The sequence below is a fragment of the Leifsonia sp. AK011 genome, from assembly GCF_013410945.1.
GTDB lineage: Bacteria > Actinomycetota > Actinomycetes > Actinomycetales > Microbacteriaceae > Rhodoglobus.
Genome location: NZ_JACCCH010000001.1, coordinates 112,332 through 226,737, shown reverse-complemented (window position 1 = coordinate 226,737; position 114,406 = coordinate 112,332). Strand labels below are relative to the sequence as shown.

The window sequence follows — 114,406 nt, the reverse complement described above, 5'->3', positions numbered from 1 at the left end:
CAGGGGGCTGCCGTAGGAGCACAGAAACCTGCTTTCGGGTATCAGCCTCAGCCCGAAAGAAGAGCCCCCCATCGAACCGCTAAGCCAATGGGGGGCAAGGCCGCGAACGGCGGTCATACACGGGGCACGATACCCACAACACCTTGGAGAATGATGCACAAGAAGAGCACGCTGCGCGTGAGCGCAGTCGCAGCCCTCGCAGTAGCGGCGATGGCGTTCGGCGCAGCTGCGCCGGCCATGGCCGACCCCACCGACTACAAGCCCCTGGTCGGTGTCGGATCTGACACCACCGAAGGCCTCGTCGGCGGCCTCGCCACCGTCGTTCCGACCATCGGCTCGTACGACGCAGTCGGCAGCGCGACCATCAAGGTCCGCGCCGATGGCCCCACCTTCAACCGCCCCAACGGCTCCGGCAACGGACAGAAGGCGCTGACGGCATCCATCAACCCCAACGGCACCGACAAGTGGCCGGCAGGCTCGGGTGTCGACATCACCGGCCAGGTCGACTTCGCGCGCTCGTCGAGCGGCCCCTCGGGCTCGCTCCCGGGCTCGCAGCTCACGTTCATCCCGTTCGCCCGTGACGCCGTCACGTACGCCGTCAGCGCCGCGAGCGACTTCCCGCGCGACATCGCCAAGGGCGACGCCTCGCAGGACTCGATCAGCCCCGCACCGTTCACGCTGCGCAACATCTACCGCGGTACGGTCACGACCTACACCGACGCCAACTTCCAGAGCGTCACGATCCGCCCCCTGCTCCCGCAGACCGGTTCGGGCACGCGTTCCTTCTGGATCGGCCAGCTCGGCCTCACCGAGGCGAACATCACCGCGGGTGGCGTGGCCACGGACCTTGGCAACACGGTCCAGGAGCACAACGGAACGTTCGTGACCGGCAAGGGTGACATCGTCCCCTTCTCCGTTGCCCAGTACATCGCGCAGGGTAACCACGGCTCGCTCCCGACCACGGTCGCCGAGCGTCGCGGCAACATCGAGCTCGGCCGCATCGGCACCATCAAGCCGTACGTGCCCGTCGACGGTGGCGGCATCGAGCTGAACTCGGCGTTCCCCATCACGCGTCTCGTCTACAACGTCGTCTCGACCGCGCGCCTCACGGGCTCCAGCGCAGCCGACGTGCAGCTCCAGCAGACCTTCGTGGGCACCGGCTCCAGCGTGTGCCAGGCAGGTGCGACCATCCGCCAGTACGGCTTCGGCACGATCGGCGACCTGTGCGGCAACACCACCACGTACAAGCAGGGCTACTCCTTCTAACCACCGCTCCAGACCACTAAGGAATCACTGGAATGAAAACCATTAAGAGCTTCGCTGCGCTGGCCATCGCCGGCGCCGTGATGGCCGGTGGCTTGGCGGTGGCGCAGTCCGCGTCCGCAGCTGAGATCCCCGGAACCATCACTCTGACACCCACCTCGGGTAACGTCTCGGACTCCAACTTCCTCACGGGTATCGCCGTGAGCGTGGGAGCTCCCGAGGGTTACCGCGCACTGAGCGGCACCTTCGTCTACCAGGGCGGCACCGAGATCGGCGCTATCGCGCAGGCTCGCCGCCCGAGCATGGCCGTCACGGCCGGGGCGAACGGGTTCGATGGCCAGCCCATCAACCTGAACCGCTCGATCATCCCGACGAACACCTACGTCAGCAACAAGCAGCTGAACGCCCTGAGCGGACTGCAGAGCGGTGCCTTCGAGCTCCGTTACTACTTCTTCGCTTCGGATGCCCAGCCCAACCGCGCGACGGACCCGTACGTGAGCCTCGACATGACCTATGACGCCACGAGTGGCGCATGGTCGGTCGTCACGGCTCCCGAGCCGGTCACCGTTGAGCGCATCGCCGGAGCAAACCGCTTCGACACTGCTGTCGGTGTCTCCCAGGCCTTCCAGCCCGGCGTCGAGCGCGTCTACGTCGCAACCGGTGATGGATACGCGGATGCCCTCAGCGCCTCCGCCGCAGCGGCCCACTTCGGTGTGCCGGTGCTCCTCACCCGCGCGTCGGAGGTCCCCGCGAGCGTCATTGCCGAGATCAACCGCCTTCGCCCCGCGAAGATCGTGATCGTCGGATCCACGGCATCCGTCGATGCGGGTGTCGAGACCACGCTGAAGAACCTGTCGTTCACGCACACGGTCTCGCGCCTCGGCGGTGTCAACCGCTACGACACGTCGCGCAAGATCGCCGCTGACGCGTTCGGCGCGGGCAACACCGACTCTGCGTACATCGTGACGGGCCTGAACTTCCCGGACGCTCTGGCGGCTTCGCCTGCTGCGGCCCAGTTCGATGGCCCCGTCGTGCTCGTGCGCGGAACCGACGCGTCGCTCGACACGGCCACCATGTCCGCGCTCAACACGCTCGGTGTTGAGAAGGTCAAGCTCGCGGGTACGTCCGCGGCGGTGAGCGCCGGAATCGAGGCGCAGCTCGACGCGCTCTACGACGTCAAGCGCAACGCCGGTGTCAACCGCTTCGAGACGAGTGTCGTCATCAACAACGACGCCTTCACCGAGGCCGACACCGCGTACCTCGCGACCGGAATCAACTTCCCGGATGCGCTCGCCGGTGGCGCGCGTGCCGGCGTTGAGGACGCCCCGCTGTTCACCGTGCGCACGAACTGCGTTCCCGCCTCGGTCCTCGCATCCATCGAGGACCTCGGCGTGACGAAGATCGTGCTGCTCGGTGGCGTGCCGTCGCTCGACGCCAACGTGGCGGCTCTCACGCCCTGCGCCTAGCAGTACCAAAACCCCTGCGGGGCCGCTCCACTCGGAGTGGCCCCGCAGCGGGACCCACCCCCTAACCCGATGAGTTCTCGATGGTCCTGACACACCCCGCTCGCGTGATCGCCGCAGCCTGCCTCGCCTCAGTGCTCGCGATCGTTCCGCTCGCGGTCGCTCCCCTCGGCGCGCTCGGCTTGAGCGCGACCGAGCCGACTGTGTCGATCGCACCCGCCCCCGTGGGCGACGAGGCGCGCACCTCGATCGAGGCCTCCGCAGACCCCGGCGCGACCGCGCAGGACACCATCCTCGTGACCAACCTCAGCGACGAGCGCACGAGTGTGCAGCTCCGAGCGGTGGATGCAGCGAACACCGAGGACGGCACGCTCCTGCTCGCGCCGACCGACCAGAAGCCCGTGGCCGCTGGCCGCTGGCTCGCTGTGGACTACCAGGTGCTCACCCTCGAGGCTCGAGCCTCCGCGTGGGTGACCGTGACCATCTCCGTTCCCGGCGATGCCGACCCCGGCGACTATGTCGCGGGCCTCGCCCTGATCGAGTCCGGTGCAGACTCGGCGGTGCCCGACATCGCCGCCCAGACCGGCGTGCCCCTCTTCATCAGCGTCTCCGGCATCCGCGAACCCGGCATCACCGTCAGCGGAACTCGCAGCCGGTACTCCGCGTCGCTGAACCCCTTCGCGCCCGGGTCACTGGCCGTCGAGTACGCGGTCGCGAACTCCGGCAACACGAGAGTCGACCTGTACCAGACCATCTCCATCACCGGACCCTTCGGCATCCAGCTCGCGACCCTCACACCGGAGCCCGTCTCCGACCTCATGCCGGATGAGGCTGTGCGCATGCGAGCGGAGGTTCCGGGCATCCTGCCGCTTCTCCTCGCGTGGGCCGACGTCTCGATCGTGTCGGTGAAGCCCGGTGACCCCAACCCCGTCGCTGAGGCGGCTGCCGCCACGGGACCGGTCGCGCCCGTCGCACCGACGGCACCCGCGACGAGCGCGCCGACCGACGCCCCCACCGCGGCACCGGATGCCACGCCCACCGCAGCACAGGGCCCGGGTAGCACCGGCCCCATCGTGCCCGAGACCTCCGCCAACTACTCGATCGTCTACCCGGAAGCCACGGGCCAGACCATGACCCCGGCCATTTCGTGGTCCCTCTGGATGCTCGTGCTCATCGTCGTCGGTGCCGTGGCAGTGGCGGCCCGCTACGTGTCCGGCAGTCGTGCACGCAGCTACCAGTTCATCGACGACTTCGCGGCAGGTCGCGCGAGCCAGCAGGCCCCGCCGCAGTCGGGCGGTGCGGCATGAGACTGCGGATCATGGCCGCGGCGGTGCTGCTGGCGAGTGCCCTCTCGATGGGTGGCACGGCGGCGCTCGCGGAGACACCAACGCCGACACCCACACCGAGCGCGACGTCGTCCACGACGCCGACCCCGACTCCGAGCGCGACAACGGCACCCCGGCCCGCCGATGGCAGTCCCGTCGCCCCCGCGAAGCCCCAGGAGGACGCCGACGGACTCGAGCTCGACAAGGAGCGCGTCGCGGCCGGTGACTGGGTCGTCGCCCGCTCCGAGGGCAACACCCCGGGCGAGAAGGTGCAGTTCGTGCTCTACCGCGGGCCGATCGTGGTGGCGAGCTTCGTCGCCGACGAGACCGGTACTGCGGTCGCCGAGTTCCGGATTCCCGCCGAGATCCGCCCCGGCGACCATGTGGTCGAGGCGACCGGCTGGGACTCGAAGCACGTGACCAACGCGGCCTTCGTCGTTGTCGCGCCCGCGGGCACGGGCGGCGCCGGCATGGGCTGGATGTGGATCGTGCTCGGCGTGCTCGCCATCTCCCTCATCGCCCTCGCGATCAGCTACCGGGAACCGATCGGTCGCTGGTTCAGCGGCCGCGGAGCCAGTGAGGAAACCCCATCGTGACCGTGACCGACCTGCCGAAGACCGCCGAGGGCGCGGGGGCCGACGATGCGGCCGTCGACACCGGTTCCCTGCGGGAACTCGAGCTCGCGGCATCCGCCCCGTCCTATCCGCCGCCGAACCCGATGCAGCGGATGCCGCAGTGGATGCAGCGCCCGCCGAGCCCGCCCAAGCAGCCGAGGGTGCGCCCCAACCCCCGCCAGATCCGCTGGTGGATCGGCGTTGCCTGGACGCTCATCGCCGCTCTGTCGCTCGGGTTCGTGGCGCACGTCACGCTCGTCGGCTGGCTGCAGCACTCCCGCGGCCAGTTCCTGCTGTACGAGGAGCTTCGGGTCGAACTCGCCAAGGCGACCGCACCGCTCGGCCAGCTCGACGTGGATGGCAACCTCGTGCCGAACGGCACCCCCATCGGCACGCTGACCATCGACTCGATCGGCGTCAACGAGGTCTTCGTGCAGGGCACGCGACCCGACGACCTGCTCGCGGCACCCGGCCATATGCGCGACACCGTCATGCCGGGCCAGGAGGGTCGGTCCGTGATCATGGGGCGGCAGGCCACCTACGGTGGGCCGTTCCAGAACCTGAGCGCGCTCGAGGACGGCGACGTCATCGAGGTGACGACCGCGCAGGGCACGAGCACCTACGAGGTGTTCAACATCCGTCGCGAGGGTGACCTGCTCTCCGAGCCCCTCGAGCCGGGCGAGGGGATGCTCGAGCTCGTGACCGCGGACGGCGCCCCGCTCGCGCCCAGTGGCGTGCTCCATGTGGATGCCGCGCTCGTCTCCGAGGTGCACGAGACCCCGTCGCCCGTCTTCACCGAGAAGGTGCTGGATGCCTCGGAGCTCCCCATGGGCTCCGCCCCGACCGACTGGCTCCCTGTGCTGTTCTGGTTCCAGTGGCTCGCCATCGCCACCATCGCGCTGCGCTGGGTGCGCGGACGCTGGGGCGTCTGGCAGACCTGGGTTGTGACAGTGCCCGTCCTCCTCGCCCTCGGCGCCGCGACCGCGAACGCCGCCATGTCCATGCTTCCCAATCTCCTGTAGCGAACAGCTACCCCCACCACGACGACGGCAGAACTGATGACGACTGTGATTCCCGGAGACACCCCTGTGACTGTTCCAGAGCCCACCACGCCTCTCGACTCCGACGCGACTCCCGCGGCGAAGACCACACGGCCGGTCAAGAAGAAGGCGCCCCGCAAGGGCCACACGCCCACGACCGCGCCGACGGCGGTCGTGAAGGCCACGCCGGAGGTGGAGCAGAAGGATGACGCGACCGAGAGCCCCGCGGCATCCGACCTCGAGCCCTTCACGCCCGTCGAGGAGAAGCCACTCACGGTGACGCAGGAGTTCCGCGCGTTCATCGAGCCGGCGCCGACCGCCGACGTTCCGGCTAGCGCGCCCGTCGAACTGTCGGAGCTCGCGACGCTCGAGGCCCGCTCGATCTCGGCCTGGTTCGGCGACCGCAAGGTGCTCGACCGCGTCGACCTGACGATGGAGGCGGGCAAGGTGACGGCCCTCATCGGCCCGTCCGGGTGCGGCAAGTCCACGTTCCTCCGCATCCTCAACCGCATGCACGAGATGATCCCGTCGGCCTCCCTCGCCGGGGAGGTGCTGCTGGACGGTGAGGACATCTACAGCGCCAACCGCCGTCTCACGGCCGCGCGCCGCGAGATCGGAATGGTGTTCCAGAAGCCGAACCCGTTCCCCGCGATGTCGATCTACGACAACGTGATCGCGGGCCTCAAGCTCACCGGAACGCGCGCCAGCCGCGACGAGAAGGACCTCCTCGTGGAGTCGAGCCTCACGAAGGCCGGACTCTGGAAGGAGGTGCGCGACCGCCTGCGCCAGCCCGGAGGCGGTCTCTCGGGTGGCCAGCAGCAACGCCTCTGCATCGCGCGCTCGCTCGCGGTGCGCCCGCGCGTGCTGCTCATGGACGAACCGTGCTCGGCGCTCGACCCGACGTCGACGCGCGTGATCGAGGAGACCATGCTCGAACTTGCGCACGAGGTCACCATCGTCATCGTGACCCACAACATGCAGCAGGCCCAGCGCGTCTCCGACAACTGCGCGTTCTTCCTCGCCGCGCAGGGCACGCCGGGCGCGATCGTCGAGCAGGGTGACACCAAGGTGCTCTTCGAGAGCCCCATCGACCCCCGCACGCACGACTACGTCAACGGTCGCTTCGGATAAACGGGCGCTCGGGTAGGTAGGACATTCGGGGACGCTGAGCCAGCTCCCAGCGTTCTGGAGCACACTGTCCTGCGCGACGGTGCTGGTACTCTGGCGTCCTCCGGCGACGTCGATCCCCACGCCAGCCCAGGCTCGCATCACGATGACTCCCTCCACCTTCTTCTCGCGCTTCTCACGTGACCGGCCCGGTTCCGCCCCGGGTGCGGCATCCGGTGCTGCCCGGAGTGTGCTCGCCCTCGCGGCCGCGATTGTCGCGTTCGCACTCGCGGCACTCACCGCCGTGGCCCCACCGCCCATGCCCTCGGAGTCGCAGTTGCTGCAGTCGTACCTCGAGCAGCACGCCCAGAGCATCGAGGTTGACGATGACGTCGCCGTCGCTGCGGTCACCCGTGACGGCTACGGTGCGACCCCCGGGATCGACACGCTGGTGGCTGGCGGTACGAACTACGACTGGGCCAAACTCGTGCTGCTGCTCGGCGGCTTCCCGATCACGGACAACAATGTCACCGTCTTCACGCGCTGGATGCGCCAGGAGAACTACGTCGACGATTGGTGGAACCGCAACAACCCCCTCAACAACGGCTGGGGCTCCGGCGGGGGCGGGGGACTCGGCAGCTACGACAACCTCGTGATCGCGGCCGAGAACGCGGCAGAGGCGCTCAACACCCTCCCCAAGTACTCGGGCATCGTCGCGGCCTTCCGCGCGGACTCGCCCACCGCCACGACGGAGAACGCGATCTGGTTCTCAGGCTGGGCGAGTGGCATGTACAACAACGGCGCGCACTGGTCGTACACCGAGGTCCCCGTCGTGAAGGCGCCGCCGGAGGCCTGGTAGTTCCCTCGGTCGGGAGCCAGCGCTACCGTGTTGGCATGGCCGAGCATCCGAGTGCCTTCGAGGCAGGCGACCCGCTCGTGGAGCGGGTTCGGCGCCTGTGCCTGCCGTTCCCGGAGGCCATCGAGGTCGAGGCGTGGGGGCATCCCACGTTCCGTGCGGGCAAGAAGATCTTCGCGAGTGTCTCGTCGCCGCGCGGGCTCGGGCACGCGGTCGTCTTCAAGCCCGATCCCGAGGATGCACCCGCCCTCCGGCAGGATTCGCGCATCTTCGACCCGCCGTACTGGGGTGGCAAGAACGGCTGGCTCGGCATCGGCATCGACGACCCGGACCTCGACTGGGAGTTGGTCGCCGAACTCATCGACGCCTCGTACCGGCAGGTCGCGCTCGTGCGCCAGGTGAAGCTGCTGGATGCCCGATGAAACGCGCCGCGATCATGCTCGTTGCGCTCCTCGCGCTTGCCGGGTGCACACCCGCGCAGGATGCCACGAGCCCGCGCCCCGTCGAGCCGATCGTCACGGCGGCCGCCGTCGACGGCGACGGGTTCCTCCACGCCTCCGCGTATGTCGAGGGCGTGGTGGAATCGGGCGGCACGTGCCGGTTCACGTTCTGGGCCGACTGGGGTGGCGCATCACGTCTCACCTCCACCGCGAGCGTTGTGGATGGCCGCACAGAGTGCGGGGATGTGGAGGAGCACATCCAGCCTCTGCGCGCAGGCGACTACGAGCTCGTCGTCACCTACGAATCGGGCGGCGCGGAGGTCGAGAGTGAGCCGTTCGGGGTGAGCATTCCGGAGCACTGAGGCTCGCGGCATCCGGTGTCGGCGCGCTCCCGTACGCTGATGAAGTGAAGGCGACGCGCGGCGGTGTTGTGGGGTCGGCGGGCATCGTCGTACTCGGGTTGGTGTGCCAGGAACTCGGCGCTGCGATCGCGGTGACGGTCTTCCCGCAGGTCGGCCCGATCGGCATGGTGACCCTGCGCCTCGTGTTCTCCGCGCTCATCCTTCTGGTGATCTTCCGCCCGTCCGTGCGCAGACGTTCGCGCGCCGACTGGCTGACCGTGCTCGCGTTCGGACTCGTGCTCGCGGGCATGAACGCGCTGTTCTATCTGGCGCTCGAGCGGTTGCACCTCGGCGTGACCCTGACCATCGAGATTCTCGGGCCGTTGATCCTCTCCGTCGTGGTGAGCCGTCGGGCGTCGAGCTGGCTGTGGGCGATTCTCGCGTTCGCCGGTGTTGCCATCGTGGGCTGGGGTGGTGCGGGCGAGCTCGACCCGCTCGGTGTGCTGTTCGCGGCCGGCGCTGGTGCGGCGTGGGCCGGCTACATCCTGCTGTCGAGGCGCGCGGGCGCGACCTTCGGGCGCCTCGACGGACTCGCCTTCGCGATGGCAATCGGCGCGCTGGCGATCCTTCCGTTCGGCATCGGCAGTGCGGGGCTCGCCCTCGTGCAGCCCTGGGTGCTGCTCCTCGGCGTCGCGATCGCCGTGCTCTCGTCGACGGTGCCGTACGGTCTGGAACTCATCGCGCTGCGGCGGCTGCCGGCATCCGCGTTCTCGATCCTGCTGAGTCTCGCGCCCGCTCTTGCTGCGCTCGCGGGCCTCTTCATTCTCGGGCAGTCCCTGTCGTGGGCGGATGTCGCGGGCATAGCCCTCGTCGTCGTGGCCTCCATGGGCGCCGTCCGCGCCGCCGCCAGGGCCGACCGCCTGGAGACGGACGAGCCGGCCCCCTGACTTTCGCCCTCCCAGATCGCTGGTATAGTTTCTGGGTTGGCTGTAGCCGACCACGCGCCCGTAGCTCAGCGGATAGAGCAATTGACTACGGATCAATAGGCCGGGGGTTCAAATCCCTCCGGGCGCACCAAACGAGAAAGACCCCGTCGCTTTGTGACGGGGTCTTTCTCGTTTCGGAGCACGCGGGTGGCACTTTGGCGCGCTGGGGTCCCCGCCGCGCCGGTTCCGACGCATCGCCCTGGGCACTGCTCGCACCAACGTGCAACCGCGATGTGGCGGCCGTGCCGGTGGGGCGTCAAATCCCTCCGGGCGCACCAAAAAGGTCGGACAATCTCCCGCCAGAGGACTTCCTCGCGGTCACCCTCCTGGCCTAGGCGGCAGTGCAGCGAAGCTGGCTACCGCGTCCACAACGAGGTTGTCGATCTCCTCGGAACTCAGGCGACCGGAGGCCGCAAAAGTGGCGACCCCCCGCATCATGGCCGATACGAGCAGGGCCATACGGTCGAGGTCATCGCCTGCCACTGCGCCAGCCTTCATCCACGAACCGACGAGCTCCCGCACTGTGCCGAAGAACCGTCCGGCACCACTCGAGGCCGAGTTCGGGTCATCCTTGAGGCTCGAAAACATTAGGTTGACGAGGGCGGGCTCAGCAATCGCAAAGTCGATGTAGGCGCGGGCTGACGCCAGGAGGGAGGAGCCCGCGTCGTCAGGCTGACTGGTCGCGGCGGTGCGCATCGCGTGGGCGAGTCGATCGAAGCCCCGATCGGCGAGAGCGCCGAGCATCGCGTGGCGGTCGACGAAGTGGGTGCGGGGCGCTCCGTGACTGACGCCGACATCTCGGGCGAGTTCGCGCAATGAGAGAGCGTCGATGCCACGTTCACGCAGAACAATCTCAGCCCGTTCGAGCAGCGCCGTGCGCAAACTGCCGTGGTGAAATGGCCGATCTGACACGGACCCAGCATACCGGTCGCTCGTCCCTCATCTAGACATTGACTAGATACTAGACAGTGTCTAGTATCGCTCGTATGACCATTCAGAACTCGGCCCTCTGGCTCTCGAGCCGCGCAGGCGAGCTGACCCTCGCCCCTGCCCCGTACACACCACCCGCTTCGGGGCAGGTGGTCGTGCGCACCCGGGCCGTCGCCATCAACCCACTAGACGCGATTGGCGCCTTCATCTACCGCGTTGCTTTTCCGTGGGTGCGGTTTCCGGCGATCATCGGCACGGATGTCGCAGGCGAGATCGTTGAGGTCGGTGCGGGCGTCACCCGCCTGGCTCCGGGCGACCGCGTCATCGGGTACGCCGTCGGCTTAGAGAAATCTCGCAACAATCCGGCCGAGGGCGCATTCCAGCATTACGTGGTTCTACTGGAGCACCTTGTCTCGCCGATCCCCGACGCGGTGACGTTCGAGGAAGCATCCGTTCTGCCGCTCACACTCGCCACCGCAGCCGTTGGCCTGTACCAGAAGGATCAGCTAGGCCTCCCGTTGCCCACCATTGGCCCTATCGACCGGGCACAGACGGTCCTCGTGTGGGGCGGGTCGACGAGCCTCGGAAGCAACGCGATCCAGCTGGCTCGAAGCTCTGGGTATCGCGTCGTGGCCACGGCATCACCCCGCAATGTCGACTACGTGCGGTCGCTGGGCGCCGAGGCCGTCATCGACTATCGCAGCGTCAACGCAGTGGATGAACTCGTCACCGCGATCGGTAATAGTCCTCTCACTGGAACCATCGCAATTGGCGATGGATCGCTTCGCCCCAGCATCCGGGTCGCTTCTCGAACCCAGGGGAGCCGCCGCGTCGCCTCAGCGATGGTGGGCCCACTCATCAGCCTTCAGGCTCTCCGCGCCCGCATGAGCGGTGTGCACGTGAGCACGATCTGGGGCGGCAGCCTCAAAGACAACGAGGTGGGCCCCGCGATCTTTGCTGACTTCCTGCCGAATGCCCTGGCAACGGCCCAATACCGCCCGGCACCGGTCGCCGACGTAGTCGGCACCGGACTCGAGGCGATCCCTGGTGCGATACAGAAACTGAAGGGCGGGGTGTCGGCGAGCAAGCTGGTCGTCACGATCTGAGGTGGGTGAGCTCACCGCTATTGGGATGGCATCAGGCGCTCCCCACCCCGTGAGTAGGGGAGCGCCCACCGCCATCAGCTCGCCCTGAGCGCGTCCCTCAGCGACACCCGCGACCCCATGCGCAGGAGGGAAAGGTCGGCACCACGGTGGGGGTCGAGGCAGATGTCGTCGGTCATGACCTTGTCTGGGGGACCGTCGTGTTCACAAGAGATCGCGATCGTGCGGACGCCGAAGATGATCCGACCCTGCAGGATCTGGTGCTCGCGATCCACCACGCTTGCACCCAGACCCTCACCGAAACCGGGGCGTTCAAGATCATTGAGGACCACAATGGCGTCGCCGTTATCGGATCCCTGATGGGAATGAGATAGGGCACTTCGACCCGCCGACCCTACAAATGTGCACGAAGCTGGACACACTCACATGATCAGTGAAGACCCAGAATCGGTGATTGCAGCATTTCGGGGTGCTCTCGTGATGCCCTCGAGGGCTGAACTAGGTTTCAAATCCCTCCGGGCACACACCGAGAGTGCAGTTGCAACCGCCCCGCTCCGGTGCAACTAGTCACAACTGCACTCTCGTCGCCGAGCGCCCGGAGACTAGCCCCGCTGGCGCAGCTTGTCCGCGTACGTCGGTTGGTGTGCCGTGAAGCCGCCGTCGATGTAGAGGATCTGCCCGGTGATGAACTTGGACTCATCGGAGGCAAGGAAGACAGCCGCATTCGCGACATCCGACGGTTCGCCCACGGTTCCGAGCAGCTGGGAGTCGAGAACCACCTGCGTGCTGGCTGCGCCTTCGAGCCGGTGGCCGGGCTGGGCTGCTGCCGCTTGGGGCGGAGGGATGAGGCCCGGCGCGAGCGTGTTCGCACGAATACCCTGCCGACCGAACCCCGTCGCGATCGATTGGGTCAGATAGTTCATCGCCGCCTTGCTGGTTCCGTAGGCCGTGAGGTTCGTGTCACCCGCGAAGCCCTGCAGCGACGAGGTGTTGATGATCGACCCTCCTCCCGACGCGATCATGTGGGGGATCGCGTACTTGGCGCCGAGGAAGACGCTGCCCGTGTTCACCTCGATCGTTCTCATGAAGTGCTCGAGGCTCATGTCCACCACGTCGGTGTCGCCGAGGATCCAGTCGACGTCCACGAGTGCGGCGTTGTTCCAGAGCACGTCGAGTCGACCGTAGGTGTCCATCGCGGTGGCAACCATCGCCCGCACATCGGTCGGCTCCGCCACGTCGCCGATGTGGGTGGTCACGTCGAAGCCCTGGCTGCGCAGAACGGATGCCCGGTCAACAACTGATGACGACCGACCGGACATCACAACCCGGGCGCCCTCCCTCGCCATCAGTTCCGCGCCGGCAAAACCCAGCCCGCCCGAGGCACCGGTGACGATGACGACCTTTCCTTCAAGCCGGGCCATCAGCGTGCCTGGCCTGCGCGCACGGTCTTGAGTGCCGTGGACCACGACACCAACTGATCGAGCATGGTGTCGAGCGCAGCCGCGTGCGGGTCACCGGGGGTCTTGAGCACGGAGTAGTTCTCGAAGTCGGCACCGGTGGAGAACATCACCTGCTGGCGAACGCTCGCGATCTGCAGCTCCGCCAGGATCAGCCTCAGGTGCTCGGCAGCGCGGGAGCCCGAGACGACCCCGCCGTAGCTGACGATCCCCGCCGCCTTGTTGTTCCACTCGGAGTAGACGAAGTCGATCGCGTTCTTGAGAGAACCCGGAATCGACTTGTTGTACTCCGGGGTCACGAACACATAGCCGTCGTACCGGGAGATCAGGGCAGCCCAGTCCTTGGTGTGGTCATGCTCGTACGCGCCCATCGCTGCCGGGATGCTCTCGTCGAGGCGCGAGAGTGGCAGGTCGTTCAGGTCGATGAGGTCGTAGGTCGCGTCATCCCGGGATGTCGCCCGAGCGAGTACCCAGCTACCGAGCTGGTCCCCCACTCGGCCGGGGCGGGTGCTCGCCACGATGACAGCAATCTTGAGGTCGGACATTGGTTTTCCTTTCGCGGTCGCACGTTCGGCGCCGCTAAGGCCAATTCACACCTGTAAACATATATTCCTGTCTACAAATGATTTGCCAGACATATTAATTTGACTGCTATCTGAGAGGAGCTACTCCAGACACGGTCAGACCGTCGATCGAGTCGGAGCAGGCATCCGCGGGCGGGGGTCCCGCGTTGATCGACAGGGCGAGGCTCTCGGCCTGGTCGATGAATGCTGCGCGAATGGCGGGAGGGACATCGCCGAGCGCTTGCTGTTCTGCGTCGCGCACGGCCGACTGGTACTCCGCGAGTGCCGCGGCGCCGCGAGGAGTGATCACGATCCGCTTCGCTCGGCGGTCCTGTGCATCCACGTGCCGCTCGAGTAGACCGGCCGTCTCGAGCGAATCGATGATGTACGGCATCACGGTTTTGTCGATCGTGAGGTGCTTGGCGAGCGCGCTCTGTGTGGGCGGGTCGCCCTGGCTGATGACCGACAGGATCTGGTAGCCCCTCGTGCCGTTCGGGAGTCCTGTGAGCGCACTTTCGACGAGTTCGTGCCATCGGCGCAGAATCACGCTGAGAGACCAACCCAGGTCGGGCGCGACTGGGCCAGCTTCAGGGTTGCCATCATGTGCGGCCATACATCGACGATACTCGATAGGTTGTCGCACCTATTGTTGTGCAGACAATCGGTTGTGGCTACTGGGCGCCGAGGTTCAGCTCGTCCGGATCCGCACCTCTCGCTCCATGCGCTTCTCGTGGCGCTCTCGCCCCTTGAGGGCTTCGGCTTCACGGTTCTTGGGTGGCGCGTTTGTGACGAGCTCGTCGAGCATGCGGCGGGTGGCCAGCGCGATCTCGTCGATGGCTCGCTCGAAGGCTGCGGTGTTGGCCCGCGACGGATGCGTCGAGCCACTGACTTTGCGCACGAACTGCAGCGCGGCCTCCCGCACCTCCTCATCCGTGGTGGCCGGTTCGAAGTTGTGGAGGACGCGAATGTTGCGGCACATGCGCACAGGGTAACTCCGAGGCGCCGCGGGGTGGAAGACCGATCGAGAGTGCAGTTCGCACCGCAGCATCCCGACTGAACTAGTCGCAACTGCACTCTCGACCGCGCAGGTCCCCGAAGAAACCCGCGAGGTACAGTAGCGGGGAGATGTCTTTCACACGCCGAAGCTTCCTCGCAGGCACAGCGTCGGGCCTATCGGTGCTGGTTCTCGCGGCGTGCACCGACGGTTCGCCGGAGCCATCCCCCACGCCGACGACGACGCCCCGCCCCGACGGGGTGCCTGCCGCCCGGTCCTTCTCCCGCTCCCGCTGGTCGAGCGATCCGTACGCCCGCGGCGCCACGAGCTACCTCGGTGTGGGGCGACTTCCGGAGAGCAGAGAGGTGCTGCAGCGTGGCATCCTCGACCGGGTGTTCCTCGCCGGCGACGGGCTTTCCGATGCGCAGGGCACGGTTCGTGGCGCGATATCGTCCGGACGGGCCGCTGCAGTGCGCGTGCTCGAGGTCACCCGCGAGGGCGAACGGGTCGCCATCGTTGGTGCCGGAGCGGCGGGCACGAGCGCAGCAACACTGCTGGCGGCGAGCGGCACCGACGTGATCGTGGTCGAGGCCCGCGATCGCACGGGCGGTCGCATCGACAGCAGGGTCGCCGGCGAAGACTACTTCGAGTTGGGCGCCTGGCGCCTGGGGCAGGTCGATGACGCTGACCTCATCGACACGATGACGCGCGACGGCATCCAGTTCGCGCCGATCGACGATGCCTCGGCCTATGCGCTGGGGGGAGCGGATGCCCCGGCCGAACTCGCCGCGGACGATCCTGCCCTGGCCGCAGCATCCGCCGCCCCCGGCGAAGCCGCAGCGTGGGCACAGGACCAACCCGAGGACGTCTCCGTGGCCGAAGCACTCCAGGAGGGAGTGGACTTGCCCTCGGCCGACGACGTGACCGCTGAGGTGCTGCTCGAGCAGGTGCTCCTGGACATCGCCGGGATGACGGGTGCCGATGCCGACGCGCTCAGTGCGTGGTTCTCCACACCGACCCCGCAGCCCTCGGCGGTACCCCTGGGACCACTCTCGTCGTTCATCGACACGGCTCTCGACGGTATCGACACGGTCGTGTCGACCGCGGTCGCCGGGATCGCCTATAACGACGAGGGCGTCAGTCTTCGCCTCGGTACGGGCGAGTCACTCAGTGTCGACAGGGTCATCGTGACTGCTCCGATCGGCGTGCTGAAGGAGCAGCTCATCGACTTCGACCCTGCCCTCCCGTTGACTCACCGGGCCGCGCTCAACGATCTCTCGGTCGGGGACATCGAGTTGGTGCGGATGGAGTTCGAGACGGCCTTCTGGAGCACGGATGCCGCGTGGTGGGTGCGCGAGGACGAGGACGAGCTGATTCGCCTGTGGGTCAACCTGCAACCAGCAACCGGCCGCCCGGTGCTCCTCGGGATTGTGGGCGGTGAGCGGTCCCGCGAGTTATCCGAGCTGGATGACGACGATCTCCAGGCGGCGGCCCGCCGGAGTCTGGCGCCCTTCGCCTCCTGAGCCAGCCGGGCAGCCGTCGGGGGAAGAAGATCACGAGCATCCCCACCGCGACGAAGACGGCCACGGCGATGCCCGACAGCAGCACCAGCTCGCCGGGCCCGTTCGTCTGGTTGGGGTCGAGGAAGTAGTACGGGTACCACCCCGTGATGCTCCCGCGCACGAGAGTGATCGCCCCCCACGTGGCGACGTAGCCGAGCACGAACACCATGACCCTCGCTGGCGGTCGCGTTCGGGGCGTCGCCGCCCAGTCCAGGAGTGCGACGAGCGGAAGCACGAAGTGCAGCACCACATCGGAGCCCGGCAGGTAGACCGGCAGCCCGCGGGCCAGGGACTGCTGCAGGATCGCCGCGAACACGATTCCCGCGGTGAACGTGCAGGTGAGAACGCCCGCGCGCACCGCATCGAGCCGGGCGCTCGTCCGCCGACCACGCAGCGCCACGATCCCGCTCACGGTGGTCACCAGCACGAAGGCCATGTTGCTCTGGATCGTCAGGTAGGCGAAGTAGTTGGATGGCTCGACCCATCCGAGCCCCCACTGGAACCGGAACACGAGCGCGATCGCGCACGCGGCCGCGAGTGCCAGACGCAGGGCGCCGACCAGTACCTCGCGCCTCGCGGTCATCCCTCAACGATAAGCGGCTGCGCTCGCCAGCCTCGCGGGCTGCCGTCGCTCACTATGCTTTTTGTCGCACCGTGAGGAGGGTCTAGTGACTGACGTGCGCCCCTGGACGTCCGCGTGGTTGCGGCGCGAGTTCATCTCACCCGAACTCGTGTCGGGAACGGTGCTCGTGTGCGTCGTCATCGCCGTGGCCAATGAGGCCGGTGGCATCCGCGATGTCTTCGCGATCACCGTGCTGAGCATGCTCGTGTTCTGGGCGACCGAGGTCTTCGTGCACACCGTAGCCGCCCAACGCGCGAGGGCCGACGGTGAGGAGATCCTGCTGGGCGAATCGTTCCGCATCGCCCTCCACCACTCCAGGGGATTCCTGTTCGCTGCCGTGCCGCCCGTCATCCTGCTGATCATCGGCCTGCTCGGCTGGAACGACGGGTACTACGCGTACTGGGCCGCGCTGTGGATCGAGGTGGCGATCCTCGCGATAGTGGGGTGGATCGCCTTCGGCGGTCGGGGCATCGCCTGGTACTGGCGCGTGCTCGGAGCGGCGGCTACCGCTGCCCTCGGTGGGCTCGCGATTCTGCTCAAGATCCTGGTGCACTGAGCGTGGTCCGTCGCTGAGAATGCACCTGTGACTAGCGGCCGCCGACGCGAGTAGTCAGAACTGCACTCTCGGGGCGGGTGTGCTGCTCTTCGAGCAGCGCGTGTCGCCACCGCTGCCACACAGCGTCGAGCCCCGACGCGTGGGTCTCCCGCCCGAGGTACCGCGCGACGGCCCCCGGATGCTCCAGCACGAGGTCGCCCGGAGCGGTCGGCGGCCGGTACCCCACCGCGATCACCGAATCGAGCACGCGGTGGGAGCCCAGGATGCCAGGGCCGGGGTGTTGCGCGTCGGCCTCGAGTCGCTCGACCAGCACCGGGCCGTGCTCTCCGGTCACCGAAACACTGCTCACCGACATCCGCGAATCGATCGCACCACCGGTCTCGCCGTGGCGACCCAGCACGAGTGTCTCGCGGAGGAGTGCCGATGCGCCGGTGGACAGGTGCAGGTCGGTCGTGCGGTGGGAGGTGGCATCCGCGGTCACGACGAACGGCAGGCCCTTCCACAGGAGTCGGCCCCCTTCGCCGACGGCCGCGCGAACGCGCCAGTGGGACGTGCCGGGGTAGGCGACTGTGCCGCCGATGTCCTCGATCTCGAGGGTGCACCCGGCACCGACCTCGACCTCTATGGTCGCCGTGTCGCCGTCGAGCAGGAGCATGTGCGCGGCCGCGAGAGCGACGAGTGCCGAGGCGGAGTCCCGCTCGATCAGGCGAGGTGCGAGCGCCCCCGTGACGAGCTCGACGCGGACGCGTGTCTCGCCCGCGTGGACGGAGATCCGCGTCGGCTCAGTGGTGAGCCCGGTCCCCGACATGTTCGTGGGTGTGGTCGTGGTCGTGGTCGTGCGCGTGGTCCTCGTCGTGCGAGTGGACGTGGCCGCCGTCCTCGTCCGCGTGGAAGTGCGGCGCCATTGGCCCGGGGTCCTGAGGCACGTGGTTGCCCGACCGGTGGGCGGCGAGCATCGCGAGTACCCAGGCGCGCAACTCGGCGACGGAGTCGGGATCCGTCCGCGACAGTGCGAGCACGGCTCGGCCGTCACGTGCGGCGCGCGCGTCGGCGACCATGAGCGGCACGTCGACACCGACGTAGGGCGCGAGGTCGGTCTTGTTCACGACGAGCAGGTCGGCGCGACCGATGCCAGGGCCACCCTTGCGCGCGACGTCGCCACCGCCGGCGACATCGAGCACGAAGAGCTGTGCGTCGACGAGGGCGGGGGAGAACGTCGCGGTCAGGTTGTCGCCTCCGGACTCGATGAGCACGACGTCGAGCGGTGCGTAGTCACGCTCAAGGTCCTCCGCGGCGATGAGGTTCGCGGTGATGTCGTCGCGGATCGCGGTGTGCGGGCAGGCCCCGGTCTCGACGGCACGGATGCGCTCGGGCTCGAGCACTCCGGCCGACCGCAGGAAGCGGGCATCCTCGTCGGTGTAGATGTCGTTCGTGATCACGCCGAGCCGCAGCTCGTCGGCCAGGGCGCGGCAGACGGTCGCGATGAGCGACGACTTTCCCGTGCCCACGGGACCTGCCACTCCGAGCCGAAGTGCGCGGGTGGATGTGTTCTGTTCAGCCACGGAAGAGCCTCCTTGGGGTTGTGGCGTGTCGTTCGGCCCACGCCTCGGCCTGGGGCGCACTGAGCGCGGGGATGTCATCGGGCGACCAGATGGCCGCGATCGAGGCAACAGCGGGTTCGACCGAGGCGCAGGCCTGCAGCACGAGCGTCACGCCCTCCGCTGGGTCGCGCGGCTCCAGCTTGAGGAGGGCGGCGACCGCGCTCGCGAGGTCGTCGTAGACCGCGAGCCGCACGAGTTCCTCCGCGGTCATCTCCACCTCGGCGGCGATCACCCCGAGCACGAGGGGCCGGGGCGGCGCCTCCCCGAGCTCCCCGATCCCGTGGGCGCTCGGCCAGATTCGGCGCGCGAGACGCAGCAGTCCGCGCCCCAGCTCGCGGGATGTCTCGCGCATCGCCGAACTCGCGGTGCGTGCCGACCACGCACGCTCGACCGGCGCGAGGCCGCGTCCATCGCCATCGAGCACAGCATGCATGGCTGCCACCGCGGCGCCGGCGTCGACGAGGGCCGTGGTGCGGGCACGCTGCGTGAGGAAGGCCGCGACATCCGTGGCGGGCATGCCACCGAGGAGGGCGGGCTCCATGCCCGCGGAGTGCGCGTGCCCACCGCTCGGCAGGCGAGCATCGGCGAGCAGGAGGGCGACAGTACTGGCGGCGGCGATCGTCATGGGCTCAGAACAGGTTGTAGAGCTGGCTCAGGGGCAGGGATGCCGCGGGCGCGGGCTCCACGTGCTCCCCGTCGATCGCGATCTCGAACGTGTCCGGCTGGATCACGATCTCGGGCAGCGCGCTGTTGTTCTTGAGGTCCGCCTTGCCGATGTCACGGGTCGGCTCGATGGCGCGGAGCTGCCGGCGCAGGCCGAGCTCGTCGGCGAGACCGGCCTCGATCGCGGCGGGCGAGACGAAGGCGAACGAGAGGTCGGCTCCGACGGCGTCGCCGAAGGTAGGGCGCATCATGACTGGCTGGGGCGTCGGGATCGACGCGTTGGGGTCGCCGAGTGCACCCCAGACGATGGCGCCACCTTTGACGACGACCTCCGGTCGGACGCCGAAGAACCGCGGGTCCCACACCGTGAGGTCGGCGAGCTTGCCCACCTCGACCGACCCGATCTCGCCGGCGATGCCGTGCGCGATCGCGGGGTTGATCGTGTACTTGGCGACGTACCGACGGGCGCGTTCATTGTCGGCCGGGAGCCCGCCGTCCAGGGCACCGCGCGCAACCTTCATGACGTGGGCGACCTGCCAGGTGCGCGTGATGACCTCGCCGATGCGGCCCATCGCCTGCGCGTCGGACGACGTGATCGAGAGAGCGCCGAGGTCGTGCAGGATGTCCTCCGCCGCGATGGTCGTGGCCCGGATGCGCGACTCCGCGAACGCGAGATCTTCAGGCACCGCGGGGTTCAGGTGGTGGCAGACCATGAGCATGTCGAGGTGCTCGGCGACGGTATTCACCGTGTGCGGGAGCGTGGGGTTCGTCGAGCCCGGGATGACGTTGGGCAGGCTCGCGAGCGTGAGGATGTCGGGCGCGTGGCCTCCTCCGGCGCCCTCCACGTGGAACGCGTGGATCGAGCGGCCATCGATCGCGCGGATCGTGGAGTCGACGTAGCCCGCCTCGTTGAGGGAGTCGGAGTGGAGTGCGACCTGGAGGCCCCAGTCATCCGCCGCTCGCAGCGCCGCATCGATGGCGGCGGGTGTCGACCCCCAGTCCTCGTGGACCTTGTAGCCACCCGCACCCGCGAGGGCCTGCTCACGGAGGGACTCCGCGGAGACGGTGTTGCCCTTGCCGAGCAGGAGGAAGTTGACCGGGAGCGTGTCGAGCGATCGCAGCATCGTCCTCAGGTGCCACGCTCCCGGCGTCACCGTCGTGGCCTTCGAGCCCTCGGAGGGCCCGGTCCCACCGCCGATGACGGTTGTGATGCCCGTCGCGAGAGCCTCGTGGATCTGCGACGGGGAGATCAGGTGAACGTGCGAGTCGATGGCGCCAGCGGTCACGATGCGCCCCTCGCCGGAGATGACGTCGGTCGACGGTCCGATGATCATGTCGATGCCGTCGCTCATGTCGGGGTTCCCCGCATGGCCGATGCCGACGATCCTGCCGTCGCGGATGCCGATGTCGGCCCGGACGATTCCCCACCAGTCGAGGATGATCGCGTTGGTGATGACGGTGTCGAGTGCGCCGTCCGCTCGGGATGTGGTGGCCTGCGCCATCGACTCCCGGATCGACTTGCCGCCGCCGAAGACCGCCTCCTCACCGCCGAAGGTGCGATCCTCCTCGATCTCGATCCACAGGTCGGTGTCGCCGAGCCTGATCTGGTCGCCGGTCGTCGGGCCGAAGATCGCGGCGTAGCGCGAGCGGTCGATCCACACCATCAGAGCACCCCCTCGCCCTCGCCGCGAATCTGGATGCCTGGCACGATGCGAGCCCCCCGGATGGCGACGGCGTCGAGCTCGCGTGATGCGCCCGGTTCGAAGCGCTGCGACGTGCCGGACGGGATGTCGAGGCGGAAGCCGTGCGCCGCCGCCCGGTCGAACTCGAGTGCGCTGTTGGCGTCGGGCAGGTGAATGTGCGAGCCGATCTGGATCGGGCGGTCTCCCGTGTTGACGAACACCAGGCGCACGCGCTCGGCCGCGGTGCGATCGGCGTTGAGTTCGACCTGCCCGGGAAGGATGCGGAACGCGCCGGGCCCGGTAGCGGATGTGGATGCCAACGTCTGCCCCTCAGTCGATCGGGTGGTGGATGGTCACGAGCTTGCGCCCGTCGGGAAAGGTTGCCTCGACCTGGACCTCGACGAGCATCTCCGGCACATCGGGCATGACCTCGTCACGTCCGAGCACCCCCTGGCCCGCCGCCATGAGGTCCGACACGCTGCGTCCCTCTCGGGCCCCCTCGAGGACCCACGTGGAGAGCAGTGCGACGGCTTCCGGGTAGTTGAGACGGATGCCACGCGCCCGCCGATCACGGGCAACCATCCCCGCGACGGCGAGAAGTATCTTCTCCGTCTCAGCCGGTGTGAAATGCATGCCGCCCCCTCTCGTCGATACTGCCGGTTCGCTGACGTCGCTGGCTCGCACTGGCCTGTCAGGTCGGTGTCAAAAGTGTGTCATACCCGAATCCGCCTCGCACGGTCGATTCGGACGCTCTGGCGAAGCATCCCAGTAATTAAGCCGGAGTTGGAGCGATTCTCGCTCGACAGTTAACACACTCGTCACATTCGAGAAATGGCAGTGTAATGCCGCGCCCCCAGTGTGAGAACACCTGCAGTAGTCGGCGGAGTTCTGCCACCGACTCGAAACGGGTCGATCATCCGGGACGCCGGCGACCCAGTTCGACAGCACCATGAGCACTCAACGCACCATGAGCAGTCCCTCACCGGCGAGCGGCGCATCCCGTGATTTGCCGCGCCCGCGTCGAATTGACGCGCCGGCACCCCGTCGGACGGTCTCGTGCCCGATCACAACGAATGGAGTTTCACATGCTCATCACACGCAAGAGGCGCGCCAAGGCGCTCCTCGCCGCGAGCGCACTCGCCGCAACGACGGCGCTCGTGCTGTCCGGTTGCGGCGCCCGCGCCGGCGACACCGAGGAATCCGCCGCACCTGGCGCAGCCAGCTGTATCGACACCTCGGGCGACACGATCAAGCTCGGCTTCCTCAACTCCCTGACCGGTGGAATGGCTATCTCGGAGAAGACCGTCTCCAACGTCCTGCACATGGCCGCGGACGAGATCAATGCCGACGGCGGAATCCTCGGCAAGCAGATCGAGTACATCCAGGAGGATGGCGCCACCGACTGGCCGACCTTCGCGGAGAAGACCGAGAAGCTTCTCACGCAGGACTGCGTCGCGGCGATCTTCGGTGGCTGGACCTCGTCCTCCCGTAAGGCGGTCAAGCCCGTCGTCGAGGAGAACAATGGTCTCTTCTTCTACCCGGTGCAGTACGAGGGCCTCGAGGCATCCCCGAACATCTACTACACGGGTGCCACGACCAACCAGCAGATCCTGCCTGCGATGGACTACCTCGCTTCGCAGGGCGTGAAGACGCTGTTCCTCGCGGGCTCCGACTACGTGTTCCCGCGCACCGCGAACGCGATCATCAAGCTCTACGCGGCCGAGCTCGGCATCGAGATCGTCGGCGAGGAGTACGTGCCGCTCGACAAGGATGACTGGACAACCCAGGTCTCCAAGATCGTCGCAGCCGACCCCGACTTCATCTTCAACACGATCAACGGTTCGTCGAACGTCGGCTTCATCAAGGCCTACTACGACGCTGGTCTCTCCCCGGAGACGACCCCGATCATCTCGGTGTCGATCGCTGAGGAAGAGGCTCCCGCCATGGGCCACGAGGTCACGGGCAACTACGCATCGTGGAACTACTTCCAGTCGATCGACTCCCCGGCGAACACGAAGTTCATCGAGGACTGGCAGGCCTACCCCGGCAGCAGCGGGGTGACCTCCGACCCGATGGAGGCCGCGTACATCTCGATGTACCTCTACAAGGCTCTCGTCGAGAAGGCCGGCTCGTTCGAGGTCGACGACGTGAACGCGGCAGCCAAGGAGGGTGGCATCTCGTTCGATGCACCGGAGGGCACCGTCACGCTCAACGGTGACAACCACCACATCTCCAAGGAGGGCCACATCGGCAAGATCAACGCCGACAACCAGTTCGACATCGTCTGGTCGTCGGACGGCCCGATCGAGCCGGACCCCTACCTCGAGGGCTACGAGTGGTTCCCGGCCGACGTGCGTGACGCACTCGTGAAGGCCGCGGGCTAATCACCCCACCCGTGCGCGGGGTTCCCTGCCGGCATCGGCTCGGAACCCCGCGCACCACCGCACCACCCACCACACCACTCGATCCCACAGGGAGTGAACGCACGTGGATGCACTCATACCGCCGTTACTCAACGGCACCGCGCAGGGTGCGCTGCTGCTCCTCGCAGCGCTCGGGCTCACCCTCACCTTCGGCCAGATGGGGGTGATCAACATGGCGCACGGTGAGTTCCTCATGGCCGGCGCCTTCGTCGCCTATCTGACCCAGCAGGTCATCTCCTCGACCGACCTCTCCATCCCGATCGCACTGCCCGCGGCCTTCCTTGTTGCCGGGCTCCTCGGCCTCCTGCTCGAGGTCAGCATCATCCAGTGGATGTATCGGCGGCCGCTCGACACGCTTCTCGTGACCGTCGGAGTCAGCCTCATCCTCCAGCAGATCGCGCTGCAGATCTTCCCCGCCCAGGGCGTCCCGGTCGAGAAGCCCAGCTGGCTCGACGGGCAACTCAACGTGCTCGGCTACGAGTGGCCGCTGCGCCAGGTCTTCACCATCGTGCTCGCGATCCTGTGTGTGGCCGCGCTCGCCGCGTGGCTAAAGTACTCGTCCTTCGGCCGCCGCATCCGCGCCACCGTCCAGAACCGCGACCTCGCGGAGACGAGTGGGGTTCCCACCAGGAGCGTCGATCGCATCACGTTCTTCGTCGGCTCCGGCCTTGCCGGGGTCGCCGGTGTGGCCGCCTCGCTCATCGGCGGTACCAACTCGCAGATGGGCACGCAGTACATCATCCCGGCCTTCCTCGTGGTGGTCGCCGGCGGCATCGGGCAGATCAAGGGTGCGGTCATCGCGGCCTGGGTCGTCGGTGTCGCGCTGGCCTTCTTCGCCGACTGGACGACGGGGAGCATGGCCCAGGTTCTCGCCTTCATCCTCGTTGTCGTCTTCCTGCAATTCCGCCCGCAAGGTCTCTTCACCGTGCGTACTAGGGGGCTCACATGACCAAGATCAGACCATGGCTGCCCCTTATCGGCATCGGGGTGTTCGCCGTCCTTCTCCTGGGCGTTGCCCCGCTCGTGCTGTCGGGGCACTGGATCAGCAACCTCGGCAAGTACTGCACGCTCGCGATCGCCGCGGTCGGCATCGGTCTCGCGTGGGGACGCGGCGGGATGCTCGTCATGGGGCAGGGCGTGTTCTTCGGTCTCGGCGCTTACTCCATGGCGATGCACCTGACGCTCGAGACGGCAGGACCGGACAGCCTCCCGGTGTTCATGATCCTCTACGACCCCCTCGCGGCGCTGCCTGCCTTCTGGGAGCCGTTCCGCAGTGAGGCGTTCACGATCGCGGCGATCCTCTTGCTTCCTGTGATCGTCGCCTCGATCCTCGGCTTCGCGCTCTTCAAGCGCAGGGTCAAGGGCGCGTACTTCGCAATCCTCACCCAGGCGCTCGCCGTGGCGCTCGCCGTGCTCATCAGTTCGACGATCCGCGAGACGGGCGGTGACACCGGCCTGAGTGACTTCAAGTACTTCTTCGGCTACGTGCTCGACGACCCGGGCAACAAGCTCATGGTGTTCGCGATCGCGGCGAGCCTGCTCATCCTCAGCCTCCTCGCGGTCTGGCAGCTCAACCGCAGCCGGTACGGGGAGCTCCTCGTCGCCACGCGCGACGCGGAGGAGCGTGTTCGGTTCCTCGGCTACGACCCCGCCAACATCAAGCTCGTCGCCTTTGTGGTCGCGGCGGTGATGGCGAGCATCGGCGGCGCCATGTTCGTGCCCATCGTCGGCATCATCACCCCGGCCGAGATCGGGGCATCCGCCTCGATCCTCATGATCGCGGGCGTCGCGCTCGGTGGTCGCGCCTCGCTCTTCGGCCCAGCGCTCGGCGCGATGGCGATCGGGTGGGGACAGTCGAGCCTGGGGTCGAGCTGGCCGAGCGGATGGATCTACATCCTCGGGCTCGTCTTCATCCTCGTGACCCTCTTCCTCCCGCTCGGCCTGTCCTCCCTCCTCGGCAGGGCCAAGGACATGGTCTGGCGACCGCGAGCGACCCCGCTCGCCACCGCTTCGGATGAGGTGACCAAATGACCGACGGTGATGGCTCGCTCGTCGTCAGCGATCTCCGCGTCGAGTTCGACGGGTTCGTCGCCGTCGGTGGAGTGTCATTCGATGCCCACCCCGGCGAGGTGCGATTCCTCATCGGCCCGAACGGCGCAGGAAAGACAACCTGCATCGACGCCATCACCGGGCTCTCCAAGGGCACCGGCTCGGCGAAGCTCGGGGACCAGGAGCTCCTGGGGCGGCCAGCGCAGAAGATCGTCAGGCTCGGCGTCGGACGCACGTTCCAGACCGCGAGCGTCTTCGAGAAGCTCAGCGTGCTGCAGAACCTGGACATCGCGGCTGGGCTGCATCGCTCGTCGTTCTCCCTGCTCCGTGCTCGCCGCGGCATCGATCCCACGATCGTGGATGCGCTCGAGCAGACCGGTCTGAGCAAGGAGCTGGAGACGCCGGCAGGCATCCTCTCCCACGGGCAGAAGCAGTGGCTCGAGATCGCCATGCTGCTCGTGCAGGACGCGAAGCTGCTGCTGCTCGACGAACCCGTCGCCGGGATGAGCCACGACGAGCGCACCGCGACGGGGGATCTGCTCGGACGCGTGGCCGCGACGAGGGCGGTGGTCGTCGTCGAGCACGACATGGACTTCATGCGCCGCTTCGCGACTCGCGTGACGGTGCTGCACCAGGGCCGGGTGCTCAGCGAGGGATCGGTCGCGCACGTGCAGTCCGACCCCAAGGTCCAGGAGGTGTACCTCGGCACCGCCGCGGCACCGCAGACCGGGCCGGTCAGCACCGAGACATCCACCGAGACGTCCACCGAGATCAAGGGCAAGGAGGCGCTCTGATGCTGGAGATCATCGACATCGATGCCGGGTACGGCCGCACGAAGGTACTGCACGGTGTGTCCATCCCGGCATCCACCAAGGTCGTGTCCGTGCTCGGTCACAACGGAGCCGGCAAGACGACGCTGCTCCGGGCGGCGATCGGCCTCATCCGCCCGACGCGCGGAAAGGTGCTCTTCGAGGGGGAGGACATCTCCCACCTCGCGCCCAATCGCCGGGTCGCGAGGGGTCTGGCCTACGTCGCGCAGGGTCAGCAGTCGTTCGGACAGCTCACGACGATGGAGAACCTCCAGCTCATCGCCGACGGACGCCGCAACGGCAAGCAGAAGATCGCCGAGATGCTCGAGCGGTTCCCGGCTCTTGCGCAGTTCTCCACCCGCAAGGCCGGCCTCCTCTCCGGCGGTCAACGGCAGCAGCTTGCCATCGCCAGGGCACTCATCACCGAGCCGAAACTGCTCATCCTCGACGAGCCGACCGAGGGCATCCAGCCCACGATCGTCGCCGAGATCGAGGAGACGATCATCGGTCTCGCCCAGGACGGTCTGAGCGTGCTCCTCGTCGAACAACACATCGGTTTCGCCCTGGAAGCGGCCGACAAGTACGTCGTCCTGGCATCCGGACACGTCACGCAGTCGGGTGACGGGGGCTCAGCGGCCGTCGGAGCAGTGCGCGAAGCGATGGTGATCTGACCCAGATCGAATCCTCGCGGCAACGCGCGCGAAACACACCCTCGGCAGAATGCTGACAGTACGGATGCGCTGGAGGTGACGTAGTGGCCCGAGCCGACGACGCGCGCGCCGCTGCAGAGGACAGCCTCGAGGATTACGCGTTCCGTTATGTGCCACGATCGTTCCGCCGTTGGAGCGCGCTGTCCATCGGCGGTACGGCGCTCGGGTCCATCGCGTTCCTTGCCGATTTCTCCATCGGGGCGAGCGTGGGATTGGAGCACGGCACGACGAACGCGATGCTCGGCATCCTTCTGGCATCCGTCATCATCTTCGTGGTCGGGGTCCCCGTCGCGTTCTACGCGGCGCGCTACAACCTCGACCTCGACCTGATCGCGAGGGGCTCCGGGTTCGGGTACTACGGGTCGATCATCACGACCGTGATCTTCGCCGGCTTCACGTGCATCTTCTTCGCGCTCGAGGGCGCGATCATGGCGCAGGGCCTCGAGGCGGCCGTCGGCCTGCCGCTGCCAGCCGGATATCTCGTATCGACGGTGGTCGTCATTCCCATCGTCATCTACGGCATGCGCGCGCTCGAGCGCCTGCAGTTCTGGACGACGCCGCTCTGGCTCGCGCTCGCGCTCCTCCCGCTCCTCTGGATCGTCTTCACGCAGCCCGACGCCGTGACCGACTTCCTCGACTTCCCGGGAGAATCGGGCGGCCAGGTGAAGTTCAGCGCGATCGTCGCGAGCGCCTCGGTGTGCTTCGCGCTGACCCCACAGCTCGCCGAGCAGATCGACTACATCCGCGTCATGCCTCCGCGCACGGCGGGCAATCGCAAGTCCTGGTGGGCGGCGTTCATCTTCAGTGGACCGGGATGGGTCATCTTCAGCGGCATCAAACAGGTGATCGGTGTCTTCCTCGCCGTCTACCTCGTGATGAAGGTCGACCCCGACATCGGTGAACGCGCGGTGGAGCCCGTGAAGCAGTTCCTCGGTATGTACCAGTCGCTCCTGCCCGACTGGATCGCCCTCGGGCTCGCGCTCATCCTCATCGTTGTTGCCCAGGTGAAGATCAACGTGACCAACGCCTACTCCGGCTCCCTCGCGTGGTCGAACGTCTTCACCCGCGTGCGCAAGCGCTACCCCGGTCGCGCGGTGTTCGTGGCCTTCAACCTCGCCATTGCGCTCGCACTCATGCTCATGGACGTGTTCAGTCTCATCTCGTTCGTGCTGAGCCTCTACGCCAACGTGGTGATGGCGTGGTTGGTCACCATCTCGGCGGATATCGCCATCAACAAATACCTGCTGGGCATCTCGCCGCGCTTCCCCGAGTTCAGGAGAGGGATGCTCCACAACTGGAACCCCGTGGGCCTCACCTCCGTCGGCCTCGCCTCGCTCCTCTCGCTGGCCTGCTTCGCAGGACTCTTCGGCCCGGCCATGCAGCCGTTTTCCGTACTCATCGCCATCGGCGTCGCGGTCATCGTGACACCGCTCATGGCGATCATCACGAGGGGCAGGTTCTACCTCCGACGCCGCAGTGACGGCATCCCCACCCCGATCCTCGACGAGGATGGCAACCCGTCGGGGGAGCGCCTGCGCTGCCACGTCACTGGTTACATGTTCGAGCGACCGGATATGCTGGTCTCCGGCGAGCCGGGACCGAACGGCGAAGTTCAGTTCGTCTCGTCGCTCGCCCTGACGCTCGATGATTCCGGTCGATATCTTCTACCTCCGGAACCGGCTGAGCCACCCGGAGACGGGAGGAAGAAGGACGCGTGATGGATGAGCCGGTCGACACCCAGGCCGCGATCCTCGCGAGCGCTGCGGCCCTCCTCCGGGAGCACACCTTCGAGGACATCTCGTACCTCGACCTCGCCGAGGCATCCGCCGTGTCCGAGCGCACGATCTACCGGCGCTTCCCGACGCGTACCCACCTGCTCGAGGAGCTCGCGCGATGGATCGAGGCCGAGCAGTTCCCGCTCGCCGAGTTCCGGTCGCCCGCGGAGTTCCGCGAGGCCGTTCGCGCACGCTTCCACGCCTACAGCACTGCCCCCGGTTACGCCTTCGTCGCGGCGCGCGGAGCCGCGCTGTCCCCGACGACCGAGTCCTCGTCTGCACCGCTCACGACCGCCATCGTCGCGATGCTGGATGACGCGGCCCCCACACTCAACCGCCGTGACAAGCAGCGCATTGCCGCTGCCGCCCGGTACTTCTCCTCTCCGATCTTCTGGGCTCGTATGCGCGCCGGGTTCGACATGAACGCCGACGAGACATTCGAGGCCTTCGACCGAGCCATCCTCGGTGTGCTCGCCACGGCGCCAGAAGCGAGTTGGGCGGCGTAGTGCCCGAGGTCAGCCCCGCGTCGGAGCTCTCCTCGACCCAGACGGCCATCCTGGGTGCCTACACGGAGCTGATCGATGAGGTCGGAACAGACGACATCTCGTTCCGACTGATCGCCGTGCGGGCCGGCGTGGGGGAGCGCACGGTGTTCCGGTACTACCCGACGCGGGTCGACCTGTTGCTCGCGACATCCGCCTGGATCGAGCAGACGATCTTCATGCGGCAGGAGTCCGAGTCGATCTTCGATGTGCCCATCGCGATCCGCGAGGCGATGGAAGCCTACGACCGACGCCCGGAGCTCGCTCACGTCGTGGCCGAGACGGCCATGCGCGGGGTGAACGGCTCGGAGCCGGCACCACACCGTGACCGGTTCGACGCGATGCTGCGGGCTGAGGTGCCATCCCTCGACGACCACGAGCGGCGGCTTCTGGTCGCGGCCCTCTGTCACCTGGACTCGTCGACGACGTGGGTCACCATGCGCCGCGAGCTCGGCATGAGCGGGCGGGACATCGCGGACGCCGCAATGTGGAGCGCGGAGGCGCTGCTCGATCCGATCCGCGATCGCAGCGCGCACTGACACCTAGGTAGTGAGCTTGACGCGCTCCTCGAAGCGCCCCAGACGCCACACCAGCAGGGCGATCAACCACGTGGCGATGAGCGTTCCGACGATCGCGTAGCCGAGGAACCCGAGGCTGTCGAACCATTCGAGGAACGGGCTGTTCCAGCCGAGGTTGTCGGCCAGCACCGAGCACAGCTGCACCATGCCGATCACCACGGCGATGAAGGCCGACATCGCCGTGATCACGACGTTGTAGTAGACCTTGCGGGTCGGCGTGAGGAAGGCCCAGCCGTAGGCGAAGTTCATGAGCACCCCGTCCAGGGTGTCGAAGAGGCACATCCCTGCTGCGAACAGGAAGGGCAGGGAGAGCACTGCCCACCACGGCAGCCCGCCCAGCACCGCTGACCCGGACAGGACGAGCAGGGTGATCTCGGTCGCGGTGTCGAACCCCAGGCCGAAGAGCACGCCGAGGGGGTAGATCTTCCAGGAGGCATCGATGCGATCGGCGATCCGGCCGAACAGGCGGTTCAGCACGCCGCGCTTCCTCAGCTGCTCCTCGAACTGCGATTCGTCGAACTCGCCAGCGCGCATCCGACGGAAGACGCGAACGATCGCGACCGTCACGAGGATGTTGATGACCGCGATGACCATGAGGAACACGCCGGAGACGGATGGCCCGATGACGCCGGTCACCTGATGGAGGAGGGATCCATCATCCTGCACCTGGGTGTTGAACGCCGCGATACCGAAGCCCAGCACCACGGCCATGAGGAAGACGATCGTCGAGTGGCCGAGGGAGAAGAAGAAACCGACCGCGAGGGGCCGCTTTCCGTCGGCGGCGAGCTTGCGCGTGGTGTTGTCGATCGCCGCGATGTGGTCGACGTCGAAGGCATGGCGCATGCCGAGCGTCATCGCGAGCAGGCCGGTGGCCCAGCCGAAGACGCCGGGACCCTCGGCGCCCTCGATGTTGTAATGGCCGGGCACCGCGGCCGCGAGGAGAAGGAACCCGATGGCGAAGAGTGCCACGACGACCCCGCCCATGAGGGCTATCGATCGCCAGCCCGGCGCGTCGAGGCGGTAGCGCGGCCCCACGGCCGCCGGCGCGTCCAAGGCGGTCATGGTCTCCCCCTCGATCTGACCGGCGGCGGGTTCTTTGTCACCTCAGTGACAGTAAGTTGCTAGAAATCCTAATGGATGCTTCGGCCATTCCTGTACTCGCGCTCGCGTGAAACGGGCCAAGCGTGACAGCAGAGTGACAGACCCCAGTGGCGCCGCGAATGGAGGCCTGCGCGGGGCACATGCGACGATCGAATCGAACCGCGATAGTCGGGTGGAGATCCAGCGCAGACGGCACTGTTGACTGCGGAAAGGGGACACCGTGATAGCCACACTGAACCGGGTGGTCGACGCTGTCGAGGAGCACCTCGACGCGGAGATCGATCTCGCGAGCCTCGCGAGCGAGCTCGGCACGACCGAGTACCACGTTCGCCGGATGTTCTCATCGTTGGCCGGGATGCCACTGTCCGAGTACATCCGACGACGCCGCATGACGGTCGCCGCCGCTGACCTCCTCGGTGACGACGACCTGTTGGACATCGCGGTGCGCTTCGGTTACTCCTCGACGGAGGCATTCGGACGGGCGTTCAGGGCTGTGCACGGCATCAGCCCCGGCGACGCTCGCCGCCACGGTGGCCCCTTCCGCGCGCAACCTCACCTGAGGTTCCGCCTGACCGTAGAAGGGAACACCATCATGAAGACACGCATCGCGGAGCGCCCGGCCTTCCGGCTGATCGGGCACAGCACTCGGGTGCCGCTCGTCCATAGCGGGCCCAACCCGGCCATCCAGGAGTTCATCGCCGGCTTGCCGCCGACGGAGCACGCCCGACTCAAGTCGCTCGGCACCTCGGAGCCCAGCGGGCTTCTGCAGGTGAGCGCCGAGGTGGATACCGACTACGTGGAGGGGAGTGAGCTGACGTACCTCCACGGCGTCGCGGTCGATGCGGGGGCACAGGTTGCCCCGGACCTCGACGTCATCGATGTCGAGTCGGGATCGTGGGCGGTGTTCCTCACCGAGGGGCCCTACCCGGCGGCACTCCAGGAGACGTGGGCGGCGACGGCGACCGAGTGGTTCCCGTCCAATCCCTGGCGGTTGCGGCCCGGCCCCTCGATCGTGTCGGTGCTCGAGCGCGCCGACGATTTCAGCACCGCCACGACGGAGTTGTGGCTCCCCGTCGAGCGCGCGTGACGTAGTCCCTACGGCTTCTCGTCGACGATAGCCACGAAGCGCGAGCCGATTCCGTCGACCTCGGAGCGATACATCCCTTCCACGGGCTCGGGTACTGACCCGAGCTCGTGGAAGTCGCAGGTGAGATAGGTGTACGCGGGCCACCACTTCTTGGGTCGCGCCGCCTCGGTGTAGCCGCAGACGTCGCACGTGAGCTGCACCCAGACGGGGCGAGCGCCGGCCTTGCGGTTCGCCCTGGACTGCGCGAGCCACGCTGGGGGGTTGGCATCGAGCTCGGCGAACTCGGCCTCCGTGAGCTTGGTCGGGATGCCGTGACGGTTCGCCATCTCGAGCGGGATGTCGAGGCGCAGCGCGGCCTCACGCCTCGTGATCATCCTCCAACGATAGGTGGCGTTGGCGATCACAGTCGCGGCGCCGGCGCAAGCGGTCGCGTGAGTTCAGGTGTGCTCCTAGACTCGATCGAAGCCCAGTAACGACGCGGGCGCCACACAGTGGGGATTTGCTGGTGTCATTATCGAGGCTGCGTGGGAGCGCTCCCACACTGGCGGCGATCCTCGTCGTCGTGGTGCTCCTGTGCGGATTCTCGATCGCCACGACCGTCTATCTCGACCAGCAGGCAACGAAGGGTCTCCGGTCGGAGCTCGCAAGCCGGGCCGGCGCGGACCTCGCCCTCCGAGCCATCCTCGACCTCGCCCCTGCCGACGACGAGGAGGGGCCCGACGCGCCCACCGCAGGGGAACAGGATGCCGCGGTGCGGGCCGCGGTCGAGCGAACCTTCGACGGCACCGGGGTGACCTTCGACGTCACGAGGTCGCTCGAGGCGAACGGGCGGTACGAGACCACGACGGGCGAAGCCGATGCCACGCGGAGCGGATCCGCCACCATCGCCACGATCAGTGACCTCGACTCCCGAGCCGACTTCAGCGCGGGCCGACCCGCAGAGGGACCGAACGAGGTCGCGGTGCAGCAGAGCGCGGCCGCCGACATCGGTCTGCGGGTTGGAGACGAGGTGCTGCTCGGCGACATCCCCTTCCGGGTCTCGGGCACGTGGGTTGCCCGCGACGGGCTCGACCCGCGGTGGTACGGGGACGAGACGGTGGTCACGGGAGGGACGGCGCCGACCGCGGGCATCCCCTCGCTCGGCCCCTTCGTGATCACCGAGGAGGCATGGTCACGGATCGACTCCGCCCCCGCCGCGATCTGGACGATGGTGCCGCGCTCGTTCGACGAATTCACGACGACGAATCGCGCGGAGGTCACGGCCGCATGGGCCGGCGTGCCGCAGGAGTGGCGCGGGGAGGTGCCGGAGTCCGACTCGCTCGTGGCGCAGGGTCGCCTGGCGAGAACGCTCGACGATTTCGGCGGGCGCATCGCGGGACTCCGGGCGATCGAACCCGTCGCCGCCGTTCTCGTGGCGGGGAGCGCCGTGGTCGTCCTCTCCCAACTCGTGCAGCTGCTCGTCGCCTCCCGCGAGGACGAGACTCGACTGTTCTGGTCGCGCGGCCAATCCCCACTGGCTCTCGCCCGGCGCACCACGGTCGAGGTGGCCGTCGTCACGCTTATCGGGGCGAGCCTGGGCATCGCCGCCGTCACCCTCTGGCTCGCGCTCACCTCGAGCCTCAGCCAGCTCCTCGCGGTGCGCACGACGGCGATCATCGTGCCGGCCGTGGTCGTCCTCGCGGCGATCGTCTTCGCGGCCGTCACCTCGTACCGCTCGGTGCTGAGCGTGACGACCGCGACCAGGGGCGGGCGTGGGGAGCGGCGAGTCCGGCGGGTGGCCGTTCCGGGCCTCGTGATCCTGATCACGCTCGCGGCCGCGGTCTCGGTGTGGCAGTTGCGCCTGTACGGCTCCCCGCTCACCGCCAACGCGGAGGGCAGCACGAGCATCGACCCGATCGCCGTGGCGGCCCCCGCCCTGGCGCTCGTCGCCGTCGTGCTCGCCTCCCTTGCAGCATTCCCGGCCGTGGTCTCGCTCTACGCGCGCGGCACGCGCGACGCTGGCGTGCCTGCCCATCTCTCCGCCCGCACGCTCGCCCAGCGCACCGGTCGCGTCACGGCGCCTCTCGTGATCGTTGCGCTCGCCGTCGGGTCCGCCACGATCGGTGCGACCTTCTCGTCCACCTGGACGAACCTGTTCGACACCACGGCAGCCCTCCACGCGGGCTCCGAGCTCCGGGTGTCGTCGCCGTTCGACCCGCTCACCGCGGACGAGATGGATGCCGTGGCATCCGCTGACGGCATCGCCCTGCTCGCACCTCTCGACGAGCAGGTGCTCTCCATCGGCACGATCGGTGGGACCGTCCTTTCCGCGACCCCGGATGCAGTGCGACGGCTGGCCAGCTCCGCGGGCGGCGCTGTGAACACGGAGGAGCTCGCGTCGGCGATCGCCGCCGAGCAGCCAGGGCCGTCGGTGCCTGAGGGGGCCACCGCGCTCACCCTGCGCGCCGCCGAATCGGGTTTCGTCGAACCGCCGCGGCTGAGCGCGTGGATCGCCGATTCGCTGGGGAGGCTCCGCGAGGTCAGCTTCGCCGCACCGATCGCCGAGGCCGACGGGGTGTTCTCGTACACGGCCGACCTCACCGCGGTGCCGCGGTCGACGCCCGGAACCCTCGTCTCCTTCGACCTCGAGCTCACCGACCAGCCAGTCGACGCGACCGCCCCGGCGTTCCGCCTGGTCGGCCTGGACGCCGAGGTCGGTGGGAGCGCGCAGTCCTTGGAGCTCGACCAGTTCTGGATGGCCGACAGCCTCCGCGGCCAGTTCGAGCCGCCGCGCGTGAGCGGTGCGGGCGACGGTTTCGTGCTGACATCCGCTCTGCCCTTCGTGCGTATGACGGCGACCCTCGACGGGACCGCCGTCGACACCATCCAACCGGGCGTGGTGGTGACCGAGCACATCGCAGAGCTTCTCGAGCTGGAGGTGGGCGACCTGGTCGTCTACAGCCTGCGCGACGTCGTGGAGCCCGTGAACTCCGTCGTCACCGCGATCGTGCCCGCCATCCCCGGAACGAACTCAGAGTCCTCGGTGCTCATGGATCTCACCGTGATCAACCACTTCCACCAGCGGGCGAACTCCGAGGCGTTTGCGCTGTCGGGTGCCTGGGTGAAGGGCGATGGAGCGGCGCCCTCGGTCGACACGCTCCGCCCGCTGCTCCCCACCGGGGTCCGCATCATCTCGAGCGACGATCCGGTGGGTCGGCAGGTGCTCGGTGCGGCGTCGGTCGCGTTGTGGGTTGCGGCGCTCTGCTGCCTGCTGATCGCGCTCGTCGCCGTGGGCTCGGCCTCGAGTTCGCGCATTCGCTGGGGGCGCAGCGATATCGCGTCACTCCGGGCGATCGGGCTGACAGCACGCGAACAGGCCACGACCATCGTGCGGGAGCTCGGGCTCGTGGTGGCGGTCGCGGCGATCACTGGTCTTCTCGCGGGAGTGCTCGTCTCGGTGCTGACCGTCCCGGAGCTCGCGCGGGCGGCCGTCGATCGCGCCTTCCTCGCGCTCGGGACCGACCTCTCCGTGGACTGGCTCGGCCTCGGCCTCATGCTCGGAGGTCTTGCGATCGGTGTGACGCTCATCGTGGCCGCGCTCGCCCGCCGGGTGCGCGCGCTCGCCGCCTCGTCCCTTCCGAGTGAGGGGCGCGAGTGAGCACGCTGACCTCCACCACCCGTCTGCTCGCCGATCACCTGCGGGCGGGCATCCGTACGTCGGTGCTCGTCGCGCTGCTGGTCACCCTCACGGTGTTTGTGGTCGCGCTCGTTCCGCGCGCCTTCGCCGAGGTGGCCACGGCGGAGCTGCGCTACGAGCTCGCGGAGCAACCCGCCGTGCAACTCGATCTTCGGGGCGAGGGTCGCATGGGGTTCCCCCCGCCGCACAGCGGAGAACCCACGGTGGAGAGTGTGCTCGGCCGCACCGACAAGGCCATCATGGGCTTCCCGTCGAAGCTGCCGGAACCGTTGGCCGACGGCGCCGGCACACCGGTCTGGATCCTCAAGAGTTCGAGCGGCGCGGGTGTCGTGCGGGGGGTGGCCAACCTCGATCTCACCGTGCGCCTGGCGATCGACCTCACCTGGGCCGACCGCATCACCTATATCGATGGCGCCGCCCCCCGCCCGTGGGTCCCGGAGGAGAACCCGACGGGCGCCGAGAACCCCATCGAGATCGCGATGTCGAAACGCACGGCCGCCGCGATGGATGTCACGGTCGGCGACATCCTCGAGTACCCTGCCGGTCCACTCCGCATCGCCGGCATCTACGACCTCACGGATCCCGACGACACCTACTGGGCGCACGCCTTCGACCTCGAACGCCCGGCGATCGTCCGGGAGACCGGCAAACCGCCGAGAATCCAGACGACCGTCTTCGTCGATCCGGAGACGGTGCTCGCGCTGCAGGAACCCTTCATCCTCGGAACGCTCGCGGCGTGGATTCCGATCGACCCGAACGCCTACTCCTACTCGGACGCCGACACGCTCGCCACCCAGATCCGCAACGTGACGGCCACGCCCGTGGCACTGCCCGACTTCGGCTCACTCAGTCTCGGCACGGCGTTCACCGACGTGATCGAGAGCACCGTGGCATCCGTCTCGGCGACCTCCTCACTCATCGCACTGGCGGCCTCCGGTCTGCTCGGTGTGCTCCTCGCGACCTACGCGTTGAGCATCCAGGCGCTCATCCGCAGGCGCAGGGCCGCGCTCGGCCTGGCGTCGGCGCGCGGCGCGACCCTCGGACAGCTGCGAGCGGTCATGCTCATCGAGTCCTCCCTGCTCGCGCTTCCCGGTTCTGCCCTCGCGATCATCGCGGCCGCCCTGCTCGTGCAACAGCGAGTAGGACCAGCGGGATGGCTCGCCCCGGTCATTCTCGCGATCGTGCCCATCGCTCTCGCGGCCATCCTCGTCTCGCCGGGGTCGCTCCGTGAGGCGCGACAGGACATCTCGGTGCGCTCGCGATCGAGCCTGCGCTGGGTGATCGAGGCCGCCATCGCGGGCGCCGCCGTCGTCGCGCTCGTTCTCCTGCAGCAACGGGGGCTCGTGGCATCCTCCGATGCCGTCGGTGTCGATCCGCTGCTCGTCGCGATGCCCGTGCTGCTCGCCGCGACGGTCGGCCTGCTCGCGTTGCGCCTGTTCCCACTGCCGCTGCGCGCGGTGCGCGCCCTCGTACGGGGGAGGACGGCTCCCGTCGCCGAGGTCGGGTCGGCGCGGGCGGTGCGTGAGCCGGCGATCGGTGCGATTGCCACGCTCGCGCTCGTGGTCGGAGTGGCGATCGTCGTCTTCTCCACGATCATGGTGAGCACCATCGCCGTCGGAATGCAGCGTGCCGCCACCGAATCTGTCGGTGCCGACCTGCAGGTCACCGCTCACGACCTTCCCTCCACGCTCCTCGACGAGATCCGAGACATTCCGGGTGTCGGTGCGGCTGCCCCGCTCACGTACCGGGCCAATCTCACGCTCAACGATGAGGCGGGGGAGATTCGCGTCAGCGCCGTCCTGACAGACCCAGCCCAGCTCGCGATCGTGCGCCCCGACCTCCCGTCACTCGTCTCCGGCGACACGGGTGGCGAGTATCCCGTGATCGTCTCCGAGGGCCTCGCGGAGCGGATCAAGGGCTCGGGCCTTCGACTGGAGGACATCGATGTCCAGCAGGTCGGGGTCGTGCCGAACTCGGCTCTTCCGGGCCTCGGTGACAGTTGGCTGGTGATCGACGACGGTGCCGCGGACGACCTCGGGCTCGAGGCGCAGGTGCCCAGCCGCGTGCTGGTCGACCTCGACGACATCGATGACACCACAGTGGTCGACGCCGTCGAAGCCGCAGTCATCAGCGCCCAGCCGGAGCAGTTCGTGGGCTCGGCCCGCATCCAGGACGTGCGCTCAGAACTCGAGCACCGTCGCGAGGCACCCATCACGGCAGCACTCCAGGGCTCGCTCGTCCTCGTCGCCGGGTCGACACTGCTGCTCACGGTGCTGGTCGTCGCACTCGCGGCCGCTGCATCCGCTGCATCCCGCAATCGCGTCGTCGGGGTGCTGCGGATCATCGGCATGAGTCCCCGCCAGGTACGCGCACTCGTCGCGTGGGAGTTCGGCCCGGTCGCGATCGCGTCCGTTCTCGTCGGCACGACGCTCGGGCTGGGGCTGCCGTATCTCGTGACCAGCGTGCTCGACCTTCGCGCGTTCCTGGGCGGCACGTCGCTGCCCGTGCCATCGCTCGATCCCGGTTGGATCGCGCTCGCGGTCGGCATCTACGCCATCACGGTGCTGGTCGCCGTGCTCGTCACCACAGCACTCGGGCGGCGTTTCGCGCCCGCATCCACCCTCAAGATGGGAGAGTCATGACCCTCCAGATCGAATGCTCCGACCTGGTCAAGATCTTCTCCGCGGAGGGGGTCGAGGTGCAGGCGCTGCAGGGACTCACGCTCCGCGTGGAGCGCGGCGAACTCACCGCCATCGTCGGGGCTTCCGGCTCCGGCAAGTCCACCCTGCTCGCCATTCTCACCGGACTCGAGGTGCCGACGGCGGGCAGGGCCACCGTCGCGGGCCACGACCTCCTCGCGATGTCTGCCGCGCAGCGCACGCGCTACCGACGCGACACCGTGGGGTTCGTCTGGCAGCAGACCTCGCGTAACCTCCTGCCGTATTACACGGCACGTCAGAACACCGCGATGCCGCTCGCGCTGGCCGGGATGCCTCGGGCGAAGCGTGCCGAGCGTGTCGAGCACCTCGTGGAGCTGCTCGACATGGGCGACTTCGCCGGTCGACGGCCTGCCCAGCTCTCCGGCGGCCAACAGCAGCGCGTGGCGATCGCGGTCGCGCTCGCCAACGAGCCCGAGGTACTGTTCGCGGACGAGCCCACGGGAGAGCTCGACGACATCAACTCCCAGCTCGTGTTCGACGCCCTCGGCGCCGTCAACCGCGAGCTGGGGGTGACGGTCCTCATCGTGACGCACGACGAGGAGGTGTCGTCGAAGGTGCGGCGCACGGTGCAGATCCGTGACGGCCGGCTCTCGACAGAGGTGCACAGGAGCACCGAGACCGACGAGTTCGGGGAGGAACGGCATCGCTCGCAGGAGTTCGTGGTGCTCGATCGTGTCGGTCGGCTCCAGCTGCCCCAGGAGTACGTGCGGAGCCTCGGGCTGAGCGGGCTCGTGCGGGTGGAACTCGCGGAAGATCATGCGCAGGTGCATCCGACCGACCGGTCGAAGGAGGCGGACCGATGACCGACACAGTCCTGCGCGGCGAGGGCCTCACCCGTACGTACGGAAATGGGGCGACCGAGGTGCACGCCCTGGTCGACGCTCACCTCGAGGTGCGAGCCGGAGAGCTCGTCGCGCTGCGAGGGCCCTCCGGTTCGGGCAAGACGACACTCCTCAACCTCCTCGGCGGACTCGATGCCCCCACCGCGGGCGTGGTGTGGCTCGGCGACCGGCAGGTCACCGGCGCGAGCGAGAGTGATCTTGTCGACATGCGTCGACGCGAGATCGGCTACATCTTCCAGACCTTTGCGCTGCTCTCTGCGCTGTCGGCAGCAGAGAACGTCGAGCTTCCGATGCGGCTGATCGGAGTGCCAGCGCTGGAACGTGCCGAACGCGTGGCCGAACTGCTGACCGTGGTCGGTCTCGCCGACCATTCCGAGCAACGGCCGAGTGAGCTCTCCGGGGGCCAGCAGCAACGCCTGGGTATCGCTCGCGCCCTCGCGAACAACCCGAGGCTCATCATCGCCGACGAGCCGACCGGCCAGCTCGACAGCCTCAACGCCGAGGCGATGATGTCGCTCATCTCGTCGCTCGTGCACGAGCGCGGGGTCGCCGCGCTGGTCTCGACCCACGATCCGAAGATGGCCGCGCACGCGGACCGCATCCTTGAGATTCGTGACGGCCATCTGGGGCGCAGACATGGGCGCCACGCATCAGGGGCGGAGCCCGACGCGAAACCTTGACTTCGCACTTGTTTTTTGCAAGTGTGAGTCCACTCAAACACCACATCCCCCGGAGGCTCCCATGGCCCAGATGTTCGTCAACCTGCCCGTGACCGACCTCGAACGCGCGAAGGCGTTCTACACGGCGCTCGGCTTCACCATCAACCCGCTGTTCAGCGACCACAACGCCGCGTGCGTCGTCGTCGAGGACGGCCACAACTACTTCATGATCCTCGTGCGGGAGTTCTTCCAGACCTTCACCGACCTCCCCATCGGCGACCCGGCCGTCAACCCTTCCGTCGCCACGGCGATCTTCGTCGACAGCCGCGACGAGGTCGACGCCCTCGCTGCCGCGGGTCTCGCGGCGGGCGGTGCCGAGCCGCGCCCCGCGTCCGACTACGGCTTCATGTACCAGCGCCAGCTCACCGACCCCGACGGCAACCTCCTCGAGTTCGGCTGGATGGACCCGACCGCAGCCGTCGAGGGCCCCGGCGCAACGACCGACCAGTCCTGAGGTCGCATGGCCGCGCGCGAGTACGGACAGTACGGCGGAGCCGCACGAGCCCTCGAGCTCGTGGGTGAGCGCTGGGCGCTGCTGATCGTTCGCGACCTCCTGGTGGGCCCGCGCCGCTACGGCGAACTCGCCGCGGGCCTCCCGCGAATCCCGAGCAACATCCTCGCAACGCGCCTCAAGGAGCTGCAGGCGGCCGGCGTGATCCGACGGATGCCACGCTCCAGAGTGATCATCTACGAGCTCACGCCGTACGGCCGCGAACTCGAACCCATCGTGCTCGCGCTCGGCGCCTGGGGATTCAAGGCGCTCGGTGACCCTCGCGACGAGCAGGTCATCACACCGGACTCCATGACGATGGACCTTCGCACGGCCTTCCAGCCGGAGGTCGCGCTGGCGTTGCCGTCGACGTCGTACGCGGCGCGGGTGGGCGAGGCGGAGCTGCTGATCCGGGTGGACGGTTCGGTGCTGGATGTCGAGCGCGGTCGTGGACCGGCAGACCTAGCGTTTGCGGTGGGGCCTGACATCCGCCGCCTCATCACGGGGGAGCTCGCCGCAGACCGCGCCATCGAGACCGGCGTCGTCGACGTGCTGCACGGGAGGGCCGACCTGCTGGGGCGATTCGCGACCACCTTCCACGTGGCCGCGTAGGGATTACCTCTCCTACAGCTGAAGCCGCCGCGACACCACGTCGTCCGCGACCTGGCGCAGCGGCAGGTTGCGGTCGCGCGCGTAGGTCCGCAGGATCGTGAACGCGTTCGGTACCGTCGTCTTCAGGGTCGCCGCGATCACGCCCTTGGCCTGCTCGATGAGAATGCGCGAGTCGAGCGCGTGCTGCAACTGATCGGCCAGCATCTGGGCGGTCCGGATGCTTCGTTCCTGAAGAATCCCGATGGTCGCGACGTCCGCCAGCGCCTGGGCCACCTCGACATCGTCCGGCGCGAGTGCGCCGACGTGGTAGCTGAAGAGGTTCATGGCCCCGATGGTCTGGCCTCGGAGCCGCAGCGGCGTCGAGTGCACGGACCGGAAGCCGATCCGCAGTGCCTCTTCGCTGAACTGTGGCCAACGGGCGCCTTCCGTCTCGAGGTCGCTGACGGTCACGGCCTGACCGTTGCGGAAGCACTCGAGGCAGGGCCCGTCGCCCGCGGCGAGTTGGATCACCTCGACGAGATTGGCGTCCTCGCTCGTCGAGGCGATGAGCTGCAGCTCCCCGGCCGCGTCGACGAGCATGAGACCGCCCGCTTGCGTGTCGAGAATCTCGGTGCACTCCTCGAGGAGCCAATGCAGGAGCGTTACCACATCGAAGTCATCGACGAGGGTGTCCGCGAGCTTGATGAAGGCTGAACTGATCTTGCTCTCACGAGTCCCTAGGGTCATCGTCGTCTTCTTTCCTGGGGTTCCGTCACAGTGCTGTGTCTTCGAAGGTGATAACGCCGGCAACCACGTCGTGGGCCACCGCCTGCACGGTTCGCCCTTGGGCGAAAGCGTAGGCCTGTAGCCGCGAGTATGCGACGGTTGCCGTCGTATTGAGCTGCACGAGGATGATGCCGGTGGCCTGGTGGACCTCGCGGCGAGAGGCCGGACTGCCCGACGCTTCATCCACGGGAGCCTCATCGCCCGCCAGCCTCAGCGCTTCCTGGGCGGCGGCACCAGCGATCGCCGAGGCGATGGCCAGGGCGGTGTCCTCCTGGACCGGCGTCAACTCGCGCGGTCGTGTCGAGTAGAGCGTGACGACCCCGAGGATCACCGCGCCCATCTTGATCGGGATGCTGAACACGGCGCCGACGTCGAGTAGAGCGAGGGCAGCGCCGAACACCGGCCACTCGTCGTGAGCGTCGGATGCCGCATCCGGAATCATCACGGCCGTTCCCGTGCTGGCGGCCGACCACTGTGGCCCCTCGCCGAGCTCGAACTGCAGCTCGTCGAGTCGTGCCGCGACGGAGTCGGTCGAGCAGAGCGTGACCCGCGCACCGGAGGCCGCCATGACGGCGATGGTCGCCCCCGAGATGGGAAGCGCGGACAGGAAGGGTCTGCACAGATCCGCCTGCCCGAAGGGCGACGTTGTCGATGGCGAGTCCATGTCCGACCTTCCGCAGTGTGCACTGCCAGGTCCGGGACAGTGTGTTCACGTTACTCCACTGGACCGGGGGGGCGCCCTCCCATCCTTGACAAAGCCCTCCCATCCTTGACAAAGGTGAGCAGGCGAGCGATGCTGAGTTCCAGTCACTCCGGTCCCAGGTGCCGTCCTTCTTTCAGGATTGAGTGGCCAGTGAGCCTCTTCGCCTCCCGCACAGCCCCGGCAGTCCCGGTCGCAACCTCCGTCCCCCTCGAAGTGATCCGTCTCGATCACTCGAGCTGGCGGATCTCCAACTCCCTCATCGATCCGGCTGATCACGCCCGCATCATGGGCTTCATCGAGCGCCTGGAGCGCGACCGGTTCGAGGTGCTCCTCCTCACTCCGCCCACGGGATGGGCCTACGTCGAGTCGTTCGGCCTGGCGCTCTCCGCCTTCACCAACCGTGAGCACTTCCAGGGCGAGATCGAGGGTCAGCGCGACGCCGACATCGAGCCCCCGGAACCGTCGCTGTTCCACCGGGTCAAGCGACGCAGTCCCGGCCCCGAAGGGTCGCGCCGCAAGCACTGAATGCACGGAAGGGCCCCGCGACCGAAGTCGCGGGGCCCTTCACCGAGTCCGAGTGATTAGTCGAACATGCCCTCGAGACCGATGGAGCCGGTGACACCCTCAAGGATGCCGTCCACGTCGACGAGGTCGGTCACCGAGCCCTCGGTGACGTTGTCGACGATGTCGGAGACGGAGCCGTCAACCACGTCGGAGACCGTGTTGTCGACGACGTCAGAAACGGTACCGTCCACGACATCGGTCACGTCGGCAACGTCCGAGACGTCGGCGACATCGGAAATGCTCGTGTCGTTGCCGCTGCCGATCGCGGTGTCGTTGCCGGAGCCGATGGGCGCGCTCACGTCGTTGCCGTTGCCCACGCCGCCCGCGAGGATGCCTCCGCTCAGGATTCCTCCGCTGATGAGGCCGATGTCTCCCACCTGGGGAGCGACGACGACCGGGATCTCGGTCTGGGTCGCCTGGTTGCGCGTGATCGTCGAGTCGTCGGCCGAAGCGGGGGCCGCGATTCCTACGAAGACCAGTCCGGCTGCTGCGACAGCAGCTGCGGTGGCGCCAAATGCATTCTTCTTCGTGATGTTGTTCATGTCGGAACTCCTTCTCACTCTGCGTTCCGGGTTTTCCCGGTGCACTGGGAGGTCCGGGGCGACTCGCAAACCGGTTTGGTTGCTTGGCCCGCGAAGGGGGTCACGACTCGGAGAAGGGCCTCAGGATCCCCGCCAGTGCTGGGCAGTTTCCGCAAGCTGGCAAAAATCTGAGAGCCCGCAATCCGGCGTCCTAGCATGGGGCTATGGCTGAGAGCGACGTACATCCGGAGAGTTTCACCGCCCAAGGTCTCGGGTGGGTCGACGAGACGACTCGCGCACTCGTGCCGTCGATCCCGATGTCGAGCACCTTCCTGCGCGACCCGGACAACGGTTATAGCTCCGGCCGTATCTACATGCGTGACCAGAATCCCGCGTTCGAGCCCGCGGAGGCGCTCATCACCAAGCTCGAGCACGGCGAGCAGACGCTGCTCTTCGGCAGCGGGATGGCTGCAGCGACGGCGGTGTTCATGGCGTTGCATCCGGGCGATCACGTGCTCGCACCCAAGGTCATGTACTGGAGCCTGCGCAACTGGCTGCTGAACTTCGCGACGTCGTGGGGCCTCGACGTGGAGCTGATCGAGATGACGGATGCCGCGGCTGTGCGATCGGCGATCCGCCCTGGCTCGACGAAGCTCGTGTGGGTGGAAACCCCCGCGAACCCGCTGTGGACCACCACGGACATCGCGGCCACCGCCGAGATCGCCGACGAGGCAGGCGCGCTTCTGGCGGTGGACTCGACGACCGCAACGCCCGTGCTCACGCAGCCGCTCCTGCTGGGGGCCGACCTCGTGATGCACTCGGCGACGAAGTACCTGAACGGGCACTCCGACCTCACCGCTGGCTCCCTGACGACTCGTGCCGACAACGACCACTGGCAGCGGGTGCGGTCAGTGCGTGCGCAGGGAGGCGCGACGCTGGGCTCGGTCGAATCGTGGTTGCTCTCCCGCGGCATGCGCACGCTCTTCCTGCGCGTACGAGCGGCGAGCGACTCGGCGCTCCGCATCGCCGAGCACTTCGACCACGACGACCGGGTGGCCGAGGTGCTCTACCCGGGCCTGCCGGGCTTCCAGGGCCACGAGGTGGCGGCTCGCCAGATGCAGGGCGGGTTCGGCGGGATGCTGTCGATCCGGGTTGCGGCGGGGGAGGCTGCGGCGATCGGCGTTGCCGCCAACACGAAGCTGTGGAAGCGGGCGACATCCCTCGGCGGTGTCGAGAGCCTCATCGAGCACCGCGCGAGCATCGAGGGTGCCGGCACTCCCGTACCACTCGACCTGCTCAGGCTGTCCGTCGGCATCGAGAACCCAGCCGACCTCATCGCGGACCTGGACCAGGCGCTCAACCGTTGACATAGGCGGGACCTTCGGCACTGATCGCCGACGATTCTGTGAGTCATTCTTCTTGTCACGGACCGCGAGGCAGCGAGGAGATTGCGATGGATGAGCAACCGCTGGTCGTTCTGGACAGTGCCGCGTGTTGGCGCCTCTTGGGTGACGCCGAGGTGGGGCGTCTCGCTGTGGCGCCCGCCGGTGACGTCGACATCTTTCCCGTCAACTTCGTCGTCCATGACGGCTGCCTGTACTTCCGGACCGCCCCTGGCAGCAAGCTCTTCGAGCTCTCGGTGAATCCCGCCGTGGCGCTCGAGATCGACGGCTGGGATGACCGTTCGGCCTATAGCGTCGTGGTGAAGGGGACGGCCGAGAGGCTGGAAAGCCAGGCCGAGATCGACTCGGCCGACCGGCTGCCCCTCGCTCCGTGGCTGCCCACTCCCAAGTACCGATGGGTGCGCATCAGACCGGGCCTCATCAGCGGGCGGTCCTTCCTCCGGGGCGTGGAGCCCGAACGGTACTGAGGCGGCGGGCCTAGCCCGACGGGTTCTCGGTGGGCGTGCCATCCGGGTCGGTGCCGGTCTCGGGGTCGACCTCGTCGGGCGTGACGGGGTCGCCGCTCGGAGTCGTGGACGTGCGGTCGCTGATGGTGTTAGTCATGCCTGCCACGCTACGTCGGCACGGCTCAGAGCCCGGGGGGTTGACAGCTTGTGGAGCTGCATCCGGACCTCAGGCGCGCGACCGCTTCTGTCTCGGCCGGGGCTCGGCGATCGAGGTGGATGGCGCGTTCCACACCTTCACGATCGCCCAGGTGACCGCGGCGATCGGTACCGACAGCACGGCCCCGATGATTCCGCCGAGAATGGTGCCTGCAGTGAGGGCGACGAGGATGACGAGCGGGTGCAGGCTCAGCGACTGGGCCATGACCACGGGTTGCAGGAAGTTGCCCTCGAGCTGGTTCACGGCGATCACGATGATGATCACGATGAGGGCGATGACCGGGCCGTTGGCCACGAGAGCCACGAGAGCCGCGAGCACTCCCGCCGCCGTCGCTCCGACGAGCGGGATGAACGCACCGATGAACACGATGACCGCCAGCGGCAGCGCCAGGGGAACGCCGAGAATTGCGAGGCCGACACCGATTCCCACGGAGTCGACGAGAGCGATGATGGCCGTGCCACGCACGTAACCACCGAGGGTGGTGACGGCCGTCTTGCCGATGCGCTCGCCGCGAGCGCGACGCGGGGCGGACAGCGGCTTCAGGAAGAAGGCCCAGATGCGGTCGCCGTCCTTCATGAAGAAGAACAGGATGACGACGGTCAGTACGGCACCGGTGAGGATCTCGCCCGCGACGGTCACGCCGGCGATGGCGCCCGACCCGAACTGGCTGCTCGTGAGGAAGTCCGTGATGGCGAGCCGCGCGTCCTCGATCTGCTTCGCGTCGATCGGTAGCGGGCCGTTCGTCAGGAAGTCCTGCACCTGGTCGATGCCGTCGGAGGTCGACGCCACGAGGGCGTCCCACTGGCCGCGCACCGCGAACACGATGAGCGTGACGATCCCGCCGAAGACGACGATGCCGCTGACGAGAGCTATCCAACTGGCCGCGATCGGGGGCAGGCCCTTCGACCGCATCCACATCAGGAGGGGGGCCGCGGCCGACGCGATGATGATCGCGAGAAGCAGCGGCACGACCACGAGCTTCAGCTGAACGAGCGCGAAGACGACGATCGAGGCGAGCGCGAGGATCAGGATGAACTGGCCGCTGCGCAACGCCAGCTTGCCGATCCTGTCCGTGAGAAGCGTCGCGAGCGGTGTCGCGGGTTCGCCCTCGGGCTTGGGGGTGGAGGCGGAATCGCGCTTGAAAAATGTCACGGTGCTCCTTCGTGGTCGCTCGATTACAGCACAGCCCTCCCGTTCAGGCAGAGGCCTTGACAGCGCGCTCCGCAAGCTTTGCGAACGTCGCAGCCAGCTCCGGCGGACCCTGCACGTCGATCTCGGCCTCGAAGCGGAGCAGGGATGCCGCGAGCGCACCCCACGACCACGCCCCCGCCGTCAGGCGGCACCGGTCACCACCGAGGTCCTCGACCGTTCCGTCTCCCGCGAACGGCAGCACCGAGCGCGCGGGCAGGTCGAGGATGACGGTGCCGATGCACGGCCAGCGGTTGGCGGCATCCGACCCTTTGAACCTGGCCGCCACATACTCGCTGACGTTGCCTCCGGGGATGCCCCGCTCGACGAACCGCCTGCCGGTCGGACTCCGCGGCGTCATGCGGTCGACGCGGAACAGGCGCCACTCGTCGTGCTCGAGGTCCCAGGCAACGAGGTACCAGCGGCCATGGTGCGTCACGAGGTGGTGGGGTTCCACCCGGCGGGGTGGGCGGTCGGTGTCATCCCCGTAGTCGAAACGGAGAACCTCCCGCGCCCGGATCGCGACCGACACGGCGAGTAGCACGTCAGGTGCCACCTGGGACGTCGACTGGGGCATCGCGGTGAACTGCAGCGCGTCGAGGCGGTGCCTCAGGCGTGAGGGCATCACCTGCCGCACGGTCGTGAGCGCCCGCAGTGCTGCCTCCTCGATGCCCGCGCCCGTCGCGCTCGCCGCCTGCAGCGCCACGGCGAGTGCGATCACCTGGTCGTCGTCGAAGAGGAGGGGCGGCAGTTCCTCACCGGCGTCGAGACGGTACCCGCCGTCGGGACCCATTGTGGCTCGAATGCTGTAACCGAGATCCCGAAGCCTGTCGACGTCTCGACGGACTGTTCGCGGAGTGACCTCGAGTCGTTCGGCGAGCAGGGTGCCCGGCCAGTCGCGCCGCATCTGCAGGAGCGACAGCAGGCGCAGCAGACGAGCGGTCGAAGTCACGTCACCAGACTAGTTCGAGTGGAGGACCGAAGCTGTCCTACATGGGTGTGAGAGTGGGTCGATCAACCCACGAAGGAGCACCACATGTTCGCAGTACTCACCGAGATCAACTGGCTTGCCGTCGTCGCTGGCACACTCGTGTTCGCCATCCTCGGCGGCGTCTACTTCACCGCAGTCATCCCGAAGCCCTATGCCCGGGCTCTCGGCAACGAGAACAGGGAGCTCGGCAAGCCGGGCCCGTTGTTCATCGTCGGCCCCCTTGTCGCGAGTCTCGTGATCGTCGTGACGAGCGCCGTTCTCCTGCGCGCGCTGGACGTCCAGGGTCTTGCCGACGGCATCGCGTTCGGCCTGATCGTGGGGGTGGGATACCTCGTTGCCCAGACCTTCACGATCGCCATCAACCCCAACTTCCCGAGGCCGTTCCTCTATACAGCGCTCAATGCGCCCTACTTCGTCGTGTGCACACTCGCGGCGAGCGTGATCCTCACGCTCTGGCGCTAGAGCGACTCCGCGATCGTCTTGATCGCGGCCAGGCGACGGTCCCACTCGGCGCCGATCGCGTCGAGCCGGTGTGCCGTGGCGCTGAGCTCCGAGCCGATGACCCGGTATCGGATCTCGCGTCCCACGCGCACCGGCTCGACGAGTCCCACCTCCTCGAGCACGGCGAGGTGCTTGGCGATGGCCTGGCGCGAGACCGGGAGGAGCCCGGCGAGCGCGGACGCCGAGGCATCCTGCTCGCCGAGCGCCACCAGGATGCTCCAGCGGGTCTCGTCGCCGAGTGCCGCGAACACGGGGACCATCGTGCCCGTCGTCACGCGGCATCCTCCAGCAACGTCACCAGCTTGTCGAGCTCGCTGACCCACCCCTTGGCGTGTTCCGCGAGGTTGACGGCGGGGCTGGAGGTGTTCTCGAAGCCGCTCTCGACGACGGTGAGTCGCGTACCGAGGGGAGTCGGTTCGAGCGTGAAGGTGAAGACCGTGGAGGAGGCATCGTCGAGGCGGTCGGGTGCCGACCCGAGCGCGTCGTCGTTGTTCCAGCGGTAGGTGACGGAGTGAGGCTCGTCGATCGCCTCCACTCGCAACGGGATCGTGGCGTATCCGGGGAAGCTCATGGTCCCCGTGGCTCCAGGGCCCACGCCGTCGAGCACCGTGGTGCCGAACCACTGCGAGATGTGTGCGGGATCGGTGACGGCCTGCCACACCTTCGTTTGCGGGGCAGCGATGTCGATCGAGCGGCTGACGGTGAAGGCATCCTCGTCGACGACGGAGCCGGGGTTGGTGGTCATGGACATAACTATCGTTCCTCTCGTGGGCTTATTGCAACTTAATAGTTGCAGTTAGTCTCGGGTTCTGCAACCCCTGAGTTGCAGAAGAGTGGAGGCGCTGCCGTTTATAGTCGGAAGCTCACGTCGGGAGGCGAACATGAGTGAGGTCGGCGTCCGTCGATGGCCGTCGATGGCGATCCTCGGAGCGAGCGGAATCCTCCTCGTGCTCGCGGGTGCCGTCGACCTCGCGCTTCGCGCCGATCGCCCTCTGGGCTTCGACCTGGCCTGGTACGAACTTCTCGATACCCACCGGGTCCCGGCACTCGAGTCGCTCGCCATCGCGCTCAACTACATCGGCGGAACCCTGTCGATGACGATCATCACCATCGCGGTCGTCGCCCTCCTGCTCGTGCTCCGTCGGTTCCGGGATGCCGCGACCGTGGGTCTCTCGGTGGGCCTGGCCACGGCAATCTCCACGCTCATCAAGCTCAGCCTCAATCGTCCGCGCCCCGCTGGCGGGGTGACGGACGTCGAAACCAGCTCGTTCCCCTCCGGTCATGCGACGGCGGCCGCGGCCCTCACCGTGGCCCTCGCCCTGATCTTCATGCGCGTCTGGATCTGGGCGCTCGCCGCCCTCTGGGTTGTCGCCATGGCCCTCAGCCGCACCTACCTTCTCGTGCACTGGGCGAGCGACGTGCTCGCGGGGGCGGTGCTCGGGGCGTCAGTCGCCGTGCTCGTGTACACGATCGTGCACGTGTTCATAGGCCGCAGGACGACGGTCGCCTGAGCTCACTCTGCGATCCCCGGCGTCAGCCTGAACGGGTGCTGACAGTGGGAACTTTCTTGGGACCCCGGCTGTTGCACAGAACGAGGGCCGCAGCCAGCGGCTCACCAAGGAGCCAGACCCCATGACATCCACCTATCGCAAGCGCCCTGAGGCGCTCTCGCAGCTCACACGCCAGCAGTACGCGGTCACCCAGGAGGACGCCACAGAGCCTCCCTTCCGCAACGAGTTCTGGAACAACCACGACGACGGCATCTACGTCGACGTCGTCTCGGGTGAGCCCCTCTTCTCCTCCACGGACAAGTTCGACAGCGGGTCCGGCTGGCCGAGCTTCACGCGCCCGATCGACCCGACGAACATCGTCCGCAACGAGGACCGCACGTTCGGGATGCTGCGCACCGAGGTCCGCTCGTCGGGTGGCGACAGCCACCTCGGCCACCTGTTCGACGATGGCCCCCGCGACCAGGGCGGCCTTCGTTATTGCATCAACTCGGCTGCCCTCCGGTTCATCCCTGTGGACCAGCTCGAGTCCGAGGGCTACGGTGACTTCCGCAGCCTGTTCACCACCACGAAGGAGGCCTAATCATGGCAACCGAAACCGCGATTCTTGCCAACGGATGTTTCTGGGGAGCCCAGCAGCTGCTGCGCCGCCGCCCCGGAGTGATCTCCACCCGCGTCGGCTACTCCGGTGGTGACACCCCCAACGCGACGTACCGCAACCACGGCGACCACGCCGAGGCCGTCGAGATCGTCTTCGACCCCTCGGTGATCTCCTACCGCGACCTGCTGGAGTTCTTCTTCCAGATCCACGACCCGTCGACGAAGGACCGCCAGGGCAACGACATCGGTCGCAGCTACCGTTCCGCGATCTTCTACGAGAACGACGAGCAGAAGCGCGTCGCTCTCGACACGATCGCCGACGTTGACGCCTCGGGCCTCTGGCCCGGCAAGGTCGTCACCGAGGTCGAGCCGGCCGGCGACTTCTGGGAGGCCGAGGAGGAGCACCAGGACTACCTCGAGAAGTACCCGAATGGATACACGTGCCACTACGTGCGTCCGAACTGGAAGCTGCCGCACCGCGAGACGGTTTCCTAACCAGTCACGGGTGGTGGGGTTTCGAGACCTGCAACTGTGGGTTGAGCGCGCTGGAGCTGGGAGCGAAGGCCATTTCTGGCCTTCGCCGCGACGCCAGCGCTGACGGCCGTCCCGGCCGTCAGGTTCCGCGGCGTAGCGGCCGCTATCGAAACCTCACCACCGAGCTCACTGGAGCACCCGCACCACCACAAGCGGGGAGTCGCCCGGCACCGTGACGCGCGGCCAGCGCGTGCGGTAGACGGATGCCGCGGCATCCCACTCCGCACTGGGTGGAGTCACGACAACCCCCGTGCCTGGCCTCCACTCTCCGTCGCTCAGTACCTCCACGGGCGACGGCTCAAGCAGGTTGCGCCACCACGTCTTGCGCTCCGCTCCCGCCGGGAACACCACGAGGAGCCCGTCGCCCTGGGCGACCTGCACGGGGAGTTCGATCGTGCGCCCGGAGCGGCGCCCGACGACGCGGAGTCCACCGAGCCCACCGCCGAGGATTCCGTGTGCTCGTGAGTGCAGGATCCCCAGAAGGGCCGCGCCCACGGCGGAGCGCCCCATGAGCCACGGCGAGAGCACCCCGCTCACCAGTCCGAGGACGGCTCCGGCAACGGCCCCGGTGAGTGCACCCAGCACGATCACGATCGGCGTCGGCCACGTGGTATCCGGAGCCGTCGCACCGAGGAAGATCACGGCCATCGCCGGCGCCCACGCGAGCGTCGAGATACCCACCCAGCGAGCGGGGTGCCGCACGGTGCGGGCCAGCACGAAGGCCTGGCCCGCACCGAGAGCCGCTCCCATCACGGCCCCGAGCAGCAGCGCGCCCGCCATGACGACCCACAGCGGCGGTTCTGCGCCGGTCGAACCGGGGAGCTGGGACGGCAGGGATGCCGCCGCCCACCCGATCCCCGCCATCACCACGGTCACGGCGATCCACCGGCCGCGCCGCAGCCCTGGTAGCCAGCGCACGAGGGCGTAGGCCTGCAGCACGCCCAGCGCCACGCCCTCGACCAGGCCGCCCGCCACCACGATGAGCAGCCCGAGCAGCGGATCCTGGAGAGCGTCGGCGAGACGGGCAGCACTCGCCGAGGCTGTCATCCCGATGGTCTCGGCCACCGCGCACGCGGCGATCCACGTGCCGATGTGCCAGCGACCCTGCGGAGCGGTGAGCGCGACCATCAGCGGGTGAAAAGTCGACCGATCACGCTGGTCGGCTCGATGTGGAGGAAGACCGACTTCTCGCCCGGCGCCCACGCCCAGAGGGGCGCGGTCGTGAGGAGTCTCAGCGATTCCTCGTCGGCCACCCGTGTCGCCACGCCGCGCACGACGACGCTCCACGCGGTCTGCTCGTCGGTGTGGTCCACCTCGAACGCGACGTTCGGGTTCGAGTCGATGTCGTCCACCTTCGTTCCCGGTTCGGTACGCAGGAGGATCCCGTCGCCGTCCGTCGCGAGGAAGTTGAGCGGGAAGATGTCGGGATGCCCGTCGACGCTCACCGCGAGGCGTCCGAAGCTCTGGCTGCGGAGCCTGCTCCAGGCGTCGTTGTCGTCGAGTGTGATGGTTGTGGGTGTTGGCATGCATCAAGCCAACGGGATGGCGCGGAGAGGGCACAGTGCCATTGGTCCCGGCGGCCTCGTCCTACCGGCGTTGCAGCGCCCGCCCGGCCCGCAGGCTGTTGAGGATCGCGATCACATCGACCACTTCCTGCAGGGTGGCTCCGATGATCGCCGGCAGCACGCCCGTGGTCGCCACGAGCATGAGCACGACGCTCAGTCCGATCCCGACCCCGATGCTCTGGTAGGCGATCCGGATGGTGCGCTGGGCCAGCTGCATCACGTCGGCCGCTCGCCCGAGGTCCTCGACGAGGATCACGGCGTCGGCCGATTCACTCGCGGCCGTCGCGCCGCGTGCGCCCATGGCGATCCCGACGTCCGCTGCGGCGAGCACGGGCGCATCGTTGACCCCGTCGCCGACCATCATCACGGGGCGGGGAGTGAGTTCCCGCACGGCGGCGACCTTTCCGCCCGGCAGGAGCCCGGCGCGAGCCTCGCCGACCCCGGCGAGCTGTGCGATCCGGTCGGCGGTCTCACGGGCATCCCCGGTGAGCATGACCGTGCGTGTGATGCCGAGCGCCCTGAGCCTCACGAGGGTCGCGGATGCCTCGGGCCGGAGTTCATCGGTGAGCACGATCCGCCCCAGCAGTCGACAGTCGCGCGAGACGTGGACCGCGGTCTCGCCGGCCTCAAGCTCCCTCCACTCAGGCACGGACGACGGGGCGACGAACGAGCGCTTGCCCACCCGGATCATCCCGCCATCCACGGTGCCGAGCACACCCTCTGCAACGACCTCCTCCACCGCCGTCGCCTCGCGGATCGTGATTCCGCGGCGCTCTGCCTCGGTGACCACGGCGTTCGCGAGCACATGCGCGGAGTCGGCCTCGAGCGCTGCTGCGTACCCGAGGAGCTCCTCCTCCGTTCCGGTCAGCACGTCGATCCTGTCCACCTCGGGCGTACCTCGCGTGAGCGTTCCCGTCTTGTCGAAGGCGGCCGTGCGGGTGCGGGCGAGCTGCTCGAGCACGCCGCCACTCTTGACGATCACACCCACCCTCGCTGCCCTGCTCATCCCGGCGATGAATGCGACTGGTGTCGCGATGAGCAGCGGACACGGGGTGGCGACCACGAGCACCTCGGCGAACCTGACGGGGTCGCCCGAGAGGATCCACGCGAGTGCGCCGATCCCGAAGGCCGCGAGCGTGAACGGGATGGCCACGCGATCGGCCAGACGCACGAAGGGTGCCTTGCTGTCGGCTGCCGACCGCACGAGGTCGATGATGGTCTGGTACTGGCTCTCCGCGGCCGTTGCCGTGGCGCGCACGTGGATGACCGACCCACCGTTCACGACACCACTGACCACCTGCTCCCCGACCGCGCGCGTCACCGGCATGCTCTCGCCGGTGACGGAGGACTCGTCGAGGGATGCCCCGGCCCCGACCAGCACGCCATCCACCGGTACCACCTCGCCTGGCCGCACCTCGAGCTCATCGCCGGGCACCACAACATCCACGGGAACGTCGCCCCCGGCAGTGTGCGCCACCTGTGGAGCGCGCGTGAGGAGGGACCTCAACTCGCTGCGCGCGCGGCGGGATGCGAAGTCCTCGAGCGCCTCCCCGCTCGTGAGCATGAGCACCACCACGAGCGCCGCCCAGTAATCCCCGAGGGCGACCGTACTGACGATCGCGGCCACAGCCAGGATGTCGATGCCCCACGTCCCGGTGCGCAGTGAGCGCACCATCGACACGGCACTGCGCCCCGCGATCACCAGGGCGTAGGCCCCGGTAACCCAGGGAGCGAGCCAGTTCGCCGACGAGAGTACGAGGGCGAGTGTGACGAGTGCGACCACGAGGGTCGCACTCACGAGCGGATAACGCAGCACCAGGGGGCGCGTCTCCGAGATCACGCGCGCGCCACGACAACCGGCGAGTTGATGTTGAGCAGTACCTCGTGCGTCGTCGATCCGAGGAAGCCAGCGCGTGCGGTGCTCACGTGGCTCGCGCCGAGAACCAGGAGGCCTGCGGATCGGCTTGCGTCGAGGAGCGCCTCCGAGGCCCGTCGACGGGACACCCGCCTCCGGATGACGAGCGCGGGGTGAATGCGCGAGGCGAGGGCGGCGGCCTCGGCGAGCAGTTCGTTCCCGTCGTCGCCGGTGGTCGCATGAACGAGGGATAGCTCGTTCCCCAGGCGCGTCGCCTCGTTCGCGCCCCAGGCCACCGCAGCCTCCCAGGCGCTCCCGGCTGCAACCCCCACGACGACTCCGCGCCGCGCCGACACCTGGGTATCGGGGATCACCGCGACCGAGCTCTCCGCGACGGATGCCACGACGATGCTCCTCGTCCCGAGGGCGCGACCGGTCAGGTAACCCGTCTTGTGGGTGCCCACCACGAGCAGGTCGCCGGGCTCGGCAGTCGAGGCCAGCACCCACGCCGTGCTCCCGTGGAGGAGTGTCGTGGTGGTGGAGGTGTCGGGGGCGAAGCGGCGTGCGAGGTCTGCGGCTTCCGTGAGCACGTGTGCCCCGGCATCCGACTCGTTCTCGGCGACCCCGTGGCCGAGCTGGCCCCACTCGCCGTCGACCACATGGACCAGCGCGAGGTCCGAACCGTCGGATGCTGCCCGCTTCGCCGCCCACGTGAGTGCGGCACGGCTCGGTCCAGAGCCGTCCACCCCGACCCTGATCGTCACGGTTCGTCCTCCGGTGCGATCTCGGGGAGCACGGTGATGCGCTCACCCGGTGACGGAACCACGAGCACGGGACACGGCATGTTCACGAGCACGTCATGGCTCGTCGAACCCAGGATGAGACTGCCCAGCGCGCCCCGGCCGTGGCTGCCCACGACGACCAGTCCCGCGGTGCGCGCGCGCTCCACGAGCGCGACGACCGCGGGTGTCGGGCCGAACGCCACCTCTACCGGGAGGCCGGGATGGCTGGCGCGAACCCGACGGGCCGCCGTCTCGACGAGCTCGCGCAGCACGTCGACCACCTCGGGGACGGCGTCCGTGCCGAAGGGCTGTCCCCACGAGTTCACGATCGTGAGCGTCGTGCCGGCGTCCGCGGCTTCCTGTGCGGCGATCTCCAGAGCTTCATCGGCGGTCGCGTCATCCGTCCACCCGACCACGACACCGCCGGGCCCGCCGGGCTCCCAGCCCGAGGGCACGACGGCGACGGGGCATTCCGACCTGCCCGCGACCTGCAGTGCCAGCGTGCCTCGGAGGATGCCGGCGAGAGGACCGGTCGGGTGAGATCCGATCACGAGCAGGTCGGCTCGCCACGACACAGCCATCAGCACGCGCGCGGGCGAGCCGCGCCTCACACTCACCGAGACGGGTGACGCGGGAGCGCGCGTCCTCGCGAGGTCCGCTGCGCGCTGCACGTCCTCCGCGTAGGGGGCCGCCGATTGCACGAGGTCGTCCCCGCGCGGTCCGTGCCTCGAGGGAATCACCGTCAGCAACTCGAGTGAGGCCGATCCGGCCTGCGCCCGGGCGATCGCCCACTCCAGCGCCGGCTGCCCGGCTGGATCGGTTTCGGGATCGATCGCGACGACGATCTTCTCCATGGTTTACCTCCCGTGGCCCCGTGTCCGACTCTCTGTGTCAGACTGGCCTTGATCGGGCGGTGTCGGCAGTGCCGAAGGTCCCACGATCCGCACGTGAAAGACCCGCTGGAGGTCGGATGGTCGACGACACGGGAGGCCTCACATTTCCTGACGGGCCTCGCTCTGAACTGGACATGTCATTGGCGCGGCTCGTCGAGTCCGCACAACACGTCCTCGCGACCCAGAGTCGCCTGCGCAACCTGCTCAAGGCGAACCATTCCGTGGCGGGCGAGATCGAGCTCGCGGTCGTACTGAGCACCATCGTCGAAGCCGCGGTCGATCTCGTGGGAGCCAGGTACGGCGCGGTCGGGGTGATCGGCCCTGACGGCGGGCTCGAGCAGTTCATCCACGTCGGGATGCCGGATGACCTCGTGGCACGGATCGGACACCTGCCAGAGGGCCACGGCCTGCTTGGGGCTCTCATCGAGGAGCAGGAGCCCATCCGGTTGCCGAGGATCGATGCGGATCCACGGTCGAGCGGCTTCCCCGCCGGTCACCCACCCATGACGACGTTCCTCGGGGTACCCATCCGCGTCCGCGACGAGACGTACGGCAACCTCTACCTCGCCGAGCGCGAGGGCGGACCGTTCAGCGCGGAGGACGAGGAACTGCTGGTGGCGCTCGCGGCCACGGCGGGAGCTGCGGTGGACCACGCGAGGCTGTTCGACGAGAGCCAGCGCCGCCAGCGGTGGACCGTGGCATCCGCCGAGGTCACGGCCGCGCTGCTCTCGGATGACTCCGAGGAGTCCCTCGCCGTGCTCGCCGACCGGGTCGCGCTGCTGGCCGACGCCGATCTCGTCTGTGTTGTGCTCCCGCTACCGGACGGCCGCCTCCGCGTCGATGTGGCCAGGGGTGAGGGGGCCGATGCCCTTGTCGGTCTCGTCTTCGACTCGGCCGACACACTCGCCGGCCGCGCGGACGAGAGCGGTCATCCCCACCTGTCAGACCTGGGCGACGCCGACGACCCGCTCGCGACCGGTCCGACGATGGCCCTCCCGATCGCCATTGCGGGATCCATCGCCGCAGACCGCGGCGGAGTGCTGACCGTCACACGAGCACCCGGGCGGCCCCGCTTCGCGACGACCGATCTCGACATGGCCGCCGACTTCGCCGCACAGGCGAGCGTCGCCCTGCGGCTTGCCGCGGGTCGCGCCGACCGGCAGAAACTTGCGGTTCTCGAGGACCGCTCCCGCATCGCCCGCGACCTCCACGACAACGTGATCCAGCGGCTCTTCGGGGCAGGGTTGTCGCTCCAGGCGATCGCCGGGCAGGCCGATGAGCGGCTCCGTGCGAGGCTCGTCGAGCAGGTCGACGCTCTGGATGCCGCGATCGCCGACATCCGCACGGCCATCTTCACGATGACGTCCCAGTCGGACACCGAGCAACCGACGCTCCGACATCGCGTCATCGATCTCCTCGGTGAACTCTCCGAGGTCTTCACGGATGCACCCCGCCTGGCCTTCGCCGGTCCCGTCGACCTCATGGTGCCGACCGACGTGGCCGATGATGTCGTCGCGGTGGTGCGGGAGGGGCTCGCCAACGTCGCCAGGCACGCGCAGGCCGAGCACGCGTGGGCACTCGTTGCGGTTCTCGACGGCACGGTGGTCGTCGAGATCGAGGATGACGGGCGGGGGATCGCGCCAGAGTCCACTCGGTCGAGTGGCACGGCGAACCTCGCGGCAAGGGCCGAGGCCCGGGGCGGAACCGTGGAGCTTGCGCCGCGGCATCCGCGCGGTACGGTGCTCAGGTGGCGAGTTCCGTTGGAGGAGAGTGAATGATCCGGGTGTTCCTGGTCGATGACCACGAGATCGTTCGGCGAGGTGTCGCCGACCTGATCAATGCCGAGCCCGACCTCGAGGTCGTGGGCGAAGCGTCCACGGTTCGCGAGGCGAAGGGGCGGGTGGCCGCCACGATCCCGCACGTGGCCGTGCTCGATGTGCAGTTGCCCGATGGCAACGGGGTGGACCTCTGCCGTGACATCCGTTCGCGCAATCCCGAGGTGCGCTGCCTCATGCTCACCGCCTACGCCGACGACGAGGCGAGCCGCACGGCGGTGCTCGCGGGCGCGTCGGGCTACGTACTCAAGGACATCCGGGGTCAGGGCCTCCTCGAGAGCATCCGCAGGGTGGCCAGGGGTGAGAGTCTCGTGACCGCCGCCACGAGCCGACGCGTCGTCGAGCAGGCCACGAGCACGGCCAGGACCGCGGCCGTCGACCTGAGCCTGCGCGAGCAGCAGGTGCTGCAGCTCATCGCCGAGGGTCTCACCAACCGGCAGATCGGTGAGCGACTCGAGCTCGCCGAGAAGACGGTGAAGAACTACGTCTCCGGGCTGCTCGCCAAGCTCGGCATGGAACGCCGCACCCAGGCCGCCGTTTACGGGGCTCAGCACCCGCGCGACTAGCTGACCCGCGGGACCTTGTGCCCTCGTGCCCCTCCCGGCACGGGCGAAGACTGAGCGCAGACGTGGCGGATGCCACGCCCCAGTCGACCACAGGAGAACATCATGCGCGCAGCCGTAGCGACCGCATTCGACAAGCCGCTCACTCTCGAGGAGCGACCCGTTCCGAAGCCCGGCTCCGGGCAGGTGCTCGTGCGTCTCGAGACGTGCGGCCTCTGTCACACCGACATCCATGCCATGCGGGGTGACTGGCCGGTCAAGCCGTCCCTGCCGTTCGTACCAGGGCACGAGGGCGTCGGCATCATCGAGGAACTCGGCGCTGGCGTCACGCGTCGCGCCGTGGGTGAGCGAGTAGCGCTGCCCTGGCTCGGACACGCGTGCGGCGAGTGCCGCTACTGCATCGATGGCAGGGAGAACCTCTGCGAGAGCCAGCAGAACACCGGCTACTCGATCGACGGTGGGTACGCGGAGTACGCGCTCGCGGACGCCCGCTTCGCCTCGCCCGTGCCGAACGGCATCTCGCCACTGGAGGCCGCGCCCCTCGCGTGCGCTGGCGTCACGACCTACGCGGCCGTCAAGGCAGCGCACATCATCCCGACCGAGCGTGTGGCCATCTTCGGCGTCGGCGGGCTCGGCCACCTGGCCGTGCAGTACGCCCGCATCGTGGGTGCCGAGGTCGTCGCGATCGACGTCACGGAGGAGAAGCTGGACCTCGCGCTCGAACTCGGCGCGGACCATGTCGTGAACGCGCGCGAGGTCGACCCGGTGGAGGCGCTCCAGTCCCTCGGTGGTGTGGATGTCGCGATCGTGCTCGCACTGGCCCCCCAGGTGTTCGACCAGGCCTTTGCGTCGCTCAACCGCGGCGGCCGTCTCATCCTCGTCTCGCTTCCGGTGGAGGGCACCCTCACGGTCCCGATCTTCGACACCGTGCTCAAGGGCATCTCCATCATCGGGTCCATCGTGGGCACCCGGCAGGACCTCGCCGAGGTCTTCGCGCTCCATGCCGCCGGGCGCACGCGCGTCGTCGCCGAGGCGCGCAGTCTCGACGATGCGAACGCCGCGGTCGAGCAGGTGCTGGAGGGTGTCGTGCCTGCGAGGCTGGTCTTCGAGTTCTGACCTCCGGGCCAGCACATCCCGTGGGTTGAGTAGGCGCGGCGAAGCCCGCCGTTATCGAAACCTCACCTCCGAGGTCGTTGGGTAGCATCATCCCCATGACCACCGAGCCGGGCTGGGCCCGCACCCCCATCGAGCCACAGTCGGTCGACGCCCCGCTGTCCCGGTCCGCGGTGTTCCTCACGCTCACGCTGTCCGGTCACCCGGATGCCGCCTCCCGCGCCCGCTCGGTGCTCGGCGATCTCGGGGGTCTCGTGCGGGCGGTGGGGTTCCGCGACCTCGGCGGACACCTGTCGTGCGTAGCGGCCATCGGCTCGGAGGCGTGGGATGCCGTCACCGGCCTGTCACGGCCGGCTCAGCTGCATCCGTTCCCCGAGGTGGTGGGCCCTGCCCACACCGCGCCCTCGACCCCTGGCGACCTCTTCTTCCACATCCGCGCCGAGCGCGCGGACATGTGCTTCGAGCTCGAGCGGCTCATCCTCGACAAGCTGGGCGACGCGATCATCGTGGCCGACGAGACGGTCGGCTTCCGCTACTTCGACTCGCGCGATCTTCTCGGATTCGTTGACGGCACCGAGAACCCGACGGGTTCCGGTATGACCGAGTGGTCGCTCGTGGGGGAGGACGACCCCGATCACGCTGGCGGCAGCTACGTCGTGGTGCAGAAGTACCTCCACGACCTCGCGGGCTGGCAGTCACTCAGCACGGAGACGCAGGAGAAGATCATCGGGCGCACCAAGCCAGACAACATCGAGCTCGACGATCTCACCCGCAAGTCGCACAAGGACCTGGCCACGATCGTCGACGACGACGGGGTGGAGCACGACATCCTCCGCGACAACATGCCCTTCGGCAGCCCGGGCAGCGGTGAGTTCGGCACCTACTTCATCGGCTACTCGAAGGATGTCTGGGTGACCGAGCGGATGATCAGCGCGATGTTCCTCGGGGACCCTCCCGGCGCTTACGACCGCATCCTCGACTTCTCGCACGCCGTCACTGGTGCCACGTTCTTCGCGCCATCGAACGACGTGCTCGAGTCGTTCGGCGACTAGACCTACAGCGCCTCGATGAGGTGCTCCACCTCGACGGGCGCCGTCGAGAACGCCTTCGCCGCGTTCTGCACCTTCTCGTCGTACTGCGTCGAGCGGCCCTCGTGCTGGGCGAGGTGCTCCCGCCAGCTCCCGAGCCGGAAGGCCTCGACGATCACACCCGGCCGTTCGCGGTCGTCGTAGACCTGCCACTGTCGAGCACCCGTGCGCTGGCGGCTGCGCTTCACGAGCCGCAGTGCCGCCAGGAACTCCGCGCGCCTCTCGGCCGGCACCGTGTAGCGCACGAGCACGAGAGTCGCGGCATCCTCATCGATCGGGAGTGCATCGACGAGCGGGGCGTCGGTGAGGGGCAGCACCGCGGGCATCCGTCCCTTGTCGGACGTGGTGAGCAGGGGCCACAGCAGCTGGCTCACCGCAACGAGCACCACGAGCGCCCCGGCCACGACGCTCGTGTGCCCGACCCCGAAGACCGCGGCGGCCGCGCCGGCAAGCGCCGAACCTGCGGCCGTGGCCCCGAACCACACGATCTGGTAGACCGAGAGCCCGCGCGTTCGCACCCACACCGGCAGGAATGACTGCACAGCGCCGTTGAGCGTTGCGAGCACGCCGATCCAGGCGAGCCCAACCACCGCGAGCACCGGCAGGACCACCCACAGGTTCGGGGCGAGACTCGTGGCGATGAGACCAAAGCCGAAGACGGCGGATGCCGCGATCACCACCCCGTTCATTCCGAACCGCTGCACGGCCGGTGTAATGACGAACGCACCGCAGATCGAGCCGATGCCGATCGCAGCAAGCAGCAGCCCGTAGCCGTTGGAGTCGAGCCCCAGATGGTCGGTCGCGATGAGAGGCAGAAGCGCGAAGAGCGCTGACGCCGGAACGATGAACAGGCCGAGTCGCACGCAGATGCGGCGCACCACGCCCGCGTGGCTCACGTACCTCAACCCGGCGCGGAGCCCGTCGAAGAACGGCTCCGGGCTATGCTCCGGCGCGCGGTAGTCGCGCCAGAACACCAGCACGAGCAGGAAGAAGGCGAATGACGCGGCATTGAGGGCGAAGACGAACGGCACCCCGAGGCTCGCGATGATCACGCCCGCGATGGCCGGACCGATCGCCCGGGCGAGGTTGACGGAGATGGAGCTGAGTCCGGCAGCGCTCGGGATGAACTCCCTCGGCACGATGTCGGGCACGATCGCCTGGTAGGCGGGGAGCTGCACAGCCGACGCCGCCCCGAGAAGGAATGTCAGCGAGAGCAGGAGGGCGGGCGTCATCGCACCGGTCGCGGTGAGGACGGTCAGCAGAAGACCGATCACGACCTGTGCCGCCTGCACCCAGATGAGCAGGGTGCGTCGATTGACGAACTCCCCGAGAACCCCCGCGGGGATGCCGAGGAGCAGGATGGGAGCCGCCGAGGCGCTCTGCACGAGTGCGATGAGCACGGGGGAGGCATCGCTCTCCACGAGGAACCACTGCGCGCCGACGGTCTGCATCCAGCTGCCGATGTTGGATACGAGTGCGGCGATCCACAGGGCGCGGAACGCCGCGACCTTGAGTGGCGCGAGGGCCGACGGTGGCGGTGTGGCGGCCTGGCTCGTCATGCCTCCAGTATCCGCGATGCCACGGCGTCTCGACCCTCGTCGGGGTTCGGCTACGAGGTCGTCTCGCCGACCACCGGGTCGCCGTTGTCGATGACCTGCCGGTCGACGGCGTCCGGACCCGACGCCGTGAGGAAGTGGTTGATCGCGGCATCCCACGTCGAGAACCCCACATCCGGTTCGGAGTACGGGATCGTCTTGGTCACGACGCGCCACAGGTCGTCGCCGGTCTTGTCATCGCGCTCGTGCACGAGTTCACCCTGGTGGGCGAGTCCCTGCTGGATCCCCCACGTGCCGTTGCCGCGGTTGATCAGGTTCCATTCGAGGCCACCGTGTTCGACCCGATCGGGCACAGTGGGGGCGTTCTCTTCATCAGGCACGGCACGATACTAGGGTTGTCATCCGCCTCCCACACAGGGCTTGATCGGCAGCCCGGCAAGGAGTAGGGAGCGTGCGGCCCATGGTGCCAGCGCAGGCGTCGCGCCCGCCTAGCATTGATGCATGACCACCCCGTTCATCCTCTCCGACGAGGTGGAGGCGGCGCTCGCCGCTGGCAAGCCCGTCGTCGCCCTCGAGTCGACCATCATCTCCCACGGCCTCCCTCGCCCGCGCAACCACGAGGCGGCGATCGAGTTCGAGACGATCCTCCGCGACGCGGGTGTGACGCCCGCGACCATCGCCGTGCTCGACGGCGTTCCGCGCATCGGCCTCGACTCTGACGGGGTGCGCCGCATCGCCGAGGAGGAGCTCGCGAAGGCCTCCGTGCGTGACCTGCCGATCATCGCGGCGGCGGGCTCGAGCGCGGCCACGACGGTGGCCGCGACATCCCACCTCGCCGCGCTCGCGGGTATCCGTGTCTTCGCGACGGGCGGCCTCGGGGGAGTGCACCGCGGCGCGAACGAGAGCTTCGACGAGTCTGCCGACATCTCCACCCTCGCCGTCACGCCCATCACGGTCGTCAGCGCGGGGGTGAAGTCGGTGCTCGACATCGCGGCGACCCTCGAGCGGCTCGAGACCCTCAGCGTTCCCGTGATCGGGTTCGGCACCACGGTCTTCCCGAGTTTCTGGCTGCGAGAGTCCGAATACACGCTCGACTGGGCGGTGGATGACGCGGCCGACGTTGCGGCCATCATGAAGGCCCAGGACTCCCTCGGTCACGGCCAGGGCATCGTCGTCGCCAACCCGATCCCCCTCGACCAGCAGTGGGACCCGGACGAGCACGACCGGGTGCTCGCCGAGGCCCTCAGCCTCGCGGAGGCAGCTGGCGTCACGGGCAAGGCTGTCACGCCATTCCTGCTGCTCAAGATCGTCGAACTCTCCGACGGGCGCAGCCTCGAGGTCAACCTCGACCTCGCGCGCAACAACGTGCGCGTCGCTGGCCAGATCGCCACGGCATGGTCGGCGCTTGGCTAGCCAGCCGTCTCGGCAGCGCATCGTCTGCTTCGGCGACCTCATCGACGATGTGGTCGTCATCCCGAACGGGCCAGTGCGGGACGACACCGACACCCCGTCCACGATCCGCTTCCGCCCCGGGGGCTCCGCCGCCAACACCGCTGCCTGGCTCGGCACGCTGGGTGCGGACGTGGATCTCGTGGCATCCGTCGGCCGCGGCGATGGGCCGCGGCATGCCGCGCAGCTGGAGGGAGTTCGGGCGCACCTGTCCGAGCATCCCGAGCTCCCCACCGGAACGATCGTGGTGCTCGTCGATGCTCAGCGTCGCCACATGCTCACCGAGCGCGGAGCCAACGCCGCGCTCGATCCCGCAGCGGTGACGGATGCCCTGCTCGCCGACGCGGCCATCCTCCACCTCACCGGGCACACCCTGCTCAACGAGCTGGGCCTCGGCGACCTCATCGAGCGCGCCCGGGCAGCGGGAGTGGCGGTCTCGATCTCGCCCGGTTCTGCGGGTTTCATCGGGGACTACGGGGTGGAGGCGTTCTCCGAGGCGATCGCCGGGGCATCCCTCGTGTTCGTAAGCCTCGAGGAGGGGCGCCTGCTGACCGGCCTCGCCGCCCCCGCGGACATCGCTGCGGCGCTGCCGTTCGACCACGTCGTACTCACCCTCGGCATGGACGGCGTGCTCGTGAGTCTTCACGGTGAGCAGTTCACGGTTCCCGCAGTGGAGACGACCGTCGTCGACCCGACAGGTGCCGGCGACGCCTTCTGCGCCGGCTACCTCGCGGAGTGGGTCGCGAGTGGCGACGCCCGAGCCGCGGCATCGCGAGGCACCGAGGTCGCGGCCAGGGCCGTGGCAACGGTGGGCGCACGACCCTAACGGGTCCCTACAGTGTGGTTTTTTTCACCCCGAGGTTAACCCTCTCGGTCTCGTGGTGCTCTTTTCCCGTCGGCGGCCCGGAAAAGCTCGCATCGGCCCTGCTCCGCCGACCGATCGGAGCCCCTGGATTGGTCTGAAGCAACTCTGGTGTGACCGGGGGTAGGTCTGCTGGGCTGAGCGCACTTGAGGTGACCTCATTACGCCGCCACACTGAGCCTTCGTCCTGTCTGCACGCGCACCATGTCCAGCATTGGAACTTCGATGAGCACCTCTTCCCTGCCTCGACTCTCTCGAGGCCGCATCGTCACCTCATTCATCGCGATCATTGGCGTCATGGCGGGAGTCGCTGCTGGCGGTGCGGCCCAGGCCGCGTCTGTCGATCTCGTGATCAACGTGACATCCGATCGCGGGGTGTACAGCGCGAGCGACACTGCCGTCTACACCGTCCGCGTTGACAACCGCGGTACGGAATCGACCTCAACCCCGTCCACGGTGACCCTGACGGTGCCGAACATGGCCTCAAGCCCCGTCGCGTGGGAACAGAACGTGACGTGCGCTGCTTCTGGCGGCGCGGTGTGCCCCACCGGCTTCACGCGATCCGGCACGACGATCTCCGCTGCTATTCCGTCCGTCCCGAAGAACGGATCCCTGGTCTTCACGGTTCACGCACCGGGCTGGATGCTCAACTACGTGCGCAACGCCGTGCAGGTCACCGCAACCATCGCGGCTGGCAGCGGGGACACTGAATTGCAGACGGTAACCGACTCGAGCGTGATCAACGTGTTGATTCACGACCCAGCCATGGACTACTCAACGGAGGCCACCGGACCAGCGGACGCTCCGGCCCAGACGACCGTGTACTACGACGTGGTGCTCCGCAATACCGGTGAGACAAACAGCGTGTACTCCGAGGTGGTTCTCGCCGCGGGTGTGGGAACAGGAAGTGCCTCGACGGCACCCATCCTCGATTACGGATTCGCTGGCGTGACCTGTCAGAACGAGACCGGTGGTGCGTCGTGCGCCAATCTCACCATGATCGCGGGCGACAGCCTCCCGTTGATCCCCATCGCCGTGAACGCCAGCGGATTGTCGGCATCGCTCGGGGTGACGAACATGCCGTCGGGCAGCTCCGTCACCCTTCGCTTCGCCGTTCAGACGGGCCGCCCGGCCTGCACAACCGGTCAGGCCGCCACGCGCACGATCACTGTCACCGACACCGTCGCCTCGATCTTCCAGGTCGGCTGGCCAGAGGCGAGCCCCCTCAACCCGGACAACGTCGCGACCGTCCTGACCAACCTTCCCGCGCTTCCGTGCACGACAGGGGATGTCTCGACCGTCTCGCTCTCGCAGCCCTCCGGTCAGACCAGCGCGGGCATCGCCCTCGGCGGCGCGTTCGAGTACACCGCCCTGTACTCGAACCTCTCCGGCGACACCGCAACCAACGCGGATATTGAGTTCGCGACGTACTGGCCGGGCGCCGGAGACCGCTCCGTGCTGAGCGGATCGCCCACGTGCGTACCCTCCGGTGGGGCAACGTGCCCGACCGGATGGACGTTGAACGGATCGTCCCTCCGGGGCACAGGAGCAGTCCTTCCCTCCGGAGGTTCGCTCTCGATCACCTACACCGGAACAGGCGGGAGCGACGACCAGACCATCTGCCGCCCGCGGTCCATGACGATCGATACGCGCATCCTCCCGCCCCTGAGCTTCATCGACACCAATTTCGTGCCGAATGGGGTATACACGACCAACCAACAGACTCAGGGCAACAACGCTCGCCGCGTGATCACGCAGACGGACGTTGGCTCGCCGTGTGCGGAAAGCCACGACGACTCCGTGCAGCAGACCGGTCCCTTCACCGACCCTGCTGCCACGATTCCGCTCGTCGGCCCGGCCAAGCCCGGGCAGACGCTCTACTTCCGCACGTCCTTCACCAACCAGACGCCCTCCCCCGCGTACACCTCGTACTACCTGGGACAGGGAGTTCAGATGCCCAGTAGTGGCGCCTTGTTCACGACCAGCACGATCGACCGCTGGTTCCGGCACGCGGACGGTGACCCGACCGGTATTCCCTTCACCGACGACTACTTGATCGGCGGACAGGTGGCGGCATCCTTCGATACGGGTGTGCGTTGCACCGCCCATGGCGGAGCAACATGTCCTCCGCTGCTCAGCGCGAGCTCCGGCAATGGTGGAGGTGGCGTCGTTGCGATGAGTGGGTGGCAAGGCTACTGGAAGGCGGGCCAGCAACCGCTCATGCCTGCTGGTAGTTCCCTCGACTTCATCTCGACGTACAAGGTTGCCCAACTCGCCGAGCGGTACACCGAAGCCGGTTGCGTGCCCACGAGTGTTGCGTTTGGAACAGGACCAGGCGCGACCACAGCGACGGTGGCGAACATGAGGGTCACCGCCACGATCGGTGCATCGACGATACCCGCGACATTCGACCGGAACGTGTCGAATGACTCCACCGAGGTGCTCGTGCCCCTCGAGATCACTCGATGCACCAACACCCTCGCGATCACGAAGACCGCACTCACCCCGACGATGCCGCTCGATCGTCAGGTCACGTACGAGGTCGTGGTCACCAACACGAGCGCCAGCTTCCTCGACCTGCCGCGTCTCATCGACGGTTTCTCGACCGACGCGCCTGCCACGATCACCTGCACGGCGACGACGCTGGGTGCCCTCTGCCCCACGTTCACTCCGCGCGAGGATCAGCGCCGCTTCGCGGACGGGTCGACGGGCCCCATCACCTTCACCGGCCTATCAGGGGGCCCAGCCCAGTTTGACTTCGTGTGGGGAACGGCGGGCCAGCAGACGATGCCCGCTGGCTCGAGTGTGACCTTCCAGGTTGTGGTCCACTACCCCTCGACCTACTCGGGGTCGTCGTCGAACATCGCCTACTTCCTCGCGGACCAGACGGCGATCGGGGGAGCCTGGCCGGTCGTCAACGCGAGTGCGAGCGTCACCACTCCGCCGGGAAGTGCCCTCGCCCTCAACAAGCGGGTGAACCCCGTCGTCGTGAAGGCCGGTGAGGTCGTTACCTTCACGGTGGACATCGTCAATACTGGTGCGACGCTCCCCTCCGCGAGTTTCATCGATGAGCTCGACTCGATCCTCGTGCCAACGAATCCGACCGGGTACTCGAACCTCACATGCCGATCACTGACGTCGGCAGACAACGTTCTCTCCCCTGGCACTGTCGGGGTCACGGAGTGCCCTGAGTTCACGTCCAACTCTTCAGGGATTCGTGGTCTGATCACCGACTTCACCTCCAACTCAGGGATCCGCCTGACGTATACGGCCGTCGCTCCACTCACGGCGGAGTCGATCCCGAACATCGCAAGGATCATGCAGGATGACGCCACCGTGACGCGAGGCGACGCCTTCTCGCAGTCGAACTTCCTCACCTACCTCGAAAAGGTGGTCGAGGAGACGGTGGATACCGCCGTCAAGGACGCCGACAGGGTCCTGGCGAGCACGGGCCTCTCGCTCCCCGTCGCCGGCGTCGCCCTAGCGATCCTCCTCCTTGCTCTCGGAGGCGTGCTGATGCTGAGCCTGCGTCCCAAGGAGTCCGCGACAGACACCGAGTAGCCGTCGGGGACGACGGGCCGCGCGGAGGTTTGCGGCTGGCGCGATGAGTGAATAACCGCGCGGTGCACAAACCTCCGCGCGCGAGACGTCGCTCAGCGACGGTCAGCTCTAACGCGCGGCCTTGACCGCCTCGTAGGCGGCGAGTGCATCCTTGCGGCTCTGCTGCAGGTCAACGATCGGGTCGGGGTAGCCGGGCGTTCCGTACTCTGGCACCCAGCGGCAGATGTACTCGGCGTCCGGGTCGAACTTGGCGGCCTGCAGCTCCGGGTTGAACACCCGGAAGTAGGGCGCCGCGTCGAGTCCGGAGCCCGCCACCCACTGCCAGCTCGCCGGATTGTTGGCTTCATCGGCATCCACGAGCGTGTCCCAGAACCACTGTTCGCCGATGCGCCAGTCGATGAGCAGGTTCTTCGCGAGGAAGCTCGCCACGACCATTCGGACGCGGTTGTGCATGTAGCCCGTGTGCCAGAGTTCGCGCATGCCGGCGTCGACGAGAGCGATGCCCGTCAGCCCCTTCTGCCAGGACTCAAGCGTCGCGGCATCCGGCTCTGACCAGCCGAACGCGTCGAAGTCTCTCCGCACGTTGACGGTCGCAATGTCGGGCTGGTGGTAGAGCAGGTTCCAACTGAACTCGCGCCACCCCACCTCGCGGAGGAAGTGCGCGGACGTACTCTCAACCCCGCGAACCCGATGCCAGAGCTGGAACGGACTGATCTCGCCGAAGCGCAGATGCGGGCTCAGTCGACTGGTTGCGGGCACCGCGGGCTCGTCGCGGCGGTCATACTGCGCAAGGCCCTCCGAGAGGAATGCCTCGAGCCGTTCGGTCGCTCCCGCTTCTCCGGGTGTCCACGTCTCGCGCAGGCCCCCAGCCCAGTCGGGCCGGGTCGGCAGCAGGCCCCAGCTCTCGAGCGAATCGGAACGGATGCCGGAGCCTCCCGTGAGCGCCGCGGGGTCCGCGGCGGGCAGTGGCTCCCGTACTTCGCGCTCCAGGCACGCCCTCCAGAACGGTGTGAAGACGCGGTACTGGCCTCCCTCGCCGTTCGTGATCGTCCACGGTTCGTGCAGCAGGTTCGCGTGGAGGCTCGTCACTTCTCGCCCGGCGTCGCGCAGGCGTGACTTCAGGCGGGCGTCGATCTCGCGGGCACCCGAGTAGCGGCGGTTCCAGTAGACGGCCGCGGCATCCGTTTCCTCCACGAGCTCGGAGATCCGGTCTTCTGCCGGGCCACGGCGCAGCACCAGCGCCCCGTCGAGACGCTCCGAGAACCGCTCGAGCGAATGATGCAGCCACCAGTGGCTCGCCGACCCGAGGGGGCGAACCTCCGGGCTCTCCTCATCGAGCACGTAGACGACAATGACGGGTCCCCCGTGATCGATCGCCGCAGTCAGCGCCGGATTGTCGGCGAGGCGCAGGTCGTCCCGCAGCCACGCGATAACCGGCCGGGTCATTCGTGCGGTTGGGTCTCGAGGCGGAGCTTGTCGCAGATCTTCGTCAGCGTGTGGAGCTCGTCGACGCTGAGTGCTGAACCCACGCGACGCTGGATGGAGTCCGCATGCTGAACCGCCACGCGTCGGAACAGTTCGAAGCCTGAGTCGGTGAGTCGCGCGACCGTGCCGCGACCGTCGCCGGGGTCGGATTCCTTGCTGACGTAGCCCTTCGACGCAAGTCGATCGACGAGGCGGCTCACGCTCGGCTGTGACAGCAGGAGGTGTTTGTTGAGGTCACGGATGCGCAGTTGGCGGTCCGGTTGTCGACTGAGGTTGAACAGCACGTCGTACTCGGTGAACGAGATCTCGTCGGTGGGGAACTCGGCATTCAACTGGCGCAACACAGAAACCTGAGCCCGGAACAGTGCCTCCCAGGCGGCGATGGATGCAGCTCTGTCGCTCACCACCCCACTCTACGACGCGGTCATACCAACCGCGTTGAGCAGGCCCGAAAATCCCTCAGAGAAACCGGGACAGTGGGTTACGATGACGGGGTAGATGGTGTTGGGGCACCGCAGTCGAATTCCGCACTGAGATTCGCACGGGGGTGCGCGCCTTGCGACTTCGCCAGCTCAAAAGACATGTGGTTCGTTCGAGGCTGAACGCAGGGCTCTCGAGCGTGACTGCTATCGGAGTCCTTGAAGGATGCCGCGGCAGTGGTAAAACGACGGCCCTGCGCGAGTGGATCAGCACGATCCCCGACTCGGTCTTCGTGGAGGATGCCGGCGCTCCCGGAGCGTGGGAGTTCTTCCTCGCCGCGATCGAGTCGGATCCGACGGTGCGCGTCGGTGCCATCGACCAGTTCGAGCGAGCTCCCGAGGGCGCCGCCGAGACGGTCCTGTCCCTTGTCGAGCGGTATCCCGAGCTCCGTGTGATCGTCGCGGGTCGTTCGGTCGGCGCGCTCGGCAACCGTCTCGTCCGCGTTCGCCACGACATCGTTCGCCTTGGTCCCTCCGACCTCGCGTTCGACGATGACGAAGTGAAGGAGATGCTCGGGGTGCGGCCTGCTCCCGCGGAACTCGACATCTTGCGACTTCCCCTCGTATGCATCGCTGCAGCGGCCCTCGTCGAGGAGGAGGGGATGAGCCTCGCTCCCGCCGCGCGAGCCGCGGCATCCTCGGTACTGGCCGAGGCCCTCGAGGGTATCGATCCGTTGGTCGTCAGCGCGATCCAGCACATGGCTGTGCCCGAGAGGATCCCCGAGGGCTCACCCCTTCCCGGCTTCTCACCGTCCGATCATCGGGCTCTGCTCGCGGAGCTCGCGCGTCTCGGCCTCGGAGTCTTGGCCGACGGCGAGTTCGCCTTCGCCCCCAGTTGGCGCGCCGTGCTGTCCGAGGAGTTCCGAAACGCGTCGCCGCTGCCGTTCCGGTTCGCGCACGCGAGTGTCGCCGCGGAACTGGTCGATGCAGAGCATGCGGTCGACGCGCTCGGCCATTGGATCGACGCGGCCCAGCCCGACCGTGCAGCGCTCACTGCCCGCGAGTACTGGCGCGAGATCGTGGCGCTGAAGCCGGCGCAGACGGTGAGTCTCCTCGAGCGCGCGGATCGCGCCATCTTCGGGCGCAGTGCGACGCTGTGTGCGCTCATGGCGGAGTGCGCGACGGAACTCGGAGATCATCGGCGCGGGGAGACGTGGTGGCGCGCCGCCCTCACGACCTTGCCGGGCGCCGAGGGTGTGCGCGCGTTTCGGGCTGTCGCTGGTGGAGCGGCCGAACGCTCGTGGGATGTGTTCCTCCGAGCGAGGGCGCTTCGCGGACTCGGGATGTACGAGCTGGCGGCTGTCGCAGCGGACGAGGGGATGAGCATCCTCGGGCCCGAGCGTCTCTTGCCGCCGCGAACGAGCGTCGTGGGCGGAATGATGGCGGAGTTCGCTCTCGCCTTTCTCTATGTCGGTCAGCTCGACCGGGCGCGTGCGCTCCTTTCTGACGCGTCGGCTCTCGCGCCACGCGGCTCGTCAGGGTGGTTTACCGGGCGGGCGATCGGTGTCGCCGTCGAGGCCCTCTGCGGCAATCGAATCGGCGCCGAGCGGATCCTGGACGAGGTGGATCGTCTGCTCATCGAGCCGAGGCTCGCTCGTTCCACGGTGGGCAGCTGGGTCGCACTCGGTCGCGCGGTGTTGGGTGCCGATCGGGGGCGGGCAGATCAGGCGCGTCGCTCCGTGACCGACGCGCGCGAGCGAGTCACGAGGGATCTCGCCACGCTCATCGATTTCGTCGAGTCCATCATCGAGTTGACTCACGGGCAGCCCGAGCTTGCGCTGGCCATGGTGACGGCGGTCTCGCAGGATGACAAGGCCGCGCCGTTCCTCCGCGACTGGGTGGACTGGGTCCGCGTCGCGTGCCTCGTTCGTCTGGGACGAGCACGATCCGCGGACTCAGTCGACCTGTCCGGGTCGTCACTGTCACCCCGCATGATCACGGCCGGAGAGCATATGCTCAGCGGGGATCTGGCATCGGCATTCGTGCTGCTCGCACCCGTACTCACGCAACGATCGCCGGACATGACAGAGCGGTTCCTGGCCGCCGCTCACGGCATGCTGGTCATCGCGGCCCTCGGCATCGGCGATACGGCAACGGCACAGGCGGCACTCCGGCGACTCTCCTCGCTCAACGACACGAGTGGTACGACCCTGCCGGTCGCCTTCATCACCCGGTCGAGCATTGAACTCGTATCGCGAGAGTTGCCCGGTGCGGAGCGAGTCTTCTCCGCCATGGTGCCGCCAGGCACAACTCCCGCGCTTGAGCTGCGTGAGAGGCCCGTCCTCAGCGCGGCACAGCGACGCGTCTTGGGGGTGCTCGCGGAGGAATCCTCCCTCTCCGCGATCGCGGAGAGGCTCTCGCTCTCCCGCAACACCGTCAAGACCCACCTGCGCTCCGTCTACCGGGCTCTGGGCGCGGATGGAAGGGAAACCGCTCTGATCAAGGCCACCAAGGCGGGCCTGATGGACTGGACCAGGGGTACAAACGGCCACGCTGTCTAATCTTCACCCTCACATTCACCCCGGAAGTGTTGGCCTCCTCAGGGGTGCCACGCATGGAGCGTTTAAAGCACTGATCCCCCGCGGATTTGCTGGTGATCCCCCGGAAGTGTCCTGTAGCACTGCAAGGGTGACAGGGCGGTCACGTGTCACAAATCTGGCCCCCGCACGAGGGTGCCGTGTACCCCGTTTGACCTGCATCGTGCACGGAGTCGCTTGATGCCGACGTGACGGTCCTTCACACTGGCCGCCAACTGACGTTCCCGCGAACTGATGTGCACATCGGGCGCCGCAACCCGAGTATCCGCGATTGGGGAACAACCTTGGAGTCCCACATGCCCGAAACGCTGACCCTCCGCGCCCGTGTCCGCACCGTCGTGGCGGTGATCGCCGCCCTGGCTCTGGTCACGGCCGTCCCGACGATGGCCTCCGCCGATCCGGTGATCACGAGCCTCTCCGGAACGGTGACGCTCGATACCAACGCGAACGGCTCCATCGACGCGTCCACCGCGGACGGCACAGTGGAGGCAGGCCATGGGGGCGTGCAGGTCGACGTGGTCTGCGTGGCCACCGGCACGAGCATCCTGTCGACGACCTCGGATGCCACGGGCGCCTGGTCCTTCGCGGACATCGACCTAGGCCCCATCTGTCCTGACGGCGTCGTGCAGGTCAGGGCGGAGGTCTCGGACGCGCGCTACTCGATCACGGATGCCGCGGGCGCCAACCAGACCCCGCGCACGGTCGACGAGCAGGTCGGACTCTCCGCGCCGCTCACTCTCGCCGCCGGCAGCACGACCGTGGTGAACACGCTCGTTCGTCCCGACTGGTACCTCGACCTCACCCTCCCGAGCGACTCCGCGCTCGGTGGCCCGGCCGTATACACGGGCACGACGCCCTTCGACTCGGTCTGTCCTCAGGCAGGAAACGACTGTGCGATCGACGACAACGTCGTGCGCTCGGCGGACCTTGTCACTTTCACCTGGGCCGTCGCAGGTTCCAGCCTCGACGACCTTGCCCAGTCCCTCGAGGCGGTCATCCTCGAGCAGACCATCGAGCTCCATGATGGAGCCCTTGCCAACTTCGTGCGGATCCCCGCGCGCTGCAAGCCAGCGGGCGGCGGCGGTGCATCCCCGGCCAGCGCCATCGTCGATCAGGACGGCACCGTCATTCCCGAAGGACAGCCAGCGCCGGCGGGTACGACCTCGGTGACCCTGCGCTGCAACCTGGGCGAGTGGACCCAGACCGGTGACGCCGTCACCATCCAACCAGTCGTCAAGATCTCGGCCGAGTCGCCCAACGGATCATCGTTCGACACGATCGCCCGCGCTTACGCGGTTGACCCCGAGGCGACGGATGTCCCGACCGCCGTTCCCACGGTGGAGTACCCATACGGCCCCATCGACATCACCGCTGCCCCCGCGTATGAGATCGAGAAGAAGGGTTTCTTCAACCAGGACGAAGGGTACGGAGACATCGGACGCGGACAGGAGCCCGGCTACTACACGTACGCGGTCATCCAGATCAAGACGAACAAGCGCGTGGGCGTGGAGGCCTTCGAGCAACCCGTCACGATGACCGAGGATGTCTTCGCTCTCCTCGGCGACGGCGTGAACCCCTATCCCGGCTTCGAGTACGCGATCACTCAGTGTTACCCCAGCCACAACGGTTGGTACGGCACCGTCGGTGGCATGAGCGGGCCATTCGGTGATTTCCCTCTCGAATACACGGTTCCCAACTCGGGAACGTGCACGATGGAGCGGAGCGATCCCTCGGACCTCACGAGCGACTACACGATGACACTCGACGACATCGATCTCAGCGGTACGCGCTATCCGACGAAGGCTGCCGGTGAGATCGACCTCTCGGCGGGACCGTACTACGTCGCGTCGTGGCGCGTGCAGGTCTTCATCCCGCTCGCCTCCATCGAGAACGCAGACGGTGACCCCAACAATGAGACGGGCAGCCTCGCCCTCTTCAATCGCGTCGGTGACTTCGATCCGGATGGCATCTCGGGTGCGAGCAACTTCGGCGACGGCCGGGAGCCCGGATGGTGCGAGCCCGAGTCGGTCGACGGCATTGCGATCACCGATCCAGAGATGCCCTTCTGTGACCCCTCGGGGACGAACACGTCCACGCCGACTAAGTCCGACAACGTCATCGGCCCGACGTACTTCCAGAAGCTGCCGCCGGGAATCGGATGGGCAAAGTACTTCCTCAACCAGAGTCAGCTGTACTCACCGGACTGGAGTCTGTATCCGGGAATGACGAACACACATTCGGGCGATGGGCAGATGCAGCCTGGCCAGGTCGTCGATACCCACTTCGTCCTCTATCCATCAACGGGGTTCGCGCCGGCGACGGATGCACGCATGTGCGATGTGTTCGACAACTCGATGGCTGTGCTCGTGCCATCCGAGGAGACTGTGACAGGTGGCACTGACGACATCTGGGCGTGGCTTTCTCCCGATACGCACCACGGCGTAGACCCGGTGGCGTGGAACGCCAAATGGATCATTGAGTTTGCGCACTTCGACATTGATTCGGACGATCCGCTCTCGGGTGGGTTCGACGCCTCCACCGGGCGCTACCTCGGCTCTTGGTCCGCACAGGCCGCCGTTCGCTGCGACGACGATGCCCCCGAAACGGGGTGGGTGACCGACCCGACAGCTGTTCCGGGCGGAATCGACGAGGTCAACGCGATCCGCGTCCGCCCCGGCATCGACCCGGACACTGGCGAAGAGACGCTGCTGCCCGCTGGCTTCGTCAACCGTCTCGACTTCGGCATCCGCATCCGCTCGCAGTTCTACGGTGGCCCTAACGACGGCGAAGACCTTCCGTCCGGCGTCGTCCTGGCGAACTTCGGTGGCGTCCGAACGGATGAGGTGAACGGCGGGCAATGGAGTGCTCGGAACTATGTGCCATCCCCGGAGAACGGTCACGGCGACGGTGACCGCATCACGATCTCCCGCGCCACTCTCGCCCTGCAGAAGCAGACCATCACGGTCGACGGCATCGGAGACGGCGCGGCGACGGTCGGCAACACAGGCAACGCGGTCGCGGGTAACCCGATCGTGTGGGAGATCCTCTCGAGTGTCAACGGCACGAGCGAAGATCCTGCGCCCGTTGACAACCTCCAGATCATCGACGTCCTCCCGAACTACGCGGACTACGACCCAGATTGCACTGCCAGCATCACCGGGGGAACGCCGGCTGACATCGTGCAGTACGACACCCCGTCGCCCGGCCAGACGACGCTCACGTGGAACCTCGGCGAGTGGCTGCCCAATACTCCCGTCCCCAACCGGCGTATTTGTACGGTGAGCGACCCGCTTGCACCACAGGGGACGGCGCTCGTGAACTCCGCACAGATCCAGTACGAGGGTTCGCCGACGCGTCCGAGTGATCTCCACACGGTCACGCTCGAACAGACCGGGGAGCTCAAGCTGCGCAAGACGGTGGATGCCCCGCTCGACGTTCTCAACGACGACCAGCGCTACACGATGTCGCTGCAGAACTTCAGCCAGACCCTCACGGTGGGTGCTCCGACGTTCATCGAGGTCTTCCCGTTCAACGGCGACGCGACCCCGCTCGGCGGTGTCAACCGATCGCCAGCGTCGAACTTCGAGGGGGAGCTCGAACTCATGGAGGCGCCGACCGTGGAGAACATGGCTGGCGGGGCCTACTCGGGCACGTTCTACTATTCGATCCAGGATCCGGCGACCATTCATCAGGACCTCAACGAGGACGCCCAGAACACGTGGCTCACCGAGAGCGAGTTGCTCGGCGACTTCTCGAACGTCACGGCGATCAAGTTCGTCGGCGATGCAGACCTCACGCCCGTCACGAGTCAGGCCACAAGCGGCCTCACGATCCGGTTCGGGCTGCAGGCGGGAGACACGGGCAACCCCTTCTCCGATGACGCGAACGCGGCGGGCGACCTTTACTCCGACCGCTTCACGGCATTCACCGAGAGCTTCCAGTCGGCGGAGGGTGACTACCAGATCCTCGCCTCCAACCGCGTGACGGTCCGTACGGTCTCGCATTCGGTCGGGGATCTCATCTTCGAGGATCGCGATGGCGATGGGCTGTACACCGCGGAACGCGACCGTCTCGTGCCCGACGGCGTCACCGTCAATCTCTACTACGAGGGAATGGACGGCGACGTTCTCGTCGGCACCACAACGACTGTCGACGGCACGTACCTCTTCACCGAGCTGCCGCCCGGCGACTACCACGTCGAGCTTCCCGCGAGCCTGTTCGGTGCGGGAGGCCTCCTCGACGGCTACTCGATCACGACTGCGCCAGCCGCGGGCGCAGGTGAGACCGCAGTCGATGAGAACGACGATGAGTCTCACGACGCTATCGGAGGCCCGGGCGGCTCGGTCATCTCGAACACGTTCACGCTTTCGGCATCCGTCAACGAGCAGACGTCTGCGGTGAGCGGCGACGAGCCAACCGGCGAGAACATCCACGACATCGTCGACCCGACGACCACGGATCCGTTCTCGAACCTCTCCATCGACCTCGCCCTGCAGCAGACGCCGGGCATCGACATCGAGAAGGAGGTCTGCACCATCGCGGACAACTCCTGCGACCCCGAGGCGGCTCTCGGTGAAGGTGGTTGGTCGGTCGACGGTGTCGACGGTGTGGGCCCGACGACCGAGACGACGGCGCGTCCCTACGCCTCCGCGGTTCTGTGGCGCATCATCGTCACGAACACCGGCGAGCAGTATCTTGAGGGCGTCGCCGTGACGGACCTGGTCACTCCTGAGTGCGCAGCGACCGAGACCGACGTTCCCGCCTTCGCGGACTTCGAGCCCGGAGCATCCAAGAGCTACACGTGTGAGACGGCGAGTATCACGGCCAACATCACGCCCAACACGGCGGCTGTCTCCGGAGTGCCCCAGGGCGGAGGCGCAACGCTCACAGACGAGGACACCGCGAACGCCACGACCGCTGGCTCGCTCGTCATCAACAAGGTGATCACCGGTCCGGGTCTCGAGGAGTTCGGGAGCGGGCCGTTCACGTTCGACGTGGTGTGCACGCTCGACAGCGTCGAGGTGTACAACGACTCGCTGACGCTGACTCCCGAGGGTGGGGCCACGACGGTCACGAGTGACCCGATCAGTGGGTTGCCGCTGGGGTCGTCGTGCACGGTCACCGAGACGGATGCTGCGGGTGCTGACGCGACCCCTGCGCCCGTGACGGTGGAGATCGTGGACAACGATCAGCAGAACACCGTGATCGCCGAGATCACCAACGCGTTCTCGGTGGGCTACCTCGAACTGAGCAAGGTTCTTGAGGGCACCGCGGCGGACGAGGAGTACGTGACGTCGCTCGAGTTCGAGGTTCTTGTCACGTGCCAGGTCCCCACGGTCACCGAGACGGAGGAGTCCGTGCTGGGCACGGTCTTCTCCGGAACCGTGATCATTCGCGGAGGCGAGACGGTGGCGATCGAGGATGCCGAAGGCAACCCCGTGGCACTTCCGATCGGGACGCACTGCTTCGCGGAGGAGACACAGGACGGTGGCGCCACCGAGGTTGCGATTGACTACGACTCGTACGAGAACGCCGCAATCGTGACCTCCAGCGAGACCGAGCAGGAGTTGTCGATCACGGCGACGAACACGTTCGATGTCGCGGAGATCGTGGTCAAGAAGGTCGTCTTCGGCAACGGACCCGCTGGCCCGTACTCCTTCGAGCTCGAGTGCACGATCGACGGAGGAGAGCCGTACCCGCTTGATCCCGACGATGCCGCATTCACTCTGTCGCACGGCGAGACGCGCACCATCACCGTCCTCGACGGTGTGGAGTGTGCGGTCACCGAAACCGACGTGCCCGTGGATGCTGCTGTGCTCCTCAACGACACGGATGACACCACCGCAGGTGGCGAACTCGACGGAGTCGTCGTCGCGGATGCCACGGATGAATCGCTCATCGTGGTGACCAATCGCTTCCCGGTGCTCTCGGACCAGGCCCCCCAGCATGGGCTGCTCGGCTCGACAGGGTTCGGCGCAAACCCAGCGACGACCATAGGTGGCCTCGGCCTCCTGTTGAGCGGGTTGCTCGTGTACCTGGTCGCGAGACGACGGGGAGAGACCGGCGGTCGGCGGAACTAGCCGGTTGACAGGGCAGCGGGTCGTCTGATTATCGGGATCGGGCGGCCCGCTGTCTCGTGCGAGCGGCCGTTGCCGGACTGGTCGTTAAAAGGATTGAGGGACGGTTTCCGAGGCCAGAAACCGTCCCTCTCCCTTGCACCAAGAGTGTCCTGCAATCACATTCCGCCGAAGCTGCCACAGCAAACAACTTCTGCTCTATGAATGTATAACGGAAAGGTAACAGTGTCTAGTTACCGAAACGTTATTTTTCTGCGAGTTCGCCGAGAAGAATCCTGTGCGCAGCAACTGCGCACCACGAAGTCCTCCTTTGTGTGGACATTTCCTGAGGAAACCACGTCATGAAACGGGCTTCCGCTCCTCTCTTCCCTAAGAATCCGCTCTCTCGCAGACAGTTAGGTCAGTTCCATGCCACAGTCGCCAGGCACAGCAGTCCGTGCCACTCGCCCAACTCTGAGCCACCGGTTGCGCGCCGGTCTCGCCACTCTCGCCGTGGCGACCCTCGCGCTCGTGGCACTACCGCAGACGGCCTTCGCCGCGTCGGGGTCCATTGAGAGCCCGTCCATCGAAGTCGCCTCTGACGGAAACGCAACAACATCCCCCGTGCTTGATGACAGCACGGCCAACGGCATTGTCGGCACGAACGACACCGTGTGCTTCAACTGGTCGTTCGCTTCGGCGGGTGTTACTGACGGCACCTTCTCCCAGACGCTCCCCGCAGGCTGGACGTGGACCGCAAGCTCGCTCAGCTCGCTCCAGAGCAACAGCTCCCTGTACACGAGCAGCTACCAGATCACCGGAGATCCCACGGTAGGTCAGACCCTCACCGCGACGGTGAGTGTGCCTGACTCACAGAGCATCATCATCCTCGGCCCGCTCTGTGCCGTGCCGTCGTCGACCGCCGATCTCACTGCCTACACGCCCACCCTCGTCGTCGAGGACGGTGCCGGACCGGTCACGGTGACCGCGCCGCCCGTCACGGTCGTCGGCGAGCCGAAGATGGACCTCGCCAAGTACCTCTACCGCGCCCAGTCCTTCGCCCAGCATGACTTCGGGTCTGGTCCCGAGAACGCGATGTACATCGACTTCCGTATTGCGATCAACCAGCCCACCGGCACCGCACTCTACGGATCCACTCCAGCTTCGTTCCCGGATCCCTTCCTCATTGATGACAACTTCGCCATCACCCCCACCATCGCAACGACCGACCTCGAAGTGATTGAGGTCTCCCAGGGCACTGCAACCCTCATCGGCACCGACATCTCCGTGTCGGGTGCCACCGATGTCGGCAACGTCCCGTGGGGTGCAACCATGCGCATGTGGTTCAGGGCGTCGGAACTGCCGACGGAGAACGACACCCCCGCGTTCATCGAGATCGAGAACACTGCGGGAGTTCAGGCCGAGGACGCCACCGACGTCGACCTCTCCAACAACACGGCCATCGGCAGCGTGCAGGGTCCGATCCTCGGTGAGGGCATTGCCGCGTACGGCAAGGAACTCCTGGCGGCGAACGATCCGCAGAATCCGGTCTACAACATCGACCCGTGGGGTTCGCCGAACTACACCGATGTCACCGGTCGGATCGTCAGCCCGGGCGCTGTTGTGTTCTCCCGTTTCTACCTCGGCCTTCGCGACCAGGTGACCGGCGGTGTGCTCCCGGCCACCAACGTCCGCATCTTCGATTTCTGGGATCCCACCCAGCAGCGACTGCACGGGGCGGAGTCCGACATCTATGTCGGTGGCTCGCCGACCGCAGCCCTGCCGTCTTCGGAGTACGAGATTCTCTACACCAACCAGGACGGCTCGACCGGTGACCCGGCGGCCCTCACCTGGTTCCCGCGCACTGATCCAGCCTTCTCCGTGTCGACAGTTCGCGGTATCAGCATTCGCTACGTCGGCAACGGCGCCCCCGATGCTGAGTTCACCAATCCGTGGTTCCTCGCCTCCGTGCCGCTTGACATCGTTGCCCTTCCCGACGTCACAGTGCCGGACACGGCTCGATACCTCGTCGACCAGGTCGCGAGCGTGCCCCCGGTCACGCGGTTCGTGAACACGTCGACGAGCGTGCTCGCCATCGGCAAGACGGTGGACCTGCCGGCCATCACGAGTGGCAGCACCCTCACCTACACACTCACGCCGACCCTGAGTGTGCCCCTCGGGGGTTCGCCCTCGGCAGTCACCGGCCTCACGGTTGTCGACCAGCTGCCCACCTCGGTCGTCTCCGTCAACACGTCGGGCCTGAGCTCGGAGTGGTCCGTGGTGCAGACGCCGGGCGATCCTGGCCCTGACGGGATCCAGGGCACGTCAGACGACGTCTCCGGAATTTCACTCGAGTTCACCTACGCGGGTGGCGGAGAGGTCACTACGGGCACGCCGCTTGCGCCCATCGTCTTCACGGCAACCACGTCGCTCGTGCGACCAGCAACGGGTGTGATCATCAACACGGCGACGGTTTCCGCTGACCAGAACAACCAGGCCGTCGATACTCGTTCGGCGTCGGCCGTGACCACCGTCGGCCAGGCGAACATCCTCGCCAAGACGAAGGTTGCCGATGACCCGCAGATCGAGGTTCGTGAGCCGATCGTCTCGTGGACGAGCTCGTGGGTGAACTTCCAGTCCGAGGCTCAGGGTCCGACGTCCTTCGTCGACGTGCTCCCGTACAACGGAGATGGCCGTGGAACCTCGTTCAACGGCACCGCCACCCTGTCGACCGCCACCATGGTGGGAGCGCAGGCCGGCACCTACACGCTCGAGTACACGACGGATGCACCGGCGAGTGTGGGGACAGCGCCTGCAACGGCAACAACCTGGATCGCTGCGCCGACCGACGGCAACTTCGCCAGCATCACGGGAGTGACAGCGCTGCGCGTCTCCATGCCGGAGTTCGCTGCGGGCGAGGCAGGCGTCGGCGGCCTCAAGGTCGCACTCGCCGTTGTCGGCCAGCTCGAGGACGACGTGTACGCCAACACCATCACCGGCCGAGTCGGTATCGATCCCGTCGATCCGACGGCGGGCATTGACTACCCGGCCGGTCCGCCCGCACTCGTCGACGTGGTAGCCAGCGACATCACCGGCACCGTGTGGCGCGATGAGGATGGCGATGGAACGGATAACGGCGAACCCGGCATCGCAGGGGTCACCCTCGCGCTGCAGGATGCCGTGGGCACGCCCATCTTCGCCCTTGATGGTGTCACCCCCCTGACCACGGTCACGGCGGCGGACGGCACCTATTCCTTCACGGGACTGCCCTCTGGCTCATACCGGGTGGTCGCAACTCCGCCCGCCGGCTCCGCCAACACCTACGACCTTGACGGCACGCTGGACAGCAACTCGGGCGTCTTCACGCTCGGTGTGAACTCGGAGACGAACGACGTCGACTTCGGCTACCAGTTCTTCGGCGGTCTCGTCATCAACAAGGTGATCACCGGTCCCGGCGGCGACGCCTTTGGTGCTGGTCCGTTCGACTTTGATGTTGTCTGCACGTTCGAGGGAGAGCAGGTCCTCAGCCAGACCGTGACGCTGACCCCGATCGAGGGTGCGACCACTGTCACGAGCGAGGTGATCGGTGACCTGCCTGCCGGCGCCAGCTGCACCGTCACGGAGACCGACAACGGCGGGGCGGATGTCACGCCAGCACCGATCACCGTGGAGATCGTGGACGATGCCACCGTGATCGCCGAGCTCACGAACCACTTCTCGAGTGGTGTCGTGCAGGTTGCCAAGGTCCTTGAGGGCGACGCCGCAGACCTCACTTTCGTCACCGACCTCGAGTTCGAGGTGCTCGTCACCTGCCAGGTTGAGACGACGAATGAGGCGGGCGAGACAGTTCTCGGCACGGTCTACTCGGGTACGGTTCTCGTCCGCGGTGGACAGACGGTGGCGGTGCTCGACAGCGAGGGCGACCCCGTGGGGCTTCCGCTCGGCGCCCACTGCTTCGGCGAGGAGACGGAGGCCCACGGTGCGGATACGTCGAGCGTGGACCACGACTCCTTCGAGAGTGCGGCCGTCGTCGGCACCAGCGAGACCGCGCAGACCCTCACCATCACGGCAACGAACACGTTCGACCTCGCCGACATCACCGTCGAGAAGATCGTCAAGGGTGTTGGGTCCGCAGGTCCGTTCACCTTCGAGCTCGAGTGCACGAGGGATGGCCTCGCCTACCCCCTCGAGGAGGCCGATGAGGCATTCACCCTGTCGAACGGTGAGTCCCGCACCATCCAGGTTCTTGTCGGCACTGAGTGCGCAGCAACGGAGACGAACGTTCCCGAGACTGTGATCATGACGGTCAGTGACACCGATGACAGCACGGAGGGCGGGGACACCGACGGTGTCGTGGTTGCAACGCACGATGGCCAGACCATCACCGTGACGAACCTGTACCCGGCCATCTCGGGGGACACGCCGGGGGCGGGCAGCGGTCTCGCCTTCACCGGTAGCACCCCGGCCATCGGTGCCGCGCTCGCGGCGGGGGCGGTGCTCCTCCTCGGGCTGGTGCTCGGCCTGATCTCGCTGATCCGCCGAGCGACATCCGTCCGTGGCGGGGCGGATGCTCACGCTGTCGTGTCACACGAGGCCACCGACCGAGGGTAGTCGGAGTGGGAAGAGCCGGGGCCGGTCACAATTCGGGGTGACCGGCCCCGGCGTCACGAAGGGCCCTGTACCGGCGGCGATGCCGCGGCGCAGGGCCCTTCGAACGATTCTTGGCTTCTAGAAGAAGTCGGGGCTGGGCGTCGAGGCCTGGCGGATCGAAACGTCCGCGTGACGGTCGAAGCGGTAGCCGACCCCGCGCACAGTGCGCACGATGTCCTCGTAGTCACCGAGCTTGGAGCGCAGGCGACGCACGTGAACGTCGATGGTGCGCTCGTTGGGGATCTCGTCATCGCTGGCTGACCAGAGGGAGGAGATCAGTTCTGAGCGGTCGATGGTGCGGCCCTCGCGGAGCACGAGGTACTGCAGCAGCTCGAACTCCTTGTACGTGAGTGCGGCCGGGTCGCCGTCGAGCACGACGCGCTTGCGGGAGATGTCGACCACGACACCCGTGCGGTGCTTCGGGGTGGGCTCCTCCACCTGGCGGTGGCGGGCGAGTGCCGACGGGTCGTTCAGCGCGAGGCGCACCACGTCGACGTCCCGTCCACCGGCACCCACGGGTGCGAGCGCAACGGCGGCATGGGTCTCGATGGTGGGAACCGCCTCCGTGAGTACACCCTTGAGCTTCTCGACCAGAGCGCCGAGGGACGTGCCGGCGGCGAGGGCGGTTGCCTCGTCGATGCCGACGTAGAGGACGAAGCCGCGGGCCTCGGTTCCCGAGGGAACGGCGCGAAGGCGGGGCGCCTCAGCGGGCTCGGGGGTGGGAGGAACGACGGACAGGGGTGCACGAGAAATCGTTGCAAGAGACATTGTGTTTGTGATCCTTGAGCTGGGGGTGAAGGGCCCCGTGATGATGGGGTTGTGATCCTTCGGGGTACTGCGGGTGGAGCTACAGGTCAGGCCGTTATGAGGGCGAAGACCCGGGAGTCACGTCGAACGGTGACTCGGCAGCGGAGCCGATTACGCACACATTCGACAACACATGGACGCGCTGAAACCCATCACCTCGGAGGTGGTCAGGGCGCGAGCGCGAACAGTCATGGGTAGAACTATGCCACACAGTGTGGCGACCATCAAGGTCTAAACGGTGCCGTAGAGCCGGTCGCCGGCGTCCCCGAGGCCGGGAACGATGTAGCCCACCTCGTTGAGCTTCTCGTCCAGCGCGCCCAGCACGATCGTGACCTCGCGACCCTCCGTGGCTTTCTCGACGGCGGCGAGGCCCTCGGGTGCTCCGAGCAGGCAGACGGCCGTGACATCCTGGGCGCCGCGCTCGAAGAGGTAGTTGATCGCAGCGATCAGCGACCCGCCCGTCGCGAGCATCGGGTCGAGCACGAAGCACTGGCGGTTGGAGAGGTCGTCGGGCAGACGCTCCGCGTAGATGTCGGGCTGGAGGGTCTCCTCGTTGCGCACCATGCCGAGGAACCCGACCTCGGCCGTCGGTACGAGCTTGACCATGCCCTCGAGCATCCCGAGACCAGCGCGCAGGATCGGTACCACGAGCGGCTTCGGGTCGCTGATCGCGAGCCCGGTGGTCTGCGTCACCGGCGTCTGGATCGTGACCTCGTGCACACGCACGTTGCGAGTCGCCTCGTACGCGAGGAGCGTCACGAGTTCCTCCGCGAGTGCGCGGAAGGTCGGCGACGGCGTGGTCTGGTCACGCAGCACCGTGAGCTTGTGGGTGATCAGGGGGTGGTCGGCTACGTGCACTCGCATAGGCTCAATCTACTGTGAACCGGCCAGCTGCGAACCTGTACGAGGAGTGGATGGGCCGCGCCCTTGCCGAGGCCGCCCTCACCACCGGCACCGGCGATGTTCCCGTGGGCGCCGTCGTCGTGGATGCCACGGGCACCGTGCTCGGCGCGGGCCGCAACCGCCGCGAACTTGACGCAGACCCCACGGCGCACGCCGAACTCGTCGCGATCCGTGCCGCGGCGGCGCGCCTCGGCAGTTGGCGTTTGGATGACACAACTCTCATCGTCACCCTCGAGCCCTGCTCGATGTGCGCGGGAGCCATCCTGCAGTCGCGCATCCCCCGCGTGGTGTTCGGCGCCTGGGACGAGAAGGCGGGTGCCGCCGGCAGCGCCTACGACCTGTTGAGGGACGGTCGACTGCCGCACCGTGTGGAGGTTGTGGCGGGCATCCGCGAGTCGGAGTCAGTCGCCATGCTCACCGAATTCTTCGAGCAACGTCGCTAGCGGGCCTCGCCCCGTGAGGTCACGGCGACCCCTAGTATCGGCCTCGTGAACACGAGGACTGCCTACGTCAACGCACGAATTCACACCGGCGACCCGCTCGCGCCGTTCGGTACGGTGCTCACGGTCGAGGACGGGATGGTGTCCTCGGTCGGCTTCGACCAACCGGACGCCGCCGACGGCTGGAGCATTGTCGACCTCGAGGGACGGTTCGTGATGCCCGGCTTCGTGGACGGGCACGTGCATCCCCTCCTGGGTGGGGGTCGCGAACGGGGCTGCGACGTCTCGGGATTGCCCTCCGTCGAGGACTACTGGTCGAGGATCCGCGAGTTCGATCGAGCGCACCCAGGCGACGGTCTTCTGATGGTGACCGGCTACTCCGCGATCCTCGTCGCCAACACGCATGTCACGCGTCGCGACCTCGACGCCGTCATCGCACACCGCCCGGTCCTCATGATCAACAGCGACCAGCATGGCGCCCTCGCCAACACCGCCGCGCTGACGCAGGCCGGCATCATCGATGCCGCGGCGACCGCGCAGGACGCCCACATCGAGAAGTTCCGGGACGGCAGCCCGAGCGGTCTGATCAACGAGGAGGCGATCCAACTCGTGCGGCAGCTGGCGGGGCCGCCCAGCGAGAGCGATGCCGCGCAGGATGTGCTCGCCGCGCAGGAGGTACTCCACCGCTTCGGCGTCGTGGGCTGGCAGGACGCTCTCCTCGGTAGCGAGTTCGGTACCGTCGACGTGGGCCGGGTCTACCTTCGGCTGGCAGAGGATGACACGCTCACCGCGCGCGTCGCGGGTGCGATCTACTGGGACAGGACCCGCGGTCTCGAACAGCTCGACTCGATCCTCGAACGACGCGAGGCATACTCCCGCGGGCGGTTCAGAGCACCCACGGTCAAGATGCTGCTCGACGGCGTGCACGAGGCGGGTACGGCGGCCATGCTCGAGAACTACTGTGACGCCGACGGCAATCCCCTCGGCCACAACGGCGGCACCATGATCGAGCCTGCCGATCTCAACCGCGCGCTCGTCGCACTGGACGCTCACGGAGTGGACGTGCACTTCCACGCTCTCGGGGATCGGGCCGTGCGGGAGGCCCTCGACGCCGTCCAGGCGGCGCGCGAGGCCAACGGGTACCGCGGAACCCGTCACCAGATCGCGCACCTGACCTTTGTCGCGACGGACGACCTCCCACGATTCCGCGCGCTGGATGTCACGGCCAACCTCCAGCTTGTGTGGACCGCTGACGACTTCCTCGACTTCGCGCAGTACGAGAAGTACGTGGGGGCCGAGGCGATGTCACGCATGTCCCAGCTGGCCACGTGGAACGGCTACGGCATCCCTTGGAGTTCGGGCAGCGACTGGCCCGTGTCGAGCCCGAACCCCTTCGACGCGCTGCAGGCCGCCGTGAATCGGTCCCTGCGGGGTGTCGCGCCCGAGTCGATGAGGTCGCAGCGACTACCGCTCTCCACGGCCATCGCCGCCTACACCTCGGGTTCGTCCTTCACCTCGCGCCTGGACCGCAACGGGGTGTTGCGGTCTGGGATGAACGCCGACTTCGTGGTGCTCAGCGACGATCCGTTCTCCCTGGAGAACGTCTCCGACTGTATTGTTCAGCAGACGGTCATCGGGGGCGAGAGCGTCTACTCCGCCGACTAGCCCTGCTGCGCGGCCGCTGTCGGCAGTGCCTTGCTTGCCTCCGGGTGCAAGTGGAGGATCAACGGGATCGCCCGCTCGACCGTGCGTTCGACACGTTCCTGCAGTGTCGGACTTGCCACCCGGTAGTTCTCGAACTCACTCTCCACGCCGTAGACCCCGAGGGGGAGTGTGACCGCCTGGAAGAACGAGAACAGCGGGCGAAGGTGGTGCTCCAGGATCAGCGAGTGCCGTTCGCTCCCGCCGGTCGCGGCGAGGAGCACGGGTGTGCCCTCGAGCGCCCGCTGGTTCACCAGGTCGAAGAGGTGCTTGAACAGCCCGGAGAACGCCGCGCGATAGACGGGACTCACGACAACCAACAGCTCTGCCGACTCGATCTCCTGGAGCGCCTCCTCGAGTCGAGGGTCGACGACGTTCCTACTGAACGACCCGGCGAGCGTCGGAGCGAGGTCGGTCAGGCTGATGACGGTCGTCTCGATCTCGAGCCGCGCGCCGAGCTCGTCCACGATCGCGTCGAGCAGGCCGAGCGACTTCGACGGCGATTGCAGGCTTCCGCAGACCGCGACGACCTTCAACGGGCGGAGGGTCACTGGAGTTCCGCCACGACGTCGACATCGGCCGCGAACGGCGAGGGCAGGGTGTCGGTGGCGGCGGAGGCTCCACCGACGAACGCTCCGCGGTACCGGGCCGCAGGGTGGTCATCGGTCACGAGGCCGGTCGGCGCACCCGTGAGGTGCGAGCGCAACGTGCCATCCGACTCCTCCGGGTAGTCGTTCCACACGCGTCCCCGTCGCTGGAGCTCAGGGACGACGTGGTCGACGAAGTCCTCGAACGTGCCGGGAGTGATCGCATAGGCGAGGTTGAAGCCGTCGAGTCCGCCGACCTCGACCCACCGCTCCAGTTCATCGGCTACGGTCTCGGGGCCCCCGACGATGACCTTTCCGAGTCCGCCGATCGCGAGGTACGAGGCCACATCGCGCGGCGTCCACTTCTTGTCCGGGTCGGCGGTCGTGAACATCGCCAGCACGCTGCGCAGAGAATCGTTGTCCACGTACTCGAGCGGCACGTCGGGGTCGAGGGTGGAGAAGTCGATGCCCGTCCAACCGCCGGCGAGAGCGAGGCCGCCCTCGAGGCTCGCGTACGACGCAAGCTCGTCGTATTTCGCCTGAGCCGCGGCGTCGTCCTCGCCGGTGATCACCGTGAGGAGCGTAAGGATCTTGACCGAGTCACGCGAGCGCCCCTGCGCTTCTGCGCGGTCGCGGATGTCGTCGGTGATCGGTCGAGCCTGCTCCGGACTCGTCGCGATGATGAAGAGCGCCTCTCCGTGCTTGGCGGCGAAGTCGCGTCCCCGACTGGATGCCCCGGCCTGGTAGATCACCGGAGTGCGCTGCGGCGACGGCTCGCTCAGGTGGATTCCGGGAACGGTGAAGTACTCCCCGTCGTGCCCGATCGGATGCACCTTCGTGGGGTCAGTGAAGACGCCTCTGGCTCGGTCGCGCACCACTGCCTGGTCCTCCCAGGACCCCTCCCACAGCTTGTAGGTGACGTCGAGGAACTCATCGGCGAGACCGTACCGGTCGTCGTGCTTGATCTGGCTCTTCAACCCGAGGTTGCGGGCGGCGCTGTCGAGATAGCTCGTGACCACGTTGATACCGACGCGACCCCCCGTGAGTTGATCGAGCGTCGAGAACTTGCGGGCGAGCAGGTAGGGCTGCTCGTAGGTCACTGCGACAGTCACGCCGAAGCCGAGCTTCGACGTGACTGCTGCCATGGCGGGCACCTGGAAGAGCGGATCGTTCACGGGCACCTGGTCGGCGTCGATGAACGAGGCCGCAGCGGTGCCACGGTAGAGGTCGTAGAGGCCGACCACATCCGCGATGAAGACGGCATCGAACTTGCCGCGCTCGAGCGTGGTAGCGAGGTTCTGCCAGTAGTCGAGGGTGTTGTACCGGTCAGCCTGGTTGTCCGGGTGGCGCCACAGGCCGGGGTTCTGGTGCGTGACGCAGGTCATGTCGAAGGCGTTCAGCACGATACGAGAAGAAGTCATGCGACCACTGTCCGTGTGCGCCGTCGTCAGGACAAGGGCGGCCGTCACACACGAACACGGGGCGTAACCGTGTTACCGAGTGTGTACTCCCGTGACAGGTGCTCCCATGATGCGGTGCACTCCGCGCGTGCTTAGCGCCAGAAGACGGCGACCAGCAGGTTGATCAGGGCGAGACCGCCCGCAGCGTGGAAGAACGGCTTGACACGGCCACCGTTCTTGTTCGCGCGGTAGGCGAGGATGGCGGCCACGAGAACGGCGAGCGCGATCACGAGCTTGGTGGCGATCTTCACGTAGTTGAGGTCGTGATCGCCCGCCTCCGCCACGCCGACGAGCGCGAGCCCCGAGACGAGCTGCACGATCGCACCGGCCAGGACGGGAGTGACGGAGAATCCGGAGTCCTTGCGCATCTGCACCAGGAAGATGCCGACGATGAGCGCCATGCCCACGAGGTGGGAGGCGAGCAGGATCGAGTGCAGGATGTCCATGCACCCATGGTGGCCCGAAGAGAGGCGCAGGGCCAGCTAGGGCAGGCTCGCCTTAGTCGATTCCCTTGATGACGATCGTGTCGGTCGCGGGGTTGCCCTCGCCGGGTGCGTGGTAGACGTCCGGCTCGATGTAGATGACTCGGGCAGCCGGGACGGCCTCGCGGATCGACGACTCCAGCTCATTGATCGACAGGGCGACGTCACCGAGCTTGGACTTGGGCGCGAAGGCGACCTTGGCGGCCACCATGAGTTCGTCGGGGCCGAGGTAGAGCGTCTTCATGTGGATGAGCGACTCGACGCGGCTGCTCGCGTTGAACACCTCGCGGATGCGCGTGTCATCCTCTGTCGTCGCTCCCTCGCCGACGAGGAGGCTCTTCGTCTCGATACCGAGGATGATGGCGACCGTGACGAGCAGGGCACCGATGAAGAGTGTTCCAATCGCATCCCAGATCGAGTTTCCGGTGATGATCGTGAGCCCGACTCCGACGAAGGCGAACGCGAGACCCAGCAGCGCCGCGACATCCTCGAGGAGCACAACGGGCAGCTCTGGCTGCTTCGCGTGGCGCACGAACGCGATCCAGCCCTTCTTGCCTCGCGATCGGTTCGACTCCCGAATCGCGGTCCGCAGGGAGAACGACTCGAGCCCGATGGCAATCGCGAGCACCAGGATCGGCAGCCACGGCACCTCGAGCTCATGCGGGTGCTGCAGCTTGTCGATGCCCTCGTAGATCGAGAAGACGCCACCGACAGAGAACAGGATGATCGCCACAACGAACGCGTAGACGTAGCGTTCGCGGCCGTACCCGAAGGGGTGCTCCTTGTCGGCCTTCTTGCGGGACTGGCGACCGCCGAGAAGCAACAGACCCTGGTTGCCGGCATCCGCCAGCGAGTGCACGCCCTCGGCGAGCATCGAACTCGAACCGGAGAAGGCGAAGGCGATGAACTTCGTGACCGCGATGCCCGCATTCGCCAGTAGCGCCGCGATGACTGCCTTGGTTCCGCCCTCTGTACTCATGGCCACAATCCTAGGATGGGCACGTGACCACTCTTCCCTCGATAGCAATCATCGGTGCAGGCTCCATGGGCGGCGCCATCCTCGGCGGACTCGTCGCCCCCGGGGTGACGGTGGAGGGTAGCATCCGTGTCACCAACCGCACCGAGGCCAAGGCAGCCCTCGTGCGACATGAGGGGGTCGAGTCGTTCGCCCTCGAGACGGATGCCGACGCCAACCTCCGTGCCGTGACCGGTGCCCGCGTGGTGCTGATCGGGGTGAAGCCCGCAATGGTGGCCGAGACCCTCGCCGCGATCGCTCCCGCGCTCGAGCCAGACGCCATCGTCGTGAGCGTCGCTGCCGGTGTGACGACCGCGACGATGGAGGCGGTCGTGCCGGGATCCGTTCTTCGTGCGATGCCGAACACGCCGGCTCTCGTAGGCAGGGCCGTGACGGGACTCTCGGCGGGGTCACGCTCCACCGCCGAGGAGATGGAGATCGTCTCCCGAGTGTTCGGCACGGTCGGCACCGTCGTCGAGGTGCCCGAATCCCAGATCGACGCGCTCAGTACGGTCTCGGGCTCCGGCCCCGCCTACGTCTTTCTCTTCGTCGAGGAGTTCAGCCGCGCGGCGGTGGGCCTCGGGTTCACGCCCGAGCAGGCATCCCTCCTCGTGTCGGAGACCTTCCTCGGCGCGATGCAACTGCTCGCGGCATCCGGCCAGTCACCTGAGGAGCTACGACGACAGGTCACGAGCCCCAAGGGCACCACTGAGCGCGCCATCGCGGTGCTGCAGGACGCCGACCTAGAAGCCCTCTTCGCGAGAGCCACCGCGGCAGCCCTCGCACGCGCGAAGGAGCTCGCAGCAGGCTAGGAGAGCCCGCTGAGCGCCCGGACTAACTCGCCTGGGAGGCGAATTTCTCGATCTGAGCCGACTGGCCGCTCACGATGATGAGGTCGTGGTTCGAGACGATCGTCTCCGGGGTCGCGTAGGTGAAGTCCTGGCCGGGCGACTTCACTCCGACAACCGTGATGCCGAACTTCTTGCGCACATGCGACTCGGCGAGGCTCATGCCCCTGATCGCCTTCGGCGGGTACATCTTGACGATCGCGAAGTCGTTCTCGAACTCGATGAAGTCGAGCATCCTGCCGCCGACGAGGTGGGCGACGCGTTCCCCTGCCTCAGCCTCCGGGTAGATGACGTGGTTGGCCCCGATGCGAGCGAGGATCTTGCCGTGTGACTGGCTGATGGCCTTGGCCCAGATCTGGGGAACCTTGAGATCGACGAGATTCGCGGTGATGAGCACACTCGCCTCGATGGATGACCCGACCGCGACGACCGCGATCGAGAAGTCCTGCGCCCCGATCTGGCGCAGTGCGTCGATCTGGCGGGCGTCGGCCTGCACTGCGTGGGTGACGCGCTCGGACCATTTCTGCACGAGCCCGAGGTCGGCGTCGATCGCGAGCACCTCACGGTTGAGACGCTGGAGCTGACCGGCGGTGGCCGCTCCGAAGCGGCCCAGTCCAATGACCAGAACGGGTGCGTCATGCGGAATCTTCTCAACCAACGATGGGCCTCTCTTCCGGTCGAGTGAACAGGTGGCGCCGCTGGCTTGCCGCGAGGGCTGCAGCAAGGGTAACCGTGCCGACGCGCCCCGCCCACATGGTTGCCGCGAGGATGTACTTGCCGGAGACGGGCAGGGTCTCCGTCAATCCCGTACTCAATCCGCAGGTGGCGAAGGCGGAGATCACGTCGAACAGGACCATGTCCAGGGGCGCCTTGGTGATCTGGAGGATGGCGATCGAGGACGCCGCGACGATCGTGGCTCCCCACAGTGTGATGGCCACGGAGAGCCTCAGGACGTCTCCAGGAATGCGGCGCTCGAACGCGTGCATGTCATTGTCGCCGCGGGCCTCCGCGAGGGCGGCGAGGAACAGTACGGCCAGGGTCGTGACCTTGATGCCACCTGCAGTGGAGGCGGACCCTCCACCCACGAACATGAGCATGTCGAAGGTCAGCTGTGTCGAGCCGTTCATCGCCCCGATGTCGATCGTGGAGAAACCCCCCGACCGGGTCATGACGGAGAGGAAGGTGGCCGTGAGCGGTCGGGAGATGGCATCCCGATCCCCGAGCGTTGCCGGGTTGTTCCACTCGAGGGCTGTCGTCGCGATGGCGCCCAGGATGATGAGGAGCACAGTAGTCAGGAGGGTGAGGCGGGCGTGCATCGGCAGCCGGGCACCCGCACGCACCTTGCGCAGCACCGCGAAGATGACGGGGAAGCCGAGGCTGCCGAGGAAGACCCCGAAGGCGATGGCGGCGAGCATCCACGTGTCTCCGGCGAACTGCTCCATTCCGCCCACCGTCGGCACGAAGCCGGTGTTCGTGAAAGCGGATGCCGCGAAGTAGAAGCCCTGCCATGTTGCCGTCCAGGGGTCGAAGCCCTCGACGAGCAGACGCGGAATGATCACGAACGAGAGAAGCACCTCGATCACGAGGGCGCTCAGGGCGACGGTCGCGAGGAGCCCACCCACTTCGCCGAGTCGCACCGCCTGCGACTCAGCGATCGGGCCGACGTGGATTCGCGACGGGTTGGTGTCACTCGCCGCGATGAGTCGTTGCCGAAGACCGAGCTTTCGGGAGACGATGAGGCCCAGGATGCTCGCGAGGGTGAGAACACCGATTCCACCGACCTGCAGTCCGAGGAGGATCGCACCGTTGCCGAACGCGGACCAGTGGGTGGCCATGTCGACCGTCGTGAGACCCGTGACGCAGATCGCCGAGACCGCGGTGAAGAGGGCATCGGCGAGCGGAGTGGCCTCGCCCGATGCCGAGGAGATCGGCAGTACGAGCACGGTCGCGAGCAGGATGATGAGCGAGCTGAAGACGAGGATCGCGAACCGGGCCGGAGAGGCGGCGGCAAAGCGGTCGGCGGCACCACGCAACCACGCCGCGGCGCTTTGGGGTTCGCCGCGTCGGCCCGCTCGGGTCTGCATACTCACGTCATGGCCGTCCTGTCAGACAGCTTGTCATGGTACTCCCGTCGGGGCGCCGCTAGCCTGATGCAATGGCTGACATTTTCGACGTGATCTCGGATGCAACGCGCCGCGACATCCTTCACGCACTTCTCGACCGCTACGTCTCCTCCGAGTCCGAGACCGGTGAGATCAGCGTCGGCGATCTCGTCGAGCGCCTGGAACTGAGCCAGCCCACCGTCTCCAAGCATCTCAAGGTGTTGCGCGACCACGGTCTCGTCAGCGTGCGCGAGGAGGGCCAGCACCGGTACTACCGACTGGATGCCACGCCACTCGAGACCGTCGAGGACTGGCTGATCCCGTTCCTCAGCGCCGACTTCGAGGACGACTTGGGCGGTGAGACGGAGGACTCGTTCGGTGCGTTCGCCGCATGGTCGGGTGCCGACGTGGGGGCGACCATCGGCCGCCGCGTGGCCGAGGGTGCTCACCAGGCGAGGGTCGTGGTGGGCGAGGTCGGCAAGCGCCTGCCGGCTCCGCTGCGTCGCCGCACCTCGAACGGTTCCTGAACCTCTGAAACGAGTTCAATCTCGGGCTGGACAGCAGGTCACAGCAGCCCCTAGTGTTACCGATTAGCACTCCAGTCACACGGGGCGCAGAATCAGAAGGAACACAGCCGAATGTCACAGGACCTGTCCGACGTGCGCTTCCTCACGGTCGCTGAGGTGGCCGAGATGATGCGCGTGTCCAACATGACGGTGTACCGCCTCGTCCACGCTGGCGAGTTGCCCGCCGTGCGCTTCGGTCGTTCCTTCCGCATTCCGGAGTCCGCTGTCGCCGCGGCGATCGAGACTCCCATCGCGGACGTCGGCTGACCCCGGCAGATCTGCCCCCGATTCGACCAGCTGGTTTACCGGCTACACTGGACGCTTGTCCTGTCCACGGTTCTGAAGCGAACCGTCACAAGTTCACTCAGAACGGTAGAGGTTCCTTATGGGTTCAGTCATCAAGAAGCGCCGCAAGCGGATGGCCAAGAAGAAGCACCGCAAGTTGCTGCGCAAGACGCGTCACCAGCGTCGCAACAAGAAGTAGTGCGCTAACGGCCCTGTTTCTTCAGGTGCCGCTTGGCCTCTCGGATGCTCGACCGCTTGAGCGGCAGCACCTCCCACCCCTCGTGCCTCGCGTGAGCGAGTAGCTTGGCGTCCGCATTGATGACGATGCGATTGCCGACCGCGGACAGGAGCGGGATGTCGTTGCTCGAGTCCGAGTAGGCCCAGCATTCGTCGAGGTCCGCACCTCGCGCCGTCGCGAACTGTCGCGCCACCACGGCCTTCTCCTCACCGTGGAGCACGTGACCGTCGAGGTCGCCCGTGAAAACGCCGTCGAGGGCTTCCACCTTCGTGCCGATCGCACCCGTGAGTCCCAGCCGTGATGCGATGACATCCGCAACGAGCTGGGGAGTCGCCGTGATCAGCCACACCTCGTGGCCGTTCTCCAGATGCTGCCGCGCGAGAGCCACGGTCTCCGGCCAGAGCTTGGGCGCAATGTCGCGGTCGTAGATGTCGTGGGCGAGTTGCACGAGGCCCGCCTCGGTGTGTCCGCTCACCAGTCCGAGGGCACGTTCCTTGGCCGTCGCGAGGTGATGGCGGTTCTCGCCGACCGCGAGGAACCGGAATTGGTGCCATCCGAAGACCGCGATATCGCGGAACGAGATGAGACCCCGCCGCCAGGCTTCCCGGCCGACGTAGAAGACGCTCGCGCCCTTCATCAGGGTGTTGTCGACGTCGAAGAAGGCAAGCACAGGAGGAACGTGCGGGGTCAGTGGCTCGGCGTCGGGCATCGCTCTTCAGTCTGTCAGATTAGGGTGGGACTCGTGTCTCCCGTCCGCGTCACTCTGCTCTCGAAACCCGGCTGTCACCTGTGCGATGCGGCCAGGGATGTCGTCACCGAGGTCATCGCCACGACGGGGATCGCGGCATCCGTCGAGGAGCTCTCGATCCTCGACGACCCGAAGCTGAACGAGCGCTACTGGGATGAGATCCCGGTTGTGCTCATCGAGGATCGGGTCCACACCATCTGGCGGGTTGACCCCGAGCGGTTCGCCACGGCGCTCAAGGAGCAGAACGCGTGATCAAGCACATCGTGATCTGGAGGCTGGCCGCAGAGGATGCCTCGGCCAGGGCCGCGTCCACGACCGCGATCAAGGAGGCGCTGGAGCCGCTCGCCACCGTCATCCCGGGAATCCGCTCTCTTACGGTCCACGGCAACGCCGCGTTCCCCGACGCCAACTGGGATGTCGTGCTGCTCTCGGAGTTCGACTCCGTGGAGGCGCTCGAGGGGTACCAGGTTCACCCCGAGCACGTGCGTGCTGCCGCCATCGTGCGTGAGCACGTCACGCAGCGGGCGAGCGTCGACGTGGAGGCCTAGCCCGACCGGGAGCCTCAGCTCGCGATATCGATGGGCCCGGTGCGGCTCTTCTTCAGTGCGTCGCGCTCGGCGGCGAGGGAGGCGATCGTCGAGTCCTCGAGGGTCTCCATCCCGGTGAAGGGGTTGGACATCCCACTCTTGGCGAGTACGGCCGCGGCGTAGGCGTCTGCTGCCGCGGCGACCTTGGCGCTGGCGCGCTGCGATTTCTTCAGGGAGACTGCCGGTGCTCCGACGACCTCGGCGTGCTTCTTGAGCGCCTTCTTGAGGTCCTTGAGGGCTGAATCGATCTTCTTGGACATGCGCCCATCATGCCCCATGAACGTGAACGGTCACAGGGGAAGAAAAGTTCGGTCCTAGGACTCGTCGACGACCACGGCGTCAGCGGCGTTCTTGCGCACCGATTCGATCCCGCCCTGGGCGCCCGCCTTGGAGGCATATCCCTCCGAGGTGGCGATGATCTCGCCGTTGCCCGCCTTGAGGACGAAGCGGAACTCGCCCTTCTTGTCCTTCGAGATCACGAACTTGCCAGCCATCGAGGGCCCCTTTCGCATGCGGATACGCGCGGCAAGCATAGCGCCGGGGACGACGCCAGCACTATGCCTTCGAGGCCTCTTCCATGACGGCGAGAATCTGCGTTGCATCGCCCCACACGCCAGGCGAATCGTAGGGGCGATCGGGGAACGCGCCGTACTCGAGCGCGATGGGCAGATTGTTCTCGGCGATGAAGGCCTCGACGCGGTCGGCGAGGGTCATCGGGACTCCGCTGCTGCAGTTGACGATGCCCGTGATGTCCGCGCGTGCGCTGACGGTGGCGATCTGCTCCCCCAGCTCTGCCACGTCGATGAAGTCGTACTTGTTGCGCCCCGTGGTGAAGGGGAAGGTGTCCTTGCCCTCCTCGGCGGCCTTCAGGATTCGCGTGAATATCGACTGGTTGTTGAGGTCGTCCCCGAGGATGTAGTAGCAGCGCAGCCACTGCAGCGGGACGCGCGGCGCGAGGTGCACGAAGCTGGCCTTGCGCAGGGCATCCTTCGCGATCCCGTAGAGCGAGAGCGGGTTGGTGGGAGTGTCCGCGTCGATGGCCCCCTCCCAGTAGCCGATCTCGTGCATCGTGCCGAGCACGGCCAGCCGCTTCACTCCCCAGTCGGTGAACGCCTCGAGAAGACGGAAGTGGTCGGAGAGCTGCAGCATGTGGGATGTCGCGTTGTGGGCGAACCCGTCCTGCCAGGCGAGGTGCACGACTCCGTCCACCGGGGTGTCGGCGAGCGTGCGGACGTCGAAGGCGGGATCGAGCAGGTCGACCGCGACGACGGTGGCCCTGGCATCCACGTCGGAACGGGAGCCGGGGCGGACAGTCGCGATGACCTCATGACCCCTGTCGAGGAGAGCCCTCACGACGTGGCGGCCGACGTAGCCACCCGAACCGGTCACCAGAACTCGATCAGCCATGGCCGCAATCCTAGGCGGTGCACACACCCCGGATCCGTTCGGGTCGGTCGCCTATACTGTGACCAGTCAGCCGGGGTACACCAAGCCCAGCGTGACTGAAGGGTGGACGTGAATACAGCTCAGGCTCCCGCTGCACTGCCGCGCAACGCGAAACGGGCGATCTTCTACCTGTTCTACGACCCCCAGGGTGTGGTGGATGACTACATCCCGTACAAGCTCGAGCGGCTGAAGCCCTTCGCGGACCTGCTCGTCGTGATCTCCAACGGCGCGATGAACGACGCTGGCCGTGCGTCCCTCGAGGGCATCGTCGACGACATCTGGGACCGGGAGAACATCGGGTTCGACGTCTGGGGCTACAAGACGGCGATCGAGCGTCTCGGCGAACGGGTGAGCGAGTTCGACGAGCTCATCCTCATGAACTACACCTGGTTCGGTCCGGTGGGCGATTTCGGTCCGCTGTTCGAGCGGATGTCGGCACGCGAAGTGGACTTCTGGGGTGTCACCGATCACGGCGAGGTGGAGCCCAATCCCTTCACCCTCGAGGGGTCCCTCCCCGCGCACATCCAGTCACACTGGATCGCGTCCCGACGCAGGCTGCTCGAGTCGGAGGACTGGGCGGCCTACTGGCGTGACATGCCGATGATCACCTCCTACACGGATTCGATCCTCCAGCACGAGTCCCGCTTCACGAAGCACTTCAGCGAGCTCGGCTACACGTACGAGGTCGCGTACCCCAACGAGAACTACCCGGGGTCGTTGCATCCGATCTTCCAGCGAGCCGAACAGCTCATCGACGAGGGCTGCCCCGTCATGAAGCGTCGACCGTTCTTCCACGACCCGCTCTACATGGACCGCCAGGCCGTCATCGGTCGGTGGATCCTCGCCGCCGCAGCGCGCCACGGGTATCCGGAGGAGCTCGTGCTGCAGAACATGGCTCGCACCGCCCAGCCGCGCATTCTCAACACGGCAGCCTCGCTGCTGGAGATCCTGCCGGACCAGCAGGTGGCGTACGACGAGGAGAAGCCCCTTCGCCTTCTCGCCGCCGTGCACATCTTCTACGAGGACATGACGGATGAGCTGCTCGACCGTCTCACGTCGCTGCCCAGCCGCTACGACCTCGTCGTGACCACGACGTCGGAGGAGAAGGCGGAGTTCATTCGCGAGCGCATCGCCGACCGCGCCGACCCGCTCGTGGGAGCGGCCGAGGTGCGAGTGCTCCCGTCGAACCGCGGACGCGACCTGAGCGCATTCTTCATCGGCACACGCGATCGCATCCTGAGCGGCGACTACGACCTCGTCGTGAAGGTCCACTCCAAGAAGACGGTGCAGCAGGTGGGCAGCGTCGGCGAGTTCTTCAAGCGCCAGCAGCTGTGGAATGTGCTCGGCACTCCCGGGTACACGGCGAACGTGATCGGACTCTTCCAGAAGCACAGCGGACTCGGAGCCGTCTTCCCCCCGATGATCCACATCGGGTTCCCCACCATGGGTGGTGCCTGGTTCACCAACAAGGAGCCGATGGCCGAGTACGAGGAGAAGCTGGGCATCCACGTTCCCCTCGACGACATCTCACCACTCGCGCCCATGGGTGCCATGTGGATCGCGCGCCCCGAGGCGATGGCGCTCCTCTTCTCCGTCGAGTACCAGTACGAGGACTACCAGCCGGAGACCGAGCACGGCGACGGCAGCCTCGCGCACGTGCAGGAGCGGGCGATCGCCTATGCCGCTGGCGAGCTCGGGTACCACGTGCGCACCGTCTCGACCACGGACTACGCCGCGATCAGCCACACGTACCTCGAGTACAAGCTCGATCGCTACAGCGAGAGTGTGAAGGGCGACGCCCTGTGGGCCGTCACCGAGCTCCGGCAGCGTGAGGCGCTGGCAGCGCGCGTCGATGGCGGGCCGCTGCGGGCCGTCGGTGGCTACGTCGCCAGGAAGCACCCGAAGCTCCGCGACAGGCTCGACCGGCCGTGGAAGCGCCTTCGACGGATTCTGTATCGCACGCCTGTCGACGAGCCCTGACACCGGGGGGCCTCCAATAGGCTGTCCCCATGAATGAGGACCCGGTGCTCGACGAGTTCGCCGCCGATCCCCAGGTCATCTCGGAGTACGAAGCGCTTGCCGCTGGCGAATACTCCGAGGGATCGCGCGGTCGCCTGCTGTTCGTCGTGTCGACAACCGACCTCTCGGCGAGCCATGGCGACGTCTATGTCGGGCTGGGGCTCGCTAAATACCTGCGCCGCGAGGGTTGGGGCATCACCCTGTGGCCGACCGAGAGATGGTCGGATGTCACGCCAGAGGGTTTCGACGCCGCGATCGTGATGATCGAGACCTATGTGCCGGGGCTCGTGCACCCCGACACGGCGGCGATCGCCTGGGTGCGCAACTGGACAGACCGGTGGGCGGAGCTGCCCTACCTGGAGGCGTTCGCCCAGATCTGGTGCAGTTCGGAACTCTCCGCGACGCGTATGCGAGAGGCGTACCCCGGGCCCGTTGAGGTCCTGCCGCTGGCGACCGATCCCGAGCTCTTCAGCCCCGTCGACGTGCCTCGCGACCGCGGAGTCGTGACGACGGCCAACTACTGGGGATCCGACCGGGGGCTCTTCGCCTCGCTCGCGCTCGTTGCGGCGACGGAGCCGGTGACGTGGTTCGGTCGCAACATGCCGTACCTCACCCTCCCGGAGGGCATCGACCACTCCCGGCGTGTGGACTACTTCGCTCTGCCCGCGGTCTACTCGGCCTGGAACTTCGTGATCGACGATGCCATTCCTGCGGCTCGTGACTACGGAGCCCAGAACTCACGGCTCTTCGACGCCCTCGCCTGCGGGGCGGCCGTCATCACCAACAACACACGGGCACTCGACGAACTCGATCTCGACGAGGTCCTCTGCTACGACGAGCCGGAGGAGCTTCCGGAGGTGCTGCGTACGGCCCGCGCGGATCCCGAGGCGCACGCCGCGCTGACGGCCCGACTCCGCGACGTCGTGCTCGGGCAGCACACCTACGCCCAGCGCGCTGCGGCGGCCTCGGTGTTCCTGGAGCGAGCGGTGGCGGCATCCGTCAACGACCGGGAGCTGCTGGCGTGGACGTCGCGCGTCCGCGAACAACTGCGCACGATGGAGATCGACTACTACGAGATCCGCGGTCGCCTGGCCCAGATCGAGACCGATCGCGACGCGCTGCGCACCGCGACCGAAGAGTTGCGGTACTGGTACGACCTGTCACAGATGCGGGTGGCGGCCCTCGAGTCGGAGGCAGCCAACCACTGGACACGCCGGGTCGGGTACTACGCGGGCTACGTCAAGAGTCCGCGGCGAATCGTGGAGCGGCTTCGTCGCTCGAGCGCGAGTGCCACACCCCCAGCGGAATAGGCTTCGGGGGGCTCGAATCCGGGCGGTTAGGATGTCGTGGTGAAGTCAACAGTGGCCAGCGCGTTCAATCCACGCGCCAACAGCATCGGCTTCGTCCGGTGGCTCATGGCCTTCATGGTCATCTTCTCCCACGCCGGCCCGCTGGGTGGCTTCTACGGAGGCAAGGACCTGGGCACCCAGTTCAGCAATGAGCAGTCCCTCGGTGGCGTCGCCGTCGCCGGCTTCTTCTTCCTCTCCGGCTTCCTCATCACGAAGAGCAAGATGGGGCGGTCGAGCACACCCCGCTTCTTCTGGCGTCGTATCACGCGCATCTACCCGGCATTCTGGGCGACGCTCCTCGTGACCGCCTTCATCCTTGCGCCGATCGCGTGGATGAAGGAGACCGGCTCGATCGACGGCTTCTTCACCGCGCCGGTCGACTCGCCGCTCACGTACTTCTACAACAACATGACCCTCCTCATGCGCCAGCCGAGCATCGCGGAGATGGGCACAACGATCCCCTTCTACACGTTGCACGGTGGGTTCGAATGGAACGGGTCGGCCTGGACCCTCGCGTTCGAGTTCGGTGCCTACATCCTCGTCGGCGTGCTGGGCATCATCGGCGCCCTCACCAACCGCGTGCTCGGTACCGCGGTGGCCTTCCTCATCATCGTCCTGGCGACCGTGCAGTGGCTGCGTATCCCCATGACCGAGTTCGGCCCGGCCTTCTCCGACTTCAGGATGCTCCTGCTCCTGGCCCCGTTCGCGTTCGGGATCCTGTTCGCGTTGTGGGGGGAGAAGATCCCGCTCGACGACCGGTTCGCGATCGTGGCGATCCTCGTCGCCCTCGCCACCTACGCATTCGGCGGATGGCTCGTCTTCGGGCAGTACTTCTTCCTCTACTTCCTGATGTGGTTCGCGATCCGCGTGAAGTTCCTCAACCGGTGGGAACGCTTCGGCGACTTCTCCTACGGCATCTACATCATCGCGTGGCCGCTCATGCAGTTCGCGGCATACTTCCACCTCCAGGACTACGGCTGGCTGGTGTACCACGTCGTCATCGTCGTGGGATGCCACATCTACGCGTTCCTCAGCTGGCACCTGATCGAGAAGCCCGCCATGAGCCTCAAGAACTGGACGCCGAAGTGGCTCTCCAAGCTCATCGCCGTGACCGACCCGTGGTGGGAGCCGTGGCGTCGACTGCGCACTCGCCTCAACTTCCCGAGTGGTCCGCCCGCGCCTGAGCCCGTGACCGCCCCCGCGTCCGATGTGCAGCCGAAGGTGGCATCCTCGTGAGCCTCCGCGAACTGCCCCCCGGCCAGAGCAACCTCTCCCGCTGGCGTCACGTGCGCTACGTGCCGCTCGTCATCCTCGTGATCCTCTCGCTCATCGCGGGTGTCGGCGGTTTCATCGTGGGTCGTGTCAACGCCGGTCCCGCGCCCATCGCGTCACCCGACCCGGACGTGAGCGACTACCTCCTCCCCGATGAGTGCCACCCCGCCACCGAGGTGACGGACGCGCGCCCCTGGAGTGGTGGCGAGGCCGCGGCATCCGCTGCAGTGTGGAACGCGCACGAAGCGGAGGTCGGTGCACCGGTGATCGAGGGGCAGGACGGCTGGGTGTTCTGGAGCGACATCCAGTCCGAGAACATGTCCCAGGCCGTCGGGCGTCGCCTGCTCAGCAACACCGAGCTGGGGCGCTGGACCAAGTACCTCACGGAGACGCAGGAGGCACTGGCCGCCGAGGGCATCGAGTTCTACCTGGTCGTCGCACCCGCGAAGTGGGAGATCTACACCGACGAGCTGCCTACCTGGATGCAGGACGTCCGCGGGCCCGGCCCCCTCGACCAACTGCTCGGCGTCGGTGCCGACCTGCCCATCATCGATGTACGGCAGCCGCTCCGCGAGGCGTCGGCGGAGTACCAGACCTACAGTCGGCTGAACAGCCACTGGAGCGACTACGGCTCGATGGTCGGCTGGAACGCCATCGCAGCCTGCCTCAACGCGAACGATTCCTCGGTGGGGACCCTCTCCGCCTTCGAGCCGTCGAGCGTCGAGAACACGGTGTTCAACGAGTTCGAGAGCTACGGATTCGCGAGCGAGTCGCCGGACTGGACCGTGCCGCGATTCGACACCCCGCTGCTCGAGGTCGAGCGCACCCTTGTCGACGAGGAGCCCGAGGTCGTGCCCGGTGACTCGATGCTCGACTCGAGCAAGACTCCCGCGACGACGAGCACGCCGGGCGCACAGTCCGACTCCTCGGTTCTCATGATCGGCGACTCCTTCACGACCCTCATGTCGGTGTGGGTGCAGCAGTCGTTCGAGAACGCGACCTTCGTGCGTCACAACTTCGACGCGGCCGACACGTCAACCCAGCCGGACGTGGTCGCGCTGGCGAAGGAGTCCGGCTCGAACATCGTGATCCTCGAGGTCACCCAGCGGTTCCTGACCCACCCACCGGCGTGACGACGCCCCCGACCTCCGAGGGCTCGCGCCGGATCCTCATCGAGGTGCAGGCGCTGCGTGCCCTCGCGGTCGCGCTCGTCGTCATCTACCACGTGTGGCCGCAGCGCCTCCCGGGCGGCTTCATCGGTGTGGATGTCTTCTTCGTGATCTCGGGCTTCCTCATCACCGCACATCTGATGCGGGAACACGATGCCACGGGTCGCATCTCGCTCGCGGGCTTCTGGGCGCGTCGCATCCGTCGCCTCCTCCCGGCCGCCTTCACGGTGCTCGCGGCCTCCGTGATACTCGTGTACACCGTGCTGCCGGAGGTGGTGCGGGCGGAGACGCTCAAACAGGTGCTCGCCGCATCCGGCTACGTCCTCAACTGGGTGCTCGGCTTCGACGCCGTGGACTATCTCGCGGCGGACAACGCTCCGACGATCGTGCAGCACTACTGGACCCTCTCCGTCGAGGAGCAGTTCTACATCGCCTGGCCCATCATGCTGGTCGTTGCGGGTTTCGTGGCCGCGCGCGTACTCCGCAAGCGACCCTCCGCCGCGGCCGTCGCGGGCTGGAGCGCGCTCGTCGTCGTCGCGCTATCGCTCGCGTACTCGATCTACCTCACGTGGTTCAATCCGCCGTTCGCCTTCTTCGCGACGACCACCCGCGCGTGGGAGTTCGCGGCGGGCGGTCTCGCCGCGGCCGCCTTCGCGCGCTGGCCCGGCGCGATCGACCGCCTGCGCGAGGTGCCCGCGCTTCGTGCGACGTCCCTCCTGACCGTCGCGGGAGTGCTGGTCATCGTCGTCTCCGCGCTGCTGCTGGGCGAGGAGTCGCCGTTCCCCGGCGCCCTTGCCGCACTGCCTGTCGTCGGGGCCCTACTCGTGATCGTCGGTGGCGAGCCGAGGGGGTGGGGAATCGGGTGGCTCACCGGAGTGCGCCCCACCCAGTTCCTCGGTGATATCTCCTACTCGGTGTACCTGTGGCACTGGCCCCTGCTGCTCTCGCTCGTGATCGTGGCGGGGCGGCGACCCACACTGTGGGAGGGTCTCGCCATCATCGCGGCGACGGTCGTGCTCGCCGCCCTCACGAAGTACCTCATCGAAGACAGGGGTCGTCGATCCCGAGTGCTGTCACGCCCCCTCTTCGCGTTCGCCTTCGCGGCGGCCGGCATCGCGGTCTTCGCCGGCGTGTGGGTCGGGGGAAGTGTCATCCCGGCCCAGCGTGCCGCCGCCGAGTACGCCCAACAGGAGGCCCAGGTCACCGACACCGCGGGATGCTTCGGCGCCAACGCGATGCTCGGCTCGGGTGACTGCCCCGATCGGTTCGTCCTCACCTCCGAGGTCGACCTCGCGCGCGCATCCAACGACCTGGGGTACCGCGACTGGTGCCTCACGGAGCTGGACGAGGACTGGCGCAGTTGCGAGTTCGGCGCACCCGCGGGCGGGGAGACCTGGGCCCTCGTCGGGGATTCGCACGCGGCATCCATGGTCGCCGCATTCAACGAGTACTTCGCCCAACACGGCGTCACGATCGTGACCTACCTGCGCAATGGATGCTCGGGCCTCAACGTCGGATTCCCCGGCGAGGGTGCCACGACCCAGGAGGACGAGACCGAGCTGGCCTGTCGTGAGTGGTCGCAGCGGGTGCGCGACGAGATCGCGGGGCGCGATGACATCAGCACCGTCGTCTACCTCAATCGCGCCACGATCTACGTGCAGGAGTCCCGATCGGAGAAGTACCACCTCACACCCGAGGAGGTCGAGCAGACCTGGCAGGAGGCCCTCGACTCCGGCAAGCGGGTGATCTCCATCAAGAACTTCCCGAAGTCGACGGGCGAGAACGTGCCGGAGTGCCTGTCGGCGCGCGTGGGGGAGACGGCACCCTGCAGCGTTCCGCGCGACGTGGCGCTACCGCCCGAGCCGCAGGATGTCGCGCGCGCGGCCATGAGCGGGGAGATCAGCGTGATCGACCTCACGGACGCCTTCTGCGACGACTCGACCTGCTACGCACTCATCGGCGACGTGGTCGTGTACGCGGACACCAACCACATCTCGCAGACCTACTCGCGCACGCTCATGCCGTACCTCGGGCCGGACCTGCTCGAGGCCGCGGGGTTGCCGTGAGAGCGGAGGCGCGTCACCCGGTCGCAAGCACGGCGCGAACCAACCCAAGAGCTTGCTCGGAGCCTTCCTCAGCCGAAGTCGGGGCCACCTGCACGAGCACCAGGTCGGAGTCCACGGCTACTGCGACCGTGCAGAGCACTCGGCCCTGTCCCTCGGTGCAATCGTTGATCCCCGCTCCTAAATCGGCTACCTCGACGAGCGCAGGCTGGACGGCATCGGGATCGTCGAGGATCCAGGATGCCCCGGGCGCGACTATCACGGCGCCGCTTACGTCGGTCGACCCGAAAGCGCACTCGGAGTAGCCGAGGCGAGCGTACGAGTAGGCCCACATCACCTGGCCGAAGAGTGGGGTCGACTTGCCGAGAGATTCGCCGACGGGGCGACCTGACTCGACACGAACCTCGGAGGCGTCGACTCCGAGCACGTCACCCACAGTGGCGGGCGTGATGACCGCCTCGCACCGGGGGAGGGTGGATGTCGCGCGCTCGACTGTGATGCGCGGAGCCGATGCCACGGCCTCAGTGGCCGCGGTCACGATCGCGCCAGCCTCGCCATCGACCACGACTTGGCCGTCCGAGGTCACCTCGTTCTGGGGCAGCGCTTGGAAGAAGAAGGACAACCATGTGGAGTCGGCCAGAACATTCCAGTGGCATTGGATGCCGGCGTCCGCAGAGTCATCGCGACAGAACGCCGAACTGCGCTCGCCCAGCCCGGTGGCCGTGTAGGCGAAGATGTCCCCGCTGAGGAAGCTCGGCTCCGACTCCTCGAAACCCTCTGCCGCGTCATCCATCGCGAGCACCAGGAGTTTCGGGCGGCTCGAGTCCGGGGTCGCCCAGGCACACGCCAGAGTTCCGTCCTGCACAAGGGCGGTGGCCTGCATCTCCCACGAACCCGCCGCACCCGCCTCGCTGTACGCGGCTGGGAAGATCTCCTCTCCCCACAACGCACGGAGATCGTCGACAGGCACCATGTCGGCGCACTCCAGGTCGATGGCGGCGTCACGTGCGCTCACGGGCGTCGGAGGTGCAGGGGTTTCGGGGGGAATCGTGGACGCGCAACCTGCGAGGAGTATCACGCTGCCGACCGTTGCGAGAAGAAGCTTCATGTCCGCGACCCTACTAACGAAACAGGACGCAGGCAGCGCGCGCTACGGCGTGAGGCGCGTCGGTCCGCGGAAGAGGTAGGTCGCCTCACGGATGTTCGGCAGGTGCAGCATGAGCATCACGACGCGCGAGAGTCCCATGCCGAAGCCGCCGTGCGGCGGAACACCGTAGCGGAAGAAGTCGAGGTAGAACTCGAGCTCCTCAGGGTCGAGACCCTTGTCCTTGGCCTGCTCGATGAGCACGTCGACGCGGTGCTCGCGCTGGGCCCCGGTGGAGATCTCCACGCCGTTGAAGATGAGGTCGTAGCTGTTCGTGAGGCTCGCGTCATCCTCGTGCCGCATGTGGTAAAACGGCCGGATGCTCGACGCGTAGTCGGTGAGGAACACGAACTCGCTGCCGTACTTCTCGGCGGCATAGGCCGCGATCTGGCGCTCGCCCTCCGGGTCCATGTCGTCGTCCGCGCGGGGCACGACGTAGCCGCGCTCGGCCACGATCTGCTTCGCCTCGGCGAGTGGGATGCGGGGGAAGGGAGCCGTCGGCACCGTGATGTCGAGGTCGAAGAGCGCCTTGATCTCGTCACCGTGCTTGTCCTTGACAGCCTGGAAGCCCGCGATGAGCAGCTCCTCGTGGAGCCGCATGACGTCCTCGTGGGAGTCGATCCAGCTGATCTCCGCGTCGACGCTCGTGAACTCGGTGGCGTGACGGCTCGTGAAACTCGGGTCGGCGCGGAAGGCCGGGCCGATCTCGAAGATCTTGCCGAAGCCGGCAGGCTGTGCCATCTGCTTGAAGAACTGGGGGCTCTGGGCGAGATACGCCTTGCCCTCGAAGTAGTCGACCTCGAACAGCTCCGCCTTGGACTCGCTCGCGCTCGCCATGAGCTTGGGGGTGTGCAGCTCGATGAAGTCGTGCTCGACCCAGTAGGTGCGCCAGGCGTGTTCGAGAGTGGTCTGGATGCGGAAGATCAGGTTGTTCTTCGGCTGGCGCAGGTCGAGGAAGCGCCAGTCCATGCGCTTGTCGACGCCCGTGTCCTCCGCAATGGGGGTCTCCGGGATGGCGGCTGCCGCGATGTCGATTCCCTCGAGCTTGATCTCCACACCGCCGAGCTTCACGCGCTCGTCGTGCTTGAGCTCGCCGGTGGCCGTGAGGAAGGTGCCCTCGGCGAGGCCCGAGATGGTGTCGGCGAGCGCGTCGGGTGCTGGCGTGCCATCCTCGGCGAAGACCCGGGGATGCACGAGCTGAACCGCACCGGACTCGTCGCGCAGCACGACGAACTGCACCTTCTTCTGGTCGCGCACCGTATCCACCCAGCCCGAGACGGACACGGGCCCGTCAGTCGCGGCGGCCAGGTTCTTGATGAGGGTGCGTTCGGTCACCGTACGAGTGTAGTTCTCGCCGGAGCGCTCGATCCCAAATGCAGGAGTCACGGGGTCCTGGTGCACGAGATCGGCTTGAAGGGGATGCAGGGGGTCGAAACTCCTGCACATGGGATCGGGTCAGGAGGACGCAACGAGCGGGGCCAGAAAGAGCAGGGCTGGGGGCACAACCACGAGCGCCGCAGCGAGAGCGAGTACCGCGGTTTCCGCGGGGCGGCGAAGCGGGGGCTCGGTAAGCCTTGCGAGACGGGTGGTCAGGGCATCCGCCGAGCTCGCCTCGTCCTCGAGGGCGGTGACGGATGACCCGGCCCCGACACTCACAATGGCGTCGGCGAGCACCTCGTCGTCGACCACACGGCGCGCTTCATCATCGGCGAGGAGCTCGATGAGCAGGCCGACCTCCTCCTGCGCGCGGTAGGCGATGGGAAACCAAGGCAGGGACGCGCGCCATGCGCGGAAGAACACGAGAACAACGTCGTGTCGTTGCTTGACGTGGGCGCGCTCATGCTCGATGACCGCGAGCATCTGCTGTTCGTCGAGGAGCTCGATGAGTCCCGCAGACACTACGGTGACGGAGGAGATCGCGCCAGGAAGGCAGTAGGCGACCGGCGCTGGAGTGTCGATGAGTCGCGTGCCGGAATGGTGGGGTTGGCTGAGCAGCATGAGCAGTTCGGCGTGGCGTCGGCGCTGGCGCTCGGCTCGGACGACGGTGACGAGCAGGTTGAGGAGGAGGTGCCCGGTGAGGAGGGCGGCGCCCGCGAGGGCGAGCACGTTCCAGAACTCGAAAGGGCGGAGGGGTGCTTCACCGAGGAGCGCCCCCGGGAGGGCTGACGCGCCACCGACGAGGTTATCTCCGAACGGCAAAAGACCGAAGGTCAGCAGGGCGCCGATCATGGAGAGTCCACCGGCGATCGCGATCGACTGCCACAGCACGAGTGCAGTAGCCGGGCTGCGACGCGTCCAGCGCGCTCCCGCGAGCAGGAGGGGTACCGGCCATGCGAGGGCCAGCGCGAGAGCGGCCAGAAGTGCGGGTGCGACGAGGGCGGGGGTCATCCGTCACCTCTTCCTCTCGCCTTGGTTGTTCACTCTTCTCCGGAGGTTTCGCGTGACACGCCCAGTTGCGGCTTAACCAGTGTGACCGAAAGTCACAAGCTCCGGAAAAGAGGAAAGAACAGCCGCGGGGGCGAGCGCGCCGCGCCTACCGGCCGGCGAGCAGGCGGCGGAGGGCCTCGGCATCCTCGGGGCCGACCTGGCCGACGAAACGCTCGAGAACAGCCGTGCGGTTGGACGCGCCGCCCAGTACCTCGTGCATGAGGTCGGCCATGTGGTCCTCGCGGCTCGCAGCAGCGCGGTAGCGGTGGGGACGTGTCGAACGCTCGCGCTGGACGAAGCCCTTGGCCTCGAGGCGCGAGAGCACGGTCAGCACGGTGGTTGCCGCAAGCGTCTTGCCGCCCTCGGTGGCAGCGGCGAGTGTCGCCTGGATGTCGTAGGCCGAGAGGGTGTCGTCACTGGCCCAGAGGAGGTCCATGACCTGCCGCTCGAGCTCTCCCAGAGTTGCCATGTGCAGAATTCTACCCCCGAGTAGAAATAAGTTCTACACGGGTGTAGAAATGAGTTCTACGCGAAGTAGAAAAAGAGTGGTGGGACCTAAGACCTCAGTCCACGCCCCACGATCTCGAAACACTTGGCGCAGATCGTCACCCGACGATCAGAACGACCGCGCGAGAGCGCCAGTCCCAGGAGGGGCCACCCGTGGATCCGCTAGAGATCGCCCGCTGGCAGTTCGGCATCACGACCGTCTACCACTTCGTCATGGTTCCACTGACCTTGGGCCTCGGCCCGCTCGTCTTCTTCATGCAGCTCCAGTGGGTGCGCACAGGGGATGAGAAGTGGCTCCGCATGACCAAGTTCTGGGGCAAGTTGTACCTCATCAACTTCATCATGGGAGTTGTCACCGGACTCGTGCAGGAGTTCCAGTTCGGCATGGCCTGGAGCGAGTACTCGCGCTTTGTGGGTGACGTCTTCGGTGCACCGCTCGCCATGGAGGGCCTGCTCGCCTTCTTCGTCGAGTCGACGTTCCTCGGCCTGTGGATCTTCGGCTGGGACCGCCTCCCCAAGAAGCTGCACCTCGCGACCCTCGGCCTCGCCGTGTTCGGTTCGATCGTGTCGGCGTTCTTCATCATCGTCGCGAACTCGTGGATGCAGCATCCCGTCGGTGTCGAGCTGGTTGATGGCCGCCCGGTCATGACTGGCATCTGGGCGGTGCTCACCAACAACACCGCGCTCGCGGCCTACAGCCATACGCTCTGCGGAGCACTCGCGGTCGGTGGCGCACTGCTCATCGGCATCGCGTGGTACCACCTCTGGCAGCGTCGGCGGGACAACATCGACACGACGGATGATCGTGGTCGAGTGATCGTGGGCGAGAACCCCAGCATCCCCGGCCGCGACAAGGCCGACCACAAGGTGTGGCTCTGGAGCCTGCGGATCGGCGCGATCGTCGCGATCGTCGGATTCGGCGGGGTGGCCATCACGGGGGACCTGCAGGCCAAGCTCATGTTCGAGCAGCAGCCCCTCAAGATGGCTGCGGCCGAGGCCGCGTGCCACGACGGCACGAGCTTCTCGGTGCTCTCGATCGGCCCGCTCGGTGGCCAGGACTGCAACGATGTCGTCGGCATCATCGAGATTCCCGGCATCCTCTCGTTCCTCGCGCACGGTGACTTCACCACCGAGATCCAGGGGGTGAACACGCTCATCCCGCAGTACCAGGAGCTGTACGGCACCAACCTGCCCGACAACCCCATCTACGGCGAGCGCGCGGGCCAGGAGATTCAGTACCTCCCGCTCATGGAGGTGACCTATTGGGGCTTCCGCCTCATGATCGGGTTCGGCATCCTCGCGGCCGGAGCTGCGGTTCTCGCGCTCTGGATGACCCGCAAGGGCACCGTGCCGAAGTCGAAGCCCATCATGTGGGTCGCCGTCGCCAGCATCGCGGCACCCTTCGCCGCGAATATCGCCGGCTGGGTCTTCACCGAGATGGGCCGCCAGCCGTTCGTGGTGGCGCCCAACCCCACGCCCGGTGGTGTGGACGGGGTGTTCATGTTCACCGCGGCGGCAGTATCGCCCGGGGTGAGCGGCGAGGAGGTCATCTTCTCGCTCGTGAGCCTGGGCCTCATCTACGGGGCGCTGCTTGTGGTCGAGCTGACCCTCCTCGTCAAGTACGTGCGCGCCGGCGTCGCTGGCGTGATGCCGATCGACGAAGCCAAGCACGGCGCTGACGATCCCGACAATCCCGACAACGACGACAAGCGCGACGACGTCCTCGCGTTCGCCTACTAAGGAGCACCGTCATGGACTTTCTCCCCACCGTCTGGTTCATCGCCATCGCCGTGCTCTGGATCGGTTACCTCGTTCTCGAGGGATTCGATCTGGGGGTCGGGATGCACCTGCTCACCTCGACGCGCAGTGACAAGCAGCGTCGGCTCATGCTCAACACCATCGGCCCGGTCTGGGACGGCAACGAGGTCTGGCTGATCACGGCGGGAGCGGCCACCTTCGCGGCATTCCCGCTCTGGTACGCGTCGCTCTTCTCGTCGCTGTACATCCCGCTCGTGCTGGTGCTCGCCTCGCTCATCTTCCGCGCGGTGGCCATCGAGTACCGCGGCAAGCGGCCGAGCGAGAAGTGGCGCCGCGGGTGGGACCGCGCGCTCGGCCTCGGTTCGTTCGGCGCCGCGTTCGGTATCGGTGCGGCCCTGGCCCTCACGACCACGGGTCTCCCGATCAACGAGAACGGTGACCGCGTCGGCGGTGCCTTCGCCTGGCTCACGCCCTACGCGGTGCTCGGCGGTCTCGCCGTCATCGGCTTCTGCCTCGTGCACGGCGCGGCGTTCCTCGCGCTCAAGACCGAGGGAGAAGTGCGGGACCGCGCTCGCCGGTTCATCGTCCGCTGGTCGCCCGTCGCGCTCCTGCCGATCGTGGCGTGGGTGCTCGTCGTGCAGTTCCAGAGCGGCAACCTCGCCAGCTGGGCGGTCGTGGTGGTGGCGGTTGTCGCGATCGTCGGCGGGTGGCTCGCCGCGAGGGCCGGGCGCGAGGGGTGGGCGTTCATCGGTATCGCTGCGTTCGTCGTCGCGGGCGCGGCATCCATCTTCGCTGCGGTCTACCCGGTCGTGCTGCCGTCGACGATCGACCCGGCATTCAACCTGACCGTCGAGAACGCGTCGAGTGGTTCGTACACCCTCGGGGTCATGTCGATCGTCGCCCTCATCGGACTCCCGGTGGTGCTCGCCTACCAGGCCTGGACGTACTGGGTCTTCCGCAAGCGCATCGGCGAGCACAGCATCCCCGCGGCACACCCGGTCGTCGCCGCGGTCGGGGAGCGCTGAAAGCTCGAATGACACGCAAGGGTCCGCTCGCAGGTATCAACCCCCGCCACGCGCTCGTTCTGGGGCTGCTCGCCGCCGTCAAGGCTGCGGCCCTCGTCGGCATCGCCGAGGCCGTCGCCTCCGGGATCGTCTCGGTGATCGGCGGAACAGACGCCTGGCGCGGTGCGGTGGTGTTGGGGCTTGCGAGCGGACTCGTTCGTGCCGCGATCACGTGGGCGAGCGCGAGCTACGCGACCCGCGCGGCAATCGGCGCCAAGGAGCAGCTGCGTGGCGAGCTCGCCGAACGCGTGCTCGCCGGAACGGATGCCTCGGTCGGCTCCAGTTCGATCGTGGGCACCGTGGGGCTCGACGAACTCGACAAGTACTACCGCACGGCGCTCCCCGCGACGATCACCGCGGCCGTCGTACCGCTCCTCATCGGAGCCCGCATTCTGCTGGCCGACCCGGTCAGCGCGATCATCATCGTGCTCACCGTGCCACTCGTGCCGGTGTTCATGGTGCTGGTCGGGCAGCACTCGAAGGAGCGGGCGGATGCGGCATCCGCCACCCTGCAGCGCCTGAGCGACCAACTCGCCGAGCTCGCCCGCGGCCTCCCCGTGCTCGTCGGGCTGGGACGCGTGGAGGAGCAGTCGGCCGCCCTGCGCGAGGTGTCTCAGCGCAACCGCATCGCGGTCATGGGCACGTTGCGCACGGCTTTCCTGTCGTCGCTCGTGCTCGAACTGATCGCGACGATCTCGGTCGCTGTTGTTGCCGTCTTCGTGGGCGTGCGACTCGTCGCGGGCGATCTGCCGCTGGAGGTGGGACTGCTCGCCCTCGTGCTCGCGCCCGAGTGCTTCACGCCGTTCCGCGAACTGGGTGCTGCCTTCCATTCGTCGCAGGACGGGCTCGCGGCGATGCGCAAGGCTCGCGACGTCATCGATGCGCCGGTGGCACCCGACGCGCGGGAGGCGGGGGATTCGCTCACGGTCCGCGATCTTGTGGTCGTGCGGGACGACCGGAACGCTCCGATCGTCGACGGGCTCAGCTTCACGGCGCCGCACGGGTCGATCACCGCCATCGAGGGCGCGAGCGGCGCGGGAAAGTCCACCGTGCTCGGCGTGCTCGCGGGGCTGGTGCCCGTGCAGAGCGGCTCGGTGCGCGGGGTCGTTGCAGATCGTGTCGCGTGGGTGCCGCAGCATCCGCGCACCATTGCGGCGACCGTGTGGCATGAGGTGCGGCTCTACGCGGACACGGATGCCGCCACCGACGACGCACTTGAGGCGCTGGGCCTCACGGCCATCGCGGCGGATGACCCGACCAGAGTGAGCCCGGGCGAGCTCCGGCGCATCGGGGTTGCCCGCGGCCTGGTGCGCGTGGCGGCAGGGGCGACCGTGCTGCTTCTGGATGAGCCCACCGCACACCTCGACCCCGCGAGTGCCGACCTTGTCGAGCGGGCCATCGAGGGTCTTCGCGGGCAGGTCACGATTGTGCTCGCCTCGCACGAGGCATCGGTCGGGGAACTCGCCGATCATCGGGTGCTGCTCGCGACCCAGGGTGGGCTGCGGGACGCCGACGAGGCTGCGGCTCCCTCGGCACCACTCGCGGCCCGGGACGGTGCCGCCACCGTCGCCTCGAAGGGAGCCGTCGCCGAGTTGCTCGCGTTCGTCGGGGCCGCCCCGTGGCGCACGCTCGGTGCCGTGCTTCTGGGCTCGGCTGCTGCGCTCGCGGCGCTCTCGCTCACCGCCGTCAGCGGGTGGCTCATCGTGCGTGCGAGCGAGCAGCCGCCCATCATGTACCTGCTCGTCGCGATCGTGGGGGTGCGGTTCTTCGGTATCGCCCGCGCGGGCCTCCGCTACGCCGAGCGACTCGCCACACACGACAGTGTGCTCGAGGCGGAGACCGAGCTCC

Annotated in this window: 109 protein-coding genes, 1 tRNA gene and 1 pseudogene (2 of these 111 only partly in view); 63 read left to right on the top strand and 48 right to left on the bottom strand. The window is 67.3% G+C overall.

The features are described 5' to 3' along the window. The 12 genes from HDC94_RS01105 to HDC94_RS01050 form a co-directional block, all read left to right on the top strand. On the top strand, positions 1-16 hold the end of the coding sequence (locus HDC94_RS01105) for a hypothetical protein (RefSeq protein ID WP_179494096.1). The gene continues 2,597 nt to the left of window position 1, outside the view; only the last 16 of its 2,613 coding nucleotides appear in the window; its start codon lies off the left edge, out of view; it ends in the stop codon at positions 14-16. Positions 17-150: 134 nt separating this feature from the next. After that, positions 151-1,266, top strand: a complete 1,116-nt coding sequence (locus tag HDC94_RS01100) for a substrate-binding domain-containing protein (RefSeq protein ID WP_179494094.1) — start codon at positions 151-153, stop codon at positions 1,264-1,266. 32 nt (positions 1,267-1,298) lie between these two features. Beyond that, positions 1,299-2,729 (top strand): cell wall-binding repeat-containing protein, encoded by a 1,431-nt coding sequence (locus tag HDC94_RS01095; protein ID WP_179494092.1) that lies wholly within the window; start codon positions 1,299-1,301, stop codon positions 2,727-2,729. An 80-nt stretch (positions 2,730-2,809) separates the two neighbouring features. After that, entirely contained in the window at positions 2,810-4,033 is a 1,224-nt protein-coding gene (locus HDC94_RS01090; RefSeq protein ID WP_179494090.1) for a hypothetical protein, read from the top strand. 11 nt (positions 4,034-4,044) lie between these two features. Then, a complete protein-coding gene (locus HDC94_RS01085) occupies positions 4,045-4,647 on the top strand; it encodes a hypothetical protein (RefSeq protein ID WP_179494088.1) in 603 nt (200 codons plus the stop codon). Beyond that, positions 4,644-5,687 (top strand): sortase domain-bontaining protein, encoded by a 1,044-nt coding sequence (locus HDC94_RS01080; protein ID WP_179494086.1) that lies wholly within the window; start codon positions 4,644-4,646, stop codon positions 5,685-5,687. Before HDC94_RS01085 ends, HDC94_RS01080 begins: the two co-directional genes overlap by 4 nt. A 366-nt stretch (positions 5,688-6,053) precedes the next feature. After that, the gene (locus HDC94_RS01075) at positions 6,054-6,836 is read left to right on the top strand and encodes a phosphate ABC transporter ATP-binding protein (protein WP_218870658.1); all 783 of its coding nucleotides are present in this window, start codon (positions 6,054-6,056) and stop codon (positions 6,834-6,836) included. 142 nt (positions 6,837-6,978) lie between these two features. Then, entirely contained in the window at positions 6,979-7,671 is a 693-nt protein-coding gene (locus HDC94_RS01070; protein WP_179494084.1) for a hypothetical protein, read from the top strand. Between the two features lie 35 nt (positions 7,672-7,706). Next, positions 7,707-8,090, top strand: coding sequence for an MmcQ/YjbR family DNA-binding protein (locus tag HDC94_RS01065; protein ID WP_179494082.1), 384 nt, complete (start codon positions 7,707-7,709; stop codon positions 8,088-8,090). After that, positions 8,087-8,470: a hypothetical protein gene (locus HDC94_RS01060; protein WP_179494080.1), complete on the top strand. Its 384-nt coding sequence runs from the start codon at positions 8,087-8,089 to the stop codon at positions 8,468-8,470. Before HDC94_RS01065 ends, HDC94_RS01060 begins: the two co-directional genes overlap by 4 nt. A 44-nt stretch (positions 8,471-8,514) precedes the next feature. Next, positions 8,515-9,396, top strand: a complete 882-nt coding sequence (locus tag HDC94_RS01055; protein ID WP_308495592.1) for an EamA family transporter — start codon at positions 8,515-8,517, stop codon at positions 9,394-9,396. A gap of 54 nt (positions 9,397-9,450) precedes the next feature. Further along, positions 9,451-9,526 (top strand) — tRNA-Arg (locus HDC94_RS01050). 227 nt (positions 9,527-9,753) lie between these two features. Here HDC94_RS01050 and HDC94_RS01045 read toward each other — a convergent pair. Beyond that, a complete protein-coding gene (locus HDC94_RS01045) occupies positions 9,754-10,347 on the bottom strand; it encodes a TetR/AcrR family transcriptional regulator (protein WP_179494078.1) in 594 nt (197 codons plus the stop codon). 74 nt (positions 10,348-10,421) lie between these two features. On the opposite strand from HDC94_RS01045, the gene HDC94_RS01040 reads away from it, so the two are divergent. Beyond that, positions 10,422-11,471, top strand: a complete 1,050-nt coding sequence (locus tag HDC94_RS01040; RefSeq protein ID WP_179494076.1) for a zinc-binding alcohol dehydrogenase family protein — start codon at positions 10,422-10,424, stop codon at positions 11,469-11,471. Positions 11,472-11,545: 74 nt separating this feature from the next. On the opposite strand, the gene HDC94_RS01035 is transcribed toward HDC94_RS01040, so the two are convergent. The 5 genes from HDC94_RS01035 to HDC94_RS01015 form a co-directional block, all read right to left on the bottom strand. Beyond that, on the bottom strand, positions 11,546-11,746 hold the full coding sequence (locus tag HDC94_RS01035; protein ID WP_179494074.1) for a hypothetical protein: 201 nt from the start codon (positions 11,744-11,746) through the stop codon (positions 11,546-11,548). A gap of 324 nt (positions 11,747-12,070) precedes the next feature. After that, a complete protein-coding gene (locus tag HDC94_RS01030; RefSeq protein ID WP_179494072.1) occupies positions 12,071-12,889 on the bottom strand; it encodes an SDR family NAD(P)-dependent oxidoreductase in 819 nt (272 codons plus the stop codon). After that, positions 12,889-13,470: an NADPH-dependent FMN reductase gene (locus HDC94_RS01025; protein WP_179494070.1), complete on the bottom strand. Its 582-nt coding sequence runs from the start codon at positions 13,468-13,470 to the stop codon at positions 12,889-12,891. Before HDC94_RS01025 ends, HDC94_RS01030 begins: the two co-directional genes overlap by 1 nt. Before the next feature lie 106 nt (positions 13,471-13,576). Beyond that, complete coding sequence (locus HDC94_RS01020) at positions 13,577-14,101, bottom strand: MarR family winged helix-turn-helix transcriptional regulator (protein ID WP_179494068.1); 525 nt, start codon at positions 14,099-14,101, stop codon at positions 13,577-13,579. Positions 14,102-14,176: 75 nt separating this feature from the next. Beyond that, complete coding sequence (locus HDC94_RS01015; RefSeq protein ID WP_179494066.1) at positions 14,177-14,467, bottom strand: DUF2277 domain-containing protein; 291 nt, start codon at positions 14,465-14,467, stop codon at positions 14,177-14,179. A gap of 146 nt (positions 14,468-14,613) precedes the next feature. Here HDC94_RS01015 and HDC94_RS01010 point away from each other — a divergent pair, with 146 nt between their 5' ends. Beyond that, positions 14,614-16,005 carry an FAD-dependent oxidoreductase gene (locus tag HDC94_RS01010; RefSeq protein WP_179494064.1) on the top strand — a complete coding sequence of 464 codons (1,392 nt, stop codon included), beginning with the start codon at positions 14,614-14,616 and terminating at the stop codon, positions 16,003-16,005. Positions 16,006-16,039: 34 nt separating this feature from the next. Here the strand turns inward: HDC94_RS01010 and HDC94_RS14475 are convergent. Continuing rightward, positions 16,040-16,627 (bottom strand): annotated as a pseudogene (locus HDC94_RS14475) (Pr6Pr family membrane protein); the annotation flags it as partial. 85 nt (positions 16,628-16,712) lie between these two features. Between HDC94_RS14475 and HDC94_RS01005 the strand changes: the two are divergent. Beyond that, positions 16,713-17,222 (top strand): hypothetical protein, encoded by a 510-nt coding sequence (locus tag HDC94_RS01005; protein WP_179494062.1) that lies wholly within the window; start codon positions 16,713-16,715, stop codon positions 17,220-17,222. A gap of 31 nt (positions 17,223-17,253) precedes the next feature. Here the strand turns inward: HDC94_RS01005 and HDC94_RS01000 are convergent, their stop codons facing one another. The 6 genes from HDC94_RS01000 to HDC94_RS00975 are packed head-to-tail and all read right to left on the bottom strand — an operon-like array spanning position 17,254 to position 21,801. Then, complete coding sequence (locus HDC94_RS01000) at positions 17,254-18,030, bottom strand: urease accessory protein UreD (protein WP_179494059.1); 777 nt, start codon at positions 18,028-18,030, stop codon at positions 17,254-17,256. Next, positions 18,005-18,784, bottom strand: coding sequence for an urease accessory protein UreG (gene ureG, locus HDC94_RS00995; protein ID WP_308495591.1), 780 nt, complete (start codon positions 18,782-18,784; stop codon positions 18,005-18,007). The genes HDC94_RS01000 and ureG overlap by 26 nt, the downstream gene beginning before the upstream one ends. After that, the gene (locus HDC94_RS00990; protein WP_179494055.1) at positions 18,777-19,448 is read right to left on the bottom strand and encodes an urease accessory protein UreF; all 672 of its coding nucleotides are present in this window, start codon (positions 19,446-19,448) and stop codon (positions 18,777-18,779) included. The genes ureG and HDC94_RS00990 overlap by 8 nt, the downstream gene beginning before the upstream one ends. 4 nt (positions 19,449-19,452) lie before the next feature. After that, a complete protein-coding gene (locus HDC94_RS00985) occupies positions 19,453-21,150 on the bottom strand; it encodes an urease subunit alpha (protein WP_179494053.1) in 1,698 nt (565 codons plus the stop codon). Continuing rightward, the gene (gene ureB / locus HDC94_RS00980; protein ID WP_179494051.1) at positions 21,150-21,488 is read right to left on the bottom strand and encodes an urease subunit beta; all 339 of its coding nucleotides are present in this window, start codon (positions 21,486-21,488) and stop codon (positions 21,150-21,152) included. The genes HDC94_RS00985 and ureB overlap by 1 nt, the downstream gene beginning before the upstream one ends. A gap of 10 nt (positions 21,489-21,498) precedes the next feature. Then, on the bottom strand, positions 21,499-21,801 hold the full coding sequence (locus HDC94_RS00975) for an urease subunit gamma (RefSeq protein WP_179494049.1): 303 nt from the start codon (positions 21,799-21,801) through the stop codon (positions 21,499-21,501). A 452-nt stretch (positions 21,802-22,253) separates the two neighbouring features. Between HDC94_RS00975 and urtA the strand changes: the two genes are divergently transcribed. From urtA to HDC94_RS00935, 8 genes are all read left to right on the top strand, one after another. After that, positions 22,254-23,552: an urea ABC transporter substrate-binding protein gene (gene urtA / locus HDC94_RS00970; protein WP_179494047.1), complete on the top strand. Its 1,299-nt coding sequence runs from the start codon at positions 22,254-22,256 to the stop codon at positions 23,550-23,552. Positions 23,553-23,655: 103 nt separating this feature from the next. After that, positions 23,656-24,540 carry an urea ABC transporter permease subunit UrtB gene (gene urtB, locus HDC94_RS00965; RefSeq protein WP_179494045.1) on the top strand — a complete coding sequence of 295 codons (885 nt, stop codon included), beginning with the start codon at positions 23,656-23,658 and terminating at the stop codon, positions 24,538-24,540. Then, a complete protein-coding gene (gene urtC, locus HDC94_RS00960; RefSeq protein ID WP_179494043.1) occupies positions 24,537-25,622 on the top strand; it encodes an urea ABC transporter permease subunit UrtC in 1,086 nt (361 codons plus the stop codon). The genes urtB and urtC overlap by 4 nt, the downstream gene beginning before the upstream one ends. Next, the gene (gene urtD / locus HDC94_RS00955) at positions 25,619-26,434 is read left to right on the top strand and encodes an urea ABC transporter ATP-binding protein UrtD (RefSeq protein ID WP_179494041.1); all 816 of its coding nucleotides are present in this window, start codon (positions 25,619-25,621) and stop codon (positions 26,432-26,434) included. Before urtC ends, urtD begins: the two co-directional genes overlap by 4 nt. After that, a complete protein-coding gene (locus tag HDC94_RS00950; RefSeq protein ID WP_179494039.1) occupies positions 26,434-27,120 on the top strand; it encodes an ATP-binding cassette domain-containing protein in 687 nt (228 codons plus the stop codon). The genes urtD and HDC94_RS00950 overlap by 1 nt, the downstream gene beginning before the upstream one ends. An 83-nt stretch (positions 27,121-27,203) precedes the next feature. Next, positions 27,204-28,877, top strand: a complete 1,674-nt coding sequence (locus tag HDC94_RS00945) for a cytosine permease (RefSeq protein ID WP_179494037.1) — start codon at positions 27,204-27,206, stop codon at positions 28,875-28,877. Continuing rightward, positions 28,877-29,440 carry a TetR family transcriptional regulator gene (locus HDC94_RS00940; protein WP_179494035.1) on the top strand — a complete coding sequence of 188 codons (564 nt, stop codon included), beginning with the start codon at positions 28,877-28,879 and terminating at the stop codon, positions 29,438-29,440. Before HDC94_RS00945 ends, HDC94_RS00940 begins: the two co-directional genes overlap by 1 nt. Beyond that, complete coding sequence (locus HDC94_RS00935) at positions 29,440-30,015, top strand: TetR/AcrR family transcriptional regulator (RefSeq protein ID WP_179494033.1); 576 nt, start codon at positions 29,440-29,442, stop codon at positions 30,013-30,015. The genes HDC94_RS00940 and HDC94_RS00935 overlap by 1 nt, the downstream gene beginning before the upstream one ends. A gap of 3 nt (positions 30,016-30,018) precedes the next feature. On the opposite strand, the gene HDC94_RS00930 is transcribed toward HDC94_RS00935, so the two are convergent. Beyond that, entirely contained in the window at positions 30,019-31,116 is a 1,098-nt protein-coding gene (locus tag HDC94_RS00930) for a HoxN/HupN/NixA family nickel/cobalt transporter (protein WP_218870404.1), read from the bottom strand. A gap of 259 nt (positions 31,117-31,375) precedes the next feature. Here HDC94_RS00930 and HDC94_RS00925 point away from each other — a divergent pair, with 259 nt between their 5' ends. Further along, complete coding sequence (locus HDC94_RS00925) at positions 31,376-32,242, top strand: AraC family transcriptional regulator (RefSeq protein WP_179494031.1); 867 nt, start codon at positions 31,376-31,378, stop codon at positions 32,240-32,242. Between the two features lie 8 nt (positions 32,243-32,250). On the opposite strand, the gene HDC94_RS00920 is transcribed toward HDC94_RS00925, so the two are convergent. Continuing rightward, positions 32,251-32,616, bottom strand: a complete 366-nt coding sequence (locus tag HDC94_RS00920) for a hypothetical protein (protein ID WP_179494029.1) — start codon at positions 32,614-32,616, stop codon at positions 32,251-32,253. 131 nt (positions 32,617-32,747) lie between these two features. Between HDC94_RS00920 and HDC94_RS00915 the strand changes: the two genes are divergently transcribed. The 6 genes from HDC94_RS00915 (at position 32,748) to HDC94_RS00890 (ending at position 41,301) form a co-directional block, all read left to right on the top strand. Then, entirely contained in the window at positions 32,748-35,879 is a 3,132-nt protein-coding gene (locus tag HDC94_RS00915) for an FtsX-like permease family protein (protein WP_179494027.1), read from the top strand. Next, positions 35,876-38,560, top strand: a complete 2,685-nt coding sequence (locus HDC94_RS00910; RefSeq protein WP_179494025.1) for an ABC transporter permease — start codon at positions 35,876-35,878, stop codon at positions 38,558-38,560. Before HDC94_RS00915 ends, HDC94_RS00910 begins: the two co-directional genes overlap by 4 nt. Beyond that, on the top strand, positions 38,557-39,441 hold the full coding sequence (locus HDC94_RS00905; RefSeq protein WP_179494023.1) for an ABC transporter ATP-binding protein: 885 nt from the start codon (positions 38,557-38,559) through the stop codon (positions 39,439-39,441). The genes HDC94_RS00910 and HDC94_RS00905 overlap by 4 nt, the downstream gene beginning before the upstream one ends. After that, the gene (locus tag HDC94_RS00900) at positions 39,438-40,160 is read left to right on the top strand and encodes an ABC transporter ATP-binding protein (RefSeq protein WP_179494021.1); all 723 of its coding nucleotides are present in this window, start codon (positions 39,438-39,440) and stop codon (positions 40,158-40,160) included. The genes HDC94_RS00905 and HDC94_RS00900 overlap by 4 nt, the downstream gene beginning before the upstream one ends. A gap of 61 nt (positions 40,161-40,221) precedes the next feature. Further along, positions 40,222-40,653, top strand: coding sequence for a VOC family protein (locus HDC94_RS00895; protein ID WP_179494019.1), 432 nt, complete (start codon positions 40,222-40,224; stop codon positions 40,651-40,653). Between the two features lie 6 nt (positions 40,654-40,659). Next, positions 40,660-41,301 carry a helix-turn-helix domain-containing protein gene (locus tag HDC94_RS00890; protein ID WP_179494017.1) on the top strand — a complete coding sequence of 214 codons (642 nt, stop codon included), beginning with the start codon at positions 40,660-40,662 and terminating at the stop codon, positions 41,299-41,301. 12 nt (positions 41,302-41,313) lie between these two features. Here the strand turns inward: HDC94_RS00890 and HDC94_RS00885 are convergent, their stop codons facing one another. Both HDC94_RS00885 and HDC94_RS00880 read right to left on the bottom strand, forming a co-directional pair. Continuing rightward, the gene (locus tag HDC94_RS00885; protein ID WP_179494015.1) at positions 41,314-42,027 is read right to left on the bottom strand and encodes a GAF and ANTAR domain-containing protein; all 714 of its coding nucleotides are present in this window, start codon (positions 42,025-42,027) and stop codon (positions 41,314-41,316) included. Positions 42,028-42,052: 25 nt separating this feature from the next. Then, on the bottom strand, positions 42,053-42,730 hold the full coding sequence (locus HDC94_RS00880; RefSeq protein ID WP_179494013.1) for a GAF and ANTAR domain-containing protein: 678 nt from the start codon (positions 42,728-42,730) through the stop codon (positions 42,053-42,055). 189 nt (positions 42,731-42,919) lie between these two features. Between HDC94_RS00880 and HDC94_RS00875 the strand changes: the two genes are divergently transcribed. After that, positions 42,920-43,294 (top strand): hypothetical protein, encoded by a 375-nt coding sequence (locus tag HDC94_RS00875; RefSeq protein WP_179494011.1) that lies wholly within the window; start codon positions 42,920-42,922, stop codon positions 43,292-43,294. 56 nt (positions 43,295-43,350) lie between these two features. Here HDC94_RS00875 and HDC94_RS00870 read toward each other — a convergent pair whose 3' ends face one another. After that, on the bottom strand, positions 43,351-43,875 hold the full coding sequence (locus tag HDC94_RS00870; RefSeq protein WP_179494009.1) for a hypothetical protein: 525 nt from the start codon (positions 43,873-43,875) through the stop codon (positions 43,351-43,353). A 203-nt stretch (positions 43,876-44,078) separates the two neighbouring features. Between HDC94_RS00870 and HDC94_RS00865 the strand changes: the two genes are divergently transcribed. Together HDC94_RS00865 and HDC94_RS00860 are read left to right on the top strand one after the other, a co-directional pair. Beyond that, positions 44,079-45,221 (top strand): PLP-dependent aspartate aminotransferase family protein, encoded by a 1,143-nt coding sequence (locus tag HDC94_RS00865; protein WP_179494006.1) that lies wholly within the window; start codon positions 44,079-44,081, stop codon positions 45,219-45,221. 86 nt (positions 45,222-45,307) lie between these two features. Then, positions 45,308-45,724 (top strand): pyridoxamine 5'-phosphate oxidase family protein, encoded by a 417-nt coding sequence (locus tag HDC94_RS00860; RefSeq protein ID WP_179494005.1) that lies wholly within the window; start codon positions 45,308-45,310, stop codon positions 45,722-45,724. Between the two features lie 10 nt (positions 45,725-45,734). On the opposite strand, the gene HDC94_RS14470 is transcribed toward HDC94_RS00860, so the two are convergent. The 3 genes from HDC94_RS14470 to HDC94_RS00850 all read right to left on the bottom strand — a co-directional run bounded on the left by HDC94_RS14470 (position 45,735) and on the right by HDC94_RS00850 (position 48,060). Next, entirely contained in the window at positions 45,735-45,860 is a 126-nt protein-coding gene (locus tag HDC94_RS14470; protein WP_257021607.1) for a hypothetical protein, read from the bottom strand. Positions 45,861-45,929: 69 nt separating this feature from the next. Then, entirely contained in the window at positions 45,930-47,072 is a 1,143-nt protein-coding gene (locus HDC94_RS00855) for an AI-2E family transporter (RefSeq protein WP_179494003.1), read from the bottom strand. Between the two features lie 43 nt (positions 47,073-47,115). Next, positions 47,116-48,060, bottom strand: coding sequence for a YafY family protein (locus tag HDC94_RS00850; protein WP_179494001.1), 945 nt, complete (start codon positions 48,058-48,060; stop codon positions 47,116-47,118). A gap of 84 nt (positions 48,061-48,144) precedes the next feature. On the opposite strand from HDC94_RS00850, the gene HDC94_RS00845 reads away from it, so the two are divergent. Further along, on the top strand, positions 48,145-48,561 hold the full coding sequence (locus HDC94_RS00845; RefSeq protein WP_179493999.1) for a DUF1761 domain-containing protein: 417 nt from the start codon (positions 48,145-48,147) through the stop codon (positions 48,559-48,561). Here the strand turns inward: HDC94_RS00845 and HDC94_RS00840 are convergent. After that, complete coding sequence (locus tag HDC94_RS00840) at positions 48,558-48,875, bottom strand: metalloregulator ArsR/SmtB family transcription factor (RefSeq protein ID WP_308495590.1); 318 nt, start codon at positions 48,873-48,875, stop codon at positions 48,558-48,560. The genes HDC94_RS00845 and HDC94_RS00840 overlap by 4 nt on opposite strands. Further along, positions 48,872-49,345 carry an SRPBCC domain-containing protein gene (locus HDC94_RS00835; RefSeq protein WP_257021606.1) on the bottom strand — a complete coding sequence of 158 codons (474 nt, stop codon included), beginning with the start codon at positions 49,343-49,345 and terminating at the stop codon, positions 48,872-48,874. Before HDC94_RS00835 ends, HDC94_RS00840 begins: the two co-directional genes overlap by 4 nt. A 136-nt stretch (positions 49,346-49,481) precedes the next feature. Here HDC94_RS00835 and HDC94_RS00830 point away from each other — a divergent pair, with 136 nt between their 5' ends. The 3 genes from HDC94_RS00830 to msrA all read left to right on the top strand — a co-directional run bounded on the left by HDC94_RS00830 (position 49,482) and on the right by msrA (position 51,203). Further along, a complete protein-coding gene (locus HDC94_RS00830) occupies positions 49,482-50,111 on the top strand; it encodes a phosphatase PAP2 family protein (RefSeq protein WP_179493995.1) in 630 nt (209 codons plus the stop codon). Positions 50,112-50,232: 121 nt separating this feature from the next. Next, complete coding sequence (gene msrB / locus HDC94_RS00825; RefSeq protein ID WP_179493993.1) at positions 50,233-50,691, top strand: peptide-methionine (R)-S-oxide reductase MsrB; 459 nt, start codon at positions 50,233-50,235, stop codon at positions 50,689-50,691. 2 nt (positions 50,692-50,693) lie between these two features. Further along, positions 50,694-51,203 (top strand): peptide-methionine (S)-S-oxide reductase MsrA, encoded by a 510-nt coding sequence (msrA, locus tag HDC94_RS00820; RefSeq protein ID WP_218870402.1) that lies wholly within the window; start codon positions 50,694-50,696, stop codon positions 51,201-51,203. 165 nt (positions 51,204-51,368) lie between these two features. Here msrA and HDC94_RS00815 read toward each other — a convergent pair whose 3' ends face one another. The 5 genes from HDC94_RS00815 to HDC94_RS00795 form a co-directional block, all read right to left on the bottom strand. Next, positions 51,369-52,370 carry a hypothetical protein gene (locus HDC94_RS00815; protein ID WP_179493991.1) on the bottom strand — a complete coding sequence of 334 codons (1,002 nt, stop codon included), beginning with the start codon at positions 52,368-52,370 and terminating at the stop codon, positions 51,369-51,371. Then, a complete protein-coding gene (locus HDC94_RS00810) occupies positions 52,370-52,768 on the bottom strand; it encodes a pyridoxamine 5'-phosphate oxidase family protein (RefSeq protein WP_179493989.1) in 399 nt (132 codons plus the stop codon). The genes HDC94_RS00815 and HDC94_RS00810 overlap by 1 nt, the downstream gene beginning before the upstream one ends. Positions 52,769-52,829: 61 nt before the next feature. Next, positions 52,830-54,647 (bottom strand): heavy metal translocating P-type ATPase, encoded by a 1,818-nt coding sequence (locus HDC94_RS00805; RefSeq protein WP_308495589.1) that lies wholly within the window; start codon positions 54,645-54,647, stop codon positions 52,830-52,832. Then, on the bottom strand, positions 54,644-55,426 hold the full coding sequence (locus HDC94_RS00800) for a universal stress protein (protein WP_179493987.1): 783 nt from the start codon (positions 55,424-55,426) through the stop codon (positions 54,644-54,646). Before HDC94_RS00800 ends, HDC94_RS00805 begins: the two co-directional genes overlap by 4 nt. Continuing rightward, positions 55,423-56,298, bottom strand: coding sequence for a universal stress protein (locus tag HDC94_RS00795; RefSeq protein ID WP_179493985.1), 876 nt, complete (start codon positions 56,296-56,298; stop codon positions 55,423-55,425). The genes HDC94_RS00800 and HDC94_RS00795 overlap by 4 nt, the downstream gene beginning before the upstream one ends. Before the next feature lie 173 nt (positions 56,299-56,471). Here HDC94_RS00795 and HDC94_RS00790 point away from each other — a divergent pair, with 173 nt between their 5' ends. The 4 genes from HDC94_RS00790 (at position 56,472) to HDC94_RS00775 (ending at position 60,900) form a co-directional block, all read left to right on the top strand. Beyond that, positions 56,472-58,115, top strand: a complete 1,644-nt coding sequence (locus HDC94_RS00790) for a GAF domain-containing protein (RefSeq protein WP_218870400.1) — start codon at positions 56,472-56,474, stop codon at positions 58,113-58,115. Further along, on the top strand, positions 58,112-58,738 hold the full coding sequence (locus HDC94_RS00785) for a response regulator transcription factor (protein WP_179493981.1): 627 nt from the start codon (positions 58,112-58,114) through the stop codon (positions 58,736-58,738). Before HDC94_RS00790 ends, HDC94_RS00785 begins: the two co-directional genes overlap by 4 nt. Before the next feature lie 102 nt (positions 58,739-58,840). Then, positions 58,841-59,851, top strand: coding sequence for an alcohol dehydrogenase catalytic domain-containing protein (locus HDC94_RS00780; protein ID WP_179493979.1), 1,011 nt, complete (start codon positions 58,841-58,843; stop codon positions 59,849-59,851). A gap of 95 nt (positions 59,852-59,946) precedes the next feature. After that, positions 59,947-60,900 carry a Dyp-type peroxidase gene (locus tag HDC94_RS00775; protein WP_179493977.1) on the top strand — a complete coding sequence of 318 codons (954 nt, stop codon included), beginning with the start codon at positions 59,947-59,949 and terminating at the stop codon, positions 60,898-60,900. A 2-nt stretch (positions 60,901-60,902) separates the two neighbouring features. Here HDC94_RS00775 and HDC94_RS00770 read toward each other — a convergent pair whose 3' ends face one another. Together HDC94_RS00770 and HDC94_RS00765 are read right to left on the bottom strand one after the other, a co-directional pair. Continuing rightward, positions 60,903-62,495 carry an MFS transporter gene (locus HDC94_RS00770; RefSeq protein ID WP_179493975.1) on the bottom strand — a complete coding sequence of 531 codons (1,593 nt, stop codon included), beginning with the start codon at positions 62,493-62,495 and terminating at the stop codon, positions 60,903-60,905. A 50-nt stretch (positions 62,496-62,545) separates the two neighbouring features. Beyond that, positions 62,546-62,872: a hypothetical protein gene (locus HDC94_RS00765; protein WP_179493973.1), complete on the bottom strand. Its 327-nt coding sequence runs from the start codon at positions 62,870-62,872 to the stop codon at positions 62,546-62,548. A 121-nt stretch (positions 62,873-62,993) separates the two neighbouring features. Between HDC94_RS00765 and HDC94_RS00760 the strand changes: the two genes are divergently transcribed. The 3 genes from HDC94_RS00760 to HDC94_RS00750 all read left to right on the top strand — a co-directional run bounded on the left by HDC94_RS00760 (position 62,994) and on the right by HDC94_RS00750 (position 68,364). Further along, on the top strand, positions 62,994-63,905 hold the full coding sequence (locus HDC94_RS00760; protein WP_179493971.1) for a pseudouridine-5'-phosphate glycosidase: 912 nt from the start codon (positions 62,994-62,996) through the stop codon (positions 63,903-63,905). Then, complete coding sequence (locus HDC94_RS00755; protein ID WP_179493969.1) at positions 63,898-64,767, top strand: carbohydrate kinase family protein; 870 nt, start codon at positions 63,898-63,900, stop codon at positions 64,765-64,767. The genes HDC94_RS00760 and HDC94_RS00755 overlap by 8 nt, the downstream gene beginning before the upstream one ends. Before the next feature lie 261 nt (positions 64,768-65,028). After that, positions 65,029-68,364: a hypothetical protein gene (locus HDC94_RS00750; protein ID WP_179493967.1), complete on the top strand. Its 3,336-nt coding sequence runs from the start codon at positions 65,029-65,031 to the stop codon at positions 68,362-68,364. A gap of 108 nt (positions 68,365-68,472) precedes the next feature. On the opposite strand, the gene HDC94_RS00745 is transcribed toward HDC94_RS00750, so the two are convergent. Together HDC94_RS00745 and HDC94_RS00740 are read right to left on the bottom strand one after the other, a co-directional pair. Beyond that, positions 68,473-69,810, bottom strand: coding sequence for a deoxyribodipyrimidine photo-lyase (locus HDC94_RS00745; RefSeq protein WP_179493965.1), 1,338 nt, complete (start codon positions 69,808-69,810; stop codon positions 68,473-68,475). Continuing rightward, positions 69,807-70,253: a MarR family transcriptional regulator gene (locus HDC94_RS00740; RefSeq protein WP_308495588.1), complete on the bottom strand. Its 447-nt coding sequence runs from the start codon at positions 70,251-70,253 to the stop codon at positions 69,807-69,809. The genes HDC94_RS00745 and HDC94_RS00740 overlap by 4 nt, the downstream gene beginning before the upstream one ends. A 215-nt stretch (positions 70,254-70,468) precedes the next feature. Between HDC94_RS00740 and HDC94_RS14720 the strand changes: the two genes are divergently transcribed. The 3 genes from HDC94_RS14720 (at position 70,469) to HDC94_RS00725 (ending at position 83,532) form a co-directional block, all read left to right on the top strand. Beyond that, entirely contained in the window at positions 70,469-72,829 is a 2,361-nt protein-coding gene (locus HDC94_RS14720; protein ID WP_179493961.1) for a LuxR C-terminal-related transcriptional regulator, read from the top strand. Positions 72,830-73,161: 332 nt separating this feature from the next. Further along, positions 73,162-78,945, top strand: coding sequence for a DUF5979 domain-containing protein (locus HDC94_RS00730; protein ID WP_179493959.1), 5,784 nt, complete (start codon positions 73,162-73,164; stop codon positions 78,943-78,945). Between the two features lie 405 nt (positions 78,946-79,350). Then, positions 79,351-83,532, top strand: coding sequence for a DUF5979 domain-containing protein (locus tag HDC94_RS00725; protein ID WP_179493957.1), 4,182 nt, complete (start codon positions 79,351-79,353; stop codon positions 83,530-83,532). Between the two features lie 117 nt (positions 83,533-83,649). Here the strand turns inward: HDC94_RS00725 and HDC94_RS00720 are convergent, their stop codons facing one another. Both HDC94_RS00720 and upp read right to left on the bottom strand, forming a co-directional pair. Continuing rightward, complete coding sequence (locus tag HDC94_RS00720) at positions 83,650-84,339, bottom strand: winged helix-turn-helix domain-containing protein (protein WP_179493955.1); 690 nt, start codon at positions 84,337-84,339, stop codon at positions 83,650-83,652. Between the two features lie 270 nt (positions 84,340-84,609). Further along, complete coding sequence (gene upp, locus HDC94_RS00715; RefSeq protein ID WP_179493953.1) at positions 84,610-85,242, bottom strand: uracil phosphoribosyltransferase; 633 nt, start codon at positions 85,240-85,242, stop codon at positions 84,610-84,612. A gap of 50 nt (positions 85,243-85,292) precedes the next feature. Between upp and HDC94_RS00710 the strand changes: the two genes are divergently transcribed. Next, positions 85,293-85,724 carry a nucleoside deaminase gene (locus HDC94_RS00710; RefSeq protein ID WP_179498733.1) on the top strand — a complete coding sequence of 144 codons (432 nt, stop codon included), beginning with the start codon at positions 85,293-85,295 and terminating at the stop codon, positions 85,722-85,724. A 45-nt stretch (positions 85,725-85,769) separates the two neighbouring features. Further along, positions 85,770-87,386, top strand: a complete 1,617-nt coding sequence (locus tag HDC94_RS00705; RefSeq protein WP_179493951.1) for an amidohydrolase — start codon at positions 85,770-85,772, stop codon at positions 87,384-87,386. Here HDC94_RS00705 and msuE read toward each other — a convergent pair. From msuE to HDC94_RS00685, 4 genes are all read right to left on the bottom strand, one after another. Further along, positions 87,383-87,973: an FMN reductase gene (gene msuE / locus HDC94_RS00700; protein WP_179493949.1), complete on the bottom strand. Its 591-nt coding sequence runs from the start codon at positions 87,971-87,973 to the stop codon at positions 87,383-87,385. The two genes, HDC94_RS00705 and msuE, sit on opposite strands and share 4 nt — an antisense overlap. Then, positions 87,970-89,430, bottom strand: a complete 1,461-nt coding sequence (locus tag HDC94_RS00695; protein ID WP_179493947.1) for an LLM class flavin-dependent oxidoreductase — start codon at positions 89,428-89,430, stop codon at positions 87,970-87,972. Before HDC94_RS00695 ends, msuE begins: the two co-directional genes overlap by 4 nt. Before the next feature lie 131 nt (positions 89,431-89,561). Beyond that, positions 89,562-89,915, bottom strand: a complete 354-nt coding sequence (locus tag HDC94_RS00690) for a hypothetical protein (protein WP_179493945.1) — start codon at positions 89,913-89,915, stop codon at positions 89,562-89,564. 52 nt (positions 89,916-89,967) lie between these two features. Continuing rightward, a complete protein-coding gene (locus tag HDC94_RS00685; protein ID WP_179493943.1) occupies positions 89,968-90,930 on the bottom strand; it encodes a cation diffusion facilitator family transporter in 963 nt (320 codons plus the stop codon). Positions 90,931-90,953: 23 nt separating this feature from the next. Between HDC94_RS00685 and proC the strand changes: the two genes are divergently transcribed. Next, positions 90,954-91,778 (top strand): pyrroline-5-carboxylate reductase, encoded by an 825-nt coding sequence (gene proC / locus HDC94_RS00680; RefSeq protein WP_308495586.1) that lies wholly within the window; start codon positions 90,954-90,956, stop codon positions 91,776-91,778. A gap of 22 nt (positions 91,779-91,800) precedes the next feature. On the opposite strand, the gene HDC94_RS00675 is transcribed toward proC, so the two are convergent. Together HDC94_RS00675 and HDC94_RS00670 are read right to left on the bottom strand one after the other, a co-directional pair. Further along, positions 91,801-92,472: a TrkA family potassium uptake protein gene (locus HDC94_RS00675; protein ID WP_179493941.1), complete on the bottom strand. Its 672-nt coding sequence runs from the start codon at positions 92,470-92,472 to the stop codon at positions 91,801-91,803. After that, positions 92,465-93,898 carry a TrkH family potassium uptake protein gene (locus HDC94_RS00670; RefSeq protein WP_179498729.1) on the bottom strand — a complete coding sequence of 478 codons (1,434 nt, stop codon included), beginning with the start codon at positions 93,896-93,898 and terminating at the stop codon, positions 92,465-92,467. The genes HDC94_RS00675 and HDC94_RS00670 overlap by 8 nt, the downstream gene beginning before the upstream one ends. A gap of 71 nt (positions 93,899-93,969) precedes the next feature. Between HDC94_RS00670 and HDC94_RS00665 the strand changes: the two genes are divergently transcribed. The 3 genes from HDC94_RS00665 to HDC94_RS00655 all read left to right on the top strand — a co-directional run bounded on the left by HDC94_RS00665 (position 93,970) and on the right by HDC94_RS00655 (position 94,966). Further along, on the top strand, positions 93,970-94,443 hold the full coding sequence (locus HDC94_RS00665) for a helix-turn-helix transcriptional regulator (RefSeq protein ID WP_179493939.1): 474 nt from the start codon (positions 93,970-93,972) through the stop codon (positions 94,441-94,443). Between the two features lie 111 nt (positions 94,444-94,554). Further along, positions 94,555-94,749 carry a helix-turn-helix domain-containing protein gene (locus tag HDC94_RS00660; RefSeq protein ID WP_179493937.1) on the top strand — a complete coding sequence of 65 codons (195 nt, stop codon included), beginning with the start codon at positions 94,555-94,557 and terminating at the stop codon, positions 94,747-94,749. Positions 94,750-94,867: 118 nt separating this feature from the next. Further along, on the top strand, positions 94,868-94,966 hold the full coding sequence (locus tag HDC94_RS00655) for a 30S ribosomal protein bS22 (protein WP_003792170.1): 99 nt from the start codon (positions 94,868-94,870) through the stop codon (positions 94,964-94,966). Between the two features lie 4 nt (positions 94,967-94,970). On the opposite strand, the gene HDC94_RS00650 is transcribed toward HDC94_RS00655, so the two are convergent. Further along, a complete protein-coding gene (locus HDC94_RS00650) occupies positions 94,971-95,714 on the bottom strand; it encodes an HAD family phosphatase (RefSeq protein WP_179493935.1) in 744 nt (247 codons plus the stop codon). A 33-nt stretch (positions 95,715-95,747) separates the two neighbouring features. Between HDC94_RS00650 and HDC94_RS00645 the strand changes: the two genes are divergently transcribed. Beyond that, positions 95,748-96,005 carry a glutaredoxin family protein gene (locus tag HDC94_RS00645; protein WP_179493933.1) on the top strand — a complete coding sequence of 86 codons (258 nt, stop codon included), beginning with the start codon at positions 95,748-95,750 and terminating at the stop codon, positions 96,003-96,005. Then, positions 96,002-96,301: a Dabb family protein gene (locus HDC94_RS00640; protein ID WP_179493931.1), complete on the top strand. Its 300-nt coding sequence runs from the start codon at positions 96,002-96,004 to the stop codon at positions 96,299-96,301. The genes HDC94_RS00645 and HDC94_RS00640 overlap by 4 nt, the downstream gene beginning before the upstream one ends. Before the next feature lie 14 nt (positions 96,302-96,315). Here HDC94_RS00640 and HDC94_RS00635 read toward each other — a convergent pair whose 3' ends face one another. The 3 genes from HDC94_RS00635 to HDC94_RS00625 form a co-directional block, all read right to left on the bottom strand. Next, complete coding sequence (locus HDC94_RS00635) at positions 96,316-96,600, bottom strand: hypothetical protein (RefSeq protein ID WP_179493929.1); 285 nt, start codon at positions 96,598-96,600, stop codon at positions 96,316-96,318. A 54-nt stretch (positions 96,601-96,654) separates the two neighbouring features. Next, positions 96,655-96,834 (bottom strand): YegP family protein, encoded by a 180-nt coding sequence (locus HDC94_RS00630; RefSeq protein ID WP_179493928.1) that lies wholly within the window; start codon positions 96,832-96,834, stop codon positions 96,655-96,657. Positions 96,835-96,895: 61 nt separating this feature from the next. Continuing rightward, positions 96,896-97,747 (bottom strand): NAD(P)-dependent oxidoreductase, encoded by an 852-nt coding sequence (locus HDC94_RS00625; RefSeq protein WP_179493926.1) that lies wholly within the window; start codon positions 97,745-97,747, stop codon positions 96,896-96,898. Between the two features lie 108 nt (positions 97,748-97,855). Here HDC94_RS00625 and HDC94_RS00620 point away from each other — a divergent pair, with 108 nt between their 5' ends. From HDC94_RS00620 to HDC94_RS00600, 5 genes are read left to right on the top strand one after another with little or no spacing between them, the layout of a single operon-like run. Then, the gene (locus tag HDC94_RS00620) at positions 97,856-99,766 is read left to right on the top strand and encodes a rhamnan synthesis F family protein (protein ID WP_179493924.1); all 1,911 of its coding nucleotides are present in this window, start codon (positions 97,856-97,858) and stop codon (positions 99,764-99,766) included. A gap of 29 nt (positions 99,767-99,795) precedes the next feature. Beyond that, the gene (locus HDC94_RS00615) at positions 99,796-101,115 is read left to right on the top strand and encodes a glycosyltransferase (protein WP_179493922.1); all 1,320 of its coding nucleotides are present in this window, start codon (positions 99,796-99,798) and stop codon (positions 101,113-101,115) included. A gap of 39 nt (positions 101,116-101,154) precedes the next feature. Beyond that, positions 101,155-102,390: an acyltransferase gene (locus HDC94_RS00610; protein ID WP_308495585.1), complete on the top strand. Its 1,236-nt coding sequence runs from the start codon at positions 101,155-101,157 to the stop codon at positions 102,388-102,390. Further along, positions 102,387-103,559: a hypothetical protein gene (locus tag HDC94_RS00605; protein WP_179493920.1), complete on the top strand. Its 1,173-nt coding sequence runs from the start codon at positions 102,387-102,389 to the stop codon at positions 103,557-103,559. The genes HDC94_RS00610 and HDC94_RS00605 overlap by 4 nt, the downstream gene beginning before the upstream one ends. Continuing rightward, a complete protein-coding gene (locus HDC94_RS00600) occupies positions 103,556-105,661 on the top strand; it encodes an acyltransferase family protein (protein WP_179493918.1) in 2,106 nt (701 codons plus the stop codon). The genes HDC94_RS00605 and HDC94_RS00600 overlap by 4 nt, the downstream gene beginning before the upstream one ends. A gap of 13 nt (positions 105,662-105,674) precedes the next feature. Here HDC94_RS00600 and HDC94_RS00595 read toward each other — a convergent pair whose 3' ends face one another. The 4 genes from HDC94_RS00595 to HDC94_RS00580 all read right to left on the bottom strand — a co-directional run bounded on the left by HDC94_RS00595 (position 105,675) and on the right by HDC94_RS00580 (position 109,698). Next, positions 105,675-106,766, bottom strand: a complete 1,092-nt coding sequence (locus HDC94_RS00595) for a hypothetical protein (RefSeq protein WP_179493916.1) — start codon at positions 106,764-106,766, stop codon at positions 105,675-105,677. A gap of 42 nt (positions 106,767-106,808) precedes the next feature. Then, the gene (aspS, locus tag HDC94_RS00590) at positions 106,809-108,137 is read right to left on the bottom strand and encodes an aspartate--tRNA(Asn) ligase (protein WP_179493914.1); all 1,329 of its coding nucleotides are present in this window, start codon (positions 108,135-108,137) and stop codon (positions 106,809-106,811) included. Between the two features lie 120 nt (positions 108,138-108,257). Next, positions 108,258-109,190 carry a M56 family metallopeptidase gene (locus HDC94_RS00585; RefSeq protein WP_179493912.1) on the bottom strand — a complete coding sequence of 311 codons (933 nt, stop codon included), beginning with the start codon at positions 109,188-109,190 and terminating at the stop codon, positions 108,258-108,260. A gap of 145 nt (positions 109,191-109,335) precedes the next feature. Next, positions 109,336-109,698 (bottom strand): BlaI/MecI/CopY family transcriptional regulator, encoded by a 363-nt coding sequence (locus HDC94_RS00580; protein ID WP_179493910.1) that lies wholly within the window; start codon positions 109,696-109,698, stop codon positions 109,336-109,338. 191 nt (positions 109,699-109,889) lie between these two features. On the opposite strand from HDC94_RS00580, the gene HDC94_RS00575 reads away from it, so the two are divergent. The 3 genes in view from HDC94_RS00575 to cydC are tightly spaced (at most 11 nt apart) and all read left to right on the top strand, a layout consistent with a single transcriptional unit that may run on beyond the window. Beyond that, positions 109,890-111,476, top strand: a complete 1,587-nt coding sequence (locus HDC94_RS00575; protein WP_179493908.1) for a cytochrome ubiquinol oxidase subunit I — start codon at positions 109,890-109,892, stop codon at positions 111,474-111,476. A gap of 11 nt (positions 111,477-111,487) precedes the next feature. Next, positions 111,488-112,519: a cytochrome d ubiquinol oxidase subunit II gene (cydB, locus tag HDC94_RS00570; RefSeq protein WP_179493906.1), complete on the top strand. Its 1,032-nt coding sequence runs from the start codon at positions 111,488-111,490 to the stop codon at positions 112,517-112,519. Positions 112,520-112,527: 8 nt separating this feature from the next. Then, positions 112,528-114,406, top strand: partial view of a thiol reductant ABC exporter subunit CydC gene (gene cydC / locus HDC94_RS00565; RefSeq protein ID WP_179493904.1) — the 5' portion only. 1,412 nt of this gene lie beyond the right edge of the window; 1,879 of the gene's 3,291 nt are visible here — the first part of the coding sequence; it begins with the start codon at positions 112,528-112,530; its stop codon lies beyond the right edge, outside the window.

Excerpts from the sequence above, each read along its gene's own strand:
- HDC94_RS01100 (WP_179494094.1), top strand. The coding sequence starts at position 151 with ATGATGCACAAGAAGAGCACGCTGCGCGTGAGCGCAGTCGCAGCCCTC.
- HDC94_RS01095 (WP_179494092.1), top strand. The coding sequence starts at position 1,299 with ATGAAAACCATTAAGAGCTTCGCTGCGCTGGCCATCGCCGGCGCCGTG.
- HDC94_RS01090 (WP_179494090.1), top strand. The coding sequence starts at position 2,810 with ATGGTCCTGACACACCCCGCTCGCGTGATCGCCGCAGCCTGCCTCGCC.
- HDC94_RS01085 (WP_179494088.1), top strand. The coding sequence starts at position 4,045 with ATGGCCGCGGCGGTGCTGCTGGCGAGTGCCCTCTCGATGGGTGGCACG.
- HDC94_RS01070 (WP_179494084.1), top strand. The coding sequence starts at position 6,979 with ATGACTCCCTCCACCTTCTTCTCGCGCTTCTCACGTGACCGGCCCGGT.
- HDC94_RS01065 (WP_179494082.1), top strand. The coding sequence starts at position 7,707 with ATGGCCGAGCATCCGAGTGCCTTCGAGGCAGGCGACCCGCTCGTGGAG.
- HDC94_RS01060 (WP_179494080.1), top strand. The coding sequence starts at position 8,087 with ATGAAACGCGCCGCGATCATGCTCGTTGCGCTCCTCGCGCTTGCCGGG.
- HDC94_RS01040 (WP_179494076.1), top strand. The coding sequence starts at position 10,422 with ATGACCATTCAGAACTCGGCCCTCTGGCTCTCGAGCCGCGCAGGCGAG.
- HDC94_RS01030 (WP_179494072.1), bottom strand. The coding sequence starts at position 12,889 with ATGGCCCGGCTTGAAGGAAAGGTCGTCATCGTCACCGGTGCCTCGGGC.
- HDC94_RS01025 (WP_179494070.1), bottom strand. The coding sequence starts at position 13,470 with ATGTCCGACCTCAAGATTGCTGTCATCGTGGCGAGCACCCGCCCCGGC.
- HDC94_RS01020 (WP_179494068.1), bottom strand. The coding sequence starts at position 14,101 with ATGGCCGCACATGATGGCAACCCTGAAGCTGGCCCAGTCGCGCCCGAC.
- HDC94_RS01015 (WP_179494066.1), bottom strand. The coding sequence starts at position 14,467 with ATGTGCCGCAACATTCGCGTCCTCCACAACTTCGAACCGGCCACCACG.
- HDC94_RS01010 (WP_179494064.1), top strand. The coding sequence starts at position 14,614 with ATGTCTTTCACACGCCGAAGCTTCCTCGCAGGCACAGCGTCGGGCCTA.
- HDC94_RS01000 (WP_179494059.1), bottom strand. The coding sequence starts at position 18,030 with ATGTCGGGGACCGGGCTCACCACTGAGCCGACGCGGATCTCCGTCCAC.
- HDC94_RS00990 (WP_179494055.1), bottom strand. The coding sequence starts at position 19,448 with ATGACGATCGCCGCCGCCAGTACTGTCGCCCTCCTGCTCGCCGATGCT.
- HDC94_RS00985 (WP_179494053.1), bottom strand. The coding sequence starts at position 21,150 with ATGGTGTGGATCGACCGCTCGCGCTACGCCGCGATCTTCGGCCCGACG.
- HDC94_RS00975 (WP_179494049.1), bottom strand. The coding sequence starts at position 21,801 with ATGCATTTCACACCGGCTGAGACGGAGAAGATACTTCTCGCCGTCGCG.
- urtA (WP_179494047.1), top strand. The coding sequence starts at position 22,254 with ATGCTCATCACACGCAAGAGGCGCGCCAAGGCGCTCCTCGCCGCGAGC.
- urtC (WP_179494043.1), top strand. The coding sequence starts at position 24,537 with ATGACCAAGATCAGACCATGGCTGCCCCTTATCGGCATCGGGGTGTTC.
- urtD (WP_179494041.1), top strand. The coding sequence starts at position 25,619 with ATGACCGACGGTGATGGCTCGCTCGTCGTCAGCGATCTCCGCGTCGAG.
- HDC94_RS00950 (WP_179494039.1), top strand. The coding sequence starts at position 26,434 with ATGCTGGAGATCATCGACATCGATGCCGGGTACGGCCGCACGAAGGTA.
- HDC94_RS00940 (WP_179494035.1), top strand. The coding sequence starts at position 28,877 with ATGGATGAGCCGGTCGACACCCAGGCCGCGATCCTCGCGAGCGCTGCG.
- HDC94_RS00930 (WP_218870404.1), bottom strand. The coding sequence starts at position 31,116 with ATGACCGCCTTGGACGCGCCGGCGGCCGTGGGGCCGCGCTACCGCCTC.
- HDC94_RS00920 (WP_179494029.1), bottom strand. The coding sequence starts at position 32,616 with ATGATCACGAGGCGTGAGGCCGCGCTGCGCCTCGACATCCCGCTCGAG.
- HDC94_RS00905 (WP_179494023.1), top strand. The coding sequence starts at position 38,557 with ATGACCCTCCAGATCGAATGCTCCGACCTGGTCAAGATCTTCTCCGCG.
- HDC94_RS00900 (WP_179494021.1), top strand. The coding sequence starts at position 39,438 with ATGACCGACACAGTCCTGCGCGGCGAGGGCCTCACCCGTACGTACGGA.
- HDC94_RS00895 (WP_179494019.1), top strand. The coding sequence starts at position 40,222 with ATGGCCCAGATGTTCGTCAACCTGCCCGTGACCGACCTCGAACGCGCG.
- HDC94_RS00890 (WP_179494017.1), top strand. The coding sequence starts at position 40,660 with ATGGCCGCGCGCGAGTACGGACAGTACGGCGGAGCCGCACGAGCCCTC.
- HDC94_RS00885 (WP_179494015.1), bottom strand. The coding sequence starts at position 42,027 with ATGACCCTAGGGACTCGTGAGAGCAAGATCAGTTCAGCCTTCATCAAG.
- HDC94_RS00880 (WP_179494013.1), bottom strand. The coding sequence starts at position 42,730 with ATGGACTCGCCATCGACAACGTCGCCCTTCGGGCAGGCGGATCTGTGC.
- HDC94_RS00870 (WP_179494009.1), bottom strand. The coding sequence starts at position 43,875 with ATGAACAACATCACGAAGAAGAATGCATTTGGCGCCACCGCAGCTGCT.
- HDC94_RS00865 (WP_179494006.1), top strand. The coding sequence starts at position 44,079 with ATGGCTGAGAGCGACGTACATCCGGAGAGTTTCACCGCCCAAGGTCTC.
- HDC94_RS00860 (WP_179494005.1), top strand. The coding sequence starts at position 45,308 with ATGGATGAGCAACCGCTGGTCGTTCTGGACAGTGCCGCGTGTTGGCGC.
- HDC94_RS14470 (WP_257021607.1), bottom strand. The coding sequence starts at position 45,860 with ATGACTAACACCATCAGCGACCGCACGTCCACGACTCCGAGCGGCGAC.
- HDC94_RS00845 (WP_179493999.1), top strand. The coding sequence starts at position 48,145 with ATGTTCGCAGTACTCACCGAGATCAACTGGCTTGCCGTCGTCGCTGGC.
- HDC94_RS00835 (WP_257021606.1), bottom strand. The coding sequence starts at position 49,345 with ATGACCACCAACCCCGGCTCCGTCGTCGACGAGGATGCCTTCACCGTC.
- HDC94_RS00830 (WP_179493995.1), top strand. The coding sequence starts at position 49,482 with ATGAGTGAGGTCGGCGTCCGTCGATGGCCGTCGATGGCGATCCTCGGA.
- msrB (WP_179493993.1), top strand. The coding sequence starts at position 50,233 with ATGACATCCACCTATCGCAAGCGCCCTGAGGCGCTCTCGCAGCTCACA.
- msrA (WP_218870402.1), top strand. The coding sequence starts at position 50,694 with ATGGCAACCGAAACCGCGATTCTTGCCAACGGATGTTTCTGGGGAGCC.
- HDC94_RS00815 (WP_179493991.1), bottom strand. The coding sequence starts at position 52,370 with ATGGTCGCGCTCACCGCTCCGCAGGGTCGCTGGCACATCGGCACGTGG.
- HDC94_RS00810 (WP_179493989.1), bottom strand. The coding sequence starts at position 52,768 with ATGCCAACACCCACAACCATCACACTCGACGACAACGACGCCTGGAGC.
- HDC94_RS00795 (WP_179493985.1), bottom strand. The coding sequence starts at position 56,298 with ATGGAGAAGATCGTCGTCGCGATCGATCCCGAAACCGATCCAGCCGGG.
- HDC94_RS00790 (WP_218870400.1), top strand. The coding sequence starts at position 56,472 with ATGTCATTGGCGCGGCTCGTCGAGTCCGCACAACACGTCCTCGCGACC.
- HDC94_RS00785 (WP_179493981.1), top strand. The coding sequence starts at position 58,112 with ATGATCCGGGTGTTCCTGGTCGATGACCACGAGATCGTTCGGCGAGGT.
- HDC94_RS00780 (WP_179493979.1), top strand. The coding sequence starts at position 58,841 with ATGCGCGCAGCCGTAGCGACCGCATTCGACAAGCCGCTCACTCTCGAG.
- HDC94_RS00775 (WP_179493977.1), top strand. The coding sequence starts at position 59,947 with ATGACCACCGAGCCGGGCTGGGCCCGCACCCCCATCGAGCCACAGTCG.
- HDC94_RS00770 (WP_179493975.1), bottom strand. The coding sequence starts at position 62,495 with ATGACGAGCCAGGCCGCCACACCGCCACCGTCGGCCCTCGCGCCACTC.
- HDC94_RS00760 (WP_179493971.1), top strand. The coding sequence starts at position 62,994 with ATGACCACCCCGTTCATCCTCTCCGACGAGGTGGAGGCGGCGCTCGCC.
- HDC94_RS00750 (WP_179493967.1), top strand. The coding sequence starts at position 65,029 with ATGAGCACCTCTTCCCTGCCTCGACTCTCTCGAGGCCGCATCGTCACC.
- HDC94_RS00745 (WP_179493965.1), bottom strand. The coding sequence starts at position 69,810 with ATGACCCGGCCGGTTATCGCGTGGCTGCGGGACGACCTGCGCCTCGCC.
- HDC94_RS00730 (WP_179493959.1), top strand. The coding sequence starts at position 73,162 with ATGCCCGAAACGCTGACCCTCCGCGCCCGTGTCCGCACCGTCGTGGCG.
- HDC94_RS00725 (WP_179493957.1), top strand. The coding sequence starts at position 79,351 with ATGCCACAGTCGCCAGGCACAGCAGTCCGTGCCACTCGCCCAACTCTG.
- HDC94_RS00720 (WP_179493955.1), bottom strand. The coding sequence starts at position 84,339 with ATGTCTCTTGCAACGATTTCTCGTGCACCCCTGTCCGTCGTTCCTCCC.
- upp (WP_179493953.1), bottom strand. The coding sequence starts at position 85,242 with ATGCGAGTGCACGTAGCCGACCACCCCCTGATCACCCACAAGCTCACG.
- HDC94_RS00710 (WP_179498733.1), top strand. The coding sequence starts at position 85,293 with ATGGGCCGCGCCCTTGCCGAGGCCGCCCTCACCACCGGCACCGGCGAT.
- HDC94_RS00695 (WP_179493947.1), bottom strand. The coding sequence starts at position 89,430 with ATGACTTCTTCTCGTATCGTGCTGAACGCCTTCGACATGACCTGCGTC.
- HDC94_RS00690 (WP_179493945.1), bottom strand. The coding sequence starts at position 89,915 with ATGGACATCCTGCACTCGATCCTGCTCGCCTCCCACCTCGTGGGCATG.
- HDC94_RS00685 (WP_179493943.1), bottom strand. The coding sequence starts at position 90,930 with ATGAGTACAGAGGGCGGAACCAAGGCAGTCATCGCGGCGCTACTGGCG.
- HDC94_RS00670 (WP_179498729.1), bottom strand. The coding sequence starts at position 93,898 with ATGCAGACCCGAGCGGGCCGACGCGGCGAACCCCAAAGCGCCGCGGCG.
- HDC94_RS00665 (WP_179493939.1), top strand. The coding sequence starts at position 93,970 with ATGGCTGACATTTTCGACGTGATCTCGGATGCAACGCGCCGCGACATC.
- HDC94_RS00660 (WP_179493937.1), top strand. The coding sequence starts at position 94,555 with ATGTCACAGGACCTGTCCGACGTGCGCTTCCTCACGGTCGCTGAGGTG.
- HDC94_RS00655 (WP_003792170.1), top strand. The coding sequence starts at position 94,868 with ATGGGTTCAGTCATCAAGAAGCGCCGCAAGCGGATGGCCAAGAAGAAG.
- HDC94_RS00650 (WP_179493935.1), bottom strand. The coding sequence starts at position 95,714 with ATGCCCGACGCCGAGCCACTGACCCCGCACGTTCCTCCTGTGCTTGCC.
- HDC94_RS00635 (WP_179493929.1), bottom strand. The coding sequence starts at position 96,600 with ATGTCCAAGAAGATCGATTCAGCCCTCAAGGACCTCAAGAAGGCGCTC.
- HDC94_RS00630 (WP_179493928.1), bottom strand. The coding sequence starts at position 96,834 with ATGGCTGGCAAGTTCGTGATCTCGAAGGACAAGAAGGGCGAGTTCCGC.
- HDC94_RS00625 (WP_179493926.1), bottom strand. The coding sequence starts at position 97,747 with ATGGCTGATCGAGTTCTGGTGACCGGTTCGGGTGGCTACGTCGGCCGC.
- HDC94_RS00615 (WP_179493922.1), top strand. The coding sequence starts at position 99,796 with ATGAATGAGGACCCGGTGCTCGACGAGTTCGCCGCCGATCCCCAGGTC.
- HDC94_RS00595 (WP_179493916.1), bottom strand. The coding sequence starts at position 106,766 with ATGAAGCTTCTTCTCGCAACGGTCGGCAGCGTGATACTCCTCGCAGGT.
- HDC94_RS00585 (WP_179493912.1), bottom strand. The coding sequence starts at position 109,190 with ATGACCCCCGCCCTCGTCGCACCCGCACTTCTGGCCGCTCTCGCGCTG.
- HDC94_RS00580 (WP_179493910.1), bottom strand. The coding sequence starts at position 109,698 with ATGGCAACTCTGGGAGAGCTCGAGCGGCAGGTCATGGACCTCCTCTGG.
- cydB (WP_179493906.1), top strand. The coding sequence starts at position 111,488 with ATGGACTTTCTCCCCACCGTCTGGTTCATCGCCATCGCCGTGCTCTGG.